Consider the following 113,465-nt stretch of genomic DNA (forward strand, 5'->3'; position numbering starts at 1 on the left):
GCTGACGTCCTCGTCTTCCTGGCGGTCAGCTGCATCCCCAGCAGGCGGCTCCTCCAGATCTTCGCGGAGGCGGCCACCCGCGCTCAGACGACCACCCCGACGCTGTGGCACAGCCCCGTGCGCGGGCTGACCGCCGCTCCCTCGGTCTGCTACCCCGTCACCGGTGGCATGGACGCGCTCCTGGCCGATCCCGAGGGCCTGACCCGTCCCACCCTGGTCCCGGGACGCTGGCGCGACTCGTTCGCGATGACGGCCCGCGACTGGAGGCTCGTCCTGCCCCTGGTGAAGGCCTCCCACCCCTTCGACGGCGCACCGAGCGACATCGAGAGCGTCCTCGCCGCCCGGTCCGGCCAGCTGCGCCAGGTCGCCGGCGCGGTCGCCTACCGCCAGCCTGCTCCCGCCCAGGAGCTCTCCCTGACGGCCACGGCCTGACCGGCCTCCTCAGAGGATGAAGCGGAACAGCGGGCTGTCCGGCGCGATCGGCTCGACGTCCATGGAGCTCGTGGCCATCCGCTGCAGCAGCCCCGCCAGGTCGTCCCGCGACCCCAGCTCGATCCCCACCAGGGCCGGCCCGGTCTCACGGTTGTTGCGCTTCACGTACTCGAAGAGCGCGATGTCGTCGTCGGGGCCGAGCACCTCGTCGAGGAACTGCCGCAGCATGCCCGGCTCCTGGGGGAAGTCCACCAGGAAGTAGTGCTTGAGCCCCTCGTGGATGAGCGAGCGCTCCACGACCTCGGCATACCGGAGCAGGTCGTTGTTGCCGCCGCTCACCACGACCACCACGTCGCGCCCCGCCGGCAGGTCGAGCTGGTCGAGCGCGGCCGCCGCGAGCGCGCCGGCGGGCTCGGCGATGATCCCCTCGGTCTGGTAGAGGGCGATCATCTCGGTGCACACGCGCCCCTCGGGCACCGCCACCAGCCCCGGGGTATGCCGCGCCACCACCGGGTAGGTCCACTCACCGGCGCGCGCGACGGCCGCGCCGTCCACGAACCGGTCGACGTGCGCGAGGGTGGTCGGCCCGCCGCTGCGGGTGGCCTCGATCATGCTCGCCGCGCCGGCGGGCTCGACGCCGACGACCCGCACCTGCGGGTGCCGCTCGCCCAGCCAGGTCAGGCAGCCGGCGATCAGACCTCCGCCGCCGACCGGGACGACGAGCACGGCGGGGGGCGTGGCCAGGTCCTCGACGACCTCCCTCGCGACCGTGCCCTGCCCCGCGATGGTGTGCGGGTGGTCGAACGCCGGGACGAGCGTCGCCCCGGTGGTCCCGGCGTCGGCGTGCGCGGCCGCCGCGGCGTCGTCATAGGTCTGCCCGCCCACGATCACGTCCACCCAGTCGCCGCCCAGGGCCGCGACCCTCTCGCGCTTCTGCCGAGGTGTGTTGGCGGGCAGGTAGATCCGCGCGTTGACCCCCAGCGTCGAGCAGGCGTGGGCCACACCCTGCGCGTGGTTGCCGGCGCTGGCGCACACCACCCCGGCCCAGATCTGCTCGCTGTCGAGCTGGGCGATGAGGTTGGCCGCGCCCCGGTTCTTGTAGGACCGCACCGGTTGCAGGTCCTCGCGCTTGAGCCAGACACGGGCCCCGGTCGCCTCCGAGAGCCGCGGCGAGGGCGTCAGGGGCGTCCGGCCGATGCGGCCGGCGATCCGTCCCGCCGCGGCGTCGACGTCGTCGGCGGTGGGCAGCCGCAACGGCTGCCCGCTCACGGGGCCTCGCGCTCGAGCCGGCGCAGCGCGAGCAGCGCGAGCGCGGCCGCCTGGTCGGCGAGCACCGCGTCGTCGAAGAGCACGGTGGGGGAGTGGTTCATCGCCGGGTCCGCGAGGTCGACCCCGGGCGGGCTGCAGTGCAGGAAGATGAAGCTGCCCGGCACCCGGTCGAGCACGAAGGAGAAGTCCTCCGACCCCATCAGCGGGTCCGGCGCCTCGACCACGCGGTCCTCGCCGAACGCCTCGCGCAGCTGCTGCCCGACCCACTGCGCCTCGGCGTCGTCGTTGATCGTCACGGGGTACTGCACCTCGAAGTCCACCTCCACCGTGCACCCGTGCGCCGCCGCGACCCCCTCCGCGACCCGCCTCGTCTCCACGCGCATCCGCTGCACGCTCTCGTGGGAGAGGGTGCGCACGGTCGCCCCGAGCGAGGCCTTCTCCGGGATGACGTTGATCGCCTCGCCCCCGGACAGCTGGGTGACCGTCAGCACCACCGGGTCGAAGACGCTGAAGCGGCGCGTCACCATCGTCTGCAGGTCCGCCGCGATCGCCACGAGGGCGGCCACCGGGTCGACGGCCGTGTGCGGCTGCGACCCATGACCTCCCTTGCCCGACACCGTGATCCGCAGGACGTTGGAGCCGCCGAGCATCGGCCCGGAGCGGTACTCGAAGACGCCCGGCCGGCCCGGGAAGACGTGGATCGCGTAGGCCGCGACCGGCTTCTCCCCGCTCGCCTCCAGCAGCCCCTCGTCGAGCATCACCTTGGCCCCGCCGTAGCCCTCCTCGCCCGGCTGGAACATGAGCAGCACCGACCCGGCGAGCTCGTCCCGGCGCGCGCTGAGCAGGCGGGCCGCGCCCACGAGCGCGGCGGTGTGCAGGTCGTGGCCGCACGCGTGCATGGTCCCGGTCGTGGCGGCATACTCCAGGCCGGTCGCCTCGGCGACGGGCAGGCCGTCCATGTCGGCGCGCAGCAGGACGGTCGGACCCGGGCGCCCGCCGCGCAGCACCGCCACCACGGACGTCGTCGCGGTCCCGGTGGTGATCTCCAGCGGCAGCCCCTCGAGCGCGCGGAGGACGATCTCCTGGGTCCTCGGCAGGTCCAGGCCCACCTCGGGGACCTGGTGCAGCTCGCGCCGGAGCGCGGAGAGGTCGTCCTGGAGCGTGCCGGCGTCGGCGAGGAGCGTCATACTCCCCGATCCTAGGGCCGCTGACGCGACGTCAGCCGAAGAGGATGGCCGCCTCGTCCCACTGGTCGCGCGGGACCGTCTTCAGCGCGCTCGTCGCGTCGCGGAGGTTGACGTTGACGATGTCGATGCCCTGGAGCGCGACCATCGTCCCCCACTTCTTCGCGCTCACGGCGTCGACCGCGGCGGTGCCGAAGCGGGTGGCCAGGACGCGGTCGTAGGAGCTGGGCACGCCCCCGCGCTGCAGGTGGCCGAGGGTCGTGTTGCGCGTCTCGATGCCGGTGCGCTCCTCGACGAGACGGGTGATCTGCTCGCCGATCCCGCCGAGCAGCTTGCGACCGAACTCGTCCGTGCGGTCGCTGCCGACCTGGGTGTCGTCCCCGGCGAAGGTGAACCCCTCCGCGACGACCACGACCGGCGCGCGGCCGCGGTCCTGGGCCTGCTGCGCCCACTCGCACACCTGCTCGCGGCTGACGGGGACCTCGGGGATGAGGATCGCGTGGGCGCCGGAGGCGATGCCGGCGTGCAGCGCGATCCAGCCGACGTTGCGGCCCATCACCTCCACGACCATGCACCGGCCGTGCGCCTCCCCCGTGGTGCGGAGACGGTCGATGGACTCGGTGGCGATCGAGACCGCGGTGTCGAAGCCGAAGGTGCGGTCGGTCGCCGAGAGGTCGTTGTCGATCGTCTTCGGCACGCCGACCACCGGGATGCCGTCGTCGGCGAACATCCGGGCCACGGTCAGCGTGCCCTCGCCCCCGATCGTGACCAGCGCGTCGATCTCGTGCCTGGCCATGACCTCCTTGACCCGCTCGGTGCCGCCGTTGGTGATCGGGCTCACGCGGGAGGTCCCCAGGATCGTCCCGCCGACCTTGGACAGGCCTCGGACGCGCTGGCGGGGGAGCGGGGACACGATGTCCTCGACGAGCCCGCGGAAGCCGTCCTTGATCCCCACGAACTCGTGGTCGTAGATCCGGTCGCCCTTGAGGACGACGCCGCGGATGACGGCGTTGAGGCCCGGGCAGTCCCCGCCGGCGGTGAGCAGGCCGATCTTCATGCGTTGTCCTCGGTGCTGGGCGTCGGGTACGGCAGACGCCGGTCCCCTCGGGACGGGGCCGGCGTCGGTGCAGACCTCAGGGTATGCCGTCGCGTCGCCTTCCCGCCAACGTGCGCCCGGGCGCTCCGCTGGCGAGGTGCCGGAAGGTGCGCCAGAGTCGTCAGGCAGACGCGCGTCGCGAGGGCGCGTGCGAGAGACGGAGCACCTCATGTCCTGGCCCGATCGGCTGCACCGGCCCTACCCGGAGGCGACGTACGACGGTGCCGCGGGAGAGGCCTCCGCCTGGCTGCGCTCCGGCGACCGACCCCCCGACGTGACCTACCCCTCGGGGGTGACCTGCGAATACCTGGCGACCGGTGACCGCACGCGTGGGCGCTTCGGGCTCTACCGGTGGACGTTCGGGGAGGGGAGTCGGGGCCGGACCCGCACTTCCACCGCACCATCTCCGAGCAGTTCTACGTGCTCTCCGGCCAGGTGCGCCTCTTCGACGGTCGGGGGTGGGTGACGGCCGGTTCGGGGGACTTCCTCTACGTCCCGGAGGGCGGGGTGCACGGGTTCCGCGGTGCCGAGGGGGCCCAGATGCTCCTGATGTTCGCCCCCGGAGGGCCTCGCGAGGACTACTTCGAGACGTTGGCGCGGGGTGGTCCGGAGGCGCACGAGCGGGCCGCCTTCATGGAGCGGCACGACACCTGGTGGGTGTGACCCCTCCGCGGCGCTCCGGTCCCGGGTGGGGCTGGCGAGGTCTGTGGCAGTCTGTGCGCCATGTCGACCGCAGCCCTGTCCCCGCGCCCCCAGGTCATCGCCGACCGTCTCCTCCCGCGCAGCACCGTGCTCACCGACGTGGCGCTCGTCGCCACCGGCGCCGCCGTCGTCGGCGCCATGGCCCAGGTGATCATCCCGATGTGGCCCGTCCCGATCACCGGGCAGACGCTGGCCGTGATGCTCGTCGGCGGCGCCCTGGGCATCCGCCGCGGGGCCGCGGCCCTCGGGGTCTACATGGTCGTCGGGCTGCTCGGCGTGCCGTGGTTCGCCGAGGCGAACGGCGGGGCCGCCATGGCCCTGGCGCCGTCGTTCGGTTACATCCTGGGCTTCATCCCCGCGGCTGCGCTGGCCGGCTGGTGCGCCGAGCGCGCCTGGGACCGTCGGCCGCTCCTGGCGATGGCGGGCTTCCTCCTGGCGACCGCGGTGCCCTTCGTGGTCGGGGTGCCGTTCATGGCGGCGGTGCTGGGGCTGACGGACCTGGCGACGATCGCGGCCTACGGCATCACGCCGTTCATCGTCCCCGGCATCATCAAGGCGGCCATCGCCGCGGCGCTCTTCCCCGTCGCCTGGCGTCTCCTGCGTACCCGCGCCTGAGGCCCGGCGCCTGACGCACGGGCCGCCGCTCCCGGCCGCCGCTCGAGTGGTGGCGTTCCGGGCTCGCAGGCTCCCCTCCGGCCACCACGGAGGACATCGTGTCGGGTTGGTGCGGCTATGCCAGCACCGATCGGTCACGGTGAACGACGCCCCGCCTGGTGAACGACGCCCCGCCTGGTGAACGTCGCTCGAGACCTGATCAGGCGTCCTCGGCCTCCTCCAGCGCGGCCCGCATCTCGTCGCGACGGGCCCGGCTCTCGACGAGCTCCCGGTCGGCGGCCTCGAGCGCTGTCTCCGTCTGCGATCGCCTGCTCTCCGCCTTCTCGAGCCGCTTGCGCGCAGACGCCAGCAACCGCTCGGCCTGCGCCACCTGCTCCTGGGCCACCGTGACCTCCTGCTCGGCGTCCGCGTCAGCCTGGGCCGCCGAGCGTCGGGTCGCCCGGGCTGCGGCGACGACCTTCTCGGACTCGTCGAGCTCCATCTCCAGCTCGGAGACGCGGTCGGGCGGCGTAGCCGGTTCCTCGGCGGGAGGATCTGCTCCGTCGTCGGCCTCTTCGTCGGCCTCTCCGTCGTCGGCCTCCCCGGCCGCCTCTCCGTCGTCGGGCTCCTCGTCGGCCTCCCCGGCGGCCTCTCCGCCGTCGGCCTCCTCGACCGCCTCGCCGTCGTCGTCCTCCCCGGCCGACTCTCCCTCCCCGGCCGCCTCTCCGCCGTCGGGTTCCCCGGCCGCCTCCCCCGCGCGGGCGGGCTCTCCGGCCGACCTCCCGGCACGCTCCTGCGCGTCGGACTCTCCGACCATCCCCCCGTCAGGATCGGCCGCACGCCGTCCACCCTCGATGCGGGTCAGGACGACCCCCGTGCTCGTGCGGGCGACGGCGTCGGCGAGGTCCACCTCCCCGAACCCGCTGTAGCTCAGCGCCCGCGTCAAGTTGCCGCTGGTCACGACCACCGCCGCCCCCGCGTCGGCGAGCGCCGCGACGGCCGTGTCCCGGACCTCCGACTCCACCGCGGGGGTCAACGACCCGCCGGGAGCACGGGTGCGGGCCGCGGCCACCCACGCGGCCAGCAGGGTGTCCCTCTCCGTGCGCAGACCTGCCAGCGCAGCCATGTCCAGCGCCGACTGCGCGTGCCGCATCCGGGCGCCCACGTCGTGCAGGGTCGCGACGACCGGGTCGTCGGAGCGCACCAGCGCGTTGACGGCCGCCGCGGAGACGCTCGGCTTGCGGAGCGCCCCGACCTGCTTGGCCTGGTCCCGCAGCCCCTGCGCCCGCAGCCGCGCCACCTGCTCCTTGCGGACGGCGACGAACTCCTCGGGAGGGGCGCCGTAGACGGTGTGCACCGCGCGAGCCAGCGCCTCCTCCTCCGACGAGCGGTCGCTGTCCGTCACACCTCGGACCCTAAGGGACGCCCTGGCCCCCGTGCCGTGTTCCGGGGAACGGGCACATCCGCGAGGAGAGGCGATCCCACCTGGGGTTTTCCCGTCGACAGCGGCGATGTGCCCGTTGGCGGGAACGTGGCGGACCCGGGCGGGCACGGCTCTCACGCCTAGGCTGGGCCCGTGTCCACCTCGGTCGTCGCCCCGGTCGTCACCCCGGTCGTCGCCCCGGTCGTCCCCCTGCACGTGCTGGGGACGGACGTCGACATCCGGGTCGGTGGAGCCGACCCGGAGCCGCTCGCGAGCACCCTCCGCACCCGCTGGCACCTGTGCCTGCGCGACACCGACGCACCCGCGACCGAGGAACCGCCGGCGGTCGTCGAGGCAGCCCTCCGGCACGTCGACGCCCCCGACCTGCCCGGCCCTACGCCACCGGCCCGCTTCAGCACCGTCGTCACCGACGCGGACGAGCGGCGCCTCCTGCAGCGGGTCACCCAGGCCGTGACGTATGCCGCCATCGGCGCCCGGTCCGGCGAGCTGCTGATGCTGCACGCCGCCGCGCTCGCGCACCCGGGGACCGGCGCCACCGCGGCGTTCGTCGCCCCGGGCAACACCGGCAAGACCACGTTGTGCCGCACCCACGGCCCGGGCCGTGCCTACGTCACCGACGAGACGGTGGGGGTGCGTCGGGACGGGACCGTCACGCCATACCCGAAGCCGTTGTCGACACGCCGTGCGGACTGGCTCGGGGTCAAGGACGAGCAGGCGCCGGGCGACCTGGGCCTGCGGGGGCCGGCGGTCCAGCCCTGGCTCGCCGGGATCGTGCTGCTGCGCCGCGACGGGACCCGCACCGGCCCGGCCGAGGTGGAGGAGCTCGACCTCCTCGACGCCGTGCTGGCGATCACCCCCGAGTCCTCGGCGTTCATGACGACCGAGGCACCGCTCCAGTGGCTCTCGGACGTGCTCGGGCGGACCGGTGGCGCGCTGCGGGTGACGTACTCCGAGGTGAGCGAGCTCGCCGACCTCGTCGAGGAGATCTGCGGACGGGCCTCGCCGTGGTGAGCTACCGGGCGGTGCCGGCGCACGACGAGCTGCACCGCGACGGGGAGTCGCTCGTCCTGCACGACGGTCAGGTGCAGCGGGTGTCCCCGCTCGGCACCGCGATCCGGGCCCTCACCCTCGAGGCCCTCCCGCTCGCCGACCTCGCCGCGGCTCTCGCGCAGGAGTTCGGGGCGCCGCCGGGGGGTGACCTCGTCGAGGTCACCCGGGAGGTCGCCGACACCCTCGTGGACGCCGGTCTGCTCCAGCGTCTCGGGGACTGACCGCCCCCGCTGGCACACTGGCGCCCGTGACCCCCGCCGCCTACCTCGCCCTCGTGCTGGCGGTCGGCGCGCTCTGCCAGCTCGCGGCCTACCGTCTGCGGATCCCGTCCATCCTCCTGCTGCTGGTGGCCGGCTTCTCGCTCGGCCAGGTGGTCAGCCCCGAGAGCATCCTGGGGCGCGACGTGCTCTTCGGCGGGGTGAGCCTGGCCGTCGGGATCATCCTGTTCGAGGGATCCCTGTCGCTGCGGTTCAAGGAGCTGCGGGGTCTGTCCCGCTCGGTATGGCGTCTGTGCAGCGTCACCGTGCTGATCGCCTGGGTGCTCATCACCGCGGCGGCGATGGTCGCGGGGGTCGAGTGGGAGCTGGCGCTGCTCGTCGGGGCGCTGCTGGTCGTCACCGGTCCGACGGTGATCGCGCCCATCGTCCGACAGCTGCGGCCGACCCGACGGGTGTCCTCCATGCTGCGGTGGGAGGGGATCGTCGTCGACCCGATCGGTGCCGTGCTCGCCGTGCTCGTCTTCCAGGCGATCATCGTGGGCGGCTCCGAGGGTGCTTTCACGCTGGCGGCGGTCACCCTGGCCAGGACCGTGGGCATCTCGGCCGTGCTGACGCTCGTGATCGGCGGGCTGCTCGAGCTGGCGATGCGGCGGCACGTCATCCCGGACTTCCTCGAGGGCGTCGCGTTCCTGGCGGGCGCGGTTGGGGCTCTCGTGCTGTCCAACCAGCTGCAGGCCGAGAGCGGCCTGCTGACGGTGACGATGCTCGGGATCTACCTGGCCAACCGCCCGGGGCTGCGCCTGGAGCACGTGCGGGAGTTCAAGGAGAACCTCCAGGTGCTCATCGTGGGGACGCTCTTCGTCCTGCTGGCCGGCCGGGTGACGCCGGCCGAGGTGGTGGCCGTGGCGCCCACCGCGCTCGTGTTCGTGGTGCTCCTCATCCTCGTCGTGCGTCCCGCGTCGGTCTGGCTGAGCCTGCTGGGGACCGAGGCGACCCGGGCGGAGCGGACGCTGATGGCGTTCATGGCGCCGAGAGGCATCGTGGCCGCGGCCGTGACGAGCATCTTCGCCCTGGAGATCGACCACGCGGCCGAGCGGGCCGCGGAGAAGGCCGACCTGGGGGGTGAGACACCGCTGGAGACGCTGGCCCTGGAAGCCGACGCGGAGCGGCTGCAGGCCCTGGTCGAGGCCTCGGCAGATCTCGTCCCGCTGGTGTTCGTCACCATCGTCGTGACGGTCGCGGTCTACGGGCTGGGTGTCGGCCGGCTGGCCGAGCGGCTCGGCCTGGCGACCACGACCCCCAACGGGGTGCTCTTCGCCGGAGCGCCGACGTGGGCGCGGCAGGCCGCCGAGATGCTCAACGGCCTCGGCGTGCCGACGCTGCTCGTCTCGCTGGCGCCGGGGGAGGTGTCGCAGGCCCGGATGGCGGGGCTGCGGGTGGAGCGCACGCACATCCTCTCGGAGTACGCCGTCGAGGACATGGAGCTCGCCGGCATCGGCTCGCTCGTCGCGGCCACCTTCGACGACGACACCAACTCGACCGCGGCCCGCGAGTTCGGCCGGACGCTGGGCTCGCAGCACTCCTACCAGCTGCGGCGGCAGGGGGTCGGCACCCGGAGCACGCAACGCACGGCGACCCGGCTCACCGCGCCGGTCGCCTTCGACCCCCCGCTGAGCGCCCCCGAGCTCGAGCAGCTCGTGCGGGAGGGGATGCAGGTGCGCAGGACGAAGCTCACCGAGCAGCACACGCTGGCGCAGTTCCGGGAGCGGCAGCCGGACGCGGTCCAGCTCTTCTACGTGCAGGGCGGTCGCGCGCAGGTGGTCACCGCGGACGGGACGACGCCTCCGAGCGGCGTGACCCTGGTCGCGCTCGTGCGGCCGCGCCGCGAGATGTAGGTGCGCGGCGTGCGCGGGGCTTTCGGGTGCTCCGTCTCGGGGGGCGTCGCCACAAACCATGCGTCGGTCTCGGGCGCGTGACGGGACGACACACCGGCCACCTGCCCGGTGCTGGCGTCCTCGCGGTGGCGACGCTATGGTGCGGGAGAGTCAGAAGTTACACATGTGTTGTTTGTGACTTCTGTGACCAGAGTGTATCGACCAGACGAGCGTGAGACCGGTCGTCGCCGTGAAAGGAACCGCCATGCGCACCACCACCGTCCGCGGCCTGGCCGCCGGAGCCGGCGCCGCCGCTGTCCTCCTCCTCGGCGCCGGCGCTGCCAGCGCCATCCCCGGCCAGCCGACCGGTGACTTCTGGGAGCAGTACTGGGCCGGCGAGGGCCTCGAGGGGGTCAGCTGCATCTCCGCCCCGACCGGGGGCGCGGAGGGTCAGAGCGAGGTCGGTCTGCAGATCGCCCTCGCGGAGGCCGACTGGGCGCCCCGCCTCGAGGAGGGCAGCGACTGGTTCTCCGTGATCCTCAAGGTCGCCGACAACTACGAGCTCTACGACTGGAACGGTTACGGCGCGTACGCCTACGACGGTGAGGTCCCCGGGCAGTCCCCCGGCAACATCACGCACGTGATCGTGTGCCAGGCCCCGGCCGGGACCGACGGCCCGACCGAGACCGACGGGCCGACCGAGACGGACGGGCCGACCGAGACGGACGGGCCGACCGAGACGGACGGCCCGACCGAGACCGACGGGCCGACCGAGACCGACGGCCCGACCGAGACCGACGACCCCACCGGTCCTCCGGTCGAGACCGACGGCCCGGCCACCGCCGGCACGAACATGGGTCTGGTCGGCGGGGCAGCGCTTGCGCTCGCCGGCGCCGGTGCGGCCGGCTGGGCGATGCGTCGTCGCCCCGAGGCCCGCTGAGCCCGCGGCGGCACCTGACCGGCAGACGTCATACCCGATGGCCCGCAGCCTCAGCCTCGTCGTCCCCACCGGCCTGCTCGTCGCCGCCCTCGGCGTGAGCACGCTCACGGTCCAGGCGGTGGGGGCGCTGGCTGACGGTCGCGGGCCGTCGGTGTCCTCGGACGGCCCGGACGCGCCCGCCTGGGTGTCGGTGCCGGCGGCCGGGGTGGACCAGGAGCCGGTCACGCCCGAGGGACTCACCGCCCAGGGCACGGTCGACCCGGACCAGGGCGAGGCGATCTGGTACTCGGGCAGCGGGCGCGTCGTCCCGGGTCAGGTGGGCACGGCCGTCGTCGCGGCGCACATGATCTACTACGACGAGCCGGACGTCTTCTACGACCTGGGCGAGGTCGAGGAGGGTGACGTGGTCACGGTCGGCTACAACAACGGCACCACCCGTGACTTCGTCGTCACCGACACCCAGCAGATCTCCAAGGAGGGGCTGCAGACCGCGCCGCAGGTCTGGGGGGACCAGGACGACGTCGCGCGGATCGCGCTCATCACCTGCGACGACTCGCTCGGCGAGCGTCCCGACGGGCAGCGCAAGGCCAACTTCGTCGCGATCGCCGAGGCCGTCGGGCCCGTCGGGGGCTAGCGCGCGAGCGCCTCCGCGAACGCCAGGTCGAGGTCCACGTCGACCCACAGCGCGTGGTGGTCGCTGGCCGCGTCCAGCTCGCGGGTGAGGGTGGGGTACATCTCCCAGCGGCCGGAGGCGGTCCACACCCCCCGCCGGTGGACGCCCGAGGCGGTGATGGCGGCGTGCAGGGCGGGCGAGCAGAGGATGTAGTCGATCTTGTTGCCCGCGCGCCCCGTGGTGTAGGTCCCCGGCCAGCCGCCGTCGTCGAACGAGGGATGGGTGCTCACGTCCCGGGGTCCGCCGTCCCCGAGCAGCGGCGCGAGCGGGTCGGAGTCCGGGGTGTCGTTGAGGTCGCCGAGCACGACCACCAGCTCGTCCCCGGACTCCAGACGCGCGTCGTAGAGCTCGCGGACGCGGGTGGCCTGGCGCATGCGGGTGCGGTTGGACGCGGCCTGCGAGCCGTAGCCCTTGGACTTGAGGTGGTTGACCAGGACGACCAGCCGCCCCCCGCCCGGGAGACCGACCTCGAACTCGGGGCAGTCGCGGGAGAAGACGCGTGAGCCGCCCACCGTGTCGTCGACGTGGCTGGTGATCCGCCGGATCGGGTAGCCGGCGCCGGTCATCAGGCCGACGTCGATGCCGCGCTCGTCGTTGCCGTCGACGAGCATGACGTGCCGGAACTCCTCGCCCAGCGGCCCGACGAGGTCGTGGCTGAAGCGGCCGAGCGCGGTGCGGTCCTCGGCCTCGACGACGCCGATGACGTCGGGGGCCAGGTCCGCGACCACCTGCGCGGTATGCCGCAGCGCCAGCTCCGTGGGGGACTCTCGCCGCAGCTCGAGCCAGCCGATCCAGTCCCCCCGGCCGTCCGCGACGATGCGCAGGTCGCCACCGGGCGGTCGGGTGACGAGTCGACCGCGGTTCTGCCGCAGCCGCATCAGCGGTCCCTGGTCCGAGCTGCCGAGGCCCAGCGCGACGAGCAGCTCGGCGATCCGCGTCTTGTCCTCGGGTGCGTAGACGTCCTGCTGCAGGATCCTGGTCAGGGCGGCGTACTGCTCCAGGTGCTCGCGGTTGGCCTCCCACGTGTCGGCCGCCAGGATCCGGGCCCGGTCGAAGAGGTTCTCCACGTTGAACGTCGCGATGCGCACCCACCCACTGTGGCACCGGCGGCGACGTTCGCGCAGGGTTCGGGCGGGCGTCGCGGCCTACCCCTGCCCGTAGCCTTGGGCGGTGCAGACCAGGACCCTCGCCTCCGTGGCCCTCGTCGTCGGCGGGATCGGGATCGGGATCACCGAGTTCGTGACGATGGGGCTGCTGCCGCAGATCGCCGAGGGGGTGGGCGTGAGCATCCCGGAGGCCGGGCACACCATCTCGGCCTACGCGCTCGGCGTGGTGGTCGGGTCACCGCTGGTCGCGCTCGGCGCCTCGCGCCTGCCGCGCCGCCGGGTCCTCGTCGTGCTGATGGCGGTCTTCGCGCTGGGCAACGCGCTGAGCGCTCTGGCGCCGACGTACGGGACCCTCGTCGGGGCGCGGTTCCTCTCCGGCCTGCCGCACGGCGGGTTCTTCGGGCTGGCCGCGCTGGTGGCGGTGGCGATGGCGCCGCGCGGGCAGGGCGGTCGGGCCGTCGGGACGGTGATGCTCGGCATCCCGATCGCGATGGTGGCGGGGGTTCCGCTGGGGACGTGGGCGGGACAGGAGCTGGGCTGGCGGTCGGCGTACTGGGCCGTGGCGGTGATCGGCGTGGTGACGGCGGTCCTGGTGCGGGCGTGGGTGCCCTCCTTCGCCGCCGAGCGGGACCAGTCCTTCATGGTCGAGCTGCGGGCCTTCGGGAACCTGCAGTTCTGGCTGACCATGCTCGTCGGGGCGGTGGGCTTCGGCGGGATGTTCGCGATGTACTCCTACATCGCGCCCACGATCGAGGAGGTCACCGGCCTGGACCGGGCCTGGGTGCCGGTGTTCCTGCTGGTCTACGGCGCCTTCTCGGTGGTGGGGACGTGGCTGGGCGGGCGGCTGGGCGACTGGTCGGTCCTCCGGACCCTGGCGCTGATGGGGCTGGTGTCGGCGGTGTCGCTGCTGGCGTTCTGGCAGACGAGCCGGTGGGTGGTCCCGGCCCTGGTCACGCTGGCCTTCGTGGCGGTGTCGGGGTCGGCCTGGGTGATCGCGCTGCAGCTGCGGCTGATGGCGGTCGCGGGGACGGCTCGCACCCTCGGGGCGGCGATGAACCACTCCTCCCTCAACGTGGCCAACGCGCTGGGCGCCTACGTCGGTGGGCTGGTCATCGCGGGGGGCTACGGCTTCCGGGCTCCCTCGCTCGTCGGCGCCGGACTGTCGGCCGCCGGGCTGGCGCTGCTGGGTCTCTCGCTCGTGCTGCACCGCCGGGCCGCCGCCCGCGCATGAGGGCGGACAGGGGGTCGGACTGGATATCGCGGATCGTCGATCACGAGGGAGACGGCCGACCACCGGTTCGATCGACGATCCGCGATCACGGGTCCACCCCCCAGGCAGGCTGCTCTCGCGGGGCGTCGGGTCGGGGCGGCTAGATCGCCTCGACGTCGGGGTAGCGGGGCTGCCACATCCGCTCGAACACCTGCTGGACGGGGTCGGTGAGCGGGCGCTCGGCGACGCCCTCGTCGGTGGCCTGCTGGGCGACGGCGATGGCGACGGTGGCCGAGACGAGGCGCAGGTCGCTCATGCCCGGGAGCAGCGGGGCGCCGGGTCGCCACATGTTGACCAGACCGGCGAGGGCCTCGGCGGCCGCGGCGATCATCCCCTCCGTCACCCGCGTCGCCCGGCAGGCGGCGACGCCCAGGCCGAGCCCGGGGAAGATCAGCGCGTTGTTGGACTGGGCGATCGTGTGCCGTACGCCGTCGTGGTCGACCGGGTCGAAGGGGCTGCCGGTGGCCACGAGCGCGCGCCCGTCGGTCCACTCGAGGATGTCGGCCGGCGTGGCCTCGGCCCGGCTCGTCGGGTTGGAGAGGGGGAAGATGATCGGTCGGGTGTTGTGCCGCGCCATCTCCTCGATGACCTCCTGGGTGAAGGCGCCCCCCTTGGTGGAGGTGCCGATGAGGATCGTCGGCCGCACGTTGCGGATCACCTCGAGCAGCCCGATCTGGCCCGGGTCGCGGACGTCCCAGTCGGAGACCTCGACGCGCTTGCGCGCCCACGGCTTCTGGAACTCGTGGAGCCGGTGGTCGTCCTCGAGGTAGAGGCCCTGGATCCCGATCGGCCAGAACCGCGCGTAGGCCTCCTCCTCCGTCTCCGACCGGCCCGTGCGCAGCATCTGGTCCCGGATCAGGCCCGCGATGCCCATGCCGGCGCTGCCCGCGCCGAAGACGACGATGCGGTGGTCGTCGAGATCCACACCGGTCACGTCGACGGCCGCCAGCAGGGCGGCGAGCACCACCGCGGCGGTCCCCTGGATGTCGTCGTTGAAGGTGCAGACCTGACCCTTGTAGCGGTCCAGGATCCGGTAGGCGTTGGCCGTGCCGATGTCCTCCCAGTGGATCAGCGCGCGGGGGAAGAGCCTGTTCACGGTGGTGACGAACTGGTCGATGAAGTCGTCGTAGCGCTGGCCGCGCACCCGGCTGTGCCGCTCGCCGAGGTAGAGCTCGCTGGAGAGCAGGCCGAGGTTGTCGGTGCCGACGTCGAGGACGATCGGGATGACCCGGCGCGGATGGATGCCCGCCGCCGCGGTGTAGACCGAGAGCTTGCCGATGGCGATCTGGATGCCCCCGATGCCCTGGTCGCCGATCCCCAGGATGCCCTCGGAGTCGGTGACGCAGACGAGGTCGACGTCCTCGGCGCCCAGTCCGTAGTTGTGGAGCGACTGTTCCAGCTTCTCCGGGTGGTCGATGGACAGGAAGACCCCGCGCGGGCGGTTGTAGGTGTGGCTGAACCGCTCGATCGCCTCGCCGATGGTCGGCGTGTAGATGACGGGGAGCATCTCCTCCAGGTGCGTGGAGACGAGGTGGTAGAAGAGCACCTCGTTACGGTCCCGGAGCGCGTTGAGGGTGAGGAACTTGCCGAGCATCGACTTGTTGGACCGGTACTGCTCGTAGACCCGCTGGGTCTGGTTCTCCAGGGTGGTGAAACCGGTCGGCATCAGCCCGTCGATCTCGAGCTTCTCGCGCTCGTCCGCGGTGAACGCGGTGCCGCGGTTGGTCATCGGGTTGGACAGCACCGCCCGTCCCCGCGTGCGGATGCGCAACGTCCCGTTGCCGATCGTGGTGTCCTGGTCGTACTCACGGCCCATGCGGACACTCTAGGGCGGCGGACCGACGGAGCGTCGGGGGTGGCGCTGCCGGGACCCCCTGGCACGATGGCCCGATGACGACCCTCTACCTCGGCGGATACACGACGGACCAGCCACCGGCCACCTCCGGGCTCGCCAGGGTGAGCTGGACGCACGACGGCTTCGGCGAGGTCGAGCGCCTCGACGGACCGGGGGATCCCTCCTGGCTGGTCCGGGTCTCCGACGCCGAGCTGTATGCCGTGGGCGAGGGCGACCCCGGGAGGGTCACCCGGGTGCGTCCCGGGGAGGGCGTGGTCGCCGAGGCGTCCGCCGGCGGTCAGGGGACCGCCCACCTGGCGCTGTCGCCCGACGGCCGGTGGCTGGTCGCCAGCAACTACGTCGCCGGCAGCGTGGCGCTGGTCGCGGTCGGTGCGGACGGGTCGCTGGAGCAGGTGGACGAGCTGGGGTTCGAGGGCCGGGGGCCGCACGAGCGCCAGGACGCCCCGCACGCCCACCAGGCGGTCTTCCTCGACGACGGGCGGCTGCTGGTCTGCGACCTCGGCACCGACGAGGTGCACGAGGTGAGCGTCGGGGACGGGAGGTTGCGGCATACCGGGGACATCGACCTGCCCAGGGGGAGCGGACCCCGCCACCTGGCCCTCGCGCCCGGCCGCGACGACCTGCTGTGGGTCGTGGGCGAGCTCGACCAGACGGTGCACACGGTCCGCCGTGCCGACGGGGGGTGGACGGTCACCGGGACGGTCTCGACCACCCCCGAGGGCCCCGGCCCGGGGGAGACGACCGCCGCCGGGATCGTGGTGTCGCCGGACGGCTCGCACGTCTACGTCAGCACGCGCGGCACGGACACCGTGTCGGTGCTGGCGGCAGGGGAGGACGGGACCCTCACGCTGCGGCAGCAGGTGGTCACCGGGCACTGGCCGCGGTTCATCGGCTGGATCCCGGGCGAGGAGGGCAGCCACCTGCTCGTCGCCGCCGAGAAGGAGGGCTCCGTCGACGTCTGGGCCGTCGACGAGGGCCTCCTCGAGGAGACCGGCCACAGTCTCGCGTGGTCCGCCCCGACCTGGGTGGGCTGAGCGGTGGTCCACGTCGGCCACGCGGAGCCGCTCGGCACGAGCGCGGCCCGGCTCAACTGGCTGCGGGCCGGCGTGCTGGGCGCCAACGACGGCATCATCTCGACCGCCGGCGTGGTCATCGGCGTAGCCGCGGCGACCCCGAGCCGGACCGCCGTGCTCGTCGCGGGGCTGGCCAGCCTGGCGGCGGGGGCGATGTCCATGGCCGTGGGGGAGTACGTCTCGGTCAGCACCCAGCGCGACAGCGAGAAGGCGCTGCTGGAGAAGGAGCGCCGGGAGCTCGAGGAGATGCCGGAGGAGGAGCTGGAGGAGCTCGCCGCGATCTACCGCGCCAAGGGGATCAGCGACGACCTCGCGCACCAGGTCGCCCGGCAGCTGACCGACCACGACGCGCTGGGTGCGCACGCCGAGGCCGAGCTGGGCATCGACCCTCACGACCTCACCAACCCCTGGCACGCCGCCTGGGCCTCGATGCTGGCGTTCACCCTCGGCGCCGTGCTGCCGCTCCTCGCCATCCTCCTGCCGCCCCCGGCCTGGCAGGTCCCGGTGACCGTGGGCGCGGTGCTCCTGGCCCTGTTCCTCACCGGCACCGTCAGCGCGACGCTGGGCGGCTCGCCCCGGGGCAGGGCGATCGCCCGCAACGTCCTCGGCGGCGCGCTCGCGATGGCGCTGACCTACGGCATCGGCTCGCTGATGGGCGTCACCGTCGTCTGAGCGGCGCGGCCGGGACGGGGCGAGCGGCACGGCATACCCTGCACCCATGGCTGACGCACCCACCACCCTGGTGATCCTCGGCGCCTCCGGCGACCTGACCCGACGACTCCTCCTGCCCGGCCTCGGGACGCTCCTGTCCGCCGAGCCGACCCGTCGCGTGCGCGTGGTCGGCGCCGACCGGGTGGAGCTGAGCCAGGAGGAGTGGCGCACCAAGGTGCGCGACGCGTTCGCCGAGGCGGGCCTCGACGACGCGGTGGCGGAGCCGGTGGTCGAGGACGCGCGCTACGTGCGGACCGACGTGCTGCAGGAGGATGCCGTCCGTGCGCTGGTCGAGGAGGTCGCCGCGCCCGTCGTCCTCTACTTCGCGCTGCCGCCCTCGGTGACCGTCCAGGCCTGCGCGCTGCTGGAGCGCATCGGCGTCCCGGCCGGCACGCGGCTCGCGCTGGAGAAGCCGTTCGGCAACGATCTCGAGTCGGCCCGCGAGCTCAACCGCCAGCTGCTGCGGGTCGTGCCGGAGAACGACGTGTTCCGCATCGACCACTTCCTCGGCGTCAACACCATCCTCAACCTCATCGGCCTCCGCTTCGCCAACCGGCTGCTGCAGCCGATCTGGACCCGCGAGCACATCGAGAAGGTGGAGATCGTCTACGACGAGACCCTCGCGCTGGAGGGCCGGGCCGGCTACTACGACGGGGCGGGCGCGCTGCTGGACATGATCCAGTCGCACCTGCTGGAGATCCTGGCGTTCTTCGCGATGGAGGCGCCGGCGACCATGCACGCCGACGAGGTGCGCTCGCTCAAGGCGCAGGTGCTGCGCTCGGTGCACCCGTGGGGCCACGACCCGGTGAGGGGATCCCGCCGCGCTCGCTACACGGCGGGCTCGGTGGACGGGCGGCGGGTGCCGGACTACGCGGCGGAGGAAGGCGTGGACGCGGGTCGGCAGACCGAGACCCTCGCCGAGCTGGTGGTGCAGCTGGACAACGCACGCTGGGCCGGGGTGCCGTTCATCCTGCGCTCCGGCAAGGCGCTGGGCAGCCCGCGCAAGGAGGTCGTCGTCACCTTCCGGCCGCCGGCCCACGTGCCGACCGGCCTGGAGGACACCGTCGAGCCGGACCGCCTGGTCCTCGAGCTCAAGCCCGGCGCCGTCACCCTCGACCTGTCGATGAACGCCGAGGGCAACCCGTTCGAGCTGGAGCAGAAGGAGCTGCACGCCGAGCTGGGCAAGCCACGGATGCTCCCCTACGGCGAGGTCCTCGGCGCGATCCTCGACGGGGACCCGCTGCTGACGATCCGCGGCGACGAGGCGGAGGAGCTCTGGCGGATCGTCGAGCCGGTGCTGCAGGCGTGGCGGGCCCACGCGGTGCCGCTGCAGGAGTATGCCGCGGGCTCGGCCGGTCCCGCGGGCTGGGGGACCGTGCCACGCGGCTGAGGACGCTCTCAGGCGGCCCGCGTGGCGGGTCTGGCGGGTTGTCCGCGCTCTCCACTACGCTGCGCAGGAGGTGGTCGACGACGACCGCTCGGGATGAAGGGGGCTGGGGCGATGCGTGGTGTGACGAGGTCTGTGGGGGCTGGTCTGGCTCTCATCCTTGCTGGGGTGGGAGCTGATGCGGCACAAGGCCTTCCGGCTCCTGGAGCGGCTGACGGCGGGGTCCGGACGGCGGCCGTGGGCGGTGCCGACCCAGGATGGACGGCACCGGAGCCGCGCCGGGCGGCGGGTGACCCGCTGGAGCTGGAGCCGGGGACCTCGACGGTCACCCTCGTGACCGGTGACCGGGTGGTGGTGACCCGGGCGGAGGACGGCTCGACGAAGGTGGCCGTGACGCCGGCCCCCCGGGCGGACGGCAGCACCCCGACCTTCCGGCGGATGGCGTGGGAAGGGCACTACTACGTGATCCCCGACGACGTCGCGTCCCTGATCCCGGAGCGCCTGGACCGTCGACTCTTCGACGTGACCGGCCTCGTCGCGGCCGGCTACGACGACGCCGGGACCGACGGTGTCCCGGTCCTCGTGCAGACCAGCGAGCCGGGGTCGGGCCTCGACCCCGCACGTGGGGTGGACTGGACCGACCTGGGCGTCACGCGGGGCCGGAGCCTGCGGAGCATCGGGTCGGTGGCTGGCGAGGTCTCCAAGGCCGAGGGGCGCGGGCGGCTCGTGGAGGCCGTCAAGGAGGCGTCCGAGCAGCCCGCGGTCGCGAGCCGCGGCCCGCGGACGGCGATCAGCAAGGTGTGGCTCGACGGTCCGGTGCGGGCCCTCGACGCGGTCAGCACCCCCCAGGTGGGGGCACCGCAGGCGTGGGCGTCGGGCGCGACCGGCGCGGGTGTCACGGTCGCCGTCCTGGACACCGGCGTCGACGCGGAGCACCCTGACCTCGCGGACGCCGTGGTCGCGGCGGAGGACTTCAGCGGCACCGGCAGCCCGGACGACGTCTACGGGCACGGCACCCACGTGGCCGGCATCGTCACCGGCAACGGAGCCGCCTCGGACGGCGCGATCGTCGGGGTCGCACCCGACGCCGTCATCATGAACGGCAAGGTCCTGGACGACTTCGGCTCCGGATCCGACAGCCAGATCATCGCCGGTATGGAGTGGGCCGCCACGGGAGGCGCCGACGTCGTGAACATGAGCCTGGGGCTGCCCGGTGGCTACACCGACGGGACCGACCCGCTGGCGATGGCGGTGGACGAGCTGTCCGCCGCGCACGACGTGCTGTTCGTCATCGCCGCCGGCAACGAGGGCGCGTACGGCACCGTCACCACCCCGGGCAGCGCGGCCCTCGCGCTCACCGTCTCTGCCGTCGACAGCGCGGACCAGCCCACCGGGTTCACGAGTCGGGGGCCGCGCTCCGACGGTGGCGCCAAGCCGGACATCGCGGCACCGGGTGAGGAGATCCTGGCCCCGATGGTCGGTTACCCGACGGAGTCGACAGAGCCCTACCTGTCCGCCAGCGGCACGTCGATGGCCGCTCCTCACGTCGCCGGCGTCGCGGCTCTCGTCGCCCAGGCTCGACCTGCCCTCGACGGCCAGCAGCTCAAGTCCGTGCTCGTCGCCTCCGCCGTCGACGTCGGGGCGAGCGTCTTCGACGTCGGCGCGGGCCGCGTGTTCGCGCCGTCAGCGCTCGACCAGCAGGTGTTCACCAGCCCGTCGGCGCTCGGTTTCGGGATCTTCCCCTACCCCCAGACCGACGCCGAGGCCGTGACGCAGACCCTGACCTACGTCAACGTCTCCGACGACGACCTCCTGCTGTCGTTGAGCACCGAGGTCACGCTGCAGGACGGATCGCCGGCCCCCGAGGGCACCATGACCCTGGGCGCGGATGCGGTGACCGTCCCCGCCGGTGGCTCCGCGGAGGTCGCGGTGACCGTGGATCCCGCCGCAGCCGGTGTCGCGGCCGGTCGGGTCGGGGGCGCCGTCGTCGCCACCGACGGTGGCGAGGAGACGGTGCGGACCGCGGTGATGTCGGTTAACGAGCCGGAGATGTACGACCTGACGATCGTCGCCACCGCGCGGGACGGCAGCCCCGGTGTGGCTGCCAGCGCGGGGGTCACCCCGCTCGGGCAGCACGAAGGTCTGACCTTCGAGCAGGTCTTCCCGTTCTTCGACGAGGACGGCACCGCCACCGTGCGCCTGCCGGTCGGCCCCTACGGCGTGATGGGTGTCGTGCCGGAGGTCGACCTCGAGACGTTCGAGATGACGAGCATGGACGCGGTGAACGTCCCCGAGATCGAGCTGGGGGAGGACGTGACGGTCCACCTGGACGCCACGGAGGCGGTGCCGGTCACGGTCACGACCCAACGTCGGAGCGAGCAGGTCATGACCGACCAGCAGCTGTTCCGGGAGGGGGAGATGGCCGGCGTCGTGCTCGGTTACGGTGCCTTCGGCCCGGTGTCGCTCGGGGCGGTGCCGAGCGAGCCGGTCACCCTCGGCGCGTTCTCCTGGATGCACCGGCACCTGCGCCTGCCTCCTGGCGCGTCGCTGGACACCGGCGACTACCGCTATCTGTACGACCTGGCCTACGTCGAGCACGAGCGGCTGCCGGAGGTCCTGCGCTACGCCGCCACGAAGAAGACGACCACCCAGGTCAGTGCCGACTACAACGCCATGTCGGACGCCGGCTCGACGGGGTGGTCCGGACGGTTCGCGCTGGACTCGAGCGGCTGGGCCTTCGCGACGGCGTGGCCGGTGCAGCTGCCGGTCGAGCGGGAGGAGTACGTCAGCGCCAGCCCGGACATCCAGTGGTTCGGGATGCTCGACGTCCTGGGCGGGATGGCGGTCATCGAGACGCCGAGGGCCTGGACCACCGAGCCGGGCGGTCGGATCACGGAGCGCTGGCTGCACCAGGTGCACCACCACTCGAGCGTCGACGGCTTCGCCGGCACGCTCTTCGGTGAGATCTTCGCCCACGCGGTCGCGGCCGCCAGCGACGACCACGGGCACGCGATGTTCGCCGTCTTCGACCCCAGCCTCGTCTCCTCGCGCAGCCGGCTGTGGTTCGACGGTCAGCTCGTCGCCGACGAGGCGTCGTCCGCGGCCATCACGCAGCAGCTCCCCGAGCCCGGGACGCCGGTGCGGGCGCTGGTGGAGACCACCGTGGACCACCCCGAGTGGCAGCGGTCCACCGCCTACAGCACCGAGTGGCGTTACCCGGCGCCGCCCGTGGCGGGCGAGGACGGGATCGCGCTGGCTGACCTCGTCAACGTCCGCTACGGCGCGACGGGGATGGACGACCACAACAGGTCGGCCCGCACGGTCCGTCTCGACCTGTCGGTCGTCGACGGTCTCGGTGAGCCGGCCACAGGGGTGCGGGGCCTGCGGCTGTGGGTGTCGGGCGACCAGGGAAGGTCCTGGCGGGAGGTCGCGGTCAAGGGCTCCGGCGGGAGCCGGCACGTCAACGTCGTCGCTCCCCGCGGGGCCAGCACCATCTCGGTCAGGGCCGAGGCGTGGACGGCCGACGCCAGGGTGACCGACACGGTCATCGACGCGATCGACGTGCGCTGACGGGCAGCGACGGACACTGACCGTCACTGACCGGCGGCGCCTCGCCGACCGAGTCCGCCCGCCCACGAGGCCCCGCGCTCGACGAGCTCGTAGAGCACCGGGACGAGGATCAGCGTCAGCAGGGTTGAGCTGACGAGGCCGCCGATGACGACGATCGCCAGTGGCTGGCTGATGAAGGCCCCTCCGCCCGTCACGGCCAGCGCCATCGGGGACAGTGCGAGGATCGTCGCCAGGGCGGTCATGACGATCGGCCGCAGCCGGTGCCGGGCACCCTCGACCACGGCGACGCCGCGCTCCAGCCCGCGGGCGCGGTACTGGTTGACGAGGTCGATGAGCACGATCGCGTTGGTCACCACGATGCCCACCAGCATGAGCATCCCGACCATGGAGGCCACGTCCAGGGGCTTGTCGGTGAGCAGCAGCAGCCCGATCGACCCCGTCGCAGCGAAGGGCACCGAGACGAGCAGGATGAGCGGCTGCACGAGCGAGTTGAAGGTCGCCACCATCACCAGGTAGACGAGCGCGATCGCGGCCGCCAGCGCCAGGAACAGCGCGGAGAAGGCCTCGCTCTGGTCCGCGCTCACGCCGGTCAGCTCCACCTGCACGCCGGCCGGGACCTCGAGCCCGGCGAGCCGGTCCTGCAGGTCGGCGGTCACCGCGCCGAGGTCGTCGGTGGTCGGTCGGGCGGTGACCGTGGCGGCGCGCAGGCCGTCGATCCGGGTGATGCTCACCGCCTCGTCGACGGTCTCCAGGTCGGCGACCTCCCCGAGCGTCACCGGCTCGCCGGTGGCCGTGGCGGCGACCTCGAGCTCCTCGAGGGCGGCGACGTCCGCGGCGTCCCCCTGCCGGACGACGATGTCGGTGGGGGAGCCGTCCAGCTCGACCCGACCCACGGTGGCACCACCGGTCGCCGCCTGGACGACCTGGCCCAGCTGCACCTCGCTGAGGCCTGCCTCCGACGCCGCCTGCCGGTCGACCGAGACCCGCAGCGCCGGCACCGTGTCGGTGAGGTTGTTGGTCACGTCGGCGGCCCCGGCGGCCCGCATCAGCTCGGTGACGTCCGCCGCGGCGGCCTGCAGGTCCTCGGCGTCCTGCGCCTGGACCCGCACCTCCAGCCCCGTCGCCCCCAGCTGCTGCCCGGCCTGCGCGACGAAGCTCGCGGCGGGGGGCAGCTCCTCCTCGAACGCGGCGGTCATCTCGCGGCCGAAGGCCTGGCCGTCGACCCCCTCCTCGAGTGTCACGGCGAAGGTGGCGGTGTTGGCGCCACTGCCGAGGAAGACCGCCTCGATGCCGCCGGGGGAACCCGCCGTCACCTGGTAGGACCCCACGTCCTCGCGCCCGGCGAGCCAGTCCTCGACCTGCGCCGCCTGCTCGTCGGTGTCCGCGAGCGTGGTGCCGGTCGGCATCCGCAGCGTCGCCTGCAGGGTGTTCTCGCCGGAGCCGCCGATGAAGTCGGTCTTGAGGAGGGTGGCCGTCCACCCGGTCCCACCCAGCAGGGCGGCGGCCAGCAGCACCGTGATCCAGGGGTGCGCCAGCGCCCCGCGCAGCACCGGCAGGTAGGCCCGCTGCAGGCGGTCGGGACGGTCGCTGGCCTCGGCCGACCCCGGCGCGACCGCCTGCCCGTGCCGCCCCTGCCCGCCGCCGAGGAACCAGTAGCCCAGCACCGGGATGATCGTCAGGGCCACGAGCAGCGAGGCCAGCATCGCCAGCGACACCGTCACCGCGAAGGGCCGGAACAGCTCGCCGACCTGGCCCCCCACGAAGCCCAGCGGGAGGAAGACCGCCACCGTCGCGACGGTCGCCGAGGTGATCGCCCCGGCCACCTCCCGGGTGGCCTCGACCACCGCGGTGCGTCGTTCGTCGCCGCGCGCAACGTGGCGCTTGATGTTCTCGATGACGACGATGGAGTCGTCCACGACGCGGCCGACCGCGATGGTCAGGGCGCCGAGGGTGAGGATGTTGAGGCTGTAGCCCAGCACCTGCAGACCGATCAGCGCGATGAGCAGCGACAGCGGGATCGACAGGGCCGTCACCAGGGTCAGCCGCACCGAGAGCAGGAAGACCAGCACCACGAGGATCGCGAAGCCGAGCCCGAGCAGCCCCTCGGTGGCCAGGTCCTCGATCGACTTCTCGATGAAGGGCGCGCCGTCGAAGACCGTGATCAGCTCGCCGCCACCCAGCGCGGTGCCGATCTCGGGGCCGAGGTCCTCCAGCGCGTGGCTGATCTCGACCGCGTTGCCGTCCGGGGTCTTCGTGATCGCCAGGCCGACGCTGGGCTGGCCGTTGGTCCGGGTGTATGCCGTGGCCTCCCGCTCCTCCAGCGTCACCTCCGCGACGTCCCCGAGGCTGGGGACCTCCACCTCGCCGGACTCCTCCGCCGCAGCCTGCGCCTGCTCGGCCGCGGCGGCCGCCGCTGCGGCCTGGGCGGCGAGCTGGGGGTCGGTGGGTGAGGCGGCTGCTGCCGCTGCGGCGTCGTCCGCGGCCCGCCCCGCCTCCCCGACGGCGGCCTGCTGCTGCGCGGCCGCCTGCTGCCGGGCGGCCACCTGCGGGGTCAGCAGCGGCAGCGCAGCGATCTCCTCGGCGGAGGCCAGGCGCGAGCCCACCTGCACGGGGAGCTCGGTGTCGCCGTCGAGCACCCGGCCGCCCGGCAGGATGACCCCGTTGGTCTGCAGCACCTGGCCGACCGCGGTCGGGGAGGCGCCCAGCTCGGCCGCCTGCTCCTCGTCGAGGTCCACCGTGACGACGCGGTCCGCGACCCCGGACAGGGTCACCGCGCGCACCCCGTCGACGTCCTCGACCTCGGGCACCACGAGCCGCTCGAGACGGTCCACGAGGTCCTGCTCGTCGACCCCGTCGCCCCCCACGGCCGCGAGCTGGATGATCGGGAAGTCGTCGAGGTTGCCCGCGAAGATCTGCGGGGTCGCGGTGTCCGGCAGGTCCGGGAGGGCCAGCACCGCGCGCTGCAGGTCGGTCTGGGCCGAGCCGAGGTCGGTGCCGTAGTCGAGCTCGACGATGACGGAGGAGAAGCCCTCGGCCGTCGTGGACTGCACCTCGACGACGTTCGGCAGGCCCTGGGCCGCGATCTCGACCGGCCGGGTGACCTGCTCCTCGACCACGGTGGCGCTGGAGCCCTGCGCGGGCGTGGCCACCACCAGCACCGGGAACTGCAGCGAGGGGAAGAGCTCGCGCGGCAGGGCGCCCGCGGACCACAACCCGGCGAGCACGGCGAACAGCGTGGTGAGCGCCACCAGGGCGCGGTTGCGCACGCTGAACAGGGTGAGGCGGGACATGCAGGCCCTCCGGCTTCAAGTGACCGGCCGGGGGCGAGGACCCCCGCGCCCCGTCCGCGTGACGGCTCAGTATGACAGCCGGTCCGCTCGGGTCCGGCCGCTGCAGATGGTGCCCGACCAGCCTGGAACGGGCCTGTGAGGCAGGCGTAGGTTTGGCCCCATGAACCGCACCGTCGCGTCCTCGTTCAGCGCCCCCGGCACGCCCGCCGCGATCCGCAACGTGGTGCTCGTGGGCCCGCAGGGGACCGGCAAGAGCGCCCTCGTCGAACAGCTCAGCACGGGTCAGCTGGGGCACGTCCGGGACGCCGAGGAGGCCTCGGCCGCCGTCGGTGTGGTCAGCACCGTGCACGAGCCGACCGGCACCGTCGTCACGCTCGTCGACACCCCGGGCCGTCCCGACTTCGTCGGTGAGGTCCGCGCCGGCCTGCGAGCCGCCGACGCGGTGCTCTTCGTCGTCGCGGCCGGCAGCGGGATCGACGAGGCCACCCGGATGCTGTGGCGCGAGTGCGACGCCGTCGGCATACCCCGCGCCGTCGCGGTCACCCAGCTGGAGCTGGCCCGGGCGGACTGGGACCAGGTGGTCGAGGAGTGCCGCCGTGTGCTCGGCGAGGCCGTGCCGGTGGGTCTGCCCGTCCTGGACGGGCAGTCGCTCACCGGGGTGCTCGACCTGCTCGAGCAGGTCGCCCACGACGCGAGCGGGCAGACCCGGCCGCTGACCGAGGACGAGGGGGTCCGGGTCGAGGAGGCCCGCGGGGGCTTCGTCGAGGCCGTCATCGAGCAGTCCGAGGACGAGGGTCTGCTCGACCGCTACCTGGCGGGGGAGGAGCTCGACCTCGACGGCCTGCGCGCCGACCTCGCCACGGCGGTCGCGACCGCGCGCTTCTTCCCCATCGTGCCCGTCAACCCGCCGACCGGTGTCGGCGTCCCGGCGCTCCTGGACCTCATCGTCCACGCCTTCCCCTCGCCCGACCGCGCCTGGCTCCCGGCCGTGATGACCCCCCAGGGCGGCGCCTTCAGCGAGCTCGCCGCCGACCCGGAGGGGCCGCTCGTCGCCCAGGTCATCCGCACCACGACCGACCCCTACGTCGGCCGGCTCTCGCTGGTCCGCATCTTCTCCGGCACCCTGACCGCCGACGCGCACCTGCACGTCAGCGGGCACCTGGAGTGGGTCGTCGGTCACGAGGTCGAGGGCCACCCCGGGCACGACGAGGACGACGAGCGCCCCGGCCAGCTCAGCAGCCCGGTCCCCGGTGGCACCACCCCGCGGGAGTCGGCCGGCGCCGGCGAGATCGTGCTCGTCACCAAGCTGTCCAGCGCGGGCACCTCCGACACGCTGTCCTCGATGGACCGGCCGGCTCTGGTCGAGCCGTGGCTGCTGCCCGAACCGCTCCTGCCGGTGGCGATCCAGGCAGCCCGGACCAAGGACGAGGACAAGCTCGCGACGGCGCTGCAGCGCCTCATCGCCGAGGACCTCACCCTGCGGCTGGAGCGCAACGCCGAGACCCACCAGCTGGTGCTCTGGACCCTCGGCCCGGCCCAGGTCGACGACGTCCTGGTCCGGCTCCGCGACCGGCACCACGTCGAGATCACCACCGAGCCGGTCCGCACCTCGATGCGAGAGACGTTCGTGCGGCCCGTCTCCGTGCAGGGGCGCCTCGTCAAGCAGTCCGGCGGGCACGGGCAGTATGCCGTCGTCCAGCTGGAGGTCGAGCCCCTGGAGCGGGGCGCCGGGTTCGAGTTCGTCGACAAGGTCGTCGGCGGGTCGGTGCCGCGCGCCTACATCCCGTCGGTGGAGAAGGGCCTGCGCAACCAGCTGGCCGAGGGCGTCCTCGCCGGCTACCCGTGCGTCGACGTGCGCGTCACCCTGACCGACGGCAAGTCACACTCGGTCGACTCCTCCGACATGGCGTTCCAGACCGCCGCCGCCCTCGGCCTGCGCGAGGCCGCCAACGAGTCCACGGTCTCGCTCCTGGAGCCGGTGGACCTCGTCGAGGTCGTGGTCGGTGACGACTACGTCGGTGCCGTGATGGCAGACCTGCGGGGCCGCCGGGCCCAGGTCCAGGGGACCGAGCCGGCCGAGCTCGAGGGGCACACCGTCGTGCGCGCCGAGGTTCCCCAGCACGAGCTGTCCCGCTACCCGATCGACCTGCGCTCGGTCTCGCACGGCTCGGGCACCTTCACCCGCAGCTTCGCCCGGTACGACTACCTGCCCGCGAGCCTGGCCCGCGAGCTCACCGGCTGACCGCCGCGCGGGCCGACCGGCCCCCCGCCGCCCGACTGACCCCCCGCCGCGGCCCGACGGCCCCCCGCCGCCCGGCACTCACAGGCGGAAACGCCTTCTCGGCGCAGGATGCATCCAGCGTTTGTGACGATAGGTGCCTGTGAGTTGGGAGAAGGGGCGCGGGGGAGGGCAGGCAGGCGGGGTGGTGGTCGAGGTCAGCCGAGGCCGAGCCGCGCCAGCAGGTACGACACCTCGGGGTCGCGGCCACGGAACCGCCGGTACGTCTCGAGCGCCTCGATGGAGCCTCCCCGGCTCAGGAGCTCGCGACGGAAGTGCTCGCCGGCGGCGCGCGTCATACCTCCCGGCTGGTCCGCAGTCCCCTGCTCCCGGAACCACGCGACGGTGTCCGCGTCCATGACCTCCGACCACAGGTAGGAGTAGTAGCCGGCGGCGTACCCCCCGCCGAAGATGTGGTGGAAGTAGGCCGAGCGGTAGCGCGGCGGGACGAGGGGGTGCGCCGCGCCGGCCCGCTCCAGCGCCGCCGCCTCGAACGCCTCGACGCCGGACCCGTCGTGCGGCAGATCCTCCAGCGGCGTCTGGTGCCAGGCCTGGTCCAGCAGCATGGCCGCGAGCAGCTCGAGCGTGTCGCGCCCGCTCTCCTGACGGTTCGCGACGAGCGAGTCCACCCAGTCCGCCGGCACCGGCTCGCCGGTGGCGTGGTGGCGGGCGTAGGCCGTGAGCAGGCTCGGCTCCCACGCCCAGATCTCGTTGACCTGGCTGGGGAACTCGACGAAGTCGCGGGGGACCGAGGTGCCCGACCGCGAGGGGTAGCGCACGTCGGAGAGCAGCCCGTGCAGGTCGTGGCCGAACTCGTGGAAGAGGGTGATGACGTTGTCCCAGGTCATCAGGCTGGGCGAGCCGGGCGCGGGCGGGGGCACGTTGCAGGTGTTGGTGACGACCGGCTGGTCGCCCAGCAGGTGCGACTGGTCGACGAGCGAGGTCATCCAGGCGCCCCCCTTCTTGGTGGGGCGGGTCCAGGGGTCGAGGACGACGGCGCCGAGCACGCCGCCGTCCTCCTCGCGCACCTCGAAGACGCGCGCCTCGTCGGTGTAGCCGACGAGCTCGGGCCGCTCGACGAAGGTGAGGCCGTAGAGCGCGGTCGCCGCGGCGAAGACGCCCTCCTGCAGCACCCGCTCGAACTCCAGGTAGGGCTTGAGCCGCTCGGTGTCGAAGCCGTCGGCCCCGGAGGCGCTGACCCGGGCGGCGAGGTACTGCCAGTCCCAGGGCTCGAGCGTGGCACCGGGGTCGGTCCCGGCCAGGTGGTCCGCGAGCCGGTCCGCCTCGCGGTCGGTGAGCTCGACCACGCCCGGGGTGAGCCGGCCCAGGATGTCGTTCACCGCGTCGGTCGATCCGGCGCAGGAGACCTCGTGGACGTAGGCCGCGTGGTGCGGGTAGCCCAGCAGCTCGGCCCGCTCGGCCCGCAGCCGGGCCACGCGCACCAGCGTCTCGCGGGTGTCGTGCTCGCCCGACAGGCCGCGGTCCACCGACGCCCGGTAGAGCCGCTCCCGCAGGCCGCGGTGCGCCAGAGAGCCGAGGAGCGGCTGGCCGGAGGTGTTGACGACCGGCACCAGCCACCCCTCCAGGCCGCGGGCCGCGGCAGCCTCGCGCAGCCCGGCGCGGTCGTCCTCGCCCAGCCCCTCCAGCTCGGCCTCGTCGGTCACGTGCACGGCGGCGGCCGCCCGGCCGGCGGTCAGCGCGGTGTCGAACGCGGTGGACAGCGTGGCCAGCTCGGCGTTGATCGCGCGCAGCCGCTCCTTGGCGTCCCCGGGCAGGTCGATGCCGCTGCGGCGGTAGTCCTGCAGGCGCCGGGTCAGGACGTGCTCGTCCTGCTCGTCGAGGGTCACCTCGCCGGCGTCGGCGCGCTCGCGCAGCGCGACCAGACGGTCGTACAGCCCGCGGTCGAGCATGATCGCGTCGCTGTGCGCGGCCAGCCGGGGCGACAGCTCGGCGGTCAGGGCGTCCCGCTCGGGGCTGGTGTCCGCGGACCGCGCCACCCAGAAGGCGGAGTAGGCCCGTCCCAGGAGCAGTCCGCTGCGCTCCCAGGCGTGCAGGACGTTCTCCACCGTCGCCGGAGCGGGGTCGGCGGCCAGCACGGCCAGCGCCTCCAGCTGCTGCGCCATCCCCGCCGCGACCGCCTCGCGGACGTGCTCGTCGGTCAGGACGGCGTAGTCCGGCAGGGCGAAGGGCAGCGTCGAGGGCGCGAGGAGAGGGTTGGTCATCCCCCCATCCCAGCACAGAGGCCCCACGTCGGCCCGTCGCTCCGGCTGGCGGGGCGTATCTGACGCTGCGTCAACCCCTCTGACGACCTATGACCCTCACGACCACCACCCCGCAGGCCCCGGCGACGGCCACGATCCCCACCGGGCCCACCCCGCGGCTCGACCTCGACGTGCCGGCCGCGGTGGCGGCCTACCGCAGCCTCGCGGCGGCCCTTCCCGGGACGGCGGTGCACTACGCGGTCAAGGCCAACCCCGACCCGGTCCTGCTGCGGGTGCTGCACCTCGCCGGCGCCCGCTTCGACGTGGCGAGCCCGGCGGAGGTCCGAGCCTGCCTGGCGGCGGGCGCCCGGCCCGAGGACCTCGTCCTGAGCAACCCCGTGGTCGCCCGCGCCCACCTGGAGGAGATGACCCGGCTCGGGGTCCGGCTGGTCGTCGTCGACTCGCCCCAGGCCGTCGTCAAGGTGGCCGCCACCGCACCGGACACCTCCGTGCTGTGCCGCCTCGTCACCTCCGGGGAGGGCTCGGACTGGCCGCTGTCGCGCAAGTACGGCGTGTGCGTCGCCGAGGCGGTCGAGGTGCTCACGCTGGCCGACCAGCTCGGCCTGGACGCGGCCGGGGTCTGCTTCCACGTGGGGTCGCAGCAGAACGACCCGACCGCCTGGCAGCAGCCGATCGCGGCCGCGGCCCGGGTGTTCGGCGCCCTGCGCGGGCGGGGTCTCCACCCCCGGACCCTCGACCTGGGCGGAGGGTTCCCGGCCCGGCTGTCGGGGCAGGAGCCGGACGTGCGCAGCTACGGCCAGGTGATCCGGTCGGCGCTGACGGCCGTCTTCGGGGACGACGTCCCCCGCACGATCGTCGAGCCGGGCCGCGGCATCGTCGCGGACGCGGGGGTGCTGGTGAGCACCGTCGTGGACGTCGTCGAGCGGGGCGGGACGCGCTGGGTCTTCCTCGACGCCGGGGTGTTCACCGGGCTCGTCGAGACGCTCGACGAGGCGATCCGCTACCCCGTCACGACGAACCGCGACGGCGGCCCGACGGGTCCCTGCGTCCTCGCCGGCCCCACCTGCGACAGCGTCGACGTGCTCTACCAGCAGGTCCAGCTGCCCCTGGACCTCGCGGAGGGGGACGAGGTCCGGCTGCACGGCGCGGGTGCCTACACCACCTGCTACTCCACCGTCGGCTTCAACGGCTTCCCGCCGCTGCCCACCGTCCTGCTCGGCGACGGGCGCTGGTGAGCATGAGCACGGTGCAGGGTCGGGCCGCCAGGCTGATCGCCGCGCACGCCCTCGCGGCCACGGCCATGTCGCTGCCCTGGCCGCTGCTGCTCGTCCTCGTCTGGCAGGAGACAGGGTCGACCCTGCTCCTGGGCGTCGCCGGCGCGGCGCGCATGCTGCCCTACGTCCTGTGCTCGTGGTGGGCCGGGGCGCTCGCCGACCGCTGGGCGCGCGACCGGGTGGTGCGGGTGACCCTGGTGCTGCGGCTGGCGCTGCTCGCCGGCGCCTGGTGGGCGGTCGCAGCCGGGTCGCTGACCACCGCGGTCCTCGCGTGCACGCTCGCGGTGGCCGTGGCGACGCCCGCCTACCCGGCCACCGTGGCGGGCGGCGCGGGCCTGCGCGGCTGGACCGGTCGTCATACCGAGGTCGTGGTCACCGTCGAGGTCGCGTCGTTCGTGGTGGGACCCGCGGTCGGCGGCCTGCTGCTCTCCCTCCCGGGGCTGGTGCTGCCCGCCGCGGTCGGCGGCACCGCGCTCGCGCTCGCGCTGATGACCCGGGTCGGTATGCCGCTCGCGTCGCCCCGGCGCGCGGGCGGGTCCGCGGTGCGGGGGGCGGTCGCGTGGTGGCCCGTGGTGCGGGCCGACCGCGAGGTGCGCTCGGCGGTCGGCGTCCTCGCCGTCCTCAACGCGGCCCTCGCCGGTGCGGGTGTCGCCCTGCTCGTCGGGGCGCACGAGGGGTGGTCGGCACCGTGGACGGACGAGGTGGCCTACGGGATCGCCACGGCGGTCCTGGGCTTCTCCTCCCTCGGCGGGCCCCTGCTCGCGCCGCTGGGTCGGGACGCGGCGCAGCGGGTGCGGCAGGGTCTGGCACTGGTCGGTGCCGGCCTCGTGCTCGCCGCGGCGGCCCCCTCGGTGGTCTGGGCGCTCGGGCCGCTGGCGCTCGTCGGCGCGGCGGCCGTGCACGCGGAGGCCGCCGCCACGGCCGTGCTGCAGGTGCGCGTCCCCGACGACGTCCGGGCCAGCGTGCTCGGCCTGGGCGACGCCGCCATGATCGGGGCGGCCCTGCTGGCCTCGCTGCTCGCACCGCCCGTGGCACGGCTGGTCGGGGGCGGTCCGACGCTGGTCGTCCTCGCCGCGGGGGTGCTCGCCGTGCTCGTCGTGCACGTGCTCCGACGCGGGGCGCCCGCCGGCGGTCGGGACGGCCGGGAGCTCTCACCGGTGCGCGAGGTGGTCCGGCCCGGCGCCTGAGGGCGGCACGGTCGGGCAACACCGAAACAACAGAAAAAAATGTTGATTTACTCTTGACTCTGAGGTTTCCTGTGGTCCAGACTCGTCCCAGCAGACCCGACGATCACGTCGGGACGCCGAGGTGGACGACGAGGAGCACCGGTGTACGCACAGGAGCGGCAGCAGCACATCGCCCGGCAGGCCCGCACGGCCGGCCGTGTCGAGGTCGTAGCCCTGGCCCATGAGCTCGGCGTCACGACCGAGACCGTGCGACGGGACCTCACCGCGCTGGAGCGGCGCGGGACCCTGCGCCGGGTCCACGGCGGGGCGCTGCCGGTCGAGCGCGTCGAGCTGGAGCCGGCCGTCACGACGCGCGCCACCCGGCTCTCGGACCAGAAGCACCGCATCGCGGTCCGCGCGCTCGACGAGCTGCCCCACGACGGCACGCTCATCCTCGACTCCGGCACCACGACGGGCGCCCTCGCCGCGCTGCTCCCGCACGACGCGCGCCTGACCGTGATCACCAACTCCTACGCCCACGCCGCCGTCCTCAGCGCCCTCCCGGACGTCTCGGTCCTCGTCCTCGGGGGTCACGTCCGCCAGCGCACCGGCGCCACCGTCGGCCGCTGGGCCCGGGAGGCCCTGGAGGGGGTGTGCGCCGACGTCGCCCTCCTGGGCACGAACGGTCTCGACATCGCCCGCGGCCTGACCACGCCGGACCAGGCCGAGGCCGACGTCAAGGAGTCCATGGTCCGCGCCGCCCGGCGCCGGATCGTGCTCGCCGACTCCAGCAAGGTCGGCGAGGTGCACCTGCACCGGTTCGCCCGGCTCGACGACCTCGACCTCGTCATCACCGACGAGGACCTCGACGAGGACCACCTCGCCGAGCTCCGCACCGACGACGGCCCCGAGGTGGTGCTCGCATGATCGTCACGCTGACCCCCAACCCCAGCATCGACCGCTCGATCAGTCTCCCGCAGCTGCTGCACGGCGAGGTGAACCGCGCCAGCGCCAGCCGCGTCGACCCCGGCGGGAAGGGCATCAACGTCTCCCGCGCCATCGCGGCCCAGGGCTCGCGGACGCTCGCGGTGCTCCCGGCCGGTGGCCCCGAGGGGGCGCTCATGGTCGAGCTGCTCCGCGCCGCCGGCGTCGACCATCTCACCGTCCCGGTCGCCGGGACCCTGCGGATGAACGTCGCCCTCCTCGAGCCCGACGGCACCACGACCAAGGTCAACGAGCCGGGGCCAAGCCTCACGGACGCCGACGTCGAGGCGCTCCTCGCCCGCACGGTCGAGGGGTATGTCGCAGCCACCTCCACCTCCACCTCCACCTCCACCTCCACCGGCACCGCGGCGGGCGACGGGTCGTCGTCCGGCTGGGTCGTCGGTTGCGGAAGCCTGCCGCCCGGCGCCCCGGTGGAGCTGTTCGCGATGCTCGTCGAGCGGGCCCGGGCCGTCGGTGCGCGCGTCGCCGTCGACAGCTCCGGCGCCCCGCTCGCCGCGGCGGTGCAGACCGGGCCGGACCTCATCAAGCCCAACCTCGAGGAGCTCGAGGAGCTCGTCGGGGCGGCGCTGCCGACGCTCGCCGACGTGGGGCGGGCGGCCCAGGAGCTGGTCCGGCGCGGCGTCGGCCGGGTCGTCGTCTCCCTGGGCGGCGACGGGGCGCTCGTCGTCGGACCCGACGGCACCGCCCACGCCAGCGCGGCCGTCGCCGTGCCGTTGTCGACCGTGGGCGCCGGGGACTGCCTGCTCGCCGGCGTCCTCCACGCCCTCGACGGCGGGCTCGGTGCGGGCGACGCGCTCGCCGCCGGTGTCCGCTGGGGCAGCGCGGCCGTCGCCCTGCCCGGGAGCGCGGTGCCGACCGCCGCCGACGTCGCCGCCGTGCACGCCGTCCTCACGCCCGACCCCGACCTCACCACCGCCCTCCGCTGACCCTCGACACCCCCCTCCAGCCCCCACCCACCCGCGCCCCCCGCGCACCCTCGAAGGAGTGACCTCCATGTCTCTGATCAACGCCGACCAGGTCGTGCTCGACCTGGCCGCGGACGACCGCCACGCGGCGACCCGCACCCTGGCCGAGACGCTCGTGCGCACCGGCCGCTGCACCGACCTCGCGCAGTTCCTCGCCGACGTGCGCACCCGGGAGGAGACGATGGCGACCGGCCTGCCCGGCGGCATCGGCATCCCGCACGCCCGCAGCGCTGCCATCACCGAGCCGTCCCTCGTCTTCGGCCGCGCCGACGCGGGCATCGACTGGGGCGCCAAGGACGGCCCGGCCGACCTCGTGTTCCTCATCGCGGCCCCCGAGGGTGGCGGTGACGCGCACATGCAGATGCTCCCCAAGCTGGCCCGTGCGCTCATGAAGAAGGAGTTCCGCGCCGCCCTCAAGGCCGCCACCAGCCAGGACGAGGTGGTGCGCATCGTCGAGCAGGAGGTCTCCCTCGACACCCCGGCCACCGGCGCGCCCGCCGCCGGCCCCGCCGCCGGCGCCACCCCGGCCGCCGCCACCTCGGCCGCCGCCACCGCCGCCACCACCGGCGCCGGCGCGACCCCTGCGACCCCCGCCCCTCCCGCGGCGACGCCGCAGACGGCCGGCGGCACGGCATACCCGGAGGAGGGGGGGACCCGCGCGCTGCAGCTGGTGGCCGTGACCTCCTGCCCGACCGGGATCGCCCACACCTACATGGCCGCGGAGGCGCTCGAGCGCGCCGCGCGCGACGCCGGTCACCAGATCACCGTGGAGACCCAGGGCTCCGCCGGCTCGACGCCGATCCCGCAGGCGCAGATCGACGCCGCCGACGCCGTGATCTTCGCCCACGACCTCGAGGTCAAGGACAAGGGCCGGTTCGCCGGCAAGCCGGTCGTCGACGTGGGTGTCAAGAAGGCGATCTCCGACGGCCCGGCCCTCGTGGGCCAGGCCGAGCGGCTCGCCGCCCAGTGGCGCGAGGACCCCGAGCGTCAGCGGGCCGCCCTGGCCGCCGCGGCGGACCGCCCGGCCGGGGCCGACGAGCGCACGGTCGGCGTCGGCACCAAGATCCGCCAGTGGCTGATGTCCGGCGTGTCCTACATGATCCCGTTCGTCGCCGCCGGCGGCATCCTCATCGCCCTGGGGTTCATGCTGGCGCAGCTCGCGGTCGGCGAGCAGGGCGCGATCGAGGTGGTGCAGTACAACCTCACCGCCGACGACGCCACCAACATCGGCACCAGCTTCGACCCGCTGAGCCTCATGTCGTGGGCGGCGCTGCTGTTCGTCATCGGCGGGGCGGCCTTCGGGTTCCTCGTGCCGATCCTCTCCGGCTTCATCGCCTTCGGCATCGCCGACCGCCCGGGCCTGGTGCCCGGCATCGTCGGCGGCGCGGTCGCGGTGCAGATGGACGCGGGCTTCCTCGGCGGCATCGCGACCGGCTTCCTCGCCGGCTTCCTCGCCCGCTGGGTCTCCTCGTGGAAGGTGCACAAGGGCGTCCGCGGCGTCATGCCGGTCGTCGTCACCCCGCTGCTGTCCACGCTGCTCACCTGCGGCATCTTCATCACCATCCTCGGTCGCCCGATCGCGGCCCTGATGGAGGGCCTGAACGGCTGGCTCGAGGGCCTGGCCGGCGGCAGCGCGATCATCCTCGGGCTGATCCTCGGCGCGATGATGGGCTTCGACCTCGGCGGCCCGGTCAACAAGGTCGCCTACTTCTTCGCCACCGCCGGCCTGGCCAGCGTCGGCGCCGCCACCGACGCCCCGCAGCTGACGATCATGGCGGCGGTCATGGCCGCGGGCATGGTCGCGCCGCTCGCCTGCGCCCTGGCCACCGCCGTCCGCCCCCGCCTCTTCACCGAGCCGGAGCGGGAGAACGGCAAGGCGGCGTGGCTGCTCGGCGCGTCGTTCATCTCCGAGGGTGCGATCCCGTTCGCCGCGGCCGACCCGGTGCGCATCATGACCTCCTCGCTCGTCGGCTCGGCCGTCACCGGCGCGATCGTCATGGGCATGGGGTCCACGCTCCGGGCGCCGCACGGGGGCATCTGGGTGCTGCCGCTCATCGGCAACTTCCTGGGCTTCGTCCTCGCCCTCGTCGTCGGGGTCGCGATCACCACGGCGCTCATCGTGGCGCTGAAGTCCCGCGACCGCAGCCTCGCGGCCGTGGAGAGCGTCGCCACCGCCTGACCTCTGCCCCACCCTGCCCCTACGATCGTCAGCACGACCCAAGGAGGAGCCACCATGGCCCAGCGCACCGTCACCATCGCCAGCAGCGTCGGTCTGCACGCCCGTCCCGCAGCACTGTTCGTCGAGAAGGCCTCGTCGAGCGGGCTGGACGTCGAGATCGCCCGGCCCGGCGAGGACCCCGTCGACGCGACCAGCATCCTGGGCGTCATGGCCCTCGGGGCCAAGCACGGCGAGGAGGTCGTCCTCACCGCGGAGGGGGACGGTGCCGACGCGGCGCTGGACGAGCTCGTGGCCCTGCTCGCGACCGACCTCGACGCGGAGTGATCCCCGGTGGCTGACCCCGACCTGCCCGCCGCGCTCGCCACCGAGACCCGCCGTGGCATCGGGGTCAGCCCCGGGACCGCGTCCGGGCCGGTGGTCCAGGTGGCCCCGCCGGTGCGCGCCCCCGCCGACGAGCCGCCGACCACCGACGCCGACGCCGCGCTGACGGAGGTGAAGGCGGCGTTCGAGGCGACCGCCCTCGACCTCGAGGAGCGGGCGGCCCGCGCCGACGACACGGCCCAGCAGATCCTTCGGGCTGCGGTCCTCATCGCGCGGGACAGGTCGCTGCTCAAGGCGGTCGGCAAGCACCTGGCCAAGGGCGTGGGCAAGGCAGGCGCGGTGCACGCCGGGATCGAGGAGTTCGCGACCCAGTTCCTCGCGCTGGGCGGCTACTTCGCCGAGCGGGTCACCGACCTGCGCGACGTCGGCTCGCGGGCCCTCGCGCACGTCCTCGGCGTGCCCGTCCCGGGCGTGCCCGAGCTGACGACGCCGTCGGTGGTCGTGGCGCACGACCTCGCGCCGTCGGAGACCGCCACCCTGGACCGCGCCATGGTCCTGGCCATCGTCACCGAGGCGGGCGGGCGGACCAGCCACACCGCGATCCTCGCGGCGCAGATGGGCATCCCCGCTGTCGTCCAGGTCCCCGGCGCCACCACCCTGGCCGCGGGCACGGTCGTGGCCGTCGACGGCGACGCCGGGGAGGTGGTCGTCGCCCCGAGCGAGGAGCTCCTCGCCACCCTGGGCGTGCGGCGGGAGCGCCTCGCCGCCGCCCTCGCCGGGTCGGGCGGTCCGGGCACCACCCGGGACGGCCACGCCGTCGCGCTGCTGGCCAACATCGGTGGCGTCGAGGACGCCGTCGACGCGGGAGCCCAGGACCTCGAGGGCGTCGGGCTCTTCCGGACCGAGTTCGTCTTCCTCTCCGCCGATCGTGCTCCGACGCTGGAGGAGCAGGTCGAGATCTACCGCCAGGTCTTCGAGCCCTTCGGCGCGCGGCGGGTGGTCGTCCGCACCCTGGACGCCGGCGCCGACAAGCCGCTGGCCTTCGCCGACCTGGGCCCGGAGGAGAACCCCGCCCTCGGCCGCCGCGGTCTGCGGCTGTCGGCCGAGCGCCCCGACCTGCTCGACACCCAGCTCGAGGCCCTCGCGGTCGCCGCGCGCGAGACCGGTGCCGACGTGCGCGTCATGGCGCCGATGGTGGCCACGGCCGAGGAGGCCGACTGGTTCTCCCGGCGGGTGCGCGAGAACGGCCTCGCGAAGGCGGGCGTGATGATCGAGGTCCCGGCGGCGGCGCTGCGCGCCGAGCACGTGCTGCGCGACTGCGACTTCGGCTCGCTGGGCACCAACGACCTCGCGCAGTACACGATGGCCGCCGACCGGATGCAGGGCGAGCTGTCCGACCTGCTCGACCCCTGGCAGCCGGCGGTCCTGGACGTCATCGCCGCCGCCTGCGAGGGCGCCGGCCGCGCCGGCCGTCCGATGGGGGTGTGCGGCGAGGCCGGCGGCGACCCGCTGCTCGCCCTCGTCCTCGTGGGTCTCGGCGCGTCCAGCCTGTCGATGGCGCCGGGCAAGGTGCCCCTCGTCCGACTGGCGCTGGCACGCCATACCCTGCCGCAGTGCCGGCAGCTCGCCCAGCTCGCGCGGACCGCGCGCACGGCCGGCGAGGCCCACGACGCGGTGCGCGCAGCCGCGTCGGCCGAGCTCACCGCCCTGCTCTGAGACGTCGGCCGGACGGTCTGTGCGGGGTGGCGCCTAGAGTCCTGACCCATGACCGCTGACGCCACCCCCGCGCCGACCGCCGCGACCGCCGCTGACGCCAAGGAGAAGGACCGCCCCGAGCCGCAGGACCTGCTCGTCGAGACCACGCACACGCTGAGCACGGTCGACGGCGAGCTGTCCTACACCGCCCGCACCGGCCGGGTCGTGCTGCGCGAGGAGGAGGTCAAGGACGACGTCTTCGAGGGGTGGAAGGCCCGCGCCGAGCTAGCGGTCACGGCCTACACCCTCGACACCGACGACGAGGAGGAGCGCGCCCGTCGCCCGATCACCTTCGTCTTCAACGGCGGGCCCGGGTCCAGCTCGGTGTGGCTGCACCTAGGCGTGCTCGGCCCGCGGGTGGTCGACGCGGGGGAGCCGGGGGAGCCGACGCCGCCGCCCTACGCGCTCCTCGACAACCCGCAGACGGTGCTGCGCGCGACCGACCTGGTCTTCATCGACCCGATGTCGACCGGTCTGTCGCGCGTGGTCGAGGGCGGGAAGGCCAAGGACTACCACGGCTGGAAGAAGGACGTCGAGCAGGTCGGCGAGCTGATCCGGCTGTGGTGCACGCGCGAGGACCGCTGGATGAGCCCGAAGTTCCTGTGCGGCGAGTCCTACGGCACGACCCGTGCGGTCTCGGTGGCCGAGCACCTCTTCGAACGCTTCGGGATGCAGCTCAACGGGCTGGTCCTCGTCTCCAGCGTGCTCGACTTCGGCAGCCAGGACTTCCGCTTCCTGCGCCACGACGAGGCGTGCCTGTCCTACCTGCCCACCTACGCCGCGATCGCGCACTACCACGGCAAGCACCCCGGGCGGGAGCTGCGTGAGGTGCTCGCCGAGGCGGAGGACTACGCCGCGAGCACCTACCGCTGGGCGCTGGGGCGGGGGCACCGCCTCACCCCCGAGGAGAGGTATGACGTGCGCGCGCGGCTCGCCGCGCTCACCGGGTTGTCCGAGGACTACCTGGAGCGGTGCGACCTGCGTCCCGAGCACTGGCGCTTCTGCACCGAGCTGCTGCGTGACGAGGGCCGCACCGTCGGGCGGATCGACGGCCGGATCACCGGGCTGCTCCACTCCGGGATCGCGGAGAACATGGACGCCGACCCCTCGATCGACATGATCATGGGCCCCTACGCAGCCGCGATCCACCACTACCTGCGGGGGGAGCTGCGCTCCGAGCTGGACCTGCCCTACGCCGTGTTCTCCGACGCGATCGAGCACTGGTCCTACAAGGAGTTCGAGGGGCGGCCGGTCAACGTGACCGACAAGCTCGAGCGGGTGATGCGCGCCAACCCGCACCTGCGGGTCCGGATCGAGTACGGCTACTACGACCTCGCCACCCCCTACGGCGCGGCGGAGGACACGGTGGCCCACCTGCGCCTGCCCGACGGCGCGCTCGACCGGATCGAGCACGCCTACTTCGAGACGGGGCACATGCCCTACGTCGGCGCAGCGACCCGCGCCGAGGAGGCCGAGGGGATCACCGACTTCGTGCGGAGGGCCGCGACGCCGGGCTGACGCGTTTCGCCGGACGGGCACATCGGGTGCGGTCCAGGGCGGATGAGCCCCTCTTCCACCATCGTGCCCGTCCGGCGGAACGCCGCGCGGCCCGTCGCTCAGGCGACGACCCCGAAGCCGCCGGTCCAGGAGATCTTCTCGGTCGCGGCCAGCGTCAGCTGCAGGAAGCCGACCGCCTCCAGCTCGCGTGCGCGCTTGAGTGCGCCCGCGTCGATCGCGGTGAGACCGCCCGCGCGCACGACCGCGGCCAGCTGCTCCTTGGCTGCGGTGTCGTCACCGGCGATGAGGACGGTGGTGGTCAGCGGGCCGACGCTCCCGGCCAGGGTGGCCGCGAACGTGGTGTTGAAGGCCTTGAGCACGGTGGAGGAGGGCAGCTGCGCCGCGATCTCCTGCGCCGCCGAGGAGTCGGCCGGGACGACGAGGGAGTCGAAGGTCTCGAAGTTCAGCGGGTTGGTGATGTCGACGACGATCCGGCCGTCCAGCTGCCCGGGACGCTGGGCGATGACCTCGCGGACGGCGGGGAAGGGCACGGCCAGCACGACGATCTCGCCGGTGACGGCGCTGCCCTGGTCCTCGGTGCCGAGGAGCTGGGCGCTGCCGCCGCCGCGGGTGACGATGCCGGCGATCGCCTGCGCCATGTTGCCGGTGCCGATGATGGTGACGTTGCTCATGAGGGAGCCTCTCTGTTCGGGTGGTTGTCACTACAAGTAACCCACTAGAGGGAAAGGTTGTTCCCACAACTTGTGGCGGCTAGGGTGTGACCATGGCCACAGAATGGCTCGACGGCGAGCAGCTCGACGTGTGGGTCCGGCTCAAGGCGGTGATGGAGCTCCTGCCCGCCGCCCTGGACTCCCAGCTGCGCCGGAGCGCCGACCTCACCTACTTCGAGTACTACGTGCTCGCCATGCTCTCCGAGGCTGACGAGCGCACGCTGCGGATGAGCGCGCTCGCCGCCCGGACCAACGCCACGCTGCCGCGGCTCTCGCACGTGGTCCGCAAGATGGCCGACCGCTCGCTCGTGGACCGCTCACCCGACCCCGAGGACGGCCGCTCGGTGCGCGTCCACCTCACCGGCACGGGGTATGACGTGCTCGTCGCCGCCGCCCCGGGTCACGTCGGGGCGGTCCGCCGGTTCGTCTTCGACCAGCTCGACGAGGAGCAGGTCGGCCAGCTCGGCTCGGTGGCCGACGCCATGCTCGAGCGGCTCGACCCCGAGGGAGTCCTCACCCACGAGTACCGCCGCCCGCCCGCCTGACCCCTCCGGGTGGGTGAGGGGCCCGATGAGGGTCGGGTGCTCAGGTGCGATCGGGTGCCGGCAGGGGCACCGGCTCGACCTCGAGGGTCCCCACGTCGTCGCCGGGCCGCTCGTCCGCCTTCACGGCGGCGACCCCGGCCACGATGAGCAGGCCGCCGAGCAGCTGGATCGGGGCGGGGAGCTCGCCCAGGAGCAGCCAGGCCCACAGCACGGCGAACATTACCTCGGTCAGACCGATGAACGAGCTCACCTTGGCCCCGAGCGCCCGGGCGGCGAAGATCCCGGTCACGTAGGCCAGACCTGCGGCGACGACGCCCAGCCAGACCACCGGGACCCACCACGGGACGGTGGTGCCGGCCATCGTGACCGGGTCCACGGACCAGGACATCGGCACCAGGCCGACCAGCCCGGCGAGCGCGAGCGCGGCGGCGCCGATCGCCATACCGAAGGCGGCGAAGGCGATCGAGGGGATCCCGGACGCGTCGTCGGCGCCGACCACGAAGAAGACCGCGAGGCCGACCGCGGCGGCCAGGCCCCAGAGCACGCCGGCGGTGCTCAGCCGCACGTCGCCGAGCACGTCGAGCACGAGGAGCAGGCCGAGCAGGGCCAGGCCGATCCCGAGGACCGTGAGCGGGCGCGGCCGCTGGCCGCGCGCCAGCCAGAGCCAGCCGACGACGAGGATCGGGCCGAGGTACTCCAGCATCAGGGCGACCCCGACGGAGAGCCGCTCGACCGCCAGGAAGTAGAACAGCTGGCACCCGGCGACGGCGACCGCTCCGAAGAGGCCGAGGTGCACCCAGGCGACCGGCCTGCGCAGGAGGTGCCAGCGGCCGCGCATCGCCAGGACCGCGAACGGCGCCAGCAGCAGCGCGCCGAGCGAGATGCGGAAGGTGACGGCTGCGCCGGCGCTCCAGTCGGCGACCAGCAGGCTCTTGGCCACGGCGCCGGACGTGCCGAACATCATCGCGGAGGCGACGGCGACCAGCAGCCCGACCAGCAGGCCGCGCCGGGCGCTCACGGGAGCGGGGCGGGAGGTGGCCCGGACGTGCCGGGTCGAGGTCGAGGTCATGGCAGCCTCCTCCTGGGTGCGGCGGGCGACGCAGGCGCGCCCGACATGTGATCATGGGTGTCAGACGTTGACGTCCATGACGTTAGCCGAGACCCAGGTCAGGAGTCAAGATGCATTTCACCCATGACACGGAGATCGCGCTGCAGGGGGCCGCGGGGCTGGTGAACACGTCGGTCCGCCGCCCTGGTGACGTGGAGGAGCTCGCCACCGTGGACGATCTCGACGCCTTCGTGCGGGCGTGGCGCTGGTCGGGCAGACGCGCCCGCGACCGCGCCGAGCTGGCGGAGGTGCGCGACCTGCGCCCCCGGCTCGCCGCGTTCTGGGAGCTGGACGAGGAGGGGTTCGCCGCGCAGTGCAACACCCTGCTGGCGGAGGCGGGCGCCCTGCCGCGGCTGGTGAACCACGACGACTTCGGCTGGCACCTGCACGCGACCCCGGACGACGCCCCGCTCGCGACCCGGATGGCCGTGGAGGCCGCGATGGCCTTCGCCGACGTGCTGCGCGCCGGTGAGCTGCGGCGGCTGCGCACCTGCGAGGCGGAGGACTGCGAGGACGTGCACGTCGACCTGTCGCGCAACCGCTCGCGCCGCTTCTGCTCCACGACGTGCGGCAACCGGATGGCCGCGGCGGCCTACCGCGAGCGGCAGGCCGCCGGCGGGGAGGACTGACGTCTCCGGGGCCGTGACCGGGAGGGCCCGACCCCGGGGCGCGCGCACCTGTGGCAGCGTTGCGCCATGACGTTCGCGCAGCACGACGGCACCCGCGCCGCGACCCAGGTCGTCGCCCTCGGCCGACCGGACCGGACCCCCGGCGCTCCGGTCAACGTGCCGGTGACCCTCACCTCCACCTACGTCGCCGACGGGGAGGTCAGCTACGCCCGGGTCTCCAACCCCACCTGGGAGGCGCTGGAGGAGGTGCTGGGGGCGCTCGAGGGCGGGGTGGCCCGCGTCTTCGCCTCCGGCCTGGCCGCGGTCGCGGCGGTGGTCGGCACGGTCCCCGCGGCCGGGGTCGTCGTGGTGCCCCGGCACGTCTACAGCGGCACGACCGCCCTGCTCGCCGAGCGCGTGGGTGCGGGCGCCCTGCAGGTGCGCGCGGTCGACGCGGAGGACGTCGAGGGCATCGTCTCCGCCTGCGAGGGCGCGGACCTGCTCATGCTCGAGTCGCCCACCAACCCGATGATGGAGCTCACCGACGTCCCGGCGGTGATGCGCGGGCTGCTCGCCCGGTACGGCGCGCGCCGCCCCCTCGTCGTCTGCGACAACACCTTCGCCACCCCCCTGGGCCAGCAGCCGTTGCGCTGGGGCGTCGACGCGGTGGTGCACTCGGCCACGAAGTACCTCGCCGGCCACTCCGACGTGCTCCTCGGCGCGGTCGTCGTCGCGCCCGACCGGGTCGCCCTCCAGGAGCGGGTGCACACCTACCGCTCGCTGCACGGCGCCATCCCCGGCCCGATGGAGGCGTGGCTGGTGCTGCGCGGCATCCGCACCCTCTCGGTCCGGCTCGAGCGCGCGAGCGCGAGCGCCGAGGTGCTCGTCGGCCGGCTCGAGGAGCACCCGGCCGTCCAGCACGTGCGCTACCCGGGGTTCGGGGCGATGATCTCGGTCGAGGTGGACGGCGGCGCCGCCGCCGCCGAGGCCGTCTGCGCGGCGGCCCGGCTCTGGACCCACTCCACCAGCCTCGGCGGCGTGGAGTCCCAGCTCGAACGGCGCCGGAGGCACGCCCCCGAGGCCGGGACCGTCCCGGACAACCTCATCCGTCTCTCGGTCGGCGTGGAGGACGTCGAGGACCTCTGGGCCGACCTCGAGGAGGCCCTCCGGGCCGCGGGGTGAGAGGGGTCCGGGTCGTGGGGCAGCAGCCCTCGCGCTACCCGACGCGCGTGTAGCCGTAGAGGTCGGTCTGCCGCTCGTTGACCCACACGGCCTTGCCGCCGTCCGGGTCGGCGACGTGGAGGGTCCGGCTGTAGGTCTCGTCGATGAGCGTGGCCGGGACGCCCGCCGCGGTGAGCAGGCGGAGCGCGTCCTCCACGTCACCGTCCCACTCGAAGGCCAGCTCGGTGCCGACCTGGTCGGCGACGTGCACGGCCAGCAGCCCGCCGCCGTCGCAGCGCAGGTCGGTCCACCCGCCGTCCTGGCCGACGATGCGCCGCCGCGCGCCCAGGCCCTCCAGCACGGCGAGCGGCACGGAGGCGTCCGGTCCGTACCAGATCGGCAGCACCACCAGCCGGCCGTCCCGGGCCCGCCCTGCCCCCGGCGTCGGGGCGTCCAGGGTGACCTCCGTGCCGTCGGCAGCACGGACGACCCCGGCGGTGCCGTGGTCCGTCTCCTCCAGCGTGATCGGCACCCCGGCGACCGAGGCGGCCGCGACCGCCTCGGTCAGGGGCTCGGGGGTCTCCAGGGCAAGGGTGGTCAGCCCGGCCGGCTGGTCGGGGTGGTCGGCGTGCAGGGCGAGGCGTCCGGATCCGAGCTGGAGGACGAGCCACCCCGGCTGCTCGCTGACGAGCACGCCACCGAGGGCCTCCACGATGCGTCGCCACGCGGGGAGGTCCGCGGTGAAGCGGATGGGGCGGGGGGTCAGGCCGGTCACGGTGTGCGTGGTGCTCATGCCGAGGTCTCCTTCGCGGCGGTGTCCAGGTAGTGGCGGAGGGCCCGCTCGACGAGCGCCGAGAGGCTGACACCCTCGTCGATCCCGCGGTGCTTGACCTCGACGATCAGGTCGCGGGGGAGGTAGACGTTGAACTGGGCCTTGTCCGTCATTCTAGAATGCTAGTAACCTAGTGCGCGGACCGCAAGGGGGGCGACAGCGGGGCCCGGCCGCTAGGTTGACCCGCATGAGCCTCTACGCCGTGCACTACAGCTACTCCGACGACACCGCGGCGCGGGACGAGCACCGCACCGCGCACCGCGAGTTCCTCGCCACGCTCGCCGCCGACGGGGTCGTGCTGATCTCCGGGCCCTACGCCGCCGTCGACGAGGCGCCCGACGCCGCCCTCCTCGTGCTGCGCGGCGACAGCGCGGCCGAGCTTGCCGAGCTGCTCCGCGAGGACCCGTTCCAGCAGCAGGGTCTCGTCGAGCAGGTCGCCGTGCGTGAGTGGACCCCCGTCCTCGGCGCCTGGCTCGAGGGTCCCCTCTCCGGCGAGGTATGACGTGCTCGTCACCGCACCATCCCCGCCGCCGCGCGGGGGCGTCCGCCGACGGTGAGCGCGGCCAGGTCGGCCACGACGGCGGCCGCCCGACGGCGGGAGGGCATGAAGCGCAGGAAGAAGGCCATCCGCATGGTCCACGCCAGCTGACCCGTGAGCTCCACGCCGTAGAGGTCACCGACCGAGCGGCCGAGCCCGAAGGAGGCGGCCTGCCCCAGCCCTTGGTAGCCGAAGGGCCGGGTCGGTCGCCCCTGCAGGGCGCGGGCGAGGTTGCGACCCAGGTGCGCGCCGCCCTTGATGGCCCAGAGCGCGTTGGCCGGGACGGGGTCGCCCGTCCTGGGGTGCAGCACCCGCGCGGCGTCGCCGGCGGACCAGAGGCCGTCGCCCACCGACAGGTCTGACCGGGTCACCAGGCGGCCCCGCCCGTCCCGGGCCAGCGCCTCCAGGCCCGGCAGCTGGACGGGTGCCTGGCCGATCGTCGCCAGGACGGTCCCCGGCACCGTGACGAGCTGACCCGCCTGTGCCCCCGACCCCATCCGCAGCACCGCCCCGTCCTGGGTGACCTCCCACAGCCGGGTGGACAGGAGCACCCTCACCCCGAGGCGCTCCAGCTCGTGCTCGGACCGCTCGGCGAGGCGGGGGTGGCGCTGCCGCAGCTCCGGCAGCAGCTGCTCGCCGCTGTGGACCAGCAGCACCTCCAACCGGCCGCGTCCCCGGTCCGCGACGGCCGCCGCCAGCTCCGCACCCGCGACGCCCCCGCCCGCGACCACCACCCGGTGCCGGTCCCCGGTGACGTCCGCGCCCGCGTCCCCCACGTCATACCGGACGGGTGCGCCCTGCCGGAGGAGCTGGTCGAGGTGACCCAGGAGCGCCTCGATCTCCCCGGGCCCGCGGAGGGTGAGCCCGTGCCCGGCGAGCCCGGGGACCGTGCCGACCGGCTCCCGGCCGCCGGTGCCGACGACCAGCTGGTCGTAGGTGAGCTCCTCGGCACTCTCCGAGCCGACCCTGCGCACGGTGACGGTCCGGGCGAGCGGGTCGACGTGCGTGACGGTGCCGTGGACCACGGTGGCGAGCGGGCAGGCCTCGGCGAGCGGCGTGCGGGTCCGCTCGAACGGCAGGATGCCGGCCACCACCTCCCCGGTGAGGCCGTGGAAGCTGTGGCAGTCGTCGGCGCTGATCACGACGACCTCGACGTCGCCGCGGCGGACCCGGCTGCCGAGCCGCCGGACGAGCTCGGCGCAGGCGTGGAGGGTGACGTAGCCACCGCCCACCAGGACCACCCTGGTCATCGGAGGACCCCGACCGGGAGCGGGCGGCCGAACGACGTCGGCGCGGCCGGTGCGAACCCGAGGTGCGCGAGGCCCGCGGCGAGGTCGCGCATGCCGTCCACCTGCTCCAGCGTGGGGACGCCGAGGCAGAAGTGCCCGTCGTGACCGGACAGCGCGAGCAGCGCGGTCTCGGCGAAGCACGCGTAGGCACGCCCGTCCGGCAGGCCGATGTCCCCGCCGCGGAGACGCAGGCTGGGGAGGTCGACGACCCCGCCGTCGATGACCGTCACGTCCGGGCGGAGCTCGAGCAGCGCGGGGGAGGTGTTGCGCGGCTGGGTGGCGTCGAGGACGACCGCGCCGGGGGCCAGGTGCTCGGGGCCGATGATCGCGTCGGCCGAGGCGGTGAGCAGCACGACCAGGTCGGCGTCGGCCACGGCGCGGAGGTCGATCGTCGCGGTGGTGGGCACCTGCCGACCGAGGCGGTCGGCCAGCGCGTCGAGCCGGGGTCGGGAGCGGGCGACCAGGGTGAGCCGGTCCACCGCCCGGTCGCGGGCGAGCAGCGCGGAGACCGCCCCGCCCACGCTGCCGGTGGCGCCGACGACGGCGACGTGACGGCCCGCGGCGGAGCGCAGGACGCCGTCGAGCAGCTCGCGGGCCTGGGCGTCGACAGTGGCGGCGGTGAACGCGTTGCCGTTGGTGACCCCGATGTCGGCGCGCCCGCGCAGGGCCACGCCGCCCCCGGTCACCGTGGCGGTCAGCGCGCCCAGGCCCACCGTGGCGGCCCCCAGCCGGACCGCGCGGTCCACGGCCTGCCCGACCCGGCGGCGACCCTCGGCCGGGAGGCCGAGCAGGTGCCTGGCCCCGAAGGGGACGAGCACCACGTGGCCCAGGACCGAGCCGGCGATCTCCACCGAGGCCATCGTCACCGGCGGCAGCGGCAGCCGGCGCAGCGCGAGGTCGTAGAGGCCCTCCGGCCCCGCCCCCAGCGGCCGCCACACGCGGCCCAGGTCGTCGGCCAGGCGGGCCCGCGGGTGGACCAGGAAGGCGAAGCTGCGGGCCTGGCCAGGCAGTCCGGCCACGGTGTCGGTGCTCATGCGGTCCCCTCGAGACGGAGCGTGCGGCGCCGGGTGGCGCTACCCGGTCCAGAGGGGGGACGGGCGCTCCAGATACGGACGCCGGGTCAGGGGTCGAGCGTCACGAACGTCCCGGCGGAGCCGTCCAGCAGCGCCGTCGCCTCGTCGAGGTTGCCGATGGCGGCGGCGACCCGCCGCTGCTGCCCGCTCACCTCGACGAAACGGCACACCGCCTCGACCTTGGGCCCCATCGACCCGGCGGGCAGGTCGAGGGCCCGCAGCCTCGCGGGCGTGGTCCGCCGCACCGGCCGCGCGTCGGGGGTCCCGAAGCCCTCCATCACGGCGGCCACGTCGGTGAGCACGAGCAGCCGGTCCGCCCGGAGGCGGTGGGCGAGCAGGGCGGCGGACAGGTCCTTGTCGATCACGGCCTCGACACCCTGCAGGTCACCGGTGCCGGTGCGCACCACCGGGACCCCGCCGCCCCCGGCGCAGACGACGATGACCGACTCGTCGAGGAGGTGGTCGATCAGCCGCGTCTCGATGATCTCCCGTGGCCGGGGGGAGGGGACGACCCGTCGCCAGTGCTCGCCGTCCCGCCGCACGTGCCAGCCGTGCCGCGTCGCCAGGTCCCGCGCCGTGCGCTCGTCGTAGACCTCACCGACGAACTTGGTGGGGTTCTCGAACGCGGGGTCGTCGGCGTCGACCAGCGTCTGGTTGAGCACCGCCGCGAACTGCCGGTACGGCCGCTCGTTGCCGATCGCCTGCAGGATCCAGTAGCCGATCAGCCCCTGGGTCATCGCCCCGAGCGCGTCGAAGGGGTACGGCTGCGACAGGCGGGCGTCGGCCGCGCTCTCCATCGCCAGGACCCCGACCTGCGGGCCGTTGCCATGCGTCAGGACCACCTCGTGGTCGTCGGTGAGCGGTGCGAGCGCACGCATCGCCCGGCGGATGTTCTCCACCTGGGCGGCGGCGTCCGGCACCTGCCCGCGCTGCAGCAGCGCATTGCCCCCGAGCGCGACCACGATCCTCATGACCTGGGAGTATGCCCGGTCTGGCAAACTGGAGGGGTGTCCTCCTACCCGTTCGCGGTCGCCTTCGCGGTGCTCTGGTGCGCCGCGATGGCCCGTGGGCAGGCGACGTACTGGATCGCGCGCACGGTCACCGAGCAGACGCTGCGGCGCACCTCCCCCGGAGCCGGCTGGCGCGCCCGGGTGCACCAGTGGCTCTCGAGCGACGCGATGGACCGCGGCCGCGGTGCGATCGAGCGCTGCGGCCTGGGTGCCGTGCCGCTGGCCTACCTGACCGTCGGCGTCCAGACCGTGATCCTCGCCTCCGCCGGGGTGCTGCGGATGCGCTGGCTGCGCTTCACCCTGGCGCAGTCGCTGGGCGCGATCCTCTGGGCCACGATCTACTCCACCGTCGGGTTCGCCGTCTGGGCCACCTTCTTCCGGGCCGCCCTCGCCGGCGGCCCGTGGCTGGTCGGCACCGGAGCCGTCGCCCTCACCCTCGTCGTGGCGCTCGCCCACCGGGGGTATGTCGTGCACCGTCGCCGCGCGCACGCGGCATACCCGACCCCCGGGTCAGCAGCTGCCGCCCGCGGTGCGGTCACCCCCGCGGGACCTTCATCACGCTAGAGGGTGATGCAGCTCCCGGGAGGGTGACCACACCCGGTTCCTGACGCTCACCGGGCGCCCGCTCCCACCAGCTCGCGCTGCTGCTCGATGACGTCGATCATGTACTCCGCCTCGTAGGCCCCCTGCACCACCGTGGTGTTGACCAGGAAGGTCGGCGTCGAGGTCACCCCGATCGCGCGCGCCTCCTCGGTGTCCGCCCGGACGAGGGCGTGCAGCCGCTCGTCGTCCAGGGCGGTCCCGAAGGCCTCGAGGTCGGCCACCCCCACCTGCTCGGCCATCGCGACCAGGTCCTCCCGGGCCAGCTCGGCCTGCCCGTCCACGGAGCGCTCGAAGAGGGCGGTCCGGTAGGCCGCGAGCACCCCCTGCTCCGCCGCCGCGCGCGCCGCCACGGCCGCCAGCTGCGAGGGCTCCTCGAAGAGCACGAGGTCGCGGAACTCGATGCGCAGGGTCCCGTCCTCGACGAGCGGCAGGAGGTCCGGACGCTCCTCGAGATGGAACCGGGCGCAGTAGGGGCACCGGTAGTCGGCGTACTCGATCATGACGACCGGGGCGTCGACCTCGCCCTCGGCCAGCGGGTCGTCGGCGTCCCGGAGCTGCAGGTCCAGGAGGAGCTGCTGCACCTCCGGCGGGGGCGTGGGGGCCGCCTCCGGCGACCCGGCGGCGTCGTCGCCGGGCGCCTCGGCCGGAGGGCCGGCCGAGGACGGCGCACCGCTGCCCGCGCCCGACCCGTCGTCGCGGTCCGCACCCGTCGCCAGCCACGCGATGAACCCGATGACGAGCGCCACGACGACGGCTGCCACGGCCCACGCGATGCTCTGCGCCCGGCTGTCGCCAGCCGGTGCCGACGATGCCGCCGGGGTCAGGGGGTCCTCGGTCGTGCTCACCGGCTCAGCCTCGCACGGGCGGGCCGCGGGGCAGCCCTCAGGGCTGCGGCGGTCCCCCGAGTCGCCAGCCGTGCCGCACCTCGTAGCGGGGCGTGCCGCCCGGCCCCTGACCGAGGTAGGAGGCGACGAGCGCCACCTCGTCCGCCACCCAGGCCGGGGTCCGGAGCGTGTCGAGCGCCTGGACGACCGGCCCGGCGGGGCGTGGCCGTCCCCGGGCGCGGGCCAGCGTGACGTGGGGGCTGAACCTCGTCGCGTCCACCCGTCCCCCGGCGTGGTTGGCCACCCCCCGCAGGCCCCTGGCCCACGACGCCAGGGTGCCCTCCCGCCCGAGCTCGTCCACGCCGGCCCAGAGCACGCGCGCGGCACCGGGGGAGGGGAACGCCCCGGCCCCGCCCAGGGCCAGGGCCACGGGGGTATGCCGTGCCGCCCATACCTCCCCGTCCGCCACCAGCTGCTCCTCGCGCCACTCCTCCAGCTCGGGGAGGAAGGCGAGCGTCAGGTGCAGGTGCTCAGACCTCGTCCAGCGCCAGTCTCCCCCGGCAGCCAGCGCGTCCCGGCGAGGCTCCAGGAAGCTCTCGAGGGACTCCACCACCTCCAGCGGCGGGACGACGGCGAGAAAGGCACGCATGGGGCCATTGTCCCGGCGTCTCAGGGCAGCGTGGTGACCGCGGCGTCGTCGGCCGGGCGGCTCGCCCCACGTGCGGGGCCGGAGGCCAGCGGGGCCACGGTCAGGCCGAGGTCGCGCCCGCAGGTCCGCCCCTCCGGGGGATCAGGCTGCAGCACCCGGCCGTTGACGATGCTGACGTCGTCGTACTGGGGACGCCCGGACACCAGGTTGCGATAGCCGAACCGGGTGAGGCTGCTGACCGAGCAGTCCTCGCCGACGCTGAGGATGTCGAAGGAGTAGGGGTGCCCCTCCAGCTCGCCCCGGGTCTGCGGGTCCTCCTCGGCGGCCTCCCGGGCCTCCTCGGTCAGCGGGGGGAGGCGGAACTGGTTGACCAGGCCGCCGCCGGTGAACGAGCCCAGCTGGACATGGTTGCGCTCCACGTCCTGCACGTGCATGTGCCCGTGCAGGGTGACCGCCCCGGCCGGCACCCGGTGCGCGGCGAACGGCTGGTGGGTGAGGACGAGGTCCGTGGGCTCCAACCCCTCGGCAGCCTCGCGGAAGACGTCGGCCGCCGCCTGCTGCTCGGCGCCGAAGTCGTCGCTGCGCTGGTTGAACCAGCGCACGTCGTTGAACCCGCTGATCGAGACGCCGTTGACCTCGGCGCGCACGAAGTCGCCGTCGGTCGGCTCGAGCAGCACCACGTTCGGCACCCGGGCGAGCCGGCGCAGGACCCCCTCGTCGGTCGCGGACACGGCGTCGTGGTTGCCGCGGACGAAGACGTAGGGAACCCCGAGGCTCTCGATCCCGGCGTAGATGCCGGTCAGCTCGCCCTCGCGGGCCTGCCCGAAGTTGAGGAGGTCCCCGGTGTCGATCACGGCGTCGATCCCCTCGCTCGCGATGATCTGGCGCATGAGCGGGTACTGGTTCATCCCGTGGATGTCGCTGACCAGCAGGAAGCGCGCCGCCTCCGGCTGCTGGGTCGCGGCCGGCGTGAACTCCTGCCGGACCGCGTCGGAGAGCGCGAGCAGGTTGGTCACGTAGATGGCGCCCTGGTCGGCCTTGCGGTCGAGGTCGTCGAGGATGCCCATGTTGGTCTGGACGACGGAGAGCAGGGAGGTCGCGCGGAACTCGCTGACCCGGTCGGTGCGATAGGTCAGGTATGCCGCCCCGCCGGGCCCTGCGAGCGCGAGCGCCGTGGCCACCCCCGAGGCCACGACGACGTGACCGGCGTGACGGGGGCGGGACACGGCATACGCCAGGAGGGCGAGGAGGGAGGTGCCGAGCGCGCCGGCCGCGAACTTCCAGGCGACCTCGCGGACCCCCGCGTCCATCGCGGCGCGCAGCTCGACCTGGTCCGGCTGGAGGTCGGCGCTGCGCAGGCGGCCGGAGCGCAGCAGGTCGGTGACCTCGTCGCGCACCTGCACCTGCCCGGTCAGCCCGGGCGCCGGGACCGGGCCCCGGAACGTCACGATGACGTCGCCGACCACGGTGGGCAGCTCGATCGTGGAGTCCAGGCGCGGCTGCACGGAGACGTCCGCCTCGAAGTAGCGGGTCTGCGTGTGCACCGGCCAGAGCTGGGTGGTGGCGACGCCGCCGAGGAAGGCGACCACCGCGAGCAGGGCCACGGCGACTCCTCTGCCGAGCCCGGTGGTCACTGCTGCGGGGATGCGCTCACGGGTGCCCATCGGGGGACACCCTAGTCGGGTGGGACCACCCCCGGCCGCTGTGGTTGGGTGAGGCGTGGACTGGGCGACGCTGCGGCGCAAGGCGGGGACGGCGGCGCTCGTCGGGTTCCGCGTGATGCCGGGGCCGCTGAAGCGGGCAGCCGTCCGCGTGGGCGCACCGACCTTCACCGCCGGGGCGGTGTGCATCCTCGAGCACGACGGTGCCGTCCTCTTCCTGTGGCAGCCGCACCGCGAGGGGTGGAGCCTGCCCGGCGGGCTCATGGGTCGGGGGGAGGAGGCTGCCGACGCGGTGCGCCGCGAGGTGGCCGAGGAGATCGGGCTGGAGATCGACCCCGGGGACCCGGTGACCGTCAACGTGGACGTGCGGCGCCAGGGCGTCGACGTCGTCTTCCGGGTGGTCCTCGACCGGCGGCCCGGGCTGGAGCTGGCCACCGAGGCGCGCAAGGCCCGGTGGTTCACGCCCGAGGAGCTGGAGGACGCGGACCGGGACACCTTCGGCATCATGGCCTCGCTGGCCGCGCTCGAGGGCCCCCGCCGGCCGGGGCGGCTCCTCGGCGCGGCGGATCGCGGCTGAGGGGGGACGCGGCCCGGTCAGGCCTCCTGGACGTCCAGCAGGATCTTGCCGACGTGGGCCGAGGCCTCCATCTCGCGGTGGGCGTCGGCCGCCCGCGCGAGCGGGTGGCGCGACTGGATGACCGTCCGGACCCGGCCGTCCTCGACCCACGGCCAGACGTGGCGGCGCACCTCGGCGACGATCTCGGCCTTGGCCGCGTCCGGGCGCGAGCGCAGCGACGTCGCGATGACACGGGCGCGCCGGGTCAGGAGGGTGCCGAGGTCGAGCTCGCCCCTGCGGCCGCCGAGCAGCCCGATGACGACCAGCCGGCCGTCCGGGGCGAGGGAGTCGACGTTGCGCCCGAGGTACTTCGCGCCCACGACGTCGAGGATCACGTCGACCCCCCGCCCGTCGGTGGCCGCCCGCACCTCCTCGACGAAGTCCTGCTCCCGGTAGTTGACCAGCACGTCGGCCCCCAGCTTCCGGCAGGCGTCGAGCTTGTCCTGGCTGCCCGCCGTCACCACCACCCGGGCACCGAGAGCCTTGGCCACCTGGATCGCCATCGTGCCGATCCCGCTCGACCCCCCGTGCAGCAGGGCGGTCTCCCCCTCGGCCAGGTGCGCCTCGGTCACGAGGTTGCTCCAGACCGTGCACGCCACCTCGGGCAGGGCGGCGGCGTCGGCCAGGGGTATGCCCCGGGGCACCGGGAGCAGCTGCCCGACGGGGACGGCGACGTGCTCGGCATACCCTCCGCCGGAGAGGAGCGCGCAGACCTCGTCCCCGACCTTCCAGCCCGAGCCCGCGGTGCCCGGCCCCAGCTCGGCGACGCGGCCGGCGACCTCGAGGCCAGGGAGCTCGCTCGCCCCCGGCGGCGGCGGGTAGAAGCCCTTGCGCTGCTGCACGTCCGCGCGGTTGACCCCGGCGGAGACGACCTCGACGAGCACCTGGCCGTCGCCCGGGCGGGGCGTCCCGACCTCGCCGAGGACGAGGACGTCGGGCTCACCGGGCTCGCTGATCTGGATGGCGCGCATGACCCCAAACCTACGTGGCCGGTGCGGTGCGTCACCGCCCTGCCGTCACTCCTCCTCGGCGAAGACCACCTCGCGCTTGCGACGGATGGCGGGCAGGAGGGCCAGGACGAGCGCGACCAGCGCGAGGCCCAGCAGGGTGGCCGAGATGGGCCGCTCGATGAAGGTCATCGGGTCTCCGCGGCTGATGATGAGCGCCCGGCGCAGGTTCTCCTCGAGGAAGGGGCCGAGGACGAACCCGAGCAGCAGGGGCACCGGCTCGCAGCCGGCCCGGATGAGCAGGAACCCGCCGGCACCGAACACGACGACCCCGAGCACCTCCCAGATGTTGCCCCGGATGGAGTAGCAGCCGATGGAGGCGAAGATGATGATGGAGGGGAAGAGGATCCAGTAGGGGACCGACAGCATCTTCACCCAGATGCCGATGAGCGGCAGGTTCAGCAGGACCAGCAGCAGGTTGCCGATCCACATGGAGGCGATGAGGCCCCAGACCAGCTCGGGCTCGTCGGTGAGGACGCCCGGTCCCGGGGTGATGCCCTGCAGGATCAGCGCACCGGCGATCATCGCCATGACGCCGTTGGCCGGCAGGCCCAGGGTGAGGAGCGGGATGAAGGAGGTCTGGGCGGCCGCGTTGTTGGCCGCCTCGGGCCCGGCGACCCCCGCGATGGCGCCCCGGCCGAACTCCTTGGGGTTCTTGGAGATCTTCTTCTCCAGGGCGTAGGAGCCGAAGGAGGCGAGCACGTGGCCGCCGCCGGGCAGCACGCCGAGGATCGAGCCCAGGCCGGTGGCGCGGGCTACCGGGCCACCGATCTTGCGCAGGTCCGACCGGGAGGGCCACAGCCCCTTGACGGCGCCGACGATTCGGCCCGTGTGGTGGGGGTCGTGCAGGTTGCGCAGGATCTCGGCGATGCCGAAGAGCCCCACGGCGACGGACACGAAGTTGAAGCCACCGTCGAGGGCCGGCTGGCCGAAGGTGAACCGGGCGGTGTTGGTGAAGCTGTCGCGACCGACGGTGGACAGCAGGACGCCCAGCACGATCATCGCCAGGGCCTTCAGCGGCGAGCCGCTGGCGAGCGCGATGGAGACGATGAAGCCCAGGACGACGACGGAGAAGAGCTCGGCCTGGCCGAACTCGAGGGCGACGTCCGTCAGCGGCGGGGCGGCGACGGCGATCACGACGGTGGCCACGGTCCCGGCGATGAACGAGGAGATCGCGGCCACGGCGAGCGCGGTGCCGGCCTTGCCCTGCAGCGCGAGCTGATGGCCGTCGAGAGCGGTGACGGCGGAGGAGGACTCGCCCGGCAGGTTGATGAGGATCGCCGTCGTGGACCCGCCGTACTGCGCCCCGTAGTAGATGCCGGCGAGCATGATGATCGCGGTGACCGGCTCGTCGAAGGTGTAGGTGATCGGCAGCAGCATCGCCACCGTGGCGGTCGGGCCGATGCCGGGCAGGACCCCCACGGCGGTGCCGAGGGCCACGCCCAGGAGGCAGAAGAGCACGTTCTGCCACTGGAACGCGACCTGGAGGCCGAGCGCGAGGTTGTCGAGGAGCTCCACGTCAGCCCCCCAGCCACTCACCGACGAGGGGGAGCCGCTGCTGCAGCGCCAGCACGAAGATCACCCAGGACCCGACGGACAGGCCGAGGGCCGGCAGGACGGCCTGCCGGAGGGTGGTGCCGGTGCGGGCGTAGGACGCCAGGACCGAGGTGCCGAACACCGTGAGGAAGAGGCCGAGGCCCTCGAAGGTGAAGGCGAAGAAGAAGAGCGCGCCGAAGATGAACAGGGTCGGCCGCCAGCGGATGCGCCCGAACTGGAGCGGTGGCCCGTGGTCGGTCGTCCCGTCCGTCGCGGGGAGGCGGTCGGGCGCGACGAAGGCTTTCACGACGATGCCGGCCCCGAGGGCGGCGAGCAGCAGCCCCACCAGGAGCGGGACGTAGCCCGGACCCATCTGCAGGAGGGTGCCGAGGTCGTAGGTCAGCGCCCCGACGGCGAACGCACCCCCGATGAGGATGAACATGAGACCGGCCACGAGGTCCGCGGACGACCACGTGCGGGTGGCGTCCGCACGCGGCGGGCCGTCGTCAGGCCCGCCGCGCGCGGAGACGTCAGGTGTGCTGATCTCAGCGCCCCGGGGAGATGAGCCCGGCCCAGAGGTCGATCTGCTCCTCCAGCTTGGCCGTGTGCGCCTCGGGGGTCGCCTGGTCCTCGGCGACGGGCGCGGTGCCCAGGGCGGCCATCTCGTCGATGACCGTCTGGTTGGTCAGAGCCTGCTGCAGCGCCTCGGTGAGGGTCGTCACGATCTCCTCCGGCGTCTCGGCCGGGACGTACAGGCCGTGCCAGACGCTGACCTCGAGGTCGAGCCCCGACTCGATGGCCGTCGGCACGTCCGGCAGCGCGTCGATCCGGTCGGGGGTGGTCACGGCGTACGCCTTGACCTCGCCCGCGTTGATCTGGTTGGTGGTGTTCGTGGTCTGGTCGCACATGAGGTCGACCTGGCCGCCGACCAGCTCGGTCATCGCGGGACCGGTGCCGTCGTAGGGAACCTCGTTGAGCTCGACCCCCAGGGCGTCCTGGAGGAGCAGCCCGCACAGCTGCGACGCGGCGCCCACGCCGGCGTTGGCCAGGTTGACGGAGTCCGCGTTCTCCTGGAGGTAGGTGATGAGGTCCTCCATCGTCTCGGGCTCGAAGTCGGAGCGGGCGATGATGGTCATCGGCACCTCGGTCACCAGTCCGACGGTCTCGAAGTCGGTCAGCGGGTCGTAGGCGAGGTCCTCGTAGAGGGTGGGGGCCGTCGACATGCCGATGTGGTGCATGAGCACGGTGTAGCCGTCGGGGTCGGCGCCCGCCGCCTCGCTGCCGGCCACGGTGCCGCCCGCGCCCTCGACGTTCTCGACGAGCACCTGCTGGCCGAGCGCCTCGGCCATCGGCTCGGCGATCAGACGCGTCACGGTGTCGGTGGGACCACCGGCGGAGAACGGCACGATGATCGACACGCTCTCCTCGGGGTAGTTGGCTGCAGCCTCGTCGTCGCCGCCACCGTCACCGCAGGCGGCGAGGACGAGGGCCAGAGGGGCGAGGGCAGCAGCAGCACGCAGAGGTCGGGAGAGGGCCATGGTCGGGCTCCGATCGTCGTTGATCCGTGGGGACGGGTTCTCAGGCGTCACAAAGTACCCCGTGTCCGCGCCCCACGCCACGGATCACGCGGTGTCGCCCGCGGACCGCGCGCGGTGCCCGAGCCTGCGGGAGATGGCGGAGGCCGCCCGCTGCACGTGCGTCACGACGGCGTCGCGGGCCCCGGAGCCCAGATCCTCCCGCTCCGCGGTGACGGCGACACCGGCCACGGGATGGCCGGCGTGGTCGAGCACCACGGCGGCCACGGAGTCCAGGCCCGGGGTCACGTAGCCCTGCTCCACGGCATACCCCTGGGTGCGGGTCCGGGTGAGCAGGGGGCGGAGGGTGCCGGGAGAGGTCGGCCCCGCTCCGTGCCGCAGGACGAACGCGTCGGCGGAGGGGAAGAGGGCGCGGACCTGCGCGGCCGGGAGGGCGGCGAGGATCGCCAGGCCCGTCGCGGTGAGCGAGGCGGGCAGCCGCACCCCGACGTCGGAGACGAGGGAGGGCCGGCCCGCGACCCGCTCCTCGATGACGTAGACGACGTCGCGGCCGTGCAGCACCCCGAGGTGGGCGTTGTGGCCGGTCGCGTCGGCGAGCTGGGTCAGCGCCGGGCGGGCGAGCCGCTGCAGCGGGGCGTGACGGGTGTAGGCCGACCCCAGCTCGAACGCCGCCACCCCCAGCCCGTAGCGCCGCTCCTCCGGGAGGTGGAGGACGAAGCCGCGCTCCACGAGCACCCCGAGGAGGTGGTAGGTGGTGGAGCGGGGCAGCCCGAGCTCGCGGGCGATCGCGGCTGCCGGCTGCGGGGTGGCGCTGCGTGCGAGCAGGGTGAGGACGTCGAGCGCGTGCGCGGCGGCGGGGGCGTTGGCCACCCGGTCAGTATGCGGCGGGTGCGGCGGTCGGCGGGGCGGGCCGGGCGGCATACGGTGGAGCCATGGACGACGCCGAGCTCCGGGCCTTCTGGGCCGACGCCCGTGTCCGGGGCGGGCTGAACCCGGCCGAGGCCTACATCGGCGCGACCGCCTCGGACACCCTGCCCCCGCCCGCGTGGTCCTTCGGCGCGACGGCCGAGGAGGCGGACCGGCTGCTCGCGCTGGTCCTCGCCGGGCGCAAGACGGCGACCGCGTCGGTGCTGTGGGAGTACGAGACCGAGGCCCGCGCGCGCCAGCCGCAGGAGGAGGGCGACACGCTCGTCGAGACCCGGCTGGACCTCGACCTCCCCACGCCCGGGGCGCTGTCCATCGTGCTCGACGGCGAGGAGGTGCCGCGGGCCCTCATCCGCACCACGCACGTCGACGTGGTCCGCTTCGGCGAGGTGGACGAGGACCACGCCCGCCGCGAGGGGGAGGGGTCCCTGGAGGAGTGGCGGGCCGAGCACCGGGCGTTCTTCGCCCGGAGCGCACCGCCCGGACAGGCCGTGGACGAGGACACCCAGGTCGTGCTGGAGCGGTTCGTGGTGGTCGTGCCGGCGACCGCCCGCCGGGCGGCGCGGCGGGCCGGGCTGCTCTGACCCGCGTCTGACATCCGAGACGGACCTCGCACCGGGGCGGCGGTCGTGGGCGGCGGACTGCGGTGGAATGGGGCCATGAGCCGCACCGCCGAGCCCGACAGCCCCGCCGAGGTCACCGTGGGCGTGGGCCCGCTGAGCGTGGGCGAGGTGGTCGCGGTGGCGCGCCACGGAGCCTCCGTGCGGCTCGACGACGCCGCGCTCGAGGCGGTCGCCGCCACGCGGCGGGTCGTGGAGGACCTCGCGCACGACACCGAGCCGCACTACGGCATCTCCACCGGCTTTGGGGCGCTCGCGACCACGAGCATCCCGCCGGCGAAGCGCGCGCAGCTGCAGCGCAGCCTCGTCCGCAGCCACGCCGCCGGCTCGGGGCCCGAGGTGGAGCGCGAGGTGGTGCGCGCGACCATGCTGCTGCGCCTCTCCACCCTCGCGACCGGGCGGACCGGGGTGCGGGTCGGGACCGCCGAGGCGTATGCCGCGCTCCTCGACGCGGGCATCACGCCGGTGGTGCGGGAGTACGGGTCGCTGGGGTGCTCCGGCGACCTCGCCCCGCTGGCGCACGTCGCGCTGGCCGTCATGGGGGAGGGGATGGTGCGGGACGCCGCCGGTGACCTCATGCCCGCGGCGCAGGCCCTGGCCCGGCACGCGTTCGCGCCGGTCGAGCTCGCGGAGAAGGAGGGGCTGGCCCTCATCAACGGGACCGACGGCATGCTCGGCATGCTCGTCCTCGCCGTCCACGACCTGCGCACCCTCCTGACCACCGCCGACGTGGCCGCCGCGATGAGCGTCGAGGGCCAGCTGGGCACCGACGACGTCTTCGCCGCCGACCTCCAGGCGTTGCGGCCGCACCCGGGGCAGGCGCGATCGGCGGAGAACCTGCGGGCCCTGATGGCCGGCAGCGCGATCCGCGAGAGCCACCGGACGGATGCGTGCACCCGGGTGCAGGACGCGTACTCCCTGCGCTGCTCCCCGCAGGTCCACGGCTCGGCGCGGGACACCTGCGACCACGCCGCCGTCGTCGCCGGGCGCGAGCTGGCCGCCGCGATCGACAACCCGGTCGTGACGCCGGACGGCCGGGTGGAGTCGAACGGCAACTTCCACGGCGCGCCCGTCGCCCACGTCCTGGACTTCCTCGCCGTGGTCACCGCGGACGTCGCCAGCATCTCCGAGCGCCGCACGGACCGGTTTCTCGACGTCGCGCGCAACCACGGGCTGCCGCCCTTCCTCGCGGACGACCCCGGCACGGACAGTGGCCTGATGATCGCGCAGTACACGCAGGCGGCCGTCGTCTCCGAGCTCAAGCGGCTCGCCGCGCCGGCCAGCGTGGACTCCATCCCGAGCTCGGCGATGCAGGAGGACCAAGTGTCCATGGGCTGGAACGCCGCCCGCAAGCTGCGGCGCAGCGTCGACGGGCTGGCCCGGGTGCTCGCGATCGAGGTCCTCACCGCCGCCCGCGCGCTCGACCTCCGCGCCCCCCTCACCCCGGCCCCGGCCACCGCTGCCGTCGTCGCGCTGCTGCGCGGGGAGGGCATCGCGGGGCCGGGCCCCGACCGCTACCTGTCGCCGGAGATCGAGGCCACGGTGGACCTCGTCCTCGACGGCCGGGTCCGCGCGGCGGCGGAGCGGCACACCGGGCTCCTGCACTGACCGCCAGGCCGCCGCCCCGCGCACCCTGGTCCCGGCGGGGTGGGGTGGTCTGGTCGAACGTGACCGTTCGTGGTCGTCCTGGCAACCACGATCGGTCACGGTCGTCAGGCTGACGGGCACCAGTCGTGGCCACGCGGTCAGGCCGCCTCGTCCGCCAGCGGGCAGCCCGCCGAGCAGGCCTTCGGCTGTCCGCTCCAGCCTCGCCGCTCGAGGGTCAGCGCGACGTCCCTGGCCACCTCGCAGGGGATCTGGTCGAGCTCGAGCGGCGTGACCCGCAGCGTGACCTCGCCCCGTCCCGCCGCCGCACGGTCTCGCTTCCGGTCGAGGTGGAACCGCTCTCCGGCGTGCCAGAGCCGTCCGTCGATCTCGACGATCGTGCGGAAGGTGCGGTTCCTGAGGTCGGACCGGGTCCGGTCGGGCTCGGTGACCTGCCGCTCGAACGGCGGAAGGCCGTGCGGGCGCTCGACCCGGTCCCGGAACCAGGTCTCTGGCAGGCTCTCCGCCCCGTCGCCCACCTCCCACAGCGCCAGCAGCAGCTGCCGGCGGAGGCGGTGACGGGCGCGGCCCTCGAGCTCCCGGAGCAGCGATCCCGCGTCGAGGGAGCGTTCCTGGCACGCCCGTGCCGCGAGGGCCACGGCGTCGTCCGCCGAGCAGCCGAACCGGTCGGCGACGTCCAGGACGGTTGTCGCGAGCCGGGTGACCGGCAACCCGTCCACCTGGACGGCGTCAAGCCGGCGTCGGCGCACCACGATCACCCCGCCGGGCGTCTCAGGGTGTCGGCTGGCGGGAACCGCCACGGTGATGACGGACGGTGGTGTGCGTTCCAGCCGCCAGAGGTAGGCGGCCGAGGTCAGGGCGAGGACGCTGCCCGCCCCGCATCGCAGGAGGGCCGCTCGCGCAAGCGCCCGCCAGTCTGGAGCACCGTTGCTGAGCAGGTAGACCCCGGGGTGCACGACCGTCCAGTCGCGCCGCTCCAGCCGCCACCGGATCGTTGCCGCCGACAGACCGGCGTCGAGCGCCTGGGCTCGGGTGACCACCCCCTGCTGTCGCCGAGCCAGTCGTGCGAGGTCCATGGGTCGATGCTGCCGCGGCGCCGGCTCAGCCCGCGGCCGTCATCCACAGGCAGAGGTGTCGCACCAGGCGGTCGCACCGCGGGACCGTGACCGTCCGTGGTTGCCAGAGCCACCACGAACGGGCACGCTCTCGCGAGACGACCCGTGGCACTGCCCATGTCTGGCATCCGAGACGGCCGCTGGGCGCGGGGTCTTGGCGACCGTCCGGCGAGGCGGTCTGATGGGGAGGCCAGCCCACGGCATACCTGCCATTCGTCGAAGGAGACCACCATGGACGGCGCCCGCCCCGTGCGCGCCTCGCGCGGCACCACCCTGACCGCCCGGTCCTGGGCCACCGAGGCCCCGCTGCGGATGCTGATGAACAACCTCGACCCGCAGGTCGCCGAGCGCCCCGACGACCTGGTCGTCTACGGCGGGACCGGTCGCGCGGCCCGTGACTGGAAGAGCTTCGACGCGATGGTGCGCACGCTGACCGACCTGCGCGAGGACGAGACCATGCTCGTGCAGTCCGGCCGGCCGGTCGGCGTGTTCCGGACCCACGAGTGGGCGCCGCGCGTGCTCATCGCCAACTCCAACCTCGTCCCCGACTGGGCGACCTGGCCGGAGTTCCGCCGCCTCGAGCACCTCGGGCTGACGATGTACGGCCAGATGACGGCCGGCTCGTGGATCTACATCGGCACCCAGGGCATCCTGCAGGGCACCTACGAGACGTTCGCCGCGGTCGCCGCCAAGCGCTTCGGCGGCACCCTCGCCGGCACCCTGACCCTGACGGGCGGCTGCGGCGGCATGGGCGGCGCGCAGCCGCTCTCGGTCACGCTCAACGGTGGCACCTGCCTCATCGTCGACGTCGACGAGGCGCGCCTGCGTCGTCGCGTCAGGAGCCGCTACCTCGACGAGGTGGCCGACGACCTCGACTCCGCCGTCGAGCGGGTGCTCAGCGCGAGGGCCAACCGCGAGGCGGTCTCCGTCGGCGTGGTCGGCAACGCCGCCGAGGTCTTTCCCGAGCTGCTGCGCCGCGGCGTCGAGATCGACGTCGTCACCGACCAGACCTCCGCGCACGACCCGCTGTCCTACCTCCCGGCCGGGATCGACCTCGCCGACTGGGCCGAGCTCGCGGAGCGGAAGCCGGAGGAGTTCACCGACCGGGCGCAGGAGTCGATGGCCCGGCACGTCGAGGCGATGGTGGGTTTCCTCGACGGCGGCGCGGAGGTCTTCGACTACGGCAACAGCATCCGCGACGAGGCGCGCAAGGGTGGCTTCGACCGCGCCTTCGACTTCCCGGGCTTCGTCCCCGCCTACATCCGGCCGTTGTTCTGCGAGGGCAAGGGCCCGTTCCGCTGGGTCGCGCTCTCCGGGGACGAGAAGGACATCCACGCCACCGACCGCGCGGTCATGGACCTCTTCCCCGAGAACGACCACCTGCAGAAGTGGCTGCGGGGGGCCCAGGACAAGGTCGCCTTCGAGGGCCTGCCGGCCCGCATCTGCTGGCTCGGGTATGGCGAGCGGGACCGGGCGGGCGTGCGCTTCAACGAGATGGTCGCCTCGGGCGAGGTGTCCGCCCCGATCGTCATCGGCCGGGACCACCTCGACTGCGGCTCGGTCGCCAGCCCCTACCGCGAGACCGAGGCGATGGCCGACGGGTCCGACGCGATCGCCGACTGGCCCCTGCTCAACGCCCTCGTCAACACCGCCTCCGGCGCGTCGTGGGTCTCGCTGCACCACGGCGGCGGGGTCGGGATCGGCCGCTCGCTGCACGCCGGCCAGGTGTCGGTCGCCGACGGCACCGACCTGGCCAGGCAGAAGCTGGAGCGGGTCCTCACCAACGACCCGGGCATGGGCGTCATCCGCCACGTCGACGCCGGGTATGCCGCGGCCGAGCAGGTCGCGCAGGAGCGCGGCGTGCGCGTGCCGATGCGCGAGGATGGCCACGCACCGGCTCCCCCTAGGGCGTGACCTGCTCGGTGACGTCGGCCACCGTGGCCGCCAGCGCGGCGAGCGCAGCCTCGGCGTTGACCGACACGGCGACGCCGTGGGCCCCGGCACCCATCGAGATGCGGCGGTCCGGGTCCCCGGTCAGCGACGCGTCCGCGACGACCGGCCAGGCGGTGGTCGCCCCGAAGGGTGTGATCGTGCCCCGCTCGTAACCCGTCGCCTGACGGGCCGTCGCCACGTCCGGCATCGACAGCCGGCTGACTCCGAGGAGCTGGCGCAGCCTGGGCCAGGCGATCTCGCGGTCGCCCGGCACGAGGACGAAGAGGTAGTCCCCCTCTCCCCTCCTCACCACCATCGTCTTGACGACGTCGCGCGGCTCGACGCCGCGGGCGCGGGCGGCCTCCTCGAGGCTCCCGACCCGGCCGTGCCGGGTCACGGTGTGCTCCAGCCCGCTCGCCGCGACCGCCGCCAGTGCCCGCTCCTCGCTCATCGGTTCATGCCCTCTCGAGGACGAGGAAGAGGAAGCCGATGAAGGCCCGCCCCCTCATGGGGGGCAGCAGCTCCGCAGGAGTGTCCGGGGCCGGCGGCGGCTCGCTGAGGGTGAGCACCCGGAACCCCGCCGCGCCGAAGGCGTCCGTCATGGCGTGCAGGGGGCGGTGCCAGAAGGTCAGGACCGCATCGTGCCCGTCGAAGGTGTAGTCCTCGGAGTACTCGGTCAGCGCGAAGTAGTCGGCCCGCGGGTAGACGATCGGGAAGGCACTGGGACGGTTGACCGAGACCAGCAGGCGACCACCGGGCTCCAGCACCCGCCGCAGCTCCACCAGCGGGCCGGACCAGTCCGCCAGGTAGTGCAGGACCAGGGACGCGACGACCATGTCGAAGGCGGCGTCCCGGAACGGGAGCGGGTCAGCGAGGTCCGCGACGTGCAGGTCGGCCTCGGCCCCCAGCCGCTGCCGGGCCAGGTCGACCATGGCTGCGCTCGAGTCGAAGCCGGTGACGGCGGCGCCCCTGTCGCGCAGCGCCGCCGACAGCGGCCCGGAACCGCACCCGGCGTCGAGGACCCGCAGGCCCGAGACGTCCCCGGCCAGGCGGAGCATCTCGGGTCGCTCGTAGTACGCGTTGAAGAGGCTGGTCTCGTTCTCCCGCGAGTATGCCGCCGCGAAGCTGTCGTAGTCGGTCGTCACCGCGTCCTCGTCCTCGTCACGCGACCCACTGTCCCTCAGCACGCCACGTTTTGGAGATCAAACATCGGGTGATGCATCATCGTGCGGTGCCCTCCCGCTTCCCCGCCGTCGTCGACGACGTCACCGTCCGGTTGATCGCGGCCGTCGTCCTCGTCACCGTCGTCGCCATGCTCGCCCTGCAGCAGTGGTGGCTCCTCGTGCCGCTCGCCGCCGACTTCGTCCTGCGCACCACCCTCGGTCCGGGGGCCAGCCCTGTCGCCCTGTTCGTCGGACGGTGGGTCCGCCCCCGCGTCGGCGCCCTGCCGCACCCGACCCCCGGCACCCCGAAGCGGTTCGCCGCGGCGATCGGTGCCGTCCTGACCAGCGTGGCAGCGCTCCTGTGGCTCACCTCCGTCCTGACCGGCGCCGACCGGGCCATGACGGCCGTGGTGGTCATCGCCGTCGTCATGGCCGTCTTCCCCGCCCTCGAGGCCGTGCTCGGGCTCTGCGTCGGGTGCGTGCTGTTCCGCTGGCTGATGCGGGCCGGGCTCGTCCCCGAGGACGTCTGCGTCGAGTGCGCGGACATCACCGCGAGGCTGCGGGTCCGCACCCCGGCCTGACCTCCGGCACCGTCTAGTGTCGGGCGGGTGAGCAGCCCCACCTTCGACGCGATGTGGGCCGACCTCGAGCCGGTCGGCCGCGTCGGCAGCGGCGGCTACCGGCGCTTCGCCTGGACCGCCGAGGACGCCACCCTGCGCGAGTGGTTCGCCGGTGAGTGCGTCCGCCGCGGCCTGGACCTCATCGAGGACCGGGTCGGCAACCAGTGGGCCTGGTGGTGGGACGGTCCGGGGACCGTCGACGACGCGGTCGCCGCCGGTCACCGCGGGGTCGCGGTCGGCTCGCACCTCGACTCCGTCCCCGACGGCGGCGCCTTCGACGGACCGCTGGGGGTGGTCTCCGCCCTCGCCGCGGTCGACGAGCTGCGCGCCGCGGGCGTCCGCCCCACGGTCCCGGTCGCGGTGGTCAGCTTCGTGGACGAGGAGGGCGCCCGCTTCGGCATCGCCTGCGCCGGCTCCCGCGTCCTGACCGGTCAGCTCGCCCCCGAACGGGCCCTCGCGCTCACCGACGCCGACGGGACCACGTACGCCGACGCCCTCCGGGCCGCCGGCCGCGACCCGGAGCTGCTGGGCCCGGACGAGGAGGCGCTGCGCCGGGTCGGGGCTTTCGTCGAGCTGCACGTCGAGCAGGGCCGCGCCCTCGTCGACCTCGACGCCCCGGTGGCCGTGGCCAGCGACATCTGGCCGCACGGTCGGTGGCGCCTCGACTTCCCCGGCGAGGCCAACCACGCCGGCACCACCCGGCTGGTCGACCGCCGCGACGCGATGATCGGGTATGCCGAGCTCGTCCTGTCCGCGCGCTCGGCGGCGGCGTCCCGCGGGTGCGTAGCCACGGTGGGCAAGGTGCGCGTCACCCCGGGGGGCGTCAACGCCATACCCTCCCTGGTCACCGGCTGGCTCGACGCCCGCGGCGCGGACGAGGCGCAGGTGCTCGCGCTCGTCGAGGAGGTCACGGAGGGCGCCCGCGGGCACGGCGCCGAGGTCGCCCGGGAGAGCTGGACCCCGACGACGGTGCTGGACGCGGGGCTCGCCGACCGGCTCCGCGGCGTGCTCGACCGGGACGCGGCGATCTCGGTGCCGGTGCTGGGGACCGGCGCCGGGCACGACGCGGGGATCCTCGCGACCGCAGGTGTCCCGAGCGCGATGCTCTTCGTGCGCAACCCGACGGGCGTCTCCCACAGCCCCGCCGAGCACGCCGAGCGCGACGACTGCCATGCGGGGGTGCAGGCGCTGGCCGACTGCCTCCGGGACCTCGTCGGGAGGGGGCCGGGATGAGCGTCCGGGTCCTGGTGACCGGGATGTCCGGCGTGGGCAAGTCGTCGGTGCTGCACGCGCTGCGCCGGCGGGGCTGGCGCACGGTCGACGCCGACGAGGACGGCCTCGTCGACGAGCGCCCCGACCGCACGACGCTGCGCCTGCCCGAGCTGGACGCCATCGTCCGCCAGCACCGCCAGCACCGCCACGACCGGCCGCTCGCCCTCGCGGCCACCGGTGAGGGCCAGCACCTGCTCTACCCGCTCGTCGACCACGTCGTCCTCCTCACCGCTCCGTGGCCCGTCCTGGACGAGCGGCTGACCGTCAGGACCACCAACGACTTCGGCAAGGACCCGTCGGAGCGGGAGCGCGTGCGGCGCGACGTGGAGGAGGTCGAGCCGCTGCTCCACGGGGGCGCCGACCTGGTCGTCGACACCTCGACGCTGTCCGTGGACGGGGTGGCGGACCGCCTCGACGCGCTCTCCACGCAGGCCGGGGAGGCACCATGACGACGACCTACCACGCCTCCTCCGCGCACCTGCCCGGCGGTCCGGGGCACGACGTCCGGCTGACGGTCGAGGGTGGTCGGTTCACCGAGGTGAGCACCGGACTTCCCGCCCGGCCGGGCGACCGCCGCCTTCCCGGCGTGGTCGTGCCAGGGCTCGCGAACGCGCACAGCCACGCCTTCCACCGGGCCCTGCGGGGACGCACCCACGACGGGGGCGGCACCTTCTGGACGTGGCGCGAGCGCATGTATGCCGTCGCCGCGCGCCTCGACCCCGACAGCTACCTGGCGCTCGCCCGTGCCACCTACGCCGAGATGGCGCTCGCCGGCGTCACCGCCGTCGGGGAGTTCCACTACCTGCACCACGCGCCGGGTGGCCGGCGCTACGCGGACCCCAATGCCATGGGGGAGGCCCTCGTGGAGGCGGCGGCTGACGCGGGCCTCCGGCTGACCCTCCTCGACACGTGCTACCTCGCCGGGGGTCTGGGGGCGGACGGGCACGCGCGGCTCGAGGGGCCGCAGCTGAGGTTCGGGGACGGGGACGCGCAGGCGTGGCGGTCGCGGGTCGAGGACCGGGGCGACGCCGGCGACGGGGGGCGGGCGCACCTGCGGGTCGGCGCGGCCATCCACTCGGTGCGGGCCGTGCCGCGGGACCAGCTGTCGACGGTGGCGGGGTGGGCGCGGGAGCGGGCGGAGCCGCGGCCGCTGCACGTGCACCTCTCCGAGCAGCCGGCCGAGAACGAGACGTGCCTCGCCGCCCACGGACTGACGCCCACCGGGCTGCTGGAGGCAGAGGGGGTGCTGGGCCCCGAGCTGACCGCCGTCCACGCCACCCACCTCACCGCGGCGGACGTCCGGCTGCTCGGCGGCCACCGGGCGTGGGCCTGCTTCTGCCCGACGACGGAGAGAGACCTCGCCGACGGCATCGGTCCGGCGGTCGCGCTGCGCGACGCCGGGGCGCGCCTGTCGCTGGGGTCGGACCAGCACGCGGTCATCGACCTGGTCGAGGAGGCCCGCGCCCTCGAGATGCACGAGCGGCTCGCGAGCCTGCGGCGCGGTCGCCTCACCCCGGCCGACCTGCTCGGCGCCGCGACGGCGCACGGGAGCATCGGCTGGCCCGACGCCGGACGGCTCGAGGTCGGCGCCCGGGCGGACCTCGTCGCGCTGCGGGACGACACGGTGCGCACGGCCGGGTCGGACCCGGCGCAGATCCTGCTGTCGGCGACCGCGGCCGACGTCGACACCGTGGTCGCCGACGGCGACGTCGTCGTCGAGGGCGGCCGGCACCGGCTCGGCGACGTGGGTCGGCTGCTCGTGGACGCGATCACCCCCCTGTGGAAGGACTCCTGAGACATGAGCATGCTCATCACCGGCATCGGCGAGCTGGTCACCTGCGACGGCGGCACGGAGGGCGCGGTCGAGGATTCCCTGCACGCGGGGCTGGGCGTCCTGCGGGACGCGGCGGTCGTCGTCGGCGGGGGCGGCGAGGACACCGCGCCGGTGGTCGAGTGGATCGGCCCGGCCGACCGGGCCCCGGCGGCCGACTGGGCGGTCGACCTGGAGGGCCGTGCCGTCGTGCCGGGCTTCGTCGACAGCCACAGCCACCTGGTCTTCGCGGGGGACCGGTCGGCCGAGTTCGCGGCGCGGATGTCGGGGACGCCCTACGACGGCGGCGGGATCGCGGTCACGGTGTCGGCGACCCGGGCCGCCTCCGACGGCGATCTGCGCTCGCTCCTGCAGCACCGGGTGCAGGAGATGCGCTCCCAGGGGACGACCACCGTCGAGGTCAAGAGCGGCTACGGGCTGACCGTCGAGGACGAGGTGCGGGCGCTGCGGCTGGCCGGGGAGGTGACCTCGGAGGTCACCTACCTCGGCGCTCACGTGGTGCCGCCGGAACGGCGGGACGGCAGCAGCCGGGGACGCGCGGCATACCTGGACCTGGTCTGCGGGGAGATGCTCGAGGCGTGCGCGCCGCACGCGCGCTGGGTCGACGTCTTCTGCGAGCCGGCGAGCCCGCACGCGTTCGACGGCGAGGAGTCGCGACGGGTGCTCGAGGCCGGCCGGGCGGCCGGGCTCGGGCTGCGCGTGCACGGCAACCAGCTGGGCGAGGGGCCGGGCGTGCAGCTGGCGGTGGAGCTGGGCGCCGCGAGCGTCGACCACTGCACCTACCTCAGCGACGCCGACGTGGATGCGCTCGCCGGCGGCGGCACCGTCGCGACCCTCCTGCCGGGCGTGGAGTTCTCCACGCGCCAGCCCTACCCGGACGCGCGGCGGCTCCTGGACGCGGGCGTCGAGGTGGCGGTCGCCACCGACTGCAACCCCGGCACCTGCTACTCCTCCTCGATGCCGCTGATGATCGCGCTGGCGGTGCGGGAGATGGGGATGACTCCGGCCGAGGCCCTGCTCGCCGCGACCGTCGGCGGGGCGCAGGCGTTGCGTCGCAACGACATCGGCCGGGTGGTCGTGGGGCGGCGCGCAGACCTGGCGGTGGTGGACGCCCCCAGCTGGCTGCACATCCCCTACCGGGTCGGGGTGCCGGTCGTGCGCGCGCTGGAGATCTGAGCCGCAGCCCCGGCCGGTGGTCGGCGGTCTGTGGGATGGTCGGACCATGAGCGCGCGCGCCGTGACCCTCACCTTCCTCGGAGCGGCGGGCACCGTGACCGGGTCGAAGTACCTCCTGACCGTCGGGGAGCGCCACGTGCTCGTGGACGCGGGGGTCTTCCAGGGTGAGAAGCGCTGGCGCCTGAAGAACTGGGACGCGTTCCCGGTCGACCCGGCCACGATCAGCGACGTCGTCGTCACGCACGCGCACACCGACCACATCGGCTACCTGCCGGCGCTCGTGGCACGCGGCTTCGGGGGGCCCGTGTGGCTGACGGAGGGCAGCGCGCGGATCGGGGAGATCGTGCTGCGGGACGCCGGGAAGCTGCAGGTCGAGGCGGCCGAGGACGCGCGGCGGGGCGGGTGGTCCAGGCACCGGGACCCGCGGCCGATGTTCGACCTCGCCGACGTGGAGCGCACGCTGCCGCTCCTGCGGACCGTCGGGTTCGAGACGGACGTCGACCTCGGCGACGGCCTGGTCGGTCGGTGGGTCCGGGCGGGGCACATCCTCGGCTCCGCCAGCGTGCGGCTGGAGGTCGACGACAGCTCGGTGCTCTTCTCCGGCGACCTCGGTCGTCACGACCACCCGATCCTCAAGCCCCGCGGGACCCCCCGGGGAGCCAGGTATGTCGTGTGCGAGTCGACCTACGGCGACCGGGAGCACCCGGAGCCCGAGGTCGAGCACGAGGTCATGTCGAGCGCCATCCTGCGGACGCTCGCGCGGGGTGGGCTCGTGGTCATCCCGGCGTTCGCCGTGGACCGCACGCAGGGGGTGCTCAGGGTGCTCGTCACGATGATGCGGGAGGGGCGGATCCCGGAGGTCCCCGTGGCGGTGGACTCCCCGATGGCGCTGAAGGTGCTCGACGTCTACCGCGACGAGTCGCTGGGCGAGCTGCGCGAGGACGTCGACGTGGACGACTTCACCGGCCTGCCGACGCTCATCGAGGCGGCGTCGTCGCAGGAGTCCCGCGCTCTCAACGGGCGGTTCGAGCCGATGATCATCGTCGCCTCGTCCGGCATGGCCGAGGGTGGGCGGGTGCTGCACCACCTGGCGCGGCTGCTGCCGGACCGCCGCAACACGGTGATCCTCACCGGGTTCCAGGCGGCGGGCACGCGCGGGCGCGCGCTCCAGGAGGGTGCGGGGTCGGTGAAGATCAACGGTCGCTACATCAGGGTGCGGGCCGAGATCGTGCGCGACGACGAGTTCTCCGTGCACGCCGACGCGTCCGACCTCATGGACTGGCTGCGCTCCCTCGAGCCCGGGCCGGAGACGGTCTTCGTCACGCACGGCGAGCCGGAGGTGGCTGCGCGGTTCGCGGCCCGCGTCGGCGAGGAGCTGGACCGGACCGCGGTGGTCCCGCGCTACGGCGAGGTCGTCAGCCTGGCGTAGGCCCGCGCCGGGCCCGGCTCGCGGGTGAGGTCGTCGGCCAGCCGCGCGAGGCGGCTCGCCACGGGGTCGGGCAGCGACAGCAGGCGACCGGCGGCCCCGCGCAGGTCCTCGGGGGAGGCGGTGTTGGGGTCCAGCGTCTCGCCGAGACCCGTGCGCTCGAGGGCGGCCGCGCCGGCGAACTGGTCGGTGGACAGCGGCAGGACCAGGAGGGGCACCCCGGCGGTGAGCGCCTCCGTCACGCTGTTGTTGCCGCCGTGCGTCACCGTCAGCGAGGCGTGCCGCAGCAGGGTGACCTGGGGCAGGACGGGACGCACCAGCCAGGAGTCCGGCACCGGCCCCAGCTCCCCGGGCGGGGTCGCGCCGGCCGCCAGGGCCACCCGCACGTCGAGCCCGCGCAGGGCCTCGGCGACGCGGGAGAGCACGTCGGAACGGACGGACAGGAAGCTGCCGAGGCTGACGTAGACGACGGGCGCGCCGCCGGAGGTGAGCCAGGCCTGCACCTCCGGGTCCTCGGGCTCCTCCCGCACGGCGGAGCCGAGGAAGGCGTGCTGCCCGAGCAGGGCCGTCCGCCCCTCCTCGTGCAGCTCGCCGGGGTAGTTGAGCAGGAGCACGTCCCCGGTCTCGGCGAACGCGTCGGTGCTCGCCCGGGCACCAGGGTCGAGGGCTGCGAGGGCGGCGTTCCAGTCCGCCGTGAAGCGGTCGCGCACCTCCTCGCAGAGGATGCGCAGCCCGGCGAGGTCCTCCTCGGGGGGCCGCATCCGGGCCGGCCACGCGGGCGGCAGCCCGTAGACCTCGTCCCCCACGACGAGGGCCGAGGGATGGCCCAGCACCACGTCGGCGTGCGGGACGCCGGAGGCGGTGAGAGCCAGGCGGGCGCTGAAGGCCAGGTGGTCGACGACGACGTGGTCCGGGCGCACCTGCGTCACCACCTCCTGCACCCGCCGCGCCACGGTGAGCGGGTCCCAGAGCAGGTCGTCCAGACGGGCCCGCGCCTGGAAGGTCAAGGTCGGCACCGCACCCTCGCGGGTGGCCGCGAAGAACCCGCGCAGCGCGTCGTCCTCGCCGCGCGGCTGATCCTCGGCCCGGATCACGCCGGGGTTGGAGCCGCGACCGAGCCGCAGGTCGACATGCTCCAGGCCGAAGCCGCGCACCAGCGTCCCGGTGGCCGGGCCGGTCGCGACGACGACCCGCTCACCGGCGTCCCGCCAGGCGGTGGCCAGCGTGGCGAGCGGGTAGAGGTGGGAGGCGTAGTCGGGCGAGACGACGAGCAGGGTCACCGGGCGACCTCCTGGTAGACGCGGGCCAGCGCGTCCGCCATCGTCGTGATGCTGAACCGCTCGACGACCACCGCGCGGGCGTGCTCCGACCGCTCCGCGGCACCGGGCGCGGCGGCCAGGTCCAGCGCCTCGGCGACCGCCGCGCCCAGCAGGACCGGGTCCCCGGTGTCGACGAGGACGCCCGTGGTGCCGTGCTCGACGTACGTGGGTGGTCCCCCGTGGTCGGGCGCGACGACGACCAGGCCGGACCCGAGCGCCTCGCACAGCGCGATGCCGAACTCCTCCTTGAGGCTCGCGCACACGTAGACCCCGCCGGGTGCCGCGAGCCCGGGCCGTCCCCGGCGCGCCGCCGCCAGCCAGACCGCGACGGTCGGGTTGGTCCGGTGCCCGGCGAGCAGCAGGCCCCGCGCCGGCCCCTCCGCGCGCGGCACCACCTCGTCGAGCAGCGCGAGCTGGTCCGCCTCGTCCGTGGTCGGACGGTCGAGGTCGCCGCCCACGACGAGGAGGGTGCACCGGTCGGCGAGGTCGGGGTGCTCGTCCCAGGCACGCGCCAGGGTGGCCATCCCCTTGACCGGGTGCAGCCGCCCGACGCTGAGCACGACCGGCAGCCCCCGCCGCCCGGGCGGCAGGGTGCCGAGCAGCGTGTCGAGCTCCGCGAGCGCGGCCGCGACGTCCGGGGCGGGGGTGCCGCCCGCCATCGCCAGCGCGACCTGGCGGTCCGCCTCGTCGAGCGCCCGGACGTCGACGCCCTCCGGGATGACGTGCACCGGCTCCTGCGGGCCGATGTGCAGCAACGCCGAGAGGTCGCGCTCGAGGTCGGGCCGGGGGAAGACCACCAGCGCCTCCGCCTGCTCGCGCAGCGCCCGGAGCAGCCGGATCCGGAAGACGAGGTGCTCCCGCAGGTCCGCCGCGACGAAGGTCGCCCTGGTCAGCTCCCCGCTCGCCTCACGGGCCGCGAGCAGGGCGTGCGGGTCGGGCGCGAGGGTGAGGACGAGGGGTATGCCGTGCTCCCGCGCCACCTGCGCGGCCGCCCACGACCCCACGTCCGCCATCCGCACGTGCAGGACGTCCACCGGGGTCGCGGCCGCGAGCTGGGTGCGGATGCCCGCGAGGGCCGCGGCGCGCAGCGTCCAGCTGCGGCTCGCCGGCGGCGCGGGAAGCGGGACGGGGATGCCGAGGTAGTGGTGCCCTGGACCGTCCGCGGCCTCGCAGGCACCCGTCTTCTCCGGGCTGGCCTGGTCGGAGTCCTCGCGCTCGGACGCCCGCGAGAGCGTCAGGACGCGGTCGATCCCGGGCTCCTCCAGGAGCGCGTCGCCGAGCCGGACGAGCAGGGTGGCGATGCCGCCGGTGTCACCCCGACCCGCGTGCCGCAACGAGCTGTCGATCTCCCCGTGCAGGTAGAGCTGGGCCACGCTGAGCCCCCGACGGGACGCGGCCCGCTCCTGGGCACGTGGTACCGGCCGGGAGTCCCAGCTCTCCAGGGTGGCCTCGGCCAGGGTGCCCGCGAAGCCTCCCTCACCGACCATCGCCCGCAGCGGCCCGAGGGCCGCGTCGACGCGGGGGCCCGAGGCGAGGGCCCAGGCGGCGTGCTCGCGCAGGTGCGACCGCTCCCCGGTCAGGAGGGGCAGGAGCAGGTCCTCCGCCGTCCGGCCGCCGACGGCACCGGCGGCGTGCACCGCGGCCAGCGCCACGAGCGGGTCCGCACCGTCCCGGATCCCCTCGGCGAGCGCGGCGGCCACGCCCTCACTGTCCTCGTCGACCTCGGCGCCCGCGGCCCTGGCCACCTCTCCGAAGGCCTCGACCGCGTCCAGGATGGTGGGCGCGCTGCGGACCCCTCCCAGGGCGGCCCGCGTCGCCGGGGTCGCAGCGTTCATGCGGCGACGGTACCCGGTCGCCCCACCCGGCCCGGTGGGCCGCCCCCGCGCGCACGTCATACCCGGGTATGACGAGCGTCGCGCGAGCGGTCCCGGAGGATGACGAGCCCGCGGGTCGGACCGGCCTATCGTGCAGCCTGTGACCTCCCGACCCGGCACCGACCTCCGGCACCAGCTCGCGGCGTCGTGGCGCGACCTCACCGGCGGAGCGCTGCGGGCCGACGGCTGGCTGCCCGACGTCGTGGTCGTCGGCGTGCTGCTGCTGTGGGGGTCGGTGGGCGCCGCCGTCGTCGGCACCGGAGGGGGTTCCGTCCCCGGGCTGATGCTGCTCACCCTCCTGCAGACGGTGCCGCTGCTGTGGCGCCGACGGCGTCCGGGGCCGGTCGCGGCGGCCGTGGCGGGGGCCTGCCTCCTCCAGGTGCTCACCCTGGACTCGCCCCTGGCCAGCAACATCGCGGTCCCGGTGGTCGTCTACAGCGCGGCGGCGTTCGGGGACCGCCGGACCTCGCGGACGGTGCTGTGGACCGCCCTCGCCGGCGCCGTCGTCGCGGGAGTGGACTGGTCGTGGGCCTGGGCGGGGGCCGGCCAGCTCCTCCTGAGCGTCGCGTTCCAGGCGACGTTCATGGCCGCGTTCGTGGCGGTCGCCTGGGTGCTGGGCGACGTGGTGCGACGGCGCAAGGCGGTCGCGGCCCGGCTCGAGGCGCAGGACCGCGCCCTGGCCCGGGACCAGACGCAGCGGGCCCAGCTCGCGGCCCAGGGGGAGCGCGCCTCGATCGCCCGGGAGATGCACGACGTGGTGGCGCACAGCCTCGCGGTCGTGGTCGTCCAGGCCGACGGCGGTCTCTACGCCGCGCGTCAGGCCCTCGACGCGCCCCCCGCGATCGGGGCCGACCGGGCGGCGCTGGCCAGGGCCACGGCCACCCTGGAGACGCTCGCCCACACCGCCCGCGAGTCGCTCGCCGAGACGCGCAAGCTCGTCGGCGTGCTGCGCGACGAGGGCGCGGGTGCGGAGTACTCCCCGCTGCAGGGGCTCGCCTACCTCGAGGAGCTCTCGGCCCGGGTGCGCGACTCCGGCGTGCCGGTCGACGTCGTCGTGCGGGGCGACGTGGACGACCTGCCGCGCGAGGTCGACCTCGCGGCCTACCGGGTCGTCCAGGAGTCGCTGACCAACGTGCTCAAGCACGCCGGCCCCGACGCGCACGTCGACGTGGACGTGCTGCGCACGCCCGCAGTCCTCCTCGTCCGGGTCACCGACGACGGCGCCGGCCCCGCCGCGGACGCCGACGGCGAGGGCAACGGGGTCCTGGGCATGGCCGAGCGGGTCGAGGTCCTGGGTGGCACCGTCCACGCCGGGCCACGCCCCCGCGGCGGGTGGGAGGTGGTGGCGAGCATCCCCACGGGGGACGGGCACGGCATACCCTCGAGGTCCACGCCCGGAGGAGACCGGTGAGCTCGCTGCCGCAGGACCGCCCGGTCCGCCTGTTCGTCGTCGACGACCAGGAGCTGGTGCGCGCCGGGTTCCGGATGGTGCTGGACGCGCAGCCGGACATGACGGTCGTCGGGGAGGCGGGCGACGGGCTCGCCGCCCTGGACGGCATCGCGGCCACCCGGCCGGACGTCGTGCTCATGGACATCCGGATGCCGCGGCTGGACGGCGTCGGTGCCACGAGGCGGCTGCTCGCCGAGGGCGGAGGCAACGACGTCAAGGTCCTCGTGCTGACGACCTTCGACCTGGACGAGTATGTCTTCGCGGCGCTGCGCGCCGGGGCCTCGGGATTCCTGCTCAAGGACGCGGGCCCGGCCGAGCTGCTCGCCGCGATCCGGGCCGTCCACGCCGGTGACGCGGCGATGGCCCCGTCCACGACCCGGCGGCTGCTGGAACGATTCCTCCCTGAGTTGCCGGACGCGGGGCGGGAGTCGGACGCCGCGGCGGAGCGGCGCAGCGCGGCGGCCCGTCTGGGACCGCTGACCGGCCGGGAGCGCGAGGTGCTCGAGGCGGTGGGTCGCGGGTTGTCCAACACTGAGATCGCGGCCGAGCTGTTCCTCGCCGAGGCGACGGTCAAGACGCACATCGGTCGGGTGCTGAGCAAGCTGGGGCTGCGCGACCGCGTCCACATGGTGATCACGGCGTACGAGACCGGGCTGGTCGGGCGCCCCGGCTGACCTGGGAGGATCGGGCCATGGACTGGGTCATCCTGCTCGCCTCCGGCGTCCTCGAGGCCGTCTGGGCGACCGCCCTCGGTGCCTCCCAGGGTCTGCGCCGGCCCCGCCCCACCGCCGTCTTCGCCGTCGCGACGGTGCTCTCGGTGTGGGGGCTGGCGGTCGCGATGCAGACCATCCCGACCGGCACCGCCTACGCCGTCTGGACCGCCACCGGCGCGAGCCTGACCGTGGTGTGGGCGATGGCGCGGGGCACCGAGCCGGCCGGGCTGGTGAGGGTGCTGCTGCTGCTCGGCATCGTCAGCTGCGTCGTCGGCCTCAAGGTGGTGTCCTGATGGCTGCCTGGCCGGTGCTCCTGGTCAGCGCGGTCCTGGAGGCAGTCTGGGCCACCGCGCTCGGCGCCTCGGACGGCCTGACCCGCCCGGGCCCGACCGTCGTCTTCGTGGTCTTCTCGGTGCTCAGCCTGGCCGGGCTCGGGTGGGCGATGCGGTTCATCCCGACCGGCACCGCGTATGCCGTGTGGACGGGCCTGGGCGCGGTCCTCACCGTGGCGTGGGCGGCGTGGACCGGGACGGAGCCGCTCACCGCGCTCAAGGTGGTGTTCCTCGTCGGGATCATCGGCTGCGTGGTCGGGCTGAAGCTGACGACCCCGCCGCCCGGGCCGGGACGGACGGCGCCCGACCCCGGATGACGGGGACGTCATACCTGGGGTGGAGGCGACCGCCGCCAGGTGGGGACCTGCGGGGGAGGCCGGGCACGACCACCCCCGCCTAGCGTCGCTGCCATGACGACAACGACACCGCGGCGACCGGCCGCGACCCTGGCGGCGAGCGCCCTGGACCTGACGAAGACCTACGGACGGGGGGAGACGGCCGTGCGTGCCCTGGACGGGGTGAGCGTGGGCGTCGAGGCGCAGCGGTTCACCGCGATCATGGGCCCGAGCGGCTCCGGGAAGTCGACCCTCATGCACCTGCTGGCCGGGCTCGACACCCCCACCTCCGGGCGGGTGTTCCTCGGTGGGACCGAGCTGACCGCCCTCTCCGACCGCCAGCTGACGACGCTGCGGAGGCGCTCGGTCGGGTTCGTGTTCCAGGCGTTCAACCTCCTGCCGACGCTCACCGCCCTGCAGAACGTCCGGCTGCCGCTGGACCTGGCCGGGACGCGCCCCGACCCGGGGTGGGAGCGGGCGGTGGTCGAGGGCCTCGGCCTGGCCGACCGTCTCGACCACCGGCCCGGTGAGCTCTCCGGCGGCCAGCAGCAGCGGGTCGCCCTGGCGCGGGCGCTGGTCACCCGCCCGGAGGTGATCTTCGCCGACGAGCCCACGGGCGCGCTGGACTCCACGACGGGGGCGGAGGTGCTTGACCTGCTCCGCCGCTCGGTCGACGAGTGGGGTCAGACGGTGGTCATGGTCACGCACGACGCGACGGCGGCGGCCGTGGCCGACCGGGTGGTCCTGCTGGCCGACGGCCGGGTCGCGGGGGAGATCGTCGACCCGGACGCCGACGCGGTCCTCGCCTCCGTGCGCGAGCTGGGGAGGCGCTGATGAGCACCTGGCTGACCGCCGGCCTCCTGTCACGGGGACGCCGTCTGCTCTCCGCGGCGGTGGCCATCATCATCGGGGTGGCCTTCCTGACCACCAGCCTCGCGGCCGTGTCCACGGCGCAGCGGGGCATGGAGGACGCGCTCGGGGCGGGCCTGCGCGAGGCGGACCTCGTCGTCACGGGCGAGGAGGGCGCCCCGGTGCCGCTGCAGGTCCACGACGAGCTGGCCTCGGTCGAGGAGCTGGTCGCGGTGCGGGGGCGGGTCACGGTGTCCGCCGAGCTCGGCCCGGAGGAGTGGGTCATGGGTGCGACCCTCCCGTCCGTCGGGGTGACACTGCTCGACGGCCGGCTGGCGCAGGAGCGCGGGGAGATCGTCGTCGACACCGACCTCGCGGAGCGGGCACCGGTCGGTGAGGTGCTCACCGTGCGGGTGCTCGCCGCCGCCGACGACACCGCGACCGTCGACGTTGACGTCGTCGACCTGGACGTCGTCGGCGTGGCCGACTTCGGCGACGGGGACCCGGTGCTCTCCTACGGCCCGGCGTTCGTCGCCACCGACGCCACCCTGCGCGACGTCGACCCCGCCCTCACGTACGACGCCCTGATGCTGGACCTTGCCGCCGGCGCCGACGAGGAGGCCGCCCGGACCGCGATCGTCGGGGCCTGGGGGGAGGCGGTCGTCCAGACCGGTCCGGAGGCCGCCGCGGAGCGGGTCTCGAGGTTCACCGGCGGCACCGACGCGCTGGCGGCCATGCTGCTCGGCTTCGGTGCGGTGGCCCTCGCGACGGCCGCGATCGTCATCGCCAACACCTTCACGATCACCCTCGCGCAGCGCACCGGTGAGCTCGCCCTGCTGCGGGCCGTCGGTGCGACCCGAGCTCAGGTCCGTCGGCTGGTGCTCCTCGAGGCCCTCCTGCTCGGGCTCGTCGCGTCGGCGGTGGGCGTGGGGCTGGGGCTCCTCGGGGCACGAGGTCTGCTCGGGCTCTCCGGGCGCTTCGACCTGGGCATCCCGCTGGGGACCGAGGTGGCCGTCACCCCGCTCGTCCTGGGCGTGCCGTTCGCGGTCGGCGCAGTCGTCACCGTGGCGGCGAGCCTGTGGCCAGCGGTCCGCGCCACCCGCGTCTCCCCCCTCGCGGCCCTGCGCCCGGACGGGGAGGCGGCCGGTCGCCGGCGCACCCCGTGGGTGCGTCTGGTCCTGGCGACCGTCCTGGTGGGCGCGGGCGTCGCCGCGATGGGGTATGCCGCCACGCACCGCGACCTGCTCAGCGGGGTGGCGGGGGGTCTGGTGTCCTTCGTCGGTGTGCTCGTGGCCGGTGTCGTCGTGGTGCCGACGGCGGTGCGGGCCCTCGGGATGGTCGCCCGGACGGCCGGGGTCCCGGGACGGCTCGCGGTCGACAACGCCGTGCGCAACCCCGGCCGCGCCGCGGCCACGTCCGCAGCCCTGCTCGTCGGGGTCACCCTCATCACGATGACGTCGGTCGGTGCCGCCTCGGCCGAGCGGACCGCGCTCGGCGAGATCGACGGTGCCTACGCGGTGGACGTGCTGGTGGAGGGGAGCGGCGAGGTCGTCCCCGAGCCGCTCGCGGCGGACGTCCTCGCAAGGGTGGCTGCCGCGGAGGGGGTCGAGACCGCCCGGGCCGTGGAGACGGCATACCTGAGCGTGGGGGAGGAGTGGGCGCCCACGGCGACGCTGGGGCTGGACCCGGCTCGCGACGGCGACGTCGTGCGCAGCTCGGCGCTGTCCGACCTCGTGCCCGGCACGCTCGGGCTGAGCAACGCCATGCTGGCGATCTACGGGCTCGAGGCGGGGGACGGTGTGACCGTCAGCGGGCCGGGCGGCTCTGCGGACCTGCGGGTGGTCGAGCTGGCGGTCGGGTACCAGGTCGCCGTCAACGTCTCCGACCTGCGTGCGCTCGGCGGGGACGACGTCGCCACCGGGGCGGTGCTGGTCGGGCTGACCGACGACGCCGACGTGGCCGAGGCGATGAGTGCGGTCCGGGAGGTCGCCGACGACGCCGGTCTGGCCGTGTCGGGTGCCGCCATGGAGCGCGCGGTCATCACCCAGGTGCTCGACGTGCTCGTCCTCGTCACGACGGCGCTGCTCGGGGTCGCGGTCCTCATCGCCGTCGTCGGCATCGCCAACACGTTGTCGTTGTCGGTGGTGGAGCGGCACCGGGAGCACGCTCTGCTGCGGGGTCTCGGACTGACCCGGGGGCAGATGAGGCTCATGCTGCTCACCGAAGGCGTCCTGCTCGCGGTGGTCAGCGCGATCCTCGGGCTCGCGATCGGGGTCGGTTACGCCGCGCTCGGCGTCCAGACCGTCCTGCCGGCTGGCACTGCCCTGCAGCTGTCGGTCCCGTGGGCGCAGGTCGGTGCCATCGTCGGGGTGGCGGTGCTCGCCGGTGTGCTGGCGAGCGTGCTGCCTGCGCGGCGGGCGACACGGGTGAGCCCCGTCGAGGGGCTGGTCGCCACGTAGCTCCGTCGGGTCGTCGGTGGGACATCCGGCGGCCCGGCGTTCCGGGCCCCGCCGCGAAGGGACGCGCGGCGTGCGGGCCAGGTCGGGAAGGGACTCCCGACCCGTGCGCCGCCCGGTCACCCCGTGAGGGTGGCCGGGCGGTCGTGCGTCGGGGCGGTCGTGCGGTCGGGGCAGGGTGATCGTGGTGGTCAGGCGGCGTCGGTGTCGTCGGCGAGCGGGTCGTCGGCGGGGGTGCCGGTGTTGCCGACGGCCGCGGTGTTGTCGTCGGTGGAGTCGTGGAGGAGGTCATCGAGGGTGGGGTGGGTGGGTGAGGGTCCCTGGTAGGTCTGGCCCTTGCTGTCGGTCCAGTCCTGACGGATCCAGGTGCTGTCGCGGCCTTCGAGATCGGGGCCTTCGAGATCGGGGTGGTGGGGGTCGCGGTGCGTGCCGGGGGTGCCGGCCCGGGCCGTGAGGGTGGCGTAGGTGAGGCGGTCGGCGAGGTCGCGGCGGGCGTCGGGGTCGTGGGGGTGCCGGGTGCGCAGGTGGGTGCGGTAGTCGTAGGTGCGGGTGGTGAGGACCTGACCCAGGACGGTGGTGATGCTGAGGTCGCGGCGGGCACCGATGGACAGGTGCCAGGACCCGTCGGTCTTGAACTTGTGGGGCTGGCGGGCGAGCAGGACCAGGTTGGTCTCGCTGGTCGGGCCGCCGGCCCACCCGTAGGGGGTGACGTGGTCCAGCTCGCCGGCGTGGGCGCCGAGGCGGGAGCCAGGGGCCCGGTTGTACACGTCGGCGGCGATGATCTGGCGGCGCATGTCCGTGTCCGGGCGGTAGGTGGCGATGGTGCGCTCCACGAGCCGCCCGTCTCGGGGGTCCACGACCAGGCGGTGCAGGGTGGTGCCGGGGAACAGTGCCAGCTCGCGGGCGTGGCCGTCGCTGATGAAAAAGGGGTGCGGGCCCAGGACCTCTGCCACCATCCCCCGCCCCGGCCCGTCCGGTCGTGGGGCAGGGGCCTGCCATGCAGGTGGGTCAGGGTCAGGGTCAGGGTCGGGGTCGGGGCCAGGGTCGGGTGCCGGGCCGTGGTTCGGCTCGTGACCGGGAGCTGGGTCGTCGTCGGAGGGGTGCGGCAGGTGGGTGGGGTCGCCACAGCGGGCGCACATCGGGAAGCCGCCGGCCAGCGTGGCGAAGGGGACGATCACCTGCAGCGCCACGGTCGGGAGCCCGTTGACGACCCTGGCCAGCAGCTGCATGTCAGCCGGGGCGAGTACCTCGTCAAGGAGAGCCTGAACCTGACCCTCACCGTCCTCGTCGCAGTGGCCCTCGGCGTCCTGATCGCGCCGGCCATGCTCGTGGCCCTCCTCTCCCGTCGCCCGGTCCGCCACCTCGTCCGCCACCCTGTCCTCCGCCTCGTCCTGCACCTCGTCCTGCACCTCGTCCTTCGCCGCCCCGTGAGGCTGCGCGTCCGTGTCCTCAGTCGATCGCGCAGCGGTGTCGGTGGTGCCCGTGGTGCCGGTGGGGGTGGTCAGGGCGATGGTGCCGTAGAGGAGCAGGCCTCGCGCTGCGTCCGAACGCAGCTGGTCGAGGGTGCGCTCGTCGCCACGGCGACGGATCGTGCGGGCGGCCCGGTCCACGCGCTGCCCGGCGGCCACGACCGAGGCGGCCGGCCCGGTGATCCGCATCGTCGCGGTGCCGTCGTCGTGGACCCGCACGCTGACGCGTCGGGCCGCGTAGGCCCGTGCCCGACGCGCCTTCTCGGCGTCGGGGTCGGTGGACCGGCACGCCTCGACCTCGGCCTGCAGCGCCGTGGTGAACCGCGGGTGGTCCCACGGGCGGTGGTGCAGCGATCCGTCCGGATCCAGCCGTTGTTCGACCGCCTGGGCCGGGTCGTCCCCGAACAGCGCCTCACCCACCAGCACCCGCTGCGGGTGCGTCAGTGACGCAGTCGCGTCCAGGAACACCCGGACCAAGGGCCAGGACGCCTCCCCCACTGCCAACGCGGCCTCCAGCACCGCACGCAGGTCTGACGGCGCGGTCGCCGCCCGCACCAGGGTCCTCGCCTCCGTGATCCCGAAGCCGACCGCCACCTGCAGCTCCGCCGCCGCCAACCCCCGCACCTCCGTCTCCACGGACGCCGCCTCCGTGCGCCCCATCTGCTCCGGGTCGAGCCCGCGCCGCTCCAGCACCGCCGCCCGGCACCCCGCCACCACCTCCTCCGTCGCCCGCACCAGGTCCAGGTCGACCCGGGAGCGTTGTGCCCCCACCTCCCGCAACCGCAGCACCCCCGGATGCACGACCCCCTCACCCGCACGGAGCCCCGCCGCCGCCCCCGGCGCGCTCCTCCCAGATCCCTCTCCTGCCGCCGTCACCATGCCCCTCACCTCCCCTCGGTGCGACTACTCTCATTCTAGAACACATGTTCGAATACGATGCGATCTATCCACAGGCGTGTCGTGAGCTTCCCCCGCGCCGGTGCACGAAGCGCAGCCTGTCCTTGCTGGCCTCCCACGCCAGGGTGCGATAGGCCTGAGACATGGGCACGGTCGCCCCGGTTCTGCGTCGTCACCCCCTCGTCGGGCTGACCCTGGGGGTGCTCGTCCTCGTCCTCGTCCTCGCCCTGGCCGTCGCCGGCGCCGACCAGCCGGCGCAGTGGCTGGCGACGGGCTACGTCACGGTCGTGGTGCTGCGCACCTCTGCCGGCATGGTCCGGGACCTCGTGCGCGGGCACTACGGGCTGGACGTTCTCGCCGTCGTCGCCATGGTCTCCACGCTGCTCGTGGGGGAGCACCTCGCCTCGCTCATCATCGTGCTCATGCTCAGCGGCGGAGAGGCGCTGGAGGAGTATGCCGCCACGCGCGCCCGCGCCGAGCTCACCGACCTCCTCGAAAGGGCCCCGCAGGTCGCCCACAGGGTCGTCGGCACCGGCAGCGGCACCGGCACCGGCGTCGAGGACGTCGCCGTCGACGAGGTGGAGCCGGGTGACGTGCTCCTCGTCAGGCCTGCGGAGGTCGTCCCCGTCGACGGGGAGCTCCTCGCCGAGGAGGCCTCCTTCGACGAGTCCTCGCTCACCGGTGAGAGCCTGCCGGTCACCCACGTGCGGGGTGACCACGTCCTCAGCGGCTCCCTCAACGGCAGCGCCGCGGTGGCCGTCCGGGCGACGGCGCGCGCGGCCGACTCCCAGTACCAGCGCATCCTGCGCCTCGTGGCCGCGGCGGACGACGCGAAGGCACCGACGGTCCGGGTCGCCGACCGTTTCGCGGTGCCGTTCACGGCCGTCGCGCTGGTCATCGGTGGACTGGCGTGGTCCCTCTCGGGCGACCCCACCCGGTTCGCCGAGGTGATGGTGCTGGCGACCCCCTGCCCCCTGCTCATCGCCGCCCCGGTCGCCTTCCTCGGCGGGACCAGCCGTGCAGCACGCTCGGGCATCGTGGTCAAGGGCGGGGCGACGCTGGAGGCGCTGGCCCGGTCCCGCTCGGTCGCCTTCGACAAGACCGGCACCCTCAGCCAGGCCGGCCGGAGCTCGCCCGGGTCGAGGTCGTGGAGGGGCACGACCCGGACGAGGTGCTGCGGCTGGCCGCCTCGGCAGAGCAGTTCTCCTCGCACGTGCTGGCCGACGGCGTGATGCGCGCGGCCCACGCCCGTGAGCTGTCCCTGTCGGAGGGCAGCGAGGCGCAGGAACGGGCCACCGACGGCGTGACGGCGGTCGTGGACGGCCGGTCCGTGGTCGTCGGCAAGCTGCGCCTGGTCCGCGAGACCGACCCCACGGCATACCCCTGCCCGGTGCGCAGCGGCGAGACCTCGGTGGCGGTCGCGGTCGACGGGCTCCTGGCAGGGCACCTCGTCCTCGTCGACCCGCTGCGCCCCAACGCCGCCGCCACGGTGCGCGTCCTGCGCGAGCTGGGGATGCAGGAGGTCGCGCTGCTCACCGGCGACAACGTCGCCACCGCGTGGTCCATGGCCGACGAGGCCGGCATCGGCAGCGTCCATGCCGAGCTGCTCCCCGAGGACAAGGTCCGCCTGGTCGCCGGGATGTCGCACCGGCCGGTCGTCATGGTCGGCGACGGCGTCAACGACGCCCCCGTGCTCGCCGCCGCCGACGTCGGGATCGCCATGGGGGCGCGCGGCTCCACGGCGGCGAGCGAGGCCGCCGACGTGGTGATCACCCGCGACGACATCGGCAAGGTGGTGCAGGCGGTCGACATCGGGCGCCAGACCTACCGGGTCGCGCTGACGGCCATCTGGATCGGAGTGTGGCTGAGCCTGGGGCTGATGGTCGTGGCCGCCTTCGGCCACGTCCCGGCGGTCGCCGGCGCGCTCACCCAGGAGCTCGTCGACCTCGCGGCGATCCTCTACGCGCTCCTGGCGCTGCGCCCCGGCCGTGAGCACCCCGAGCTGCTGGAACCAGCCCCGGTGCCGGCCAGGGCCGATCGCGCCGACCGAGACGTCCTGGAGAGCTCCTAGGATGCTCCGCCCAACCGCTGCCGCAGCCCGCTCGCCCGGACCACCCGGCGCGCCACGGCCGCCCGCACGACCTCCTCGGTGGCCACCACGCGCACCCGCTCCTGCGCCCTCGTCACCGCGGTGTAGAACAGCTCCCGCGTGAGCAGCGGCGACTCGGTCTCGGGCAGCAGCACGGTGACCTCCTCGGCCTGGCTGCCCTGCGCCTTGTGGATGGTCATCGCGTGCATGGTCTCGACGTCGCCCAGCCGGCCCGGCGCGAACCGCTGCGCTCCTGCCGGACCCTCGATGACGGCCATCCGCACCGGGGTCCCGTCGGGCTTCTGCGAGGCGACGACCACCCCGGTGTCACCGTTGAGGACCCCCGTGGCGTAGTCGTTGGCGGTGACCAGCAGGGGTCGCCCGACGTACATCGGGTCGTAGAACGTCAGCCCGGTGTCCTCGCCCAGCCAGGTCTCCGCCCAGCGGTTCCAGGTGCGCACCCCCTGCGGCCCCTCGCGGTGGGCGCACAGCAGCCGGTGCCGTCCCAGCGCCCGCATCGCCAGCTCGGCGTCACCGCGCCGGGCGGCGTCGAGCACCGCGCGCGCATGCCGGGTCACCAACGGCCTCAGGTATGCCGTCACCTCACCCTCCCGGACCCACTCCACCTCCGCGCTGCCCGCCGAGAGCGCGGCGACGACGGCGTCGGCGTCCCCGACGCGCAACGCCTCGGCCAGGGCCCCGATGGTCTCGCCGTAGCGGTGCACGGTCCGCAGGCGGGCGAGGGCGACGGGGGAGGCGAGCGGCGTGCGGGCGGCACCGGCCACGATGTCGGCGAGGACCGCCCCGGCGTCGACGGAGACCAGCTGGTCGGCGTCGCCGACGAGGATCAGCCGGGCAGCGGGCCGCAGTGCCTCCAGCAGCCTCGCCATGTGGGTGAGGGAGACCATCGACGCCTCGTCGACGAGCACCACGTCGTGGGGGAGCCGGTTGGAGCGGTCGTGCCGGAACCGCGTGCGGCTGTCCGGCCGCCAGCCGAGCAGCCGGTGCAGGGTGAGCGCCTCGACGTCGGCGAGGGGCTCGATCACCGCTCGCGTCGCGGGGTCGGGGGTCCGGGCGAGGATCTCGCCGAGGGCGTCGGCGACGGCTGCCCGGACGCGGGCCGCGGCCTTGCCCGTCGGGGCGGCCAGCCCCACGCGCAGCGGCCGCTCGCTCCCCGCCGCCGCCTGCTCCGCCAGGAGGGCGAGGACGCCCGCCACGGTCGTCGTCTTGCCCGTCCCGGGGCCACCGGTGAGCACGGCGGTCCGGGCGTGGGCGAGCACCTGCGCGGCGGCGCGCTGCTCGGCATACCCCTCGCCGGGGAAGACGCGCTCGAGCCCGGCCGCCAGGACGACGTCGTCCACCGGCGGGGGACCCTGGGCCGCCCGGGCGCGCAGGTCGTCGACGACCTGCACCTCCTGGTGGTGGTAGCGCTGCAGGTAGACCAGGCCCTGGTCGACGACGAGCGCGCCCTCCCGGACCAGCCTGCTGCCGGCCACCCGCTCGGTCCAGCCGTCGGTGGCCGGCCACGGCAGGTCGCGGAGCGGACCCTCGTCGGGGGTGAGATCCGCCAGGTCGACGGCGACGGAGCCGGAGCGGACGGCGCGGGAGGCCAGCGCGGCGGCGAGCACCGCGTCCTCGTCCTGCTCGTGGCTCACCCGCGCCAGCGTGCGCGCGATGTGCACGTCGGCCGCGGTGAGGAGGCCGGCCCGGTTGAACGCCCCGAGGGCGCCGCTCGCGCTGAGCGCCAGCCGGCGGTCGTCGCCGCCGACCGGCTCGAACGTCTCCAGCAGGCTCATGCGCCGGCGCTCCTCTCGGGCAGGGCCGTGCCGTCCAGCAGGTCGGAGACGGCTCTGACCAGGGCCACCGGTGGCCGCCAGGAGAACACCCCGCACGGGTGGCCGTCGACCTCCGGGGTGCCCGGCCCGCACATGCCCCGCACGTAGAGGTAGAGGACACCGCCCAGGTGACGGGCCGGGTCGTAGCCGCGCAGCCGCCAGCGCAGGAAGCGGTGGGCCACGACCGCGTAGAGCAGGGCCTGGAGGGGGTAGGAGGAGTGGCCCATGGCCTCGACGAGCATCTCGGGGCGGTAGTCGGCCGCGGTCAGCGGCTGCTCGGGGCGGCCCAGCCAGTTGGTCTTGTAGTCGACGACGAGGTAGCGACCGCTGGTGCGCAGCACGACGTCGACCGATCCGGTGAGGTAGCCGCGCAGGTCCTGGGCGCCGAGCTCGGGGCTGTGCTCGAGCACGTCGGCCCACGCCCGGACGGGGTCGCCGCTCGGCAGGTGGGCCCGCAGCAGGGGGGCGAGATCGCCGAGCACGGCGGCGGGGGAGGCGTCGCGCCGGCGCAGGTCGCCGCCACCGAGCGGCAGCTCGAAGTCGAGCTCGCACAACCGGTCACCCTGCCCGATCTGGCGGAGGGTGGCTCCGCCGGCGAGCGGACCCAGGGAGGTGTCGCACACGGCGACGAGGGCGTCCGCGAGGACGTCCGGGTCGAGGTCGACGGGCCACTGCAGGCGCTGCTCCGCGACGTGCTGCAGCAGCTCGGTGCGCAGGTCCGGCGCCTGCGGGTCGGCGTGCTCCAGGATGGCGTGCACCAGCGACCCGAAGGTGGCTCCGACCGGCAGGTCCGCCATCGGCGAGGGCACGTCGGCACCGGGCACCGGCACCTCCAGCCCGGGCAGGGACGGGGTGAGGTCGAGGACGGGGTCGGGAGTCTCCGGCTCGTCCTCCCGCGGGGTCACCTCCGGCTCGCTGCCCACCCCACCCGTCAGCTCGAGGCCGGAGGCGTCGCGCGGGGTGGTCAGCGCGGTGTAGGAGGTGCGCCGCCAGCCGTGGTCGATCCGGCGGGTCCACCGTGCCAGCTCGAGGTCGGGCCGGGGCGGGACGGGCACCGGCGGGACCGCCGCGGCGGGGTCGGCGCGCTCGAGGACGAAGGCGCCCGCCCCGGCCCAGCGCTGCAGCACCTCGGTGGCCTCGGCGTCGCGGGTCGGCACCTTCACGACGTCGGGCACCTGCCCCTGGCCGGGCGGGCGCCCGAACAGCACCCGGTGCAGCGGCGAGCTGGCCGCGTTGGTCACCGGCGCCCACCACGTGACGACCTGGGACTGCGCCCGGGTGAGGGCGACGTAGAGGAGCCGGAGCGACTCCCCGGCGTCCTCGTCCTTGTGCGCCCGCACCGACGCGTCCCAGCCGGGGTTGCCCCGGGCGCCGCCGACGTCGAGGCAGCGGGTGCGCTCCGGCCCCGGCTCGTGGAAGAGCGGGATGTCGGGGCTGTCGCTGGTCCACCGGTCGGTGAGGGTCGGCAGGTAGACGACGGGGAACTGCAGGCCCTTGCTGCCGTGGATCGTCATCAGCTGCACGGCGGCGGCGTCGCTGTCCAGCCGTCGGGTCCGCGCGCCGGCCGACTGCGCGGCGTCCTCGGCCATCCCGGCGCGCAGCCACTCCAGCAGGGCGACGAGCCCCAGCTGGTGGCGGTGCGAGACCTCGTGCAGCAGCTGGGCGACGTGCCGCAGGTCGGTGAGGACGCGCTCCCCGCTGACCCGGCCCAGGACGCGCGCCGGCAGGCCCTCGACGACGAGGACCTCGAGCACGGCGGCGAGGCCCTGCCGCGCGTAGACCGCAGCCAGGTCGCGGCAGCGCCCGGCCAGCTCGTCGTCGAGGGGGGCCCCGCCCGCGGCGAGGGCGTGCACGTCATACCCGAGGAGGTCGGTGAGGGCCGCGGCACGGGTGAGGAGGGAGCGGTGCGGCGCGACCATCGCCTCGAGCAGGGTCAGCCAGTCCTGGGCGGCCCGCCCGTGGAGCACGGTGGAACCTCCCGTGCTGACGGCGGGGATGCCGAGGGCGTGCAGCTCGCGCTGCGCGAGGGCGAGGTCCTTGCCCTTGTGGGCGATGACCGCGACGTCGCGCGCCTGCACGGGCCGCCCGTCGAACGTCGCGTCCGAGGCGAGCAGGGACGCGACGTCCTGGGCGAGGTCGCGCGCGATGAACGGGCGCACCGTCGGCATCCGCCGGTCACCGCCGAGGTGCTCCTTGAGCAGGACCTGCCGCAGCCGGACCGGCGCGGGCGTCCCGCCCTCGGGGGTATGCGGTGCGCCCGCCAGTCGCGAGCCGGACAGGCGTGCGCTGACCCGGTGCACGGTGATCTTCTCGTCCCCGAGCTCCGCGCCGCCGAGCAGGACGCCGAGAGCGCCGACCACGCCCGCGTCGGACCGGAAGTTGTGGGGGAGCGTGCAGCTCGCCCCCGCGGTGGCCGCGGCCGTGAGGTAGGTGACGACGTCGCCGCCGCGGAAGGCGTAGATCGCCTGCTTGGGGTCCCCGATCAGCACCATCGCGAGCGCCTGCCCGGTGAAGGCCCGGTCGAGGACCTTCCACTGGACGGGGTCGGTGTCCTGGAACTCGTCGACGAGAACGACCTTCCAGCGCTGCCGCATCCGCTGGCGGGCGGGGGAGTCCTCCTCCTCCAGGGCGTCGGCGAGCTGGGTGAGCAGGTCGTTGTAGTGCATGACCTGCAGCCGGCGCTTCCGCACGTCCAGCTCGGCACGGACCGCGCCGGCGAAGCGCACCCGACGGTCGGCGGGGCTGCCGCGCTCCGCGCTGGTCGGGCGCAGCTCGGCGTGCACGTCGTCGACGACGGTGCGGGCGATCCGCAGCGCCTCGGACCGGTCGAACAGCGGCACCTTTTCGTCCCGGAGGAAGCCGCGCAGGTAGATGTCGTCCACGACGTCGACCAGCAGGTCGTCGAGGTCCTCGACGAGGGTCGCGCCGGCGTCGGCGGTGCCGGCGACCCCGAGGCTGCGCAGCACCTGCTGGCAGAACTGGTGCGTGGTGGCGATGGTGGCGGCGTCGAAGTGGGTCAGCGCGGCGCGCAGCCGCGCCCGCCGTGCCCGCAGCTCCGCCTGGTCGGCGTCGAGGAGGAGGCTGACCAGCTCGTCCCGCGTCTCCTCCGGCGGGGGGGAGGAGAGGGCGTGCTCGGCCGCGACGAGCTGCTCCCGCACCCGGGCCCGCAGCTCCTGGCTGGCGGCGCGGCCGAAGGTCACGACGAGCATCTCGGGCAGCGCGACGACGCCCTCGGCGACGAACCGCGTCACGAGCGCGGCGATCGTCCAGGTCTTGCCGGTCCCGGCGCTCGCCTCGAGCAGGACCGTGCCGCGGGGGAGGTCGTCGCGGATGGAGAAGGAGGTCCGGCCGGTGGCGCGGTCGAGGGGGAAGGGGAGGATCGTCATACCCGCTCCAGCCGCTCCGCACCCGGTGCCAGGACCGGCCCCCAGACCCGCAGCGCGAGCTGCCCGAGGCGGGACTCGACCCCGGGCGTCCACCGCTCGTCGTCCCTGGGGGTGCCCAGCAGGTCGTTCAGCGGCACCGCGCCCCCGTGGACGTAGCTCCAGCTGGGGTCGTCCTGCTCCTTGGGGAACGCCTTCTCGAAGGTGTCGCTGGTCTGCCACTCGCGGTTGGCGTCCAGGGTGGCGGCCGGCGCGTCGGCCGGGCCGGACAGGTAGCTCTGCGCCCAGCGGAGGGAGGTCTGCAGCGGGAGCGGGAGCGGCTCGCGGAGCCCGCGATCGCGCAGGTCGACGAGCTGGTCCAGCAGCTCCAGCGCCCGGTCCGGGTCGTGGGGGCCGTGGGTGACGTGCACGTAACCGGGAGCGCGACCCCAGCGGTAGCGCCCGAGGACGTGGCTCGCGGCCTGCGGCCCGAGGGTGGCCGAGAGGGCGAGCGAGGTGATCCAGGACCGCAGGCGCTGCTTGGCCTTCACCGAGGAGTAGGTGAGCGTGAGGGCGCGCTCGCCGACCACGCCGGCGACGGTGCCGGTCAGCCGGCGCCCGCCGGGCAGGACGAGGTCGACGTCGACGACCTCCCTCGGCAGCTCGGTGCCGAGCCCGCCCTGGCCGGTGATGCTCCAGGCCGCCTCGCACAGCGCCTTCACGTCGGTCGCGACCTGCTGGAGGGTCCGGGTGCCGAGCTCGCCGGGCGGCAGCTCGCCCCGCCAGTGCTCCGCGTCGAAGGTGCCCACGGGGTCGCGTCCGGAGAGCACGGCGGCGAGCACGCGATCGCCGATCGCCCAGGTCTGCAGCCCGTCGAGCTCGATCGGGATGCCCTCCCCCCGCACCTCGGCGACCTCGGGCAGGAGCAGCCCGAGCCTGTTGCGGAGGTAGGCACGGGCCGGGTTGTCGAAGAAGCGCAGCAGCTCTCCGAGGTCGACGTCGGCCCCGGGGCCGCCCGGCGGGTCGAGCACCTGGGAGGCGAGCACCGACTGGGTCTCGCGCTCGTCGATCGCCTCGCGCCCGCCGGCCAGCGCGGCCGGGTCGTAGCTGAACGGGCGATCCTGCGGCAGCAGGGGAGCGCGGTCGTCGGTGGCGGCGCCCAGGTTGCGGGCGTCGAAGGGCTGCAGCGGGTGGCAGGTCAGCACCCGCTCCACCCCCTCGCCCGTCGCCGTGCCGTTGACGGCGTCGACCAGCTCGCCCAGCGGCACGGCGGGCGGCCGCTCACGGCCCGTGTGCTCGTCGAAGCCGGTGTAGGTGATGACCAGCGTGTCGCCGGCCGACATCAGGGCGTCGAGGAGGAGCTGGCGGTCCTCGCTGCGCAGGTCGCGCTCCCCGGTGACCGGTCGACGGGCCAGGGCGTCGTCGCCGTCGGGTGTCGTGGAGCGGGGGAAGTCACCGTCGTCGAGCCCGACGAGGCAGACGACCCGGTGGGGCACCGAGCGCATGGGGACCATCGTGCAGACGGTCAGGGTGCCGGTGCGGAAGTTCGAGCGGGTGGCCCGGCCGCTCGCCTGCTCCGACAGGAGCGCGTGGACGTCCGGGAGGGTCAGGGACGACCCGCCCCCACCGGCGCCGATACGCGCCAGCTCGGTCTCCAGCTGGGTCAGCTGCCAGGCGTCGCGGTAGGACACGTCGGCCAGGCCGAGCACCCCCTGGTGCAGGGCGGTGACCCATTGCTCCACGCCGTCGGCCGACTGCAGCCGCCGCAGGGTCACGCCCAGCCGGTCGACCAGCTCGGCCATCCGTCCGGCGAGGTCGAGGTCACCGCTGTCCAGGTCGTCGAGCGCGAGGGTGGTGCCGAGGTGGTCGGTGTCCCGTCCGTCCACCGCTGCGCCGACCAGGATGCGGTCCAGTCCGGCCCGCCAGGTGTTCTGGGTCAGGTGCGGCAGCTGGTAGGCCGCGCGGTGCTCCTCGTCGAGCCCCCACCGCACCGCGACACCCTCCGCCCAGTCGCCGAGGCGCTCGAGCGCGTCGTCGTCCAGCCCGAACCGGTGACGGACGGGACCGCTGCGGGCCAGGTCCAGCACCTCGCTCGCCGTGAGCCGGCCGCCGGCCAGCGTGAGCAGGCGCAGCGCGAGGGCGAGCAGCGGGTTGGTCCGGAGCGGGGCCCGGTCGGCCAGCCGCACCCGCAGCCCGTGGGCCGGGTGCGCCTCCGCGGGGCCGACGACCTCCCCGAGGCCGAAGCCCGCGTGGACCAGGGGGGTGTAGGCGTCGATGTCGGGGCACATCACGAGGATGTCGCGGGGCTCGAGGGTCGGGTCGTGCTCGAGGAGGTCGGCGAGGACGTCGCGGAGCACCTCGACCTGCCGGGCCCGGCCGTGGCAGGCTCGCACCTGGACGCTGCGGTCGTCCGCCCCGACCACCCGCGTGCCGCGCTCGGCCTGGTCCGGGACGTGGTCCTGGGCCAGGTCGGACTGGAGCAGCCCCAGCAGCGTCGGGGCGACGGTCCGCCCGGTGGGGCCGTGGTGCTCGTCCACGCCGCCCGCGAGCGCCAGCGTGCGCTGCAGCTCGCGGGCGTCGCGGCCCAGGCTGGCCAGCAGCGGGTGCCGGACGAGCGCCCCCGAGCGGTCCTCGTCCCGCGGCACCGGCCCGGCGGTGGCCGCCCCGGCGAGGGCGTCCCAGGCACCGGGGGAGGCCTGCGGGAGCCAGAGGTGGACGTCGAGGTGCTCACCGAGCGCTGCCAGGACCTCCACCTCGCTCCGGGCGACCCGGGTGTGGCCGAACAGGGACAGCCGGCCGGGCAGGACGAGGTCCCGACCGAGCCTGAGACCCTCCGCGCTGCGTCCCCGCAGGTCTGCGACGACGCGAGCCTGCCGGACGTCGGGCGGCTCCCCGTCCACCTCGGCGAGGACCCGGCGCCACAGCTCCGGCTGCCAGGCGAGGTCGTCGGCGACCCGCCCGCCGAGCCCGTCACCGGAGCCGCCCTCGCGCCAGTCCGTCAGCAGGTCGGGACGCTGGGCCGCGTAGTCGGCGAAGAGGCCGGCCAGCCGACGGGCGAGGGCGTAGCGACGGCCTCGCCGCAGCTCGGCCTCGGTGCCGGACGCGCCATACCCGAGGTGGATGGAGAGCGTCCTCGCCCAGGGCTCGCCGAGGCTCGCGTCGAGCGCGCGCAGCACCGACCAGGCGAGCTGGCCGGGGTGCCACGGGTCGTCGCGCCCGATCCCCAGCACGAGCGCCACGAGGGAGTGCGGGTTGAGGAAGCGCACCCCCGCGCACACCCCGTCGGACCCCTCCGGACCGGTGCCGAGCCGGTGCGAGAGACGCTGCGCCAGCCAGCGCTCGACGCCCTTGGCGGGCACCGCGACGACCTCCTCGGCGAACGGGTCCGGCAGCGGCTCCACAAGGAGCTCGGCCAGCCCGTCGGCGAGCACGTCGGTGCTCTGCGCTCGGTGCACGTACAAGGTCACGTCCGCGACCCTAGCCGCGTGTGCCGACAGACCGATAGCAGGTCGTTGGGACTCGCGCTATGGGTAGAAGTACCCACCACCCCCACGTCCGTCGGGGTCTTCCGCGATGCTCCTTTCCAGCAGCACCCCGGTGCCTGGGTCCGCTCTCGTCGGGCCGCCGGGGTGGGACGGAGGGCAGCCGAGATGGACGAGGTCGACCGCGCCAGGATCGAGAAGGACACCTATCGCTACGTCCGGTGGATGATGATCGTGCTCCCCGGCCTGCTGCTGGGGGTGACGCTCGTGATCGCACGGGTGCAGGGTGAGCTGGAGACGTCGATCAGCGCCTACTACGGGGGTCCCGTCCGTGACATCCTCGTCGGCACACTGATCGCCACCGCCGCCTGCCTGGTCGCCTACCAGGGTGTCGGCCTGCTGGAGGACTACGCGCTCAACGGTGCCGGCTTCTACGCCGTCTTCGTCGCGCTGGTGCCGACCGGGTTCGCGGACATCATGGCCGACCTGCGGGCGCAGCCCACGGCAGACGGCATGACCGCCACCGACTACGGGCAGTTCCTCAGGGTGGCGCTGACCGGTGTCGTGCTGCTGTGCCTCGTGCTGTTCGTCCGAGAGCTGGTCTCTGGCCGGATCGCCGAGCTCGTCAGGGCCAGGACGGACACGGTGTCCAAGAGCCTCACGCGGGTCTTCGTCGGCCTGACCTCGGTGGTCCTCATGTGGTTCCTGGCGCTCGCGATGCTGCAGCTGTGGCGAGGGCCGGCCGACCAGATCACGATGGAAGGGGTCCGGCTGATGGGGTGGCAGGTCTCGATCCACTTCCTCGCGGCGGTCTTCCTCATCGTCTCCCTGACGGTGGCCGTCCTGACCAACACCTGGCCCTTCTTCGCCTGGGACCGCTCCCTCTGGCGTTCCGGTCGTGGGGCCTACCTGGTGATCGTGGCACTCATGACGGTCGGCCTCCTGATCCCCTGGGGTGTGTCCCGGGCCTTCGCCCCGGACCACCTCGTCATCCTGCTGGAGTGGTGGGAGCTCGCGATGTTCATCGGCTTCTGGATCATGGAGACCGTCCGCCTCGGTCGTCGGACACTGGCCCCCGCCACCCCGGGACCGCTGCAGGAACCGCAGCGCGACCCGGTCCCGCAGGACGCCCCAGCCTCCTCGCTGTAGCTGACCACACTCAGCGCACCCGGGCCGGCGTGCCGCCGGTGAGACTCACCAGCTCCTCGAAGGTCAGCGCCATGACGGTGTCCGGCGTGCCTCCGGCTGCCCACACCTCGACGAACGCCCCCAGGTCGGTGTCGACGAGGGCCCGCAACCGGCTCGGGTGACCGGTCGGCGCGACCCCGCCGATCGCCATACCAGTGGCTGTGCGGACGAAGGCCGCGCTCGCCCGCTCGACCCGCTCCGCGCCCACGGTGCGGGCGACGAGGTCGGTGTCCACGCGCGCGGCCCCGCTGGCCATCACGAGCAGCGGTTCGCCGTCGGCGTCGAAGACAAGGCTGTTAGCGATCGCACCGACGTCGCAGCCGATCTGCGCCGCGGCCAGCGCCGCGGTCCGGGCGTGCTCGTCGAGCCAGACCATGCGCGGGGTGATGCCGGCGGCCTCGACCGCAGCGAGGACCGTCCGGTTGGTAGCGTGCATGCGACGAGTCTGCACGACGCCGGGCGAGGGGCCCGGGACCTGGCTCGCGGCAGGAGGGACCGGGGATGGGTGCACGGACGAGGGCGGTCGTTGCGGCACTGGCGGCGCTGGCGCTCGCGGGCGGCCCGCTGCCCGCTCAGGGCTCGCCGGGAGCGGACGAGGGGCCTGCGCCGCGCACGATCAAGGAGGCGGTCGCCGACGACCTCGGGATCACCATGACGGAGTTCGTCGAGGCGGGGGCGGCGGCCGAGCTCGCGGCCCCGCGACTGGGGCTGGAGGGTGACCGGACCGTTGGCACCGTCGGTCCACCGCCCCTCGCGCTCCTCACCGACGACGGCGTCGAGATCCTGGAGAGCGGTGCGGGGGAGGGCGCCCACGGCGCGTTCGCCGACCTGGAGGAGCTGCGCGGGCGTTACCTCGCCGACGTCGGTCCGGACGGCCTGACCGGTCTGGCCTACACCCTGAACGGCTACGAGGTCCTGGTCACGGACCCGGACGAGGCCCGGGAGCGAGGGCGCACGGACCCGTCCTCCCCGGTGCGCTCACCGAGGCAGTGGGCCGCCGAGCACCCCGGGGTCACCGTCGTCGGGACCACCGGCCCGCGGGCCGGGGCGACCCTCCGCGGTGGCGCGCCCATCTCCTTCGGGTCCTCGGCCTGCACGCACGGGTTCAACGGCTACTACAACAGGGCCCAGGTCGGTCTCGCCGCGGGACACTGCGCCCACGGGGGCGGGAGCGCGGTCTGGGCCGGTTCGACCCGGGTCGGCACCGTCACCTGGTTCCAGTTCGGGGCGCCGGGGTCGGCCCTGGAGTCCTACGGCACGGACCTGACGACCTACAGCCAGGGGTCCGCCTTCACCTACCCGCCGTCGGTGACCGCAGGCTCGAGCAGCGTGACGATCACCGGCCGTGCCCCGGCCGTCCTGGGTCTGCCGGTCTGCAAGATGGGCCGTCAGACCGGCTGGACGTGCAGCACCGTGAACAGGATCGGCTGGCAGTGGATCGGCGACGGCTCGGGCGACATCTCCCGGCCCAAGCGGTGGGTCTGGTCCCTCTTCGCCGACCTCCGGGTCATCCCCGGTGACTCCGGGGGTCCCTGGGTGGCCGGCAACAAGGCGGTCGGCGTCACCTCCTCCTACGACTGGTACGCCGACGGCCGGCCCTACTCCACCGCCGCCCTCCTCACCTCGCTCGACGACTACCGTCCCGGTGCCCAGGTGAAGGTCTGGCTGGGCAGCCCGTCGGTGGGTGGCGTCGAGAAGGTCGACGCCACCACGGCGCTGGCCCGGTGGGCCAGGGGCCGCGTGGTCAGCGGCACCCTCAGCAGGCCGTCGGGCGACTCGATCTCGCCGGGCACGGTGATGGACGTCGTCGTGGACGGCACCCGGGTGGCCTCGCCGTCGGTGGCGGCCGACGGCACGTTCAGCTTCTCCTACCCCGGCTCGGACGCCACGGCCCACACCGTCACCATCCAGGCACGCCAGGGGGACTCCCGCGGGAGCGTGCTCCGGGTCCTCGACGAACCGGCAGGGTCCGCGCCGAAGGTGGTCCGCCACGCCGGCGCCAACCGCTACGCGACCGCCGCGACCGTCGCGAGGACCTTCTACGCGCCGGGGGTGGACACCGTCTACGTCGCCTCGGGCCAGGACTTCGCCGACGCGCTGTCGGGGGGCGCCCGGGCGGGGTCCGACGGGGTGCCCGTCGTCCTCACGCCGGCCACCGGGCTGCACACCGCCACGCGGGACGCGCTCACCCATCTCGCCCCGCGCCGCATCGTCGTGCTCGGGGGGACGGTCGCGGTCTCGGGCGCGGTGGAGAGGGAGCTGCGCACCTACGCCCCCGTCGTGGAGCGGGTCGAGGGCCTGGACCGCTACCACGTCTCCGCCGCGGTCTCCCGGACCTACCCGGCCGGCCAGAGCACGGTCTTCGTGGTCAGCGGGCAGGCCTTCCCGGACGCCCTGGGCGCCTCGGCGCAGGCGGGGTCCCTCGGCGTCCCGCTCGTGCTGACCCGGTCCACGAGCCTGCCTGCGGTCGTGGCCACCGAGCTCGCGCGCCTGCGCCCCGCCGAGATCGTCGTCGTGGGCGGCACCGTGGCCGTGAACGGGGACGTGGAGGCGGCGCTGCGGGCCTACGCCCCGAAGGTCACCCGCATCGCCGGCAGGGACCGCTACATCGTCTCGGCCCTGCTCGCCCAGAGGTATGCCGTGCCCGCCCAGGAGGCGTGGGTGGCCCGCGGGACCGACTTCCCGGACGCGCTCGCGGCCGCGCCCGTCGCGGCCCGGGAGGGCGCACCCGTCGTGCTGACGCGACCGACCGGGCTCCCGGCGGTGGTGGGGACCGCGCTGGAGCAGGTCCGGGCGCCGGTGGTCCGCATCGCCGGCGGGACCGTGTCGGTGGACCAGGTCGTGGAGCGCGACCTGAGGTGGCTGACGTACCCGTTGTGACCCGCCACCTCGGGTGAGTCGCACGTCACAGCCCCCTGCTGGTGTGGATCGGAGGATTTGTTACTACGCTAAATAGTGGAATTGCCGCCGGCCCACCTTGAGGAAGCACCATGCACCGTCGTCCCGCCGCCCTGCTCGCCGTCGCCGCCCTCGCCGTGGGGTTGAGCGGCTGCACCACCGAGGAGCCGACCCCTGCCGCCACCGCCTCGACCCAGGCGACGCCGGCGGCCGACGAGCAGCAGCTCCCGGACGACCTCACCAGCGCGCTCGCGGGCTTCGGCGTGGACGCTGCCGACATGCGTTCCGCCATCACCGAGCTGGACCAGGTCGACCAGGAGCGCCCGCTCGACGTCCAGGCGTCGGTCCGCGCCCACGAGGTGGTCTTCACGGGTGCCTCCGGCGAGGTCTCCATGCCGATCGAGGGCGAGGAGATGTACGTCTCGATCGCCCCCTACGTCGACCAGACCCACGAGTGCTACTACCACGCCCTCGGTGGTTGCCAGGGCGAGATGACCGGGGAGGACGTCCACGTGACGATCACCGCCGAGGACGGCACGGTGCTGGTCGACGAGGACGTGACGACCTACGCCAACGGGTTCGTCGGGTTCTGGCTGCCGCGGGACGTCACGGGCACGGTGGCGGTGACCGCGGGTGACCTCACCGGGGAGACGCCCTTCGACACCACCGACGAGGGCCCCACCTGCATCACCACGCTCCAGCTGGCCTGACGGTCACCGGTCCCGCCCGGGACGTCAGACCTCGGTGAGCAGGGTCGCCGGCTCCTCCACGCAGTCGGCGACGAACCGCAGGAACCCGCCGGCGGTGCCGCCGTCGCACACGCGGTGGTCGAAGGTGAACGAGAGCTGGGTCACCTTGCGCACCCGCAGCCTGCCCTTGTGCACCCACGGCTTGTCGACGATGCGACCGACCCCGAGCATCCCCGTCTCGGGGTGGTTGATGATCGGGGTGGAGCCGTCCACGCCGTGGACGCCGTAGTTGTTCAGGGTGAACGTCCCCCCGCTCATCTGGGCCGGCGACAGGCTGCCCTCCCGCGCGGCCGAGGTCAGCTCCCGCAGGGCGGCCGCCAGCTCCGGGGTGGACATCTCCGAGGCCCCGTGGACCACGGGCACGACGAGGCCGCGCGGGCTCTGCGCCGCGAAGCCCAGGTTGACCCTCCCGTGGTGCACGACCTCACCGGCGTCCAGGTCGACCGAGGAGTTCAGCGCGGGATACCTCCGGAGCCCGGCGACGACGATCCTGGCCAGGAGCGGCAGCACGCCGATCCCGGCGTCCGGCCGGGCCTGCTTCAGCGCGTCCTTGGTCCGCATCAGGCGCGTCGCGTCGACGTCCACCCAGGTCGTGGCGTCCGGGATCTCGCGGCGGGACCTGCTCAGCCGCTCGACCATCACCTTGCTCACGCCCTGGATGGGCACCCGGACGTCGCCGGCACCGCCAGCACGGTATGCCGTCCCGTCCGGGGTGCCGGACCCACCGGACCGCTCCTGGCGGGCCGCCTCCAGGTCCGCCCGGCGGACCACCCCGGTCGGACCAGGCTGCACGCTCGTCAGGTCTATCCCCCACTCGCTCGCCAGCCTGCGCACGAGGGGGGAGATCACGCGGACCGCCGCCCTGCCGGCGACGGACGGCGGGCCCGGTGGCGCGGGCGTCTGCGCAGCGGCCGCCCCACCTCGTCGACCCCCACGGCGACGCCGCTCGGGGCCGGCGCCCGCGCCATACCCGATGAGCGGTCGCTCGGGGGAGTCCTGCGCGCCGGGGTCCCCCTGAGGGACCTGGGCTCCGGCCCGCTCCTCGGAGCGGTATTGCTCGCCCGCCGCGTCGCCGCCGGCGATGGTGATGAGCGGGGAGCCGACGGCCAGGACGGTGCCCGGCTCGGCGTGCAGCTCGGCGACCGCGCCGGCGTAGGGGCAGGGGACGTCCACCGACGCCTTCGCCGTCTCGACGGTGACGACCTCCTGGTCCACACCCACCTCGTCCCCGACGACCACGTGCCAGGCGACGACCTCGGCCTCGGTCAGGCCCTCACCGAGGTCGGGCAGGCGGAAGACCTGCGCCGTGCTCACGCGGGCACCCCCTGCGCGCCGGCGGTGGCATGCGTGAGGTCGGGTTCGTCGTCCCACTGGAGGCGGGCGATCGTGTCGAGGATCCGGTCGACCCCGGGCAGGTGGGTGTGCTCGAGGATCGGTGGGGGATAGGGGATGTCGAGACCGCTGACCCGGAGCACGGGGGCGGCGAGCGAGTGGAAGCACCGCTCGGACACGCGGGCCGCGATCTCCGCGCCCATCCCGCCGAAGCCCTGCGCCTCGGCGAGCACGACGGCCCGCCCGGTCCTGCGGACCGACGCGGCGACGGTCTCGTCGTCGAACGGCACCAGCGAGCGCAGGTCGATCACCTCGACGCTCCAGTCCTCCTCCGCCGCAGCGACTTCCGCGGCCTTGAGGGCGTTCGGGACCTGCGGGCCGTAGGTGATGAGGGTGACGTCCGTGCCCTCCCGGCGCACCACGGCGCGCCCGATCGGCTCGGTCCGGGCCGGGAGCTCGAGCTCGGCCTTGGACCAGTAGAGCGACTTCGGCTCCAGGAAGATCACCGGGTCCGGGGACGCGATCGCCTCGCGGAGCAGGCTGTAGGCGTCCGCGGGCGTCGACGGGGTCACCACGTGCAGGCCGGGCGTGTGGACGTAGTAGCCCTCGGAGGAGTCGCAGTGGTGCTCGACCCCGCCGATGCCGCCGGCGTAGGGGTAGCGGATGACCATCGGCAGGGTCAGCCGTCCGCGCGTGCGGTTGCGCATCTTGGCCACGTGCGAGACGACCTGCTCGAACGCCGGGTAGCCGAAGGCGTCGAACTGCATCTCGATCACCGGCCGGAACCCCTGCGTGCACAGCCCCACCGCGAACCCGGCGATGCCGGCCTCGGCGAGCGGGGTGTCGAAGCAGCGGTCCTCGCCGAAGTCCCTCGTCAGCCCGTCGGTGATCCGGAAGACGCCACCGAGGGCCCCGACGTCCTCGCCGAGCACCAGCACCGACTCGTCCTCGCGGAGCGAGTCGCGCAGCGCGGCGTTGAGGGCCTGGGCGTAGGTCGTGGGCTGGCTCATCGCGCCGTCTCCTTCGTGGTCGAGGGCGTCCCGGACGCCCCGGCCGTCGACGCCGTGGCGGCGATCTCCTGCCGGACCATCTCCGCCTGCTCGCGCAGCTGCGGCGTCGGCTCGGCGTACACGTGCGCGAACAGCTCCATCGGGTCGACGACCGGCTCGGCGTTCATCCGGGTGCGCAGGTCGGCGGCGAGGTCCTCGGCCTCCACCCGCACCTCCTCGACCCGGGTGTCGTCCAGCACGCCCTGGCCGACGAGGTAGGCCTGCAGGCGCACGACGGGGTCCTGCCCCGTCCAGCCGTCGACCTCCTCGGGGGTGCGGTAGCGGGTCGCGTCGTCGGCGTTGGTGTGCGCCTCCATGCGGTAGGTGTGGGCCTCGATCAGGACGGGGCCGTGGCCCTCGCGGGCGTGCCGGTATGCCGCGCGCGTCACCGCGAGCACGGCGGCGGGGTCGTTCCCGTCGACCTGCTCGCTCCGCACGCCGTAGCCGATCCCCTTGTAGGCCAGCGCCGGTGCCTTGGTCTGCTTGGCGAGAGGGACGGAGATGGCGTACTTGTTGTTCTGCACGAGGTAGACGACCGGGGCCGTGTAGACCCCGGCGAAGTTCAGGCCCTCGTGGAAGTCGCCCTCGGAGGTCGCGCCGTCGCCGACGAGGCACAGCGCGATGCCGCCGGTCTTCCTGCGGCGCATGCCGTCCGCGGCGCCGGCGGCGTGCACGGCCTGCGTCGCCAGAGGAGTGCACTGGGCGGCCGTCCGGGTGGCGACGGGGTCGTAGCCGCAGTGCCAGTCGCCGCGCAGCAGGGTCAGCACCTCGACGGGGTCGATGCCCCTGGTGACGAGGGCCATCGAGTCGCGGTAGGTGGGGAAGAGCCAGTCCTGCTCCTCGAGGGCCAGGACCGGGGCGACCTGGCAGGCGTCCTGCCCGCGGGAGCTGGGGTAGACGGCGAGGCGTCCCTGCTTCGTCAACGCGGTGGCCTGGGCGTCGAAGCGCCGGCCCAGGACCATGCCGCGCCAGACGGCGAGCAGGTCGTCGGTGCCGGGCAGCTCGTAGCCGCGCTCGGTCATCTCGGGGGTGGGTGCGGCGCGGGAGCCGTCGGGCTCCAGGAACCGCACGGGCTGCGGGCAGGGCAGCAGCGTGCTGATGTCGCTCATCGTCGAGTCCTCCACAGACGTTCGTTCGTCCTATCGTCGCGCACCCGAGACGTCGTCCCCTCCCTCAGTCGGGAGGTCAAGACGTCTGGCACGATCAGGGGATGGATGAGAGCAGATCGTCCGGGCAGCCACCCCTCATCGGGTCACCGTCGAGACACGCGGCGCACCTCGACGACACCGACCGCCAGATCGTCGGCGCCCTCCGCCTGGACGGCCGGCTCTCCGTGCGCGCCCTGGCGGAGCAGGTGCACATCTCGCGGGCCAACGCCTACGCCCGCCTCGAGCGCCTCCAGCGGGACGGCGTCATCACCGGCTTCACCGCGACGGTGGACCCGGACCGGATGGGTCTGGCGACCTCGGCGTTCGTGTCGGTGAGCATCGAGCAGGACAGCTGGCGTCGCGTCGCCCAGGCGCTCTCGGACCTCCCCGGCGTGGAGCGCATCGCGCTCGTCGGCGCCGAGTTCGACATCCTCGTCCAGGTGCGGGCGCACGACAACCACGAGCTGCGCGACGTGGTCCTGGAGCAGATCCAGGCGGTGCCCGGCGTCCGCGCGACGCGGACCTGGCTGATCTTCGACGAGTGGACCACAGGGTGACCCATGCGCTCCGGGGACGTGACAGTGGTTCACCGCCCGACCCAGTCGACTCATTGGTCCGCGGGGTGAACCAGCAGACTCATCGGCTCCGAGGATGAACCATCAGACTCAGTGGATCTGAGGGTGAACCAGTCGACCCATTGGGTCATGCGCGGGACCAGTGTCACGTGGTCCGGGGGCATCCGTGCCTCACCGCACGCGCGGCAGCTGCTGGTCGGCGCGCTGGACGCCCCGGAACGGGTCGCCCTGCTCAGCCAGTCGGTCCGGCACGGTGCGGATGGTCCACCGGTCGGGCCGGAGGTCGGGGTCGTCCAGCTCGTCCCAGGTGATCGGCACCGAGACCGGCGCCCCCGCGGCCGGCCTGGGGCTGTAGGGCGCCACGAGAGTCTTGTTGACCGCGTTCTGGGTGTAGTCGAGCCGAGCGAGTCCTTTGCGGGCCGAGACCTCCCAGCTCCAGCTGACCAGGTCGGGCACCACGGCCCCGATGCTCCGGGACACCTTCTCGGCCCAGCGGCGTGTGTCCTCGAAGCTCGGACCCAGCTGGATCGGCACCCACACCTGGATCCCGCGCTGACCGGTCACCTTGAAGTAGGCGCGCAGCTGCAGGTGCTCGAAGGCCGTCCGGTGCAGGCGGGCGAGGACCAGCGTCTCCTCCCAGGTGGTGCGCTCCCCGGGGTCGATGTCGAACATCACGGAGGACGGGTGGTCCGGCGCGGTCGTCCTCGACGTCCACGGGTGCCACTCCAGCGCGCCGAGGTTCGCGGCCCACACCAGGGCCGCAGCCTCGTCGACGACGAGGTAGGTCCTCGTCTCCCCGGGTCCGGCGCCCGGGTTGTCCCAGCGGGGCAGCCAGCCGGGCGCGTGCGAGGGGAGCTCCTTGTGCCAGAAACCCTTCTTGTCCGCGCCGTCGGGGTAGCGGTGCAGGTTGAGCGCCCGCCCGGCCAGGTAGGGGAGGGAGACCGGGGCGACCTGTGCGGCATACCTGATCAGGTCGCGCTTGGTGACCGGCTCCTCGCCCTCGCGAGCGGGGAAGAGGACCTTGTCGAGGTTGGTCACCTTCAGCGTCCGGCCGAAGACCTCCCAGCGGCCCTCCGCGCCGAGCGCATCCAGCGCCGCGATCTGCTCCGCGGTCGGCGGGTGCGGCACCTCCACGCGGAGCGACTCCTCTGCCTCAGCCGCGGGCCGGTCGGAGTGCCAGAGACGGTCGGGGTCGGCCCTCACCTCCTCGTTGGTACGGCCGGTCAGCACCGAGCGGGGGTGGTCCTCGGCGTCCCACCCCGGGACGACGTGCCCGTCGTGCTTGTGGAAGAGCAGCCACTGCTCCTTGTCCCCCTCCTGCCGTGCGGTGCGGACCAGCATGAACTCCCCGCTCAGCTTCTCCCCGTGCAGCCGCACGTGCAGCGTCCCCGCGCGGAGCGCCGCCGTGACGTCCTCGTCGTGCGAGTCCCAGGTCCCGGTGTCCCAGACGATCACGTCACCGCCGCCGTACTCACCGGAGGGGATGACGCCCTCGAAGTGGAGGTACTCCATGGGGTGGTCCTCGACGTGGATCGCCAGCCGGCGGACCTCCGGGTCCAGCGTCGGGCCCTTGGGCACCGCCCAGCTGGCGAGGACCCCGTCGACCTCGAGGCGGAAGTCGTAGTGCAGCCGCGTGGCCCGGTGGCGCTGCACGACGAAGACCCGCTCCCCGGAGGCGTCGGCGGGGCTGGGTCCGCCGCTCGGTTCGGGCGTGCGTGTGAAGTCGCGCATCCGCTGGTAGCGGGCCAACGGGTCGGGGTCCGCAGGCGGGGACGGCGGCTCCGCCGGGGAGGTATGCCGCTCGCGCACCATGGTGCTCACGGTGCCACGGGAGGGGGGTCCACGGTGCGGTCGTGTCCACAGGAACAGTGTGTGACATCTGTGTGACATCGGCTAGGGTGGCAGCATGGGTGTGGTGAACGTGCGGATCTCGGGGGAGGCCGAGCAGGCGTTGGCGGAGCTGACTGCCGACGGGACGAGCACCTCGGAGGCGGTGCGGCGGGCGCTCGTGGAGGCGGTGCGGCTGCGTCGCCGGGAGACGATGCGCCTGGATGCCCGACGTGCCATGGCCGACCCTTCGGACCGGGAGGCCGTGCGTCGCGCCATGGAGGAGTGGGCCGATGTGGATCAGGGGTGACGTCTACGAGGTCCCTGCGCCCGGGGGCGCCAGGGGGCACGAGCAGCGGGGGCGTCGGCTGGGAGTCATCGTCCAGTCGGACGACCTCCCCCTCTCTACGGTCGTCCTCGCACCAACGTCCCGCTCGGCCCCACCGAGGATCTTCCGCCCGGAGGTCGAGGTCGGGGGTGAGCGGACGTGCGTCCTCGTCGAGCAGCTGCGCACGATCGACGTGAACCGCCTGGGACGTCTCGTGGGACACCTGGGCCGCGACGACCACCGAGCGGTCGACCAGGCCCTGGAGATGGTGCTGGCGCTCGACCTTCGCTGACCTGGCCAGCACGGAGGGTCTCCTCGGTCCCGCGCTAACCGGTCACCCCACCCAGACCTGGTCCGGGGCCGGGTGGGAGAGGAAGTGGGTCATCGCCTGCGTGTAGGCGTAGGCACCGGCCTGGCCGAACACGACGACGTCACCCGGGCGCAGGTCGGCAGGCAGGTCGCCGGTGCCGACGCGGTCCAGGGAGGTGCACAGCGGGCCGGCGAGGGTCGTCGGCAGGAGGTCGGGTCGGTCGCAGGAGGCACCACCTCCCAGGACGCCGACACCCGGCCGGACCGCCAGCGTGGGGAACGACTGCCCGGTCATCAGCGGGCGCAGCAGGTGGTTGATCCCGCCCTCGAGCATGACGAACCGCTCGCCCCGCGAGACCTTCGTGCGCACCACCCGGGCGCAGTAGACGCCGGTCGGGGCGGACAGCCACCGGCCCGGCTCCAGCAGCAGCTCACCGGTGAACCAGGGGTTCTCGTCGAGCACGCGACCCAGCCCCGCGCCGAGGGCGCGCACGTCCAGCGACGGCTCGCTCACGGCATACCGCACCCCGAGCCCGCCCCCGAGGTCGACGAGGTCGAGCTCGCGCCCCAGCAGCTCCTGCAGCCGGCGCGCGATGACCATCGAGGTCCGGTGGTTGGTCAGCAGGCGCCCGGCGTCGAGCTCGTTGCTCGCGGCGAAGACCTGCAGGCCGGTGATCCGCACCCGCCCGTGGTGCGCCGCCTCGGCCACGAACGCCTCGAGATCCTCCTCGTCCACGCCGAACGCGCTCGGGCCGCCACCACCGATGATCGTCGCGCCCTCCGACACACCTGACGCGGGGTTGACCCGGACGCTCACCGGGAGCGGCCGGTCCCCGGTGTGCAGCGCGTGCAGCCGGGCGACGTCCTCGATGCCGTCCACCTGGACCCGTGCGCCGGCGAACAGCGCCGCCTGCAGGTCGCGCTCGGACTTGGCCGGTCCCGCCACGACCATGCCGGAGCCGGTGCCCCCCGCCGCCAGCACCGCGGAGACCTCGCCGGCGCTCGCGCAGTCGAACCACGCACCCTCGGCCGCGAACGTCTCCAGCAGCGGCAGACCGGGGTTGGACTTCACGGCGTAGGCGAGCCGGACCCGGGCGGGCAGCGCCCTGCGCAGCCGGCGGTAGCGCTCCCGCGCGGCGGCGAGGTCGTAGGCGAAGAACGGCGAGGCGTGCGCGCTCGCCAGCTCCAGCAGCCGCTCCTCGTCGAAGGCGAACAGGTCGGTCGTCGCAGCGGTCAGGATCATGCCTCCCACCAGGGCGCCAGGCGCCGCAGTCCTTCCTCGAGCTCCTCCAGAGGGCCGCCGAGGCTGACCCGCAGGAAGCCGGCGCCGCGCGCTCCGAACGCCGACCCCGGGACCGTCGTGACCAGGCTCTCGTCGCGCACCCGCAGGGCGAACGCCTCCGTCTCCTCCGCCGGGACACCACCGGGCAGCGGGAGCCACAGGTAGAACCCGGCCCGCGGGCCGTCGCCCGCCGTCGCGGACAGGCCGGGGGCGACCCGGGCGAGCGTCGCCCAGCGCCGCCGTACGTGCTCCCGCGCCCCGGGCAGCACACGGTCGGCCGCACCGAGCAGCGCCACCGCCGCATCCTGCGACGGCTGCGCGGGCGCGGTGGTCATGGCGTTGTGGACGATGCGCGCGGGGGCGAGGACCTCGGGGTCCCCGACCGCCCAGCCGATGCGCAGCCCGGGCGCGCCGAACGCCTTGCTCAGCGAGCCGAGCACGACGCCCGCCTCGACGCCCGCCACGTCGTGCAGACCGACGGGCGCGGCATCGAGCCACAGCTCCTTGTAGACCTCGTCGCTGACGAGCAGCGCACCCGCCCGTGCGCACGCCTCGGCGACGGTCGCGAGGCCCCTGGCGCTCGCCATACCCCCCGTGGGGTTGGCGGGGTGGTTGAGGACCACGACGGAGGTATGCCGTGTCGTCCCCAGGGTCCGCACGAGCGCCTCCGCGTCGAGGTCGCCGCCGGGGCCGAGCGGGTAGGGGACGGCCCGGGCGCCGCAGAGCCCGGCCAGCGAGACGTAGGAGACGAACCCGGGGTCGGGGACGAGGACGTCGGAGCCCCGGGTGGCGTGGGCCCGGAAGAGCGCGAAGAGCGCCGCCTGGCTCCCCGAAGTGACCATGACCTGCTCCGGTGACACGGCGGACCCGTCGGGGTGGGCGGACCTCGCGGAGAACGCCGCGACGGCCTCGACGAGGTCGGGGCGACCGGAGTTGGGTCCGTAGGGGAGGCGGGCGTCCGTCCCGCCGAGGTCGCGCAGGGCCTGGCGCGCGACCTGGGGCAGCGGCCAGCCCGGCTCGCCGAGGGCGAGGCTGACCGTGCCGGGGGGTGCGCCGAGGGCCATGCGCCGGATGGGCGAGAGGCTCGGGCCGCCCACCGTCGGGGTCGGGGCGCTCACCGCAGGGCGCCCTCGAGCGTCGTGGCGGCGTCGGTGGAGCCGTCGCGGTACTTGACGACGACGGGCGCGTAGAGGGAGAGGCCGAGCACGTCCGCGTAGTCGCCGCGGGCCGGGCGCGACCCGGGCACCACGACCGCGCCCTCCGGGACCTCGCCCCGCAGCTCGGTCTGGTGGACGAGGTCGTAGATCGTCGTGCCGGCGGTGAGGACGACGCCGGGTGCCAGCACCGCGCGCTCGCGGACGACGACGCCCTCGTAGAGCCCGCACTGCGCGCCGACGAAGACCCCGTCCTCGACGACGACCGGACGGGCGCCGACGGGCTCGAGCACGCCACCGAGCTGGACGGCGGTCGAGAGGTGGACGTCGCTGCCCACCTGGGCGCACGAGCCGACGAGCACGTGGCTGTCGACCATCGTGCCCCGGCCCACCGACGCACCCACGTTGACGTAGCTCGGGGGCATGACGACCACCCCGCGCGCGAGGTGGGCGCCCCGTCGCACGGACGTGCCGCCGGGGACGAGTCGCACGCCGTCGGCCAGGCCGAACCGCCGCGCCGGCACGAGGGACCTGTCCACGGCACCGCCGGGCCAGTCGAGCTCGACCGTCTCGCTGTGCCGGAAGGCGGCGAGGATGCCGCGCTTGACCCAGGCGTGCGAGCGCCAGGTGCCCTCCGGCGTGCGCGAGGCGGCGCGGACGACCCCGCGCTCGAGCGCGTCGAGCAGCTGGGCCACCCGCTCGAGCGTCTCGTGCTCGGGAGCGCTGTCGAGGCCGTGGGTGAAGAAGTCCTCCAGCGAGGTGCGTGGTCCGGTCACGGCCGTCACGACGCCAGCCCGACGAGGCGCTGGCTGAGGCGCTCGGTGCGGCGGTGCGCCTGGAGCCCGGCCAGGGCGCGCTGCACCTGCGTCCACGTGCCCGGCTCGGCCGGCGACAGCGGGAGCCGGACCGTGGCGGTGGACAGGCCGAGGCACGCGAGGGCGGCCTTGAGCGGCACCGGGTTGGTCTCGACGAACATCGCGTCCATCACCGGCGCCAGCAGCGCCGCCGCGTCCCGTGCGGCGGTCAGGTCGCCCGCCGTGGCGGCGTGCACGAGGCGACGGGTCTCGACCGGGGCGACGTTGGCGGTGACCGAGATCAGCCCCCGGGCGCCGACGGCGATCGCCGCGAGCGCGAGGTCGTCGTCGCCGGCGAGCACGACGCGGCCCTCCGGCGCCTCCTGGCACAGCCGCGCGATCTGCCGGACGTCGCCGGAGCTCTCCTTGAGCGCGACGACCTGGTCGACGGCCCAGATCTGCCGCATCGCGGCCGGGGTGATGTTGCAGCCGGTGCGTCCCGGCACGTTGTAGGCGATGATCGGCAGCCCCGGCGCGGCCTCGGCGACGGCACGGTAGTGCGCGACCAGCCCGCTGACCTGGGGCTTGTTGTAGTAGGGAGTGACGACGAGCAGACCGTCGGCGCCGGACGCGGCCGCCTGGGCGGCGAGCTCGCAGGTGCGGAGGGTGTCGTTGTGCCCGACCCCGACGACCACCGGGGTGCCGTGCCCGGCCTCCCGGGCCAGCTCGACGGCCTGCCGCACGAGCGCGAGCCGCTCCACGTCGGAGACCGTCGCGGCCTCGCCGGTGGAGCCGAGGACGACGAGGTGGTCGACGCCCCGGCCCCCGGCGAGGACGTGCCGCACGAGCCGCCCGAACGCCGGGTGGTCGACCTGCGGCGTGCGCGCCCCACCCACGGCGTCGGTGCCCGTGGTGAACGGCGTCGCGAGGGCGACGCCGAGGCCGGTGAAGGGGGGAGCGGGGAGGCTGCTGGTCATGGCGGCCGTCCTTTCGGGGAGAGGGGTATGCCGTGCTGGCGTCGGTCAGGCGGCGCTGCCGGCCGCAGGAGCGGCGGGGCGGTGAGCGAGGGAGGGGCGAGCGGTCGGGACGAGGAGGTGGCGCAGGGTGTCCTCGGCCAGGTCGTCGAGGGTGTAGCGGCCGGGAGCCGTTCGGCCGGCGAGCCAGAGCGCGGCGGTCAGGGCGCCGGTGGCGAAGAGCCGGCGGTCGTGGGCCACGTGGCGCAGCGTGATCGTCTCCAGCTCGGAGACCGCGAGGACCTCGTGCTCGCCGACGACCCCGCCCACACGCAGGCTCGTCGTCTGCACGGTGTCGCTCGTCCGGCCCGCCCCCTCGGCCAGCGCCTCGCGCAGGGCGAGGGCGGTGCCGCTGGGGGAGTCCACCTTGGAGCGGTGGTGCGACTCGGTGACGGCGAGGTCGACGTCGACCGGTGCCGACGCGGCATACCCGCCGAGGGCGTGAGCCAGCCGGCGCACCAGGGCGACGCCGAGGGAGAAGTTGGGTGCCACGAGGACGGGGACGCCGACGTCGTCGCGAAGCAGCGCGGGGTCCCAGCCGGTGGTGCCGACGACGAGCGGCGTGCCGGTGGCCTGCGCCCAGGCGAGGTGGTGGGCGACGGCGTCCGGGTGGCTGACGTCGACCGCGACGTCCACGCGGTCGGCCGGCGGCGTCCCGCGCCCGACCGCCCAGGCCGTCGTGACGTCGCCGCGCGCGTCGGCGAGGTCCCGGATCGCCGAGCCGAGGCGTCCGGTGCCGAGGAGTCCGAGAGTGGTGGGCACCCGACCAGTATGCAGCTCCCCGGACGGCCCTCCGGGTCGTGTTTGTGCAGGTCAGAGCGCTTTTCCCGCCAGGAGGGGAGCGAGCCTCGAGATCGTCCGGCCCCGGCGGCCGGTGGCCGGACGATCGGCCGGGCGGGGGTCGAAAGTCGGTACGCGGCGGTGCCGCCCGCCCGCCCACCCGCCGCACCCCCCACCCGCCGCCCAGGGACCAGCACCGCCACCCCCCAACTCACAGGCGCAAAACGTGATGACGGGCGGATGCATGACCCGTCAGGAACGGCTTGCCTCCTGTGAGTTGCGGGGAAGGGGGCCGCCGCGAGGGAGGCGGCGGCGCGGGGCAAGGAGGGAGGCGGCGGCGCGGGGCAAGGAGGAGGGGAGGGGGCGCGCGGCGCGACCGGTGCGGCAGGCCGTCAGGGGCGCACGAGCCCGGAGCGGAAGGCTAGGGCGACGAGCTGGGCGCGTTCGTGGGAGCCGGTCTTCATGAGCATCCGCGAGATGTGCGTCTTGACCGTCGACTCCGAGACGAACAGCGCGGCGGCGAGCTCGGTGTTGGACGGGGCGTCGGCGAGCAGCCGCAGGACCTCGACCTCGCGCGGGGTGAGCATGTCGAGGCGGGGCCGGCCGCTGCGGTCCTGCGGTGACGTCTCGCGCAAGCGGCTGATCACCTTGCCGGCGACGCTGTGGTCGATCCAGCTGTCACCGGTCGCGATGAGCCGGATGACCTCGCCGAGGTGGGCGGGGGCGGACTGCTTGAGCATGAAGCCGGACGCGCCCGCCCGCAGTGCGCCGTAGAGGGCGGTGTCGTGGTCGAACGTCGTGAGCACCAGCACGGCGGTCATCGCGTCGGCGTCCTCGCGGTCCGCCGTGATCCGACGGGTCGCCTCGACGCCGTCGACGCCGGGCATCCGGAAGTCCATGACGACCACGTCCGGCTCCTCCCGCGCGGCGAGGGCCACGGCCTGGACCCCGTCCTCGGCGACCCCGACCACCTCGATGTCCGGCTCGGCGGCGAGCATCATCGTCAGGCCGTCGCGTACCTCGCGCTGGTCGTCGGCGATCACCACCCTGATCGTCATGCGGCCCCGTCCGCGGGGTCGTCCACCGACCGGATGTGCGTCGGCCGCCCGCCCTCGACACGCCCGCCCTCGCCGTGCCCGCCCTCGGCGCGCCCGCCCTCGGCGCGCCCGGTCTCGACGCGCTCGCCATCGCCACGCCCGCCCGCCGTCCGTGGCGCGGTGAGCGGCAGCACGGCGGTCGTGACGAACTCGTCCCCGACCCAGTCCGCCTCGAACGTCCCGCCCACGAGCTCGACCCGCTCCCGCAGCCCCACCAGGCCGGTGCCGCTGCCCGGGGTGCCGGGGCGCGCGCCGTCGTGGCCGCCGCGGCTGCGGACCTGCAGCTGGAGCCGGTCCGGCTGCCAGCTCTTGAAGAGGTCGACGACGGCGCCCCGTCCGGCGTGCTTCATGGCGTTGGCGAGGGACTCCTGGGCCACGCGATAGCCCGCCAGCCGCACCGAGGGGTCGAGCTCGACGGCCTCGCCCGCACGGTGGATCTGGACGACGAGGCCGCTCTGCCGCGTCAGCTCGGCCAGCGCGTCGATGTCCCCGATGCCCGGTCGCCGGCCGCCGTCCTCGGTGACGTCGAGCACCAGCGTCCCGTCGCCGTCCTCCCGCAGGGCGCTGAGCAGGCGGTGCAGCTCGCGCATGCTCTGCGCACCCGTGCGCTCGATGGTCGTCAGTGCCGCCTCGACGGTGCCGAGCCGAGGTTCCGTCGCCTGGTCGCCGGCGATCGTGCGGGTCAGCGCGGCCGCGCCCGCCGCCTGCATCATCATCGCGCTCACCGAGTGGGCGAGGATGTCGTGCAGCTCGCGGGCGATCCGCTGCCGCTCCTGCGTCGCGGCCTCCTGGCCCAGCGCCTCGAGCTCGTCGCGCAGCTGCGCGGTCGTCCGGTCGGCGCGGTTCTCCCGTCGGCCGAACAACCACACCCCCAGCGCCACGCAGAAGAGGATCGCCATCCCCAGGACGACGTCGAGGCTCGTGAGCTCGCCGACCCGGAGCGCCGGACCGGACCACAACGGTGCGGACCCGACGGCCAGGGCCACGAGGGCGGGTCGTGGGGGGAGGCTGCGGGCGGCGGTATAGAGCACGACGAGCACGGCCGAGATCGGCTGCGACCACTCGGTGCTCGCCGTCAGGGCGACGCTGGCGCCCGAGATGGTCACGAGGACCGCCAACGGGTGCCGGCGACGCAGCAGGACCACGCCGAGCCACACCACCCCCATGGTCACGACGACGTTCCACACGGAGACGTCCAGCCGCCCCCACATCAGGTAGTGGTGGCCGTCCCGCAGGTCGGCCGGGGGGATGGTCATGTAGAGGTCGAGCGCGGTGGCCACGAGCGTCACGGCGACGTAGGGCACCTGGGGGAGCCACGACGGTCCGCGCGGCCAGCGGCGCTCACGGGCCTCCGGCCCCGAGACCTGGTCGTGCTGCGCCATCGTGCCTTGCCTCTCCGTCGCTGCCGGCTCCACCGTAGGTGACCACGGGCACGCCGCGACGCGTCATGCCCGACCCTGCCGCCCCCTGCCGCGGCAGGGACGGGCACGCGCGACAACCGCGTCCTGCGGTTGCACCCTGCTAGTGTCCTCGTCCGATCCGGACCTTCCGTCATCCTCGGGGAGGATCTTCATCCCGTCCGCGGGGCCGTCGCCCGGGTGTGGCAGGCTGGAGCCCCCGGTCGACCCGGGGGACGGGACACGCGAGAGGACACTCCATGGAGCGGGTGCAGGTCGACCTCGACACGTTGGGGATCGGGCGCGGGACCGTCATCCGCTACGGCCACTGGGGGCGGCCTGTCCTGGTCTTCGCCTCCGAGGCCGGGCGCGCGTGGGACTTCGAGAACAACGGCATGGTCGAGGCGGTCGCGCCGCTCCTCGAGGCCGGTCGGGTCAAGCTCTACTGCGTCGACGCCTTCGACCACCTGACCTGGTCCGACAACAGCCTGCCCACCGAGGACCGCGCCCGCCGCCACGGCGCCTTCGAGTCCTGGATCCTCGACACCGTCGTCCCGCGCATCGACGCCGACTCGCCCGGGCACGCCGGGATCGTCGCCACCGGCTGCAGCATGGGCGCCTACCACGCGGTCCACCTCGGTCTGAAGCGCCCGGACGTCGTCCGCGTCGCCAT

Annotated in this window: 96 protein-coding genes (1 of these 96 running past the window's edge); 52 read left to right on the forward strand and 44 right to left on the reverse strand. The window is 74.3% G+C overall.

Going from position 1 to position 113,465, the window contains the following annotated elements; translation table 11 throughout:
• Positions 1-432 (forward strand): hypothetical protein (locus tag D4B81_RS12315; RefSeq protein ID WP_202613683.1); only part of this gene is annotated, 432 nt, incomplete at its 5' end.
• 9 nt (positions 433-441) lie between these two features.
• On the opposite strand, the gene ilvA is transcribed toward D4B81_RS12315, so the two are convergent.
• The 3 genes from ilvA to D4B81_RS12330 are packed head-to-tail and all read right to left on the reverse strand — an operon-like array spanning position 442 to position 3,942.
• Positions 442-1,701 (reverse strand): threonine ammonia-lyase IlvA, encoded by a 1,260-nt coding sequence (gene ilvA, locus D4B81_RS12320; RefSeq protein WP_122262918.1) that lies wholly within the window; start codon positions 1,699-1,701, stop codon positions 442-444.
• Entirely contained in the window at positions 1,698-2,888 is a 1,191-nt protein-coding gene (locus D4B81_RS12325) for a M20 metallopeptidase family protein (protein ID WP_122262919.1), read from the reverse strand. Before D4B81_RS12325 ends, ilvA begins: the two co-directional genes overlap by 4 nt.
• A 31-nt stretch (positions 2,889-2,919) precedes the next feature.
• Positions 2,920-3,942: a 6-phosphofructokinase gene (locus D4B81_RS12330; RefSeq protein ID WP_122262920.1), complete on the reverse strand. Its 1,023-nt coding sequence runs from the start codon at positions 3,940-3,942 to the stop codon at positions 2,920-2,922.
• A gap of 390 nt (positions 3,943-4,332) precedes the next feature.
• On the opposite strand from D4B81_RS12330, the gene D4B81_RS18555 reads away from it, so the two are divergent.
• A complete protein-coding gene (locus D4B81_RS18555; protein WP_202613684.1) occupies positions 4,333-4,644 on the forward strand; it encodes a cupin domain-containing protein in 312 nt (103 codons plus the stop codon).
• Positions 4,645-4,704: 60 nt separating this feature from the next.
• Positions 4,705-5,298, forward strand: a complete 594-nt coding sequence (locus tag D4B81_RS12340; RefSeq protein WP_122262921.1) for a biotin transporter BioY — start codon at positions 4,705-4,707, stop codon at positions 5,296-5,298.
• A gap of 199 nt (positions 5,299-5,497) precedes the next feature.
• Here D4B81_RS12340 and D4B81_RS18170 read toward each other — a convergent pair whose 3' ends face one another.
• Complete coding sequence (locus tag D4B81_RS18170) at positions 5,498-6,682, reverse strand: hypothetical protein (RefSeq protein WP_161965151.1); 1,185 nt, start codon at positions 6,680-6,682, stop codon at positions 5,498-5,500.
• Positions 6,683-6,853: 171 nt separating this feature from the next.
• On the opposite strand from D4B81_RS18170, the gene D4B81_RS12350 reads away from it, so the two are divergent.
• The 5 genes from D4B81_RS12350 (at position 6,854) to D4B81_RS12370 (ending at position 11,437) form a co-directional block, all read left to right on the forward strand.
• A complete protein-coding gene (locus D4B81_RS12350; protein ID WP_122262922.1) occupies positions 6,854-7,732 on the forward strand; it encodes a hypothetical protein in 879 nt (292 codons plus the stop codon).
• Positions 7,726-7,992, forward strand: a complete 267-nt coding sequence (locus tag D4B81_RS12355) for a hypothetical protein (protein ID WP_097188594.1) — start codon at positions 7,726-7,728, stop codon at positions 7,990-7,992. Before D4B81_RS12350 ends, D4B81_RS12355 begins: the two co-directional genes overlap by 7 nt.
• A 26-nt stretch (positions 7,993-8,018) precedes the next feature.
• Positions 8,019-9,884 carry a cation:proton antiporter gene (locus D4B81_RS12360; protein ID WP_122262923.1) on the forward strand — a complete coding sequence of 622 codons (1,866 nt, stop codon included), beginning with the start codon at positions 8,019-8,021 and terminating at the stop codon, positions 9,882-9,884.
• A 244-nt stretch (positions 9,885-10,128) separates the two neighbouring features.
• Positions 10,129-10,803: a hypothetical protein gene (locus D4B81_RS18890; RefSeq protein ID WP_237565976.1), complete on the forward strand. Its 675-nt coding sequence runs from the start codon at positions 10,129-10,131 to the stop codon at positions 10,801-10,803.
• Positions 10,804-10,840: 37 nt separating this feature from the next.
• Complete coding sequence (locus D4B81_RS12370) at positions 10,841-11,437, forward strand: class F sortase (protein ID WP_122262925.1); 597 nt, start codon at positions 10,841-10,843, stop codon at positions 11,435-11,437.
• Here the strand turns inward: D4B81_RS12370 and D4B81_RS12375 are convergent.
• A complete protein-coding gene (locus tag D4B81_RS12375; protein WP_122262926.1) occupies positions 11,434-12,564 on the reverse strand; it encodes an endonuclease/exonuclease/phosphatase family protein in 1,131 nt (376 codons plus the stop codon). The two genes, D4B81_RS12370 and D4B81_RS12375, sit on opposite strands and share 4 nt — an antisense overlap.
• A gap of 82 nt (positions 12,565-12,646) precedes the next feature.
• Here D4B81_RS12375 and D4B81_RS12380 point away from each other — a divergent pair, with 82 nt between their 5' ends.
• Positions 12,647-13,813, forward strand: a complete 1,167-nt coding sequence (locus tag D4B81_RS12380) for an MFS transporter (RefSeq protein ID WP_237565977.1) — start codon at positions 12,647-12,649, stop codon at positions 13,811-13,813.
• Between the two features lie 139 nt (positions 13,814-13,952).
• Here the strand turns inward: D4B81_RS12380 and D4B81_RS12385 are convergent, their stop codons facing one another.
• On the reverse strand, positions 13,953-15,668 hold the full coding sequence (locus tag D4B81_RS12385; protein WP_122262927.1) for an NAD-dependent malic enzyme: 1,716 nt from the start codon (positions 15,666-15,668) through the stop codon (positions 13,953-13,955).
• A gap of 74 nt (positions 15,669-15,742) precedes the next feature.
• Between D4B81_RS12385 and D4B81_RS12390 the strand changes: the two genes are divergently transcribed.
• The 4 genes from D4B81_RS12390 to D4B81_RS12405 all read left to right on the forward strand — a co-directional run bounded on the left by D4B81_RS12390 (position 15,743) and on the right by D4B81_RS12405 (position 22,448).
• Positions 15,743-16,741 carry a lactonase family protein gene (locus D4B81_RS12390; RefSeq protein WP_122262928.1) on the forward strand — a complete coding sequence of 333 codons (999 nt, stop codon included), beginning with the start codon at positions 15,743-15,745 and terminating at the stop codon, positions 16,739-16,741.
• Between the two features lie 3 nt (positions 16,742-16,744).
• Positions 16,745-17,452, forward strand: a complete 708-nt coding sequence (locus tag D4B81_RS12395) for a VIT1/CCC1 transporter family protein (RefSeq protein ID WP_097188601.1) — start codon at positions 16,745-16,747, stop codon at positions 17,450-17,452.
• A 46-nt stretch (positions 17,453-17,498) separates the two neighbouring features.
• Entirely contained in the window at positions 17,499-18,881 is a 1,383-nt protein-coding gene (locus tag D4B81_RS12400) for a glucose-6-phosphate dehydrogenase (protein ID WP_122262929.1), read from the forward strand.
• 234 nt (positions 18,882-19,115) lie between these two features.
• The gene (locus tag D4B81_RS12405; RefSeq protein ID WP_161965153.1) at positions 19,116-22,448 is read left to right on the forward strand and encodes a S8 family serine peptidase; all 3,333 of its coding nucleotides are present in this window, start codon (positions 19,116-19,118) and stop codon (positions 22,446-22,448) included.
• A gap of 23 nt (positions 22,449-22,471) precedes the next feature.
• On the opposite strand, the gene D4B81_RS12410 is transcribed toward D4B81_RS12405, so the two are convergent.
• Positions 22,472-25,738 carry an efflux RND transporter permease subunit gene (locus D4B81_RS12410; RefSeq protein WP_122262931.1) on the reverse strand — a complete coding sequence of 1,089 codons (3,267 nt, stop codon included), beginning with the start codon at positions 25,736-25,738 and terminating at the stop codon, positions 22,472-22,474.
• 160 nt (positions 25,739-25,898) lie between these two features.
• Here D4B81_RS12410 and D4B81_RS12415 point away from each other — a divergent pair, with 160 nt between their 5' ends.
• Entirely contained in the window at positions 25,899-27,980 is a 2,082-nt protein-coding gene (locus D4B81_RS12415; RefSeq protein ID WP_122262932.1) for an elongation factor G, read from the forward strand.
• 194 nt (positions 27,981-28,174) lie between these two features.
• On the opposite strand, the gene D4B81_RS12420 is transcribed toward D4B81_RS12415, so the two are convergent.
• Positions 28,175-30,238, reverse strand: a complete 2,064-nt coding sequence (locus D4B81_RS12420; RefSeq protein WP_122262933.1) for a M3 family metallopeptidase — start codon at positions 30,236-30,238, stop codon at positions 28,175-28,177.
• Positions 30,239-30,327: 89 nt separating this feature from the next.
• Here D4B81_RS12420 and D4B81_RS12425 point away from each other — a divergent pair, with 89 nt between their 5' ends.
• The 8 genes from D4B81_RS12425 (at position 30,328) to D4B81_RS12460 (ending at position 40,421) form a co-directional block, all read left to right on the forward strand.
• On the forward strand, positions 30,328-31,473 hold the full coding sequence (locus tag D4B81_RS12425) for a type III PLP-dependent enzyme (protein WP_122262934.1): 1,146 nt from the start codon (positions 30,328-30,330) through the stop codon (positions 31,471-31,473).
• 2 nt (positions 31,474-31,475) lie between these two features.
• Positions 31,476-32,699, forward strand: coding sequence for an MFS transporter (locus D4B81_RS12430; RefSeq protein WP_122262935.1), 1,224 nt, complete (start codon positions 31,476-31,478; stop codon positions 32,697-32,699).
• 141 nt (positions 32,700-32,840) lie between these two features.
• Positions 32,841-33,605, forward strand: coding sequence for a DeoR/GlpR family DNA-binding transcription regulator (locus D4B81_RS12435; RefSeq protein WP_122262936.1), 765 nt, complete (start codon positions 32,841-32,843; stop codon positions 33,603-33,605).
• On the forward strand, positions 33,602-34,609 hold the full coding sequence (locus D4B81_RS12440; RefSeq protein ID WP_122262937.1) for a 1-phosphofructokinase family hexose kinase: 1,008 nt from the start codon (positions 33,602-33,604) through the stop codon (positions 34,607-34,609). The genes D4B81_RS12435 and D4B81_RS12440 overlap by 4 nt, the downstream gene beginning before the upstream one ends.
• A gap of 67 nt (positions 34,610-34,676) precedes the next feature.
• Positions 34,677-36,827, forward strand: a complete 2,151-nt coding sequence (locus D4B81_RS12445; protein ID WP_122262938.1) for a PTS fructose transporter subunit IIABC — start codon at positions 34,677-34,679, stop codon at positions 36,825-36,827.
• Positions 36,828-36,881: 54 nt separating this feature from the next.
• Positions 36,882-37,151, forward strand: coding sequence for an HPr family phosphocarrier protein (locus D4B81_RS12450; RefSeq protein ID WP_097188612.1), 270 nt, complete (start codon positions 36,882-36,884; stop codon positions 37,149-37,151).
• A gap of 6 nt (positions 37,152-37,157) precedes the next feature.
• Positions 37,158-38,864, forward strand: a complete 1,707-nt coding sequence (gene ptsP, locus D4B81_RS12455) for a phosphoenolpyruvate--protein phosphotransferase (protein WP_237565978.1) — start codon at positions 37,158-37,160, stop codon at positions 38,862-38,864.
• A 48-nt stretch (positions 38,865-38,912) separates the two neighbouring features.
• A complete protein-coding gene (locus D4B81_RS12460) occupies positions 38,913-40,421 on the forward strand; it encodes a S10 family peptidase (protein ID WP_122262939.1) in 1,509 nt (502 codons plus the stop codon).
• Positions 40,422-40,519: 98 nt separating this feature from the next.
• Here the strand turns inward: D4B81_RS12460 and D4B81_RS12465 are convergent, their stop codons facing one another.
• Positions 40,520-41,092: an NADPH-dependent F420 reductase gene (locus tag D4B81_RS12465; protein ID WP_122262940.1), complete on the reverse strand. Its 573-nt coding sequence runs from the start codon at positions 41,090-41,092 to the stop codon at positions 40,520-40,522.
• 92 nt (positions 41,093-41,184) lie between these two features.
• Here D4B81_RS12465 and D4B81_RS12470 point away from each other — a divergent pair, with 92 nt between their 5' ends.
• Complete coding sequence (locus D4B81_RS12470; RefSeq protein ID WP_122263018.1) at positions 41,185-41,676, forward strand: MarR family winged helix-turn-helix transcriptional regulator; 492 nt, start codon at positions 41,185-41,187, stop codon at positions 41,674-41,676.
• A 40-nt stretch (positions 41,677-41,716) separates the two neighbouring features.
• On the opposite strand, the gene D4B81_RS12475 is transcribed toward D4B81_RS12470, so the two are convergent.
• Complete coding sequence (locus tag D4B81_RS12475; RefSeq protein WP_122262941.1) at positions 41,717-42,745, reverse strand: EamA family transporter; 1,029 nt, start codon at positions 42,743-42,745, stop codon at positions 41,717-41,719.
• A gap of 110 nt (positions 42,746-42,855) precedes the next feature.
• On the opposite strand from D4B81_RS12475, the gene D4B81_RS12480 reads away from it, so the two are divergent.
• Both D4B81_RS12480 and D4B81_RS12485 read left to right on the forward strand, forming a co-directional pair.
• On the forward strand, positions 42,856-43,413 hold the full coding sequence (locus D4B81_RS12480; protein ID WP_122262942.1) for a CGNR zinc finger domain-containing protein: 558 nt from the start codon (positions 42,856-42,858) through the stop codon (positions 43,411-43,413).
• A 66-nt stretch (positions 43,414-43,479) separates the two neighbouring features.
• Positions 43,480-44,574 (forward strand): trans-sulfuration enzyme family protein, encoded by a 1,095-nt coding sequence (locus D4B81_RS12485; RefSeq protein ID WP_122262943.1) that lies wholly within the window; start codon positions 43,480-43,482, stop codon positions 44,572-44,574.
• 34 nt (positions 44,575-44,608) lie between these two features.
• Here the strand turns inward: D4B81_RS12485 and D4B81_RS12490 are convergent, their stop codons facing one another.
• The gene (locus D4B81_RS12490) at positions 44,609-45,346 is read right to left on the reverse strand and encodes a VOC family protein (protein WP_122262944.1); all 738 of its coding nucleotides are present in this window, start codon (positions 45,344-45,346) and stop codon (positions 44,609-44,611) included.
• The gene (locus D4B81_RS12495) at positions 45,343-45,498 is read right to left on the reverse strand and encodes a ribbon-helix-helix domain-containing protein (RefSeq protein WP_097188619.1); all 156 of its coding nucleotides are present in this window, start codon (positions 45,496-45,498) and stop codon (positions 45,343-45,345) included. Before D4B81_RS12495 ends, D4B81_RS12490 begins: the two co-directional genes overlap by 4 nt.
• Before the next feature lie 74 nt (positions 45,499-45,572).
• On the opposite strand from D4B81_RS12495, the gene D4B81_RS12500 reads away from it, so the two are divergent.
• Positions 45,573-45,887 (forward strand): YciI family protein, encoded by a 315-nt coding sequence (locus D4B81_RS12500; protein ID WP_122262945.1) that lies wholly within the window; start codon positions 45,573-45,575, stop codon positions 45,885-45,887.
• 8 nt (positions 45,888-45,895) lie between these two features.
• Here the strand turns inward: D4B81_RS12500 and D4B81_RS12505 are convergent, their stop codons facing one another.
• The 3 genes from D4B81_RS12505 to D4B81_RS12515 all read right to left on the reverse strand — a co-directional run bounded on the left by D4B81_RS12505 (position 45,896) and on the right by D4B81_RS12515 (position 49,256).
• Positions 45,896-47,173, reverse strand: coding sequence for an NAD(P)/FAD-dependent oxidoreductase (locus tag D4B81_RS12505; RefSeq protein WP_122262946.1), 1,278 nt, complete (start codon positions 47,171-47,173; stop codon positions 45,896-45,898).
• On the reverse strand, positions 47,170-48,246 hold the full coding sequence (locus D4B81_RS12510) for a semialdehyde dehydrogenase (protein WP_122262947.1): 1,077 nt from the start codon (positions 48,244-48,246) through the stop codon (positions 47,170-47,172). Before D4B81_RS12510 ends, D4B81_RS12505 begins: the two co-directional genes overlap by 4 nt.
• An 86-nt stretch (positions 48,247-48,332) precedes the next feature.
• Positions 48,333-49,256, reverse strand: coding sequence for a carbamate kinase (locus D4B81_RS12515; RefSeq protein ID WP_122262948.1), 924 nt, complete (start codon positions 49,254-49,256; stop codon positions 48,333-48,335).
• Between the two features lie 36 nt (positions 49,257-49,292).
• On the opposite strand from D4B81_RS12515, the gene D4B81_RS12520 reads away from it, so the two are divergent.
• The gene (locus D4B81_RS12520; RefSeq protein ID WP_161965154.1) at positions 49,293-49,859 is read left to right on the forward strand and encodes a DedA family protein; all 567 of its coding nucleotides are present in this window, start codon (positions 49,293-49,295) and stop codon (positions 49,857-49,859) included.
• Positions 49,860-49,906: 47 nt separating this feature from the next.
• On the opposite strand, the gene D4B81_RS12525 is transcribed toward D4B81_RS12520, so the two are convergent.
• The 3 genes from D4B81_RS12525 to D4B81_RS12535 are packed head-to-tail and all read right to left on the reverse strand — an operon-like array spanning position 49,907 to position 53,035.
• Positions 49,907-50,743, reverse strand: a complete 837-nt coding sequence (locus tag D4B81_RS12525) for a DsbA family protein (RefSeq protein ID WP_122262950.1) — start codon at positions 50,741-50,743, stop codon at positions 49,907-49,909.
• Positions 50,744-50,780: 37 nt separating this feature from the next.
• Complete coding sequence (thpR, locus tag D4B81_RS12530) at positions 50,781-51,371, reverse strand: RNA 2',3'-cyclic phosphodiesterase (protein ID WP_122262951.1); 591 nt, start codon at positions 51,369-51,371, stop codon at positions 50,781-50,783.
• A gap of 20 nt (positions 51,372-51,391) precedes the next feature.
• Positions 51,392-53,035, reverse strand: a complete 1,644-nt coding sequence (locus D4B81_RS12535; protein ID WP_161965155.1) for a metallophosphoesterase family protein — start codon at positions 53,033-53,035, stop codon at positions 51,392-51,394.
• A gap of 55 nt (positions 53,036-53,090) precedes the next feature.
• Here D4B81_RS12535 and D4B81_RS12540 point away from each other — a divergent pair, with 55 nt between their 5' ends.
• The gene (locus D4B81_RS12540; protein WP_122262953.1) at positions 53,091-53,609 is read left to right on the forward strand and encodes an NUDIX hydrolase; all 519 of its coding nucleotides are present in this window, start codon (positions 53,091-53,093) and stop codon (positions 53,607-53,609) included.
• 17 nt (positions 53,610-53,626) lie between these two features.
• Here the strand turns inward: D4B81_RS12540 and D4B81_RS12545 are convergent, their stop codons facing one another.
• The 5 genes from D4B81_RS12545 to D4B81_RS12565 all read right to left on the reverse strand — a co-directional run bounded on the left by D4B81_RS12545 (position 53,627) and on the right by D4B81_RS12565 (position 58,596).
• Entirely contained in the window at positions 53,627-54,619 is a 993-nt protein-coding gene (locus tag D4B81_RS12545; RefSeq protein WP_122262954.1) for an NAD(P)H-quinone oxidoreductase, read from the reverse strand.
• 45 nt (positions 54,620-54,664) lie between these two features.
• Positions 54,665-56,173, reverse strand: a complete 1,509-nt coding sequence (locus D4B81_RS12550) for a tripartite tricarboxylate transporter permease (protein ID WP_122262955.1) — start codon at positions 56,171-56,173, stop codon at positions 54,665-54,667.
• Position 56,174: 1 nt separating this feature from the next.
• Positions 56,175-56,633, reverse strand: a complete 459-nt coding sequence (locus D4B81_RS12555; RefSeq protein WP_161965156.1) for a tripartite tricarboxylate transporter TctB family protein — start codon at positions 56,631-56,633, stop codon at positions 56,175-56,177.
• Positions 56,634-56,736: 103 nt separating this feature from the next.
• Positions 56,737-57,729 carry a tripartite tricarboxylate transporter substrate-binding protein gene (locus tag D4B81_RS12560; RefSeq protein ID WP_122262957.1) on the reverse strand — a complete coding sequence of 331 codons (993 nt, stop codon included), beginning with the start codon at positions 57,727-57,729 and terminating at the stop codon, positions 56,737-56,739.
• An 84-nt stretch (positions 57,730-57,813) separates the two neighbouring features.
• Complete coding sequence (locus D4B81_RS12565) at positions 57,814-58,596, reverse strand: IclR family transcriptional regulator (protein ID WP_237565979.1); 783 nt, start codon at positions 58,594-58,596, stop codon at positions 57,814-57,816.
• A 62-nt stretch (positions 58,597-58,658) separates the two neighbouring features.
• On the opposite strand from D4B81_RS12565, the gene D4B81_RS12570 reads away from it, so the two are divergent.
• Positions 58,659-59,234, forward strand: coding sequence for an ASCH domain-containing protein (locus D4B81_RS12570; RefSeq protein WP_122262959.1), 576 nt, complete (start codon positions 58,659-58,661; stop codon positions 59,232-59,234).
• A 75-nt stretch (positions 59,235-59,309) separates the two neighbouring features.
• Positions 59,310-60,878 carry a histidine ammonia-lyase gene (gene hutH / locus D4B81_RS12575; protein WP_122262960.1) on the forward strand — a complete coding sequence of 523 codons (1,569 nt, stop codon included), beginning with the start codon at positions 59,310-59,312 and terminating at the stop codon, positions 60,876-60,878.
• 137 nt (positions 60,879-61,015) lie between these two features.
• On the opposite strand, the gene D4B81_RS12580 is transcribed toward hutH, so the two are convergent.
• Positions 61,016-61,951 (reverse strand): type IV toxin-antitoxin system AbiEi family antitoxin domain-containing protein, encoded by a 936-nt coding sequence (locus tag D4B81_RS12580; RefSeq protein WP_122262961.1) that lies wholly within the window; start codon positions 61,949-61,951, stop codon positions 61,016-61,018.
• A 270-nt stretch (positions 61,952-62,221) separates the two neighbouring features.
• Between D4B81_RS12580 and hutU the strand changes: the two genes are divergently transcribed.
• Entirely contained in the window at positions 62,222-63,904 is a 1,683-nt protein-coding gene (gene hutU, locus D4B81_RS12585; protein ID WP_122262962.1) for a urocanate hydratase, read from the forward strand.
• Here the strand turns inward: hutU and D4B81_RS12590 are convergent.
• A complete protein-coding gene (locus tag D4B81_RS12590; RefSeq protein ID WP_122262963.1) occupies positions 63,894-64,373 on the reverse strand; it encodes an aminoacyl-tRNA deacylase in 480 nt (159 codons plus the stop codon). The genes hutU and D4B81_RS12590 overlap by 11 nt on opposite strands.
• Before the next feature lie 4 nt (positions 64,374-64,377).
• Positions 64,378-65,067 carry a class I SAM-dependent methyltransferase gene (locus D4B81_RS12595; RefSeq protein WP_122263019.1) on the reverse strand — a complete coding sequence of 230 codons (690 nt, stop codon included), beginning with the start codon at positions 65,065-65,067 and terminating at the stop codon, positions 64,378-64,380.
• Between the two features lie 86 nt (positions 65,068-65,153).
• On the opposite strand from D4B81_RS12595, the gene D4B81_RS12600 reads away from it, so the two are divergent.
• The 6 genes from D4B81_RS12600 to D4B81_RS12625 are packed head-to-tail and all read left to right on the forward strand — an operon-like array spanning position 65,154 to position 71,413.
• Positions 65,154-65,666 carry a DUF4395 domain-containing protein gene (locus tag D4B81_RS12600; protein WP_237565980.1) on the forward strand — a complete coding sequence of 171 codons (513 nt, stop codon included), beginning with the start codon at positions 65,154-65,156 and terminating at the stop codon, positions 65,664-65,666.
• A gap of 51 nt (positions 65,667-65,717) precedes the next feature.
• Positions 65,718-66,938: an allantoate amidohydrolase gene (locus tag D4B81_RS12605; RefSeq protein ID WP_122263020.1), complete on the forward strand. Its 1,221-nt coding sequence runs from the start codon at positions 65,718-65,720 to the stop codon at positions 66,936-66,938.
• The gene (locus D4B81_RS12610) at positions 66,935-67,426 is read left to right on the forward strand and encodes an AAA family ATPase (RefSeq protein ID WP_122262965.1); all 492 of its coding nucleotides are present in this window, start codon (positions 66,935-66,937) and stop codon (positions 67,424-67,426) included. The genes D4B81_RS12605 and D4B81_RS12610 overlap by 4 nt, the downstream gene beginning before the upstream one ends.
• Positions 67,423-68,772: a formimidoylglutamate deiminase gene (locus D4B81_RS12615; protein WP_122262966.1), complete on the forward strand. Its 1,350-nt coding sequence runs from the start codon at positions 67,423-67,425 to the stop codon at positions 68,770-68,772. Before D4B81_RS12610 ends, D4B81_RS12615 begins: the two co-directional genes overlap by 4 nt.
• Positions 68,773-68,775: 3 nt before the next feature.
• Complete coding sequence (gene hutI / locus D4B81_RS12620; RefSeq protein ID WP_122262967.1) at positions 68,776-69,984, forward strand: imidazolonepropionase; 1,209 nt, start codon at positions 68,776-68,778, stop codon at positions 69,982-69,984.
• 46 nt (positions 69,985-70,030) lie between these two features.
• A complete protein-coding gene (locus D4B81_RS12625) occupies positions 70,031-71,413 on the forward strand; it encodes an MBL fold metallo-hydrolase RNA specificity domain-containing protein (RefSeq protein WP_122262968.1) in 1,383 nt (460 codons plus the stop codon).
• Here the strand turns inward: D4B81_RS12625 and D4B81_RS12630 are convergent.
• Both D4B81_RS12630 and D4B81_RS12635 read right to left on the reverse strand, forming a co-directional pair.
• Positions 71,386-72,690 (reverse strand): glycosyltransferase, encoded by a 1,305-nt coding sequence (locus D4B81_RS12630; protein ID WP_122262969.1) that lies wholly within the window; start codon positions 72,688-72,690, stop codon positions 71,386-71,388. The genes D4B81_RS12625 and D4B81_RS12630 overlap by 28 nt on opposite strands.
• Positions 72,687-74,564 (reverse strand): glycosyltransferase family 4 protein, encoded by a 1,878-nt coding sequence (locus D4B81_RS12635; protein ID WP_122262970.1) that lies wholly within the window; start codon positions 74,562-74,564, stop codon positions 72,687-72,689. The genes D4B81_RS12630 and D4B81_RS12635 overlap by 4 nt, the downstream gene beginning before the upstream one ends.
• 139 nt (positions 74,565-74,703) lie before the next feature.
• Here D4B81_RS12635 and D4B81_RS12640 point away from each other — a divergent pair, with 139 nt between their 5' ends.
• From D4B81_RS12640 to D4B81_RS12665, 6 genes are all read left to right on the forward strand, one after another.
• Positions 74,704-76,014, forward strand: coding sequence for a sensor histidine kinase (locus D4B81_RS12640; RefSeq protein ID WP_122262971.1), 1,311 nt, complete (start codon positions 74,704-74,706; stop codon positions 76,012-76,014).
• Positions 76,011-76,727, forward strand: coding sequence for a response regulator transcription factor (locus D4B81_RS12645; protein WP_419866243.1), 717 nt, complete (start codon positions 76,011-76,013; stop codon positions 76,725-76,727). Before D4B81_RS12640 ends, D4B81_RS12645 begins: the two co-directional genes overlap by 4 nt.
• Positions 76,728-76,744: 17 nt before the next feature.
• Complete coding sequence (locus D4B81_RS12650; RefSeq protein WP_122262972.1) at positions 76,745-77,059, forward strand: DMT family transporter; 315 nt, start codon at positions 76,745-76,747, stop codon at positions 77,057-77,059.
• Positions 77,059-77,415 (forward strand): DMT family transporter, encoded by a 357-nt coding sequence (locus D4B81_RS12655; protein WP_097188644.1) that lies wholly within the window; start codon positions 77,059-77,061, stop codon positions 77,413-77,415. Before D4B81_RS12650 ends, D4B81_RS12655 begins: the two co-directional genes overlap by 1 nt.
• A 93-nt stretch (positions 77,416-77,508) precedes the next feature.
• Complete coding sequence (locus D4B81_RS12660) at positions 77,509-78,267, forward strand: ABC transporter ATP-binding protein (RefSeq protein ID WP_122262973.1); 759 nt, start codon at positions 77,509-77,511, stop codon at positions 78,265-78,267.
• Positions 78,267-80,741, forward strand: coding sequence for an FtsX-like permease family protein (locus tag D4B81_RS12665; RefSeq protein WP_122262974.1), 2,475 nt, complete (start codon positions 78,267-78,269; stop codon positions 80,739-80,741). Before D4B81_RS12660 ends, D4B81_RS12665 begins: the two co-directional genes overlap by 1 nt.
• A 188-nt stretch (positions 80,742-80,929) precedes the next feature.
• Here D4B81_RS12665 and D4B81_RS18175 read toward each other — a convergent pair whose 3' ends face one another.
• Positions 80,930-83,086: an HNH endonuclease gene (locus tag D4B81_RS18175; RefSeq protein WP_161965157.1), complete on the reverse strand. Its 2,157-nt coding sequence runs from the start codon at positions 83,084-83,086 to the stop codon at positions 80,930-80,932.
• 161 nt (positions 83,087-83,247) lie between these two features.
• On the opposite strand from D4B81_RS18175, the gene D4B81_RS19250 reads away from it, so the two are divergent.
• Positions 83,248-84,336 (forward strand): HAD-IC family P-type ATPase, encoded by a 1,089-nt coding sequence (locus D4B81_RS19250; protein WP_337189876.1) that lies wholly within the window; start codon positions 83,248-83,250, stop codon positions 84,334-84,336.
• Complete coding sequence (locus tag D4B81_RS19255) at positions 84,252-85,175, forward strand: HAD-IC family P-type ATPase (RefSeq protein ID WP_337189877.1); 924 nt, start codon at positions 84,252-84,254, stop codon at positions 85,173-85,175. The genes D4B81_RS19250 and D4B81_RS19255 overlap by 85 nt, the downstream gene beginning before the upstream one ends.
• Here the strand turns inward: D4B81_RS19255 and recD are convergent.
• From recD to recC, 3 genes are read right to left on the reverse strand one after another with little or no spacing between them, the layout of a single operon-like run.
• Complete coding sequence (recD, locus tag D4B81_RS12680; RefSeq protein WP_122262975.1) at positions 85,172-86,989, reverse strand: exodeoxyribonuclease V subunit alpha; 1,818 nt, start codon at positions 86,987-86,989, stop codon at positions 85,172-85,174. The genes D4B81_RS19255 and recD overlap by 4 nt on opposite strands.
• Complete coding sequence (locus D4B81_RS12685; protein WP_122262976.1) at positions 86,986-90,414, reverse strand: UvrD-helicase domain-containing protein; 3,429 nt, start codon at positions 90,412-90,414, stop codon at positions 86,986-86,988. The genes recD and D4B81_RS12685 overlap by 4 nt, the downstream gene beginning before the upstream one ends.
• Positions 90,411-93,857 carry an exodeoxyribonuclease V subunit gamma gene (gene recC, locus D4B81_RS12690; RefSeq protein WP_122262977.1) on the reverse strand — a complete coding sequence of 1,149 codons (3,447 nt, stop codon included), beginning with the start codon at positions 93,855-93,857 and terminating at the stop codon, positions 90,411-90,413. The genes D4B81_RS12685 and recC overlap by 4 nt, the downstream gene beginning before the upstream one ends.
• A gap of 183 nt (positions 93,858-94,040) precedes the next feature.
• On the opposite strand from recC, the gene D4B81_RS12695 reads away from it, so the two are divergent.
• The gene (locus D4B81_RS12695; RefSeq protein WP_122262978.1) at positions 94,041-95,021 is read left to right on the forward strand and encodes a hypothetical protein; all 981 of its coding nucleotides are present in this window, start codon (positions 94,041-94,043) and stop codon (positions 95,019-95,021) included.
• A gap of 10 nt (positions 95,022-95,031) precedes the next feature.
• Here D4B81_RS12695 and D4B81_RS12700 read toward each other — a convergent pair whose 3' ends face one another.
• Positions 95,032-95,496, reverse strand: a complete 465-nt coding sequence (locus D4B81_RS12700; RefSeq protein WP_122262979.1) for a YbaK/EbsC family protein — start codon at positions 95,494-95,496, stop codon at positions 95,032-95,034.
• A 65-nt stretch (positions 95,497-95,561) separates the two neighbouring features.
• Here D4B81_RS12700 and D4B81_RS12705 point away from each other — a divergent pair, with 65 nt between their 5' ends.
• Entirely contained in the window at positions 95,562-97,940 is a 2,379-nt protein-coding gene (locus D4B81_RS12705) for a cell wall-binding repeat-containing protein (protein WP_122262980.1), read from the forward strand.
• Positions 97,941-98,050: 110 nt separating this feature from the next.
• On the forward strand, positions 98,051-98,668 hold the full coding sequence (locus D4B81_RS12710; protein WP_097188654.1) for a CueP family metal-binding protein: 618 nt from the start codon (positions 98,051-98,053) through the stop codon (positions 98,666-98,668).
• 24 nt (positions 98,669-98,692) lie between these two features.
• Here the strand turns inward: D4B81_RS12710 and D4B81_RS12715 are convergent, their stop codons facing one another.
• From D4B81_RS12715 to D4B81_RS12725, 3 genes are read right to left on the reverse strand one after another with little or no spacing between them, the layout of a single operon-like run.
• Positions 98,693-100,021 (reverse strand): dihydrolipoamide acetyltransferase family protein, encoded by a 1,329-nt coding sequence (locus D4B81_RS12715; protein WP_122262981.1) that lies wholly within the window; start codon positions 100,019-100,021, stop codon positions 98,693-98,695.
• Positions 100,018-101,049 (reverse strand): alpha-ketoacid dehydrogenase subunit beta, encoded by a 1,032-nt coding sequence (locus D4B81_RS12720; RefSeq protein ID WP_122262982.1) that lies wholly within the window; start codon positions 101,047-101,049, stop codon positions 100,018-100,020. Before D4B81_RS12720 ends, D4B81_RS12715 begins: the two co-directional genes overlap by 4 nt.
• On the reverse strand, positions 101,046-102,197 hold the full coding sequence (locus tag D4B81_RS12725; protein ID WP_122262983.1) for a thiamine pyrophosphate-dependent dehydrogenase E1 component subunit alpha: 1,152 nt from the start codon (positions 102,195-102,197) through the stop codon (positions 101,046-101,048). The genes D4B81_RS12720 and D4B81_RS12725 overlap by 4 nt, the downstream gene beginning before the upstream one ends.
• Positions 102,198-102,298: 101 nt before the next feature.
• Here D4B81_RS12725 and D4B81_RS12730 point away from each other — a divergent pair, with 101 nt between their 5' ends.
• On the forward strand, positions 102,299-102,793 hold the full coding sequence (locus D4B81_RS12730; protein WP_122262984.1) for an Lrp/AsnC family transcriptional regulator: 495 nt from the start codon (positions 102,299-102,301) through the stop codon (positions 102,791-102,793).
• 189 nt (positions 102,794-102,982) lie between these two features.
• Here D4B81_RS12730 and ligD read toward each other — a convergent pair whose 3' ends face one another.
• Complete coding sequence (gene ligD, locus D4B81_RS12735) at positions 102,983-104,623, reverse strand: non-homologous end-joining DNA ligase (RefSeq protein ID WP_122263021.1); 1,641 nt, start codon at positions 104,621-104,623, stop codon at positions 102,983-102,985.
• Between the two features lie 94 nt (positions 104,624-104,717).
• On the opposite strand from ligD, the gene D4B81_RS12740 reads away from it, so the two are divergent.
• Both D4B81_RS12740 and D4B81_RS12745 read left to right on the forward strand, forming a co-directional pair.
• A complete protein-coding gene (locus D4B81_RS12740; RefSeq protein WP_122262985.1) occupies positions 104,718-104,948 on the forward strand; it encodes a hypothetical protein in 231 nt (76 codons plus the stop codon).
• Positions 104,932-105,258: a type II toxin-antitoxin system PemK/MazF family toxin gene (locus D4B81_RS12745; protein ID WP_237565981.1), complete on the forward strand. Its 327-nt coding sequence runs from the start codon at positions 104,932-104,934 to the stop codon at positions 105,256-105,258. The genes D4B81_RS12740 and D4B81_RS12745 overlap by 17 nt, the downstream gene beginning before the upstream one ends.
• 42 nt (positions 105,259-105,300) lie before the next feature.
• On the opposite strand, the gene D4B81_RS12750 is transcribed toward D4B81_RS12745, so the two are convergent.
• The 7 genes from D4B81_RS12750 to D4B81_RS12780 all read right to left on the reverse strand — a co-directional run bounded on the left by D4B81_RS12750 (position 105,301) and on the right by D4B81_RS12780 (position 112,777).
• The gene (locus tag D4B81_RS12750) at positions 105,301-106,518 is read right to left on the reverse strand and encodes an alanine racemase (RefSeq protein ID WP_122262986.1); all 1,218 of its coding nucleotides are present in this window, start codon (positions 106,516-106,518) and stop codon (positions 105,301-105,303) included.
• Positions 106,515-107,675 (reverse strand): pyridoxal phosphate-dependent aminotransferase, encoded by a 1,161-nt coding sequence (locus D4B81_RS12755; RefSeq protein WP_122262987.1) that lies wholly within the window; start codon positions 107,673-107,675, stop codon positions 106,515-106,517. Before D4B81_RS12755 ends, D4B81_RS12750 begins: the two co-directional genes overlap by 4 nt.
• Entirely contained in the window at positions 107,672-108,487 is an 816-nt protein-coding gene (locus D4B81_RS12760) for a 2,3,4,5-tetrahydropyridine-2,6-dicarboxylate N-succinyltransferase (protein ID WP_237565982.1), read from the reverse strand. The genes D4B81_RS12755 and D4B81_RS12760 overlap by 4 nt, the downstream gene beginning before the upstream one ends.
• Positions 108,488-108,492: 5 nt before the next feature.
• Positions 108,493-109,482 (reverse strand): 4-hydroxy-tetrahydrodipicolinate synthase, encoded by a 990-nt coding sequence (dapA, locus tag D4B81_RS12765; RefSeq protein WP_122262988.1) that lies wholly within the window; start codon positions 109,480-109,482, stop codon positions 108,493-108,495.
• A 45-nt stretch (positions 109,483-109,527) separates the two neighbouring features.
• Positions 109,528-110,280 (reverse strand): 4-hydroxy-tetrahydrodipicolinate reductase, encoded by a 753-nt coding sequence (locus D4B81_RS12770; protein ID WP_122262989.1) that lies wholly within the window; start codon positions 110,278-110,280, stop codon positions 109,528-109,530.
• 410 nt (positions 110,281-110,690) lie between these two features.
• Positions 110,691-111,356: a response regulator transcription factor gene (locus D4B81_RS12775; protein WP_122262990.1), complete on the reverse strand. Its 666-nt coding sequence runs from the start codon at positions 111,354-111,356 to the stop codon at positions 110,691-110,693.
• The gene (locus D4B81_RS12780) at positions 111,353-112,777 is read right to left on the reverse strand and encodes a sensor histidine kinase (RefSeq protein ID WP_122262991.1); all 1,425 of its coding nucleotides are present in this window, start codon (positions 112,775-112,777) and stop codon (positions 111,353-111,355) included. Before D4B81_RS12780 ends, D4B81_RS12775 begins: the two co-directional genes overlap by 4 nt.
• 275 nt (positions 112,778-113,052) lie before the next feature.
• Between D4B81_RS12780 and D4B81_RS12785 the strand changes: the two genes are divergently transcribed.
• Positions 113,053-113,465: the 5' portion of an esterase family protein gene (locus D4B81_RS12785; RefSeq protein ID WP_097188776.1), read on the forward strand. Its footprint extends 331 nt past the window's final position; the window shows 413 of its 744 coding nt (coding positions 1-413); its start codon is at positions 113,053-113,055; its stop codon lies beyond the right edge, outside the window.

This window comes from Ornithinimicrobium cerasi (genome assembly GCF_003702705.1).
GTDB classification, from domain to species: Bacteria; Actinomycetota; Actinomycetes; order Actinomycetales; family Dermatophilaceae; genus Ornithinicoccus; species Ornithinicoccus cerasi.

Excerpts from the sequence above, each read along its gene's own strand:
- D4B81_RS12325 (WP_122262919.1), bottom strand. The coding sequence starts at position 2,888 with ATGACGCTCCTCGCCGACGCCGGCACGCTCCAGGACGACCTCTCCGCG.
- D4B81_RS12330 (WP_122262920.1), bottom strand. The coding sequence starts at position 3,942 with ATGAAGATCGGCCTGCTCACCGCCGGCGGGGACTGCCCGGGCCTCAAC.
- D4B81_RS12340 (WP_122262921.1), top strand. The coding sequence starts at position 4,705 with ATGTCGACCGCAGCCCTGTCCCCGCGCCCCCAGGTCATCGCCGACCGT.
- D4B81_RS18890 (WP_237565976.1), top strand. The coding sequence starts at position 10,129 with ATGCGCACCACCACCGTCCGCGGCCTGGCCGCCGGAGCCGGCGCCGCC.
- D4B81_RS12370 (WP_122262925.1), top strand. The coding sequence starts at position 10,841 with ATGGCCCGCAGCCTCAGCCTCGTCGTCCCCACCGGCCTGCTCGTCGCC.
- D4B81_RS12385 (WP_122262927.1), bottom strand. The coding sequence starts at position 15,668 with ATGGGCCGTGAGTACGACCAGGACACCACGATCGGCAACGGGACGTTG.
- D4B81_RS12390 (WP_122262928.1), top strand. The coding sequence starts at position 15,743 with ATGACGACCCTCTACCTCGGCGGATACACGACGGACCAGCCACCGGCC.
- D4B81_RS12400 (WP_122262929.1), top strand. The coding sequence starts at position 17,499 with ATGGCTGACGCACCCACCACCCTGGTGATCCTCGGCGCCTCCGGCGAC.
- D4B81_RS12410 (WP_122262931.1), bottom strand. The coding sequence starts at position 25,738 with ATGTCCCGCCTCACCCTGTTCAGCGTGCGCAACCGCGCCCTGGTGGCG.
- D4B81_RS12415 (WP_122262932.1), top strand. The coding sequence starts at position 25,899 with ATGAACCGCACCGTCGCGTCCTCGTTCAGCGCCCCCGGCACGCCCGCC.
- D4B81_RS12420 (WP_122262933.1), bottom strand. The coding sequence starts at position 30,238 with ATGACCAACCCTCTCCTCGCGCCCTCGACGCTGCCCTTCGCCCTGCCG.
- D4B81_RS12425 (WP_122262934.1), top strand. The coding sequence starts at position 30,328 with ATGACCCTCACGACCACCACCCCGCAGGCCCCGGCGACGGCCACGATC.
- D4B81_RS12430 (WP_122262935.1), top strand. The coding sequence starts at position 31,476 with ATGAGCACGGTGCAGGGTCGGGCCGCCAGGCTGATCGCCGCGCACGCC.
- D4B81_RS12440 (WP_122262937.1), top strand. The coding sequence starts at position 33,602 with ATGATCGTCACGCTGACCCCCAACCCCAGCATCGACCGCTCGATCAGT.
- D4B81_RS12445 (WP_122262938.1), top strand. The coding sequence starts at position 34,677 with ATGTCTCTGATCAACGCCGACCAGGTCGTGCTCGACCTGGCCGCGGAC.
- D4B81_RS12450 (WP_097188612.1), top strand. The coding sequence starts at position 36,882 with ATGGCCCAGCGCACCGTCACCATCGCCAGCAGCGTCGGTCTGCACGCC.
- D4B81_RS12460 (WP_122262939.1), top strand. The coding sequence starts at position 38,913 with ATGACCGCTGACGCCACCCCCGCGCCGACCGCCGCGACCGCCGCTGAC.
- D4B81_RS12465 (WP_122262940.1), bottom strand. The coding sequence starts at position 41,092 with ATGAGCAACGTCACCATCATCGGCACCGGCAACATGGCGCAGGCGATC.
- D4B81_RS12470 (WP_122263018.1), top strand. The coding sequence starts at position 41,185 with ATGGCCACAGAATGGCTCGACGGCGAGCAGCTCGACGTGTGGGTCCGG.
- D4B81_RS12475 (WP_122262941.1), bottom strand. The coding sequence starts at position 42,745 with ATGACCTCGACCTCGACCCGGCACGTCCGGGCCACCTCCCGCCCCGCT.
- D4B81_RS12480 (WP_122262942.1), top strand. The coding sequence starts at position 42,856 with ATGCATTTCACCCATGACACGGAGATCGCGCTGCAGGGGGCCGCGGGG.
- D4B81_RS12485 (WP_122262943.1), top strand. The coding sequence starts at position 43,480 with ATGACGTTCGCGCAGCACGACGGCACCCGCGCCGCGACCCAGGTCGTC.
- D4B81_RS12490 (WP_122262944.1), bottom strand. The coding sequence starts at position 45,346 with ATGAGCACCACGCACACCGTGACCGGCCTGACCCCCCGCCCCATCCGC.
- D4B81_RS12495 (WP_097188619.1), bottom strand. The coding sequence starts at position 45,498 with ATGACGGACAAGGCCCAGTTCAACGTCTACCTCCCCCGCGACCTGATC.
- D4B81_RS12500 (WP_122262945.1), top strand. The coding sequence starts at position 45,573 with ATGAGCCTCTACGCCGTGCACTACAGCTACTCCGACGACACCGCGGCG.
- D4B81_RS12505 (WP_122262946.1), bottom strand. The coding sequence starts at position 47,173 with ATGACCAGGGTGGTCCTGGTGGGCGGTGGCTACGTCACCCTCCACGCC.
- D4B81_RS12510 (WP_122262947.1), bottom strand. The coding sequence starts at position 48,246 with ATGAGCACCGACACCGTGGCCGGACTGCCTGGCCAGGCCCGCAGCTTC.
- D4B81_RS12515 (WP_122262948.1), bottom strand. The coding sequence starts at position 49,256 with ATGAGGATCGTGGTCGCGCTCGGGGGCAATGCGCTGCTGCAGCGCGGG.
- thpR (WP_122262951.1), bottom strand. The coding sequence starts at position 51,371 with ATGCGTGCCTTTCTCGCCGTCGTCCCGCCGCTGGAGGTGGTGGAGTCC.
- D4B81_RS12535 (WP_161965155.1), bottom strand. The coding sequence starts at position 53,035 with ATGGGCACCCGTGAGCGCATCCCCGCAGCAGTGACCACCGGGCTCGGC.
- D4B81_RS12545 (WP_122262954.1), bottom strand. The coding sequence starts at position 54,619 with ATGCGCGCCATCCAGATCAGCGAGCCCGGTGAGCCCGACGTCCTCGTC.
- D4B81_RS12555 (WP_161965156.1), bottom strand. The coding sequence starts at position 56,633 with ATGTTCATCCTCATCGGGGGTGCGTTCGCCGTCGGGGCGCTGACCTAC.
- D4B81_RS12560 (WP_122262957.1), bottom strand. The coding sequence starts at position 57,729 with ATGGCCCTCTCCCGACCTCTGCGTGCTGCTGCTGCCCTCGCCCCTCTG.
- D4B81_RS12570 (WP_122262959.1), top strand. The coding sequence starts at position 58,659 with ATGGACGACGCCGAGCTCCGGGCCTTCTGGGCCGACGCCCGTGTCCGG.
- hutH (WP_122262960.1), top strand. The coding sequence starts at position 59,310 with ATGAGCCGCACCGCCGAGCCCGACAGCCCCGCCGAGGTCACCGTGGGC.
- D4B81_RS12580 (WP_122262961.1), bottom strand. The coding sequence starts at position 61,951 with ATGGACCTCGCACGACTGGCTCGGCGACAGCAGGGGGTGGTCACCCGA.
- hutU (WP_122262962.1), top strand. The coding sequence starts at position 62,222 with ATGGACGGCGCCCGCCCCGTGCGCGCCTCGCGCGGCACCACCCTGACC.
- D4B81_RS12590 (WP_122262963.1), bottom strand. The coding sequence starts at position 64,373 with ATGAGCGAGGAGCGGGCACTGGCGGCGGTCGCGGCGAGCGGGCTGGAG.
- D4B81_RS12605 (WP_122263020.1), top strand. The coding sequence starts at position 65,718 with ATGTGGGCCGACCTCGAGCCGGTCGGCCGCGTCGGCAGCGGCGGCTAC.
- D4B81_RS12610 (WP_122262965.1), top strand. The coding sequence starts at position 66,935 with ATGAGCGTCCGGGTCCTGGTGACCGGGATGTCCGGCGTGGGCAAGTCG.
- D4B81_RS12615 (WP_122262966.1), top strand. The coding sequence starts at position 67,423 with ATGACGACGACCTACCACGCCTCCTCCGCGCACCTGCCCGGCGGTCCG.
- hutI (WP_122262967.1), top strand. The coding sequence starts at position 68,776 with ATGAGCATGCTCATCACCGGCATCGGCGAGCTGGTCACCTGCGACGGC.
- D4B81_RS12625 (WP_122262968.1), top strand. The coding sequence starts at position 70,031 with ATGAGCGCGCGCGCCGTGACCCTCACCTTCCTCGGAGCGGCGGGCACC.
- D4B81_RS12635 (WP_122262970.1), bottom strand. The coding sequence starts at position 74,564 with ATGAACGCTGCGACCCCGGCGACGCGGGCCGCCCTGGGAGGGGTCCGC.
- D4B81_RS12650 (WP_122262972.1), top strand. The coding sequence starts at position 76,745 with ATGGACTGGGTCATCCTGCTCGCCTCCGGCGTCCTCGAGGCCGTCTGG.
- D4B81_RS12655 (WP_097188644.1), top strand. The coding sequence starts at position 77,059 with ATGGCTGCCTGGCCGGTGCTCCTGGTCAGCGCGGTCCTGGAGGCAGTC.
- D4B81_RS12660 (WP_122262973.1), top strand. The coding sequence starts at position 77,509 with ATGACGACAACGACACCGCGGCGACCGGCCGCGACCCTGGCGGCGAGC.
- D4B81_RS12665 (WP_122262974.1), top strand. The coding sequence starts at position 78,267 with ATGAGCACCTGGCTGACCGCCGGCCTCCTGTCACGGGGACGCCGTCTG.
- D4B81_RS18175 (WP_161965157.1), bottom strand. The coding sequence starts at position 83,086 with ATGGTGACGGCGGCAGGAGAGGGATCTGGGAGGAGCGCGCCGGGGGCG.
- D4B81_RS19250 (WP_337189876.1), top strand. The coding sequence starts at position 83,248 with ATGGGCACGGTCGCCCCGGTTCTGCGTCGTCACCCCCTCGTCGGGCTG.
- recD (WP_122262975.1), bottom strand. The coding sequence starts at position 86,989 with ATGAGCCTGCTGGAGACGTTCGAGCCGGTCGGCGGCGACGACCGCCGG.
- D4B81_RS12685 (WP_122262976.1), bottom strand. The coding sequence starts at position 90,414 with ATGACGATCCTCCCCTTCCCCCTCGACCGCGCCACCGGCCGGACCTCC.
- D4B81_RS12695 (WP_122262978.1), top strand. The coding sequence starts at position 94,041 with ATGGACGAGGTCGACCGCGCCAGGATCGAGAAGGACACCTATCGCTAC.
- D4B81_RS12700 (WP_122262979.1), bottom strand. The coding sequence starts at position 95,496 with ATGCACGCTACCAACCGGACGGTCCTCGCTGCGGTCGAGGCCGCCGGC.
- D4B81_RS12705 (WP_122262980.1), top strand. The coding sequence starts at position 95,562 with ATGGGTGCACGGACGAGGGCGGTCGTTGCGGCACTGGCGGCGCTGGCG.
- D4B81_RS12710 (WP_097188654.1), top strand. The coding sequence starts at position 98,051 with ATGCACCGTCGTCCCGCCGCCCTGCTCGCCGTCGCCGCCCTCGCCGTG.
- D4B81_RS12720 (WP_122262982.1), bottom strand. The coding sequence starts at position 101,049 with ATGAGCCAGCCCACGACCTACGCCCAGGCCCTCAACGCCGCGCTGCGC.
- D4B81_RS12725 (WP_122262983.1), bottom strand. The coding sequence starts at position 102,197 with ATGAGCGACATCAGCACGCTGCTGCCCTGCCCGCAGCCCGTGCGGTTC.
- D4B81_RS12730 (WP_122262984.1), top strand. The coding sequence starts at position 102,299 with ATGGATGAGAGCAGATCGTCCGGGCAGCCACCCCTCATCGGGTCACCG.
- ligD (WP_122263021.1), bottom strand. The coding sequence starts at position 104,623 with ATGGTGCGCGAGCGGCATACCTCCCCGGCGGAGCCGCCGTCCCCGCCT.
- D4B81_RS12740 (WP_122262985.1), top strand. The coding sequence starts at position 104,718 with ATGGGTGTGGTGAACGTGCGGATCTCGGGGGAGGCCGAGCAGGCGTTG.
- D4B81_RS12745 (WP_237565981.1), top strand. The coding sequence starts at position 104,932 with ATGTGGATCAGGGGTGACGTCTACGAGGTCCCTGCGCCCGGGGGCGCC.
- D4B81_RS12750 (WP_122262986.1), bottom strand. The coding sequence starts at position 106,518 with ATGATCCTGACCGCTGCGACGACCGACCTGTTCGCCTTCGACGAGGAG.
- dapA (WP_122262988.1), bottom strand. The coding sequence starts at position 109,482 with ATGACCAGCAGCCTCCCCGCTCCCCCCTTCACCGGCCTCGGCGTCGCC.
- D4B81_RS12775 (WP_122262990.1), bottom strand. The coding sequence starts at position 111,356 with ATGACGATCAGGGTGGTGATCGCCGACGACCAGCGCGAGGTACGCGAC.
- D4B81_RS12780 (WP_122262991.1), bottom strand. The coding sequence starts at position 112,777 with ATGGCGCAGCACGACCAGGTCTCGGGGCCGGAGGCCCGTGAGCGCCGC.